The sequence below is a fragment of the Cedecea sp. AS113 genome (assembly GCF_037152415.1).
Classification (GTDB): domain Bacteria; phylum Pseudomonadota; class Gammaproteobacteria; order Enterobacterales; family Enterobacteriaceae; genus Cedecea.
In genome coordinates this window covers 172,586-287,928 of sequence record NZ_JBBCMI010000003.1, presented here as the reverse complement: position 1 = coordinate 287,928, position 115,343 = coordinate 172,586, and the positions used below count along the sequence as shown (strand labels likewise).

Annotated in this window: 106 protein-coding genes, 1 other RNA gene and 1 pseudogene (1 of these 108 cut by a window edge); 61 read left to right on the top strand and 47 right to left on the bottom strand. The window is 53.9% G+C overall.

Annotated features, from left to right (window positions below):
* The 5 genes from WFN87_RS05300 to ebgR all read right to left on the bottom strand — a co-directional run.
* Positions 1 to 596 carry the beginning of an amino acid permease gene (locus WFN87_RS05300; protein ID WP_336982213.1) on the bottom strand. Its footprint begins 838 nt before the window's first position, so only the first 596 of its 1,434 coding nucleotides appear in the window; its start codon is at positions 594 to 596; its stop codon lies beyond the left edge, outside the window.
* A 183-nt stretch (positions 597 to 779) separates the two neighbouring features.
* Positions 780 to 2,213, bottom strand: a complete 1,434-nt coding sequence (locus tag WFN87_RS05295; RefSeq protein ID WP_336982211.1) for an amino acid permease — start codon at positions 2,211 to 2,213, stop codon at positions 780 to 782.
* A 93-nt stretch (positions 2,214 to 2,306) separates the two neighbouring features.
* A complete protein-coding gene (locus WFN87_RS05290) occupies positions 2,307 to 2,756 on the bottom strand; it encodes a beta-galactosidase subunit beta (RefSeq protein ID WP_008455981.1) in 450 nt (149 codons plus the stop codon).
* Positions 2,753 to 5,845, bottom strand: coding sequence for a beta-galactosidase subunit alpha (ebgA, locus tag WFN87_RS05285; RefSeq protein WP_336982208.1), 3,093 nt, complete (start codon positions 5,843 to 5,845; stop codon positions 2,753 to 2,755). Before ebgA ends, WFN87_RS05290 begins: the two co-directional genes overlap by 4 nt.
* Positions 5,846 to 6,021: 176 nt before the next feature.
* Entirely contained in the window at positions 6,022 to 7,005 is a 984-nt protein-coding gene (gene ebgR, locus WFN87_RS05280; protein ID WP_336708381.1) for a transcriptional regulator EbgR, read from the bottom strand.
* A gap of 493 nt (positions 7,006 to 7,498) precedes the next feature.
* Between ebgR and WFN87_RS05275 the strand changes: the two genes are divergently transcribed.
* On the top strand, positions 7,499 to 8,200 hold the full coding sequence (locus WFN87_RS05275; RefSeq protein WP_336982206.1) for an EAL domain-containing protein: 702 nt from the start codon (positions 7,499 to 7,501) through the stop codon (positions 8,198 to 8,200).
* Between the two features lie 211 nt (positions 8,201 to 8,411).
* On the opposite strand, the gene WFN87_RS05270 is transcribed toward WFN87_RS05275, so the two are convergent.
* Positions 8,412 to 8,873, bottom strand: coding sequence for a hypothetical protein (locus tag WFN87_RS05270; protein ID WP_157141386.1), 462 nt, complete (start codon positions 8,871 to 8,873; stop codon positions 8,412 to 8,414).
* Between the two features lie 3 nt (positions 8,874 to 8,876).
* A complete protein-coding gene (locus WFN87_RS05265; protein WP_336982203.1) occupies positions 8,877 to 9,683 on the bottom strand; it encodes a winged helix-turn-helix domain-containing protein in 807 nt (268 codons plus the stop codon).
* Positions 9,684 to 10,232: 549 nt separating this feature from the next.
* Between WFN87_RS05265 and tssB the strand changes: the two genes are divergently transcribed.
* The 17 genes and pseudogenes from tssB to WFN87_RS05180 all read left to right on the top strand — a co-directional run bounded on the left by tssB (position 10,233) and on the right by WFN87_RS05180 (position 29,375).
* A complete protein-coding gene (gene tssB / locus WFN87_RS05260; protein ID WP_166994513.1) occupies positions 10,233 to 10,721 on the top strand; it encodes a type VI secretion system contractile sheath small subunit in 489 nt (162 codons plus the stop codon).
* 11 nt (positions 10,722 to 10,732) lie between these two features.
* Entirely contained in the window at positions 10,733 to 12,196 is a 1,464-nt protein-coding gene (gene tssC, locus WFN87_RS05255) for a type VI secretion system contractile sheath large subunit (RefSeq protein ID WP_442892752.1), read from the top strand.
* Positions 12,197 to 12,237: 41 nt separating this feature from the next.
* Positions 12,238 to 12,720 (top strand): hypothetical protein, encoded by a 483-nt coding sequence (locus WFN87_RS05250; protein ID WP_336818541.1) that lies wholly within the window; start codon positions 12,238 to 12,240, stop codon positions 12,718 to 12,720.
* 46 nt (positions 12,721 to 12,766) lie between these two features.
* Complete coding sequence (locus WFN87_RS05245) at positions 12,767 to 13,189, top strand: GPW/gp25 family protein (protein WP_336708373.1); 423 nt, start codon at positions 12,767 to 12,769, stop codon at positions 13,187 to 13,189.
* Positions 13,182 to 14,981 (top strand): type VI secretion system baseplate subunit TssF, encoded by a 1,800-nt coding sequence (tssF, locus tag WFN87_RS05240; protein ID WP_336982200.1) that lies wholly within the window; start codon positions 13,182 to 13,184, stop codon positions 14,979 to 14,981. The genes WFN87_RS05245 and tssF overlap by 8 nt, the downstream gene beginning before the upstream one ends.
* On the top strand, positions 14,972 to 15,934 hold the full coding sequence (gene tssG, locus WFN87_RS05235) for a type VI secretion system baseplate subunit TssG (RefSeq protein WP_336982198.1): 963 nt from the start codon (positions 14,972 to 14,974) through the stop codon (positions 15,932 to 15,934). Before tssF ends, tssG begins: the two co-directional genes overlap by 10 nt.
* Positions 15,928 to 16,830, top strand: coding sequence for a type VI secretion system Vgr family protein (locus WFN87_RS05230; protein ID WP_336982196.1), 903 nt, complete (start codon positions 15,928 to 15,930; stop codon positions 16,828 to 16,830). The genes tssG and WFN87_RS05230 overlap by 7 nt, the downstream gene beginning before the upstream one ends.
* Positions 16,831 to 16,842: 12 nt before the next feature.
* Positions 16,843 to 17,907, top strand: a pseudogene (locus WFN87_RS05225) (type VI secretion system Vgr family protein); the annotation flags it as partial.
* A gap of 9 nt (positions 17,908 to 17,916) precedes the next feature.
* Positions 17,917 to 18,366, top strand: a complete 450-nt coding sequence (locus WFN87_RS24130) for a DUF6931 family protein (protein ID WP_442892751.1) — start codon at positions 17,917 to 17,919, stop codon at positions 18,364 to 18,366.
* Complete coding sequence (locus WFN87_RS05215; protein WP_336982193.1) at positions 18,366 to 18,665, top strand: PAAR domain-containing protein; 300 nt, start codon at positions 18,366 to 18,368, stop codon at positions 18,663 to 18,665. Before WFN87_RS24130 ends, WFN87_RS05215 begins: the two co-directional genes overlap by 1 nt.
* 12 nt (positions 18,666 to 18,677) lie before the next feature.
* Entirely contained in the window at positions 18,678 to 19,736 is a 1,059-nt protein-coding gene (gene tssA, locus WFN87_RS05210; RefSeq protein ID WP_336982190.1) for a type VI secretion system protein TssA, read from the top strand.
* Entirely contained in the window at positions 19,736 to 20,347 is a 612-nt protein-coding gene (gene tssJ, locus WFN87_RS05205) for a type VI secretion system lipoprotein TssJ (RefSeq protein ID WP_336818536.1), read from the top strand. The genes tssA and tssJ overlap by 1 nt, the downstream gene beginning before the upstream one ends.
* 1 nt (position 20,348) lies before the next feature.
* The gene (gene tssK / locus WFN87_RS05200) at positions 20,349 to 21,701 is read left to right on the top strand and encodes a type VI secretion system baseplate subunit TssK (protein WP_336982187.1); all 1,353 of its coding nucleotides are present in this window, start codon (positions 20,349 to 20,351) and stop codon (positions 21,699 to 21,701) included.
* Positions 21,701 to 22,312, top strand: a complete 612-nt coding sequence (locus WFN87_RS05195; protein ID WP_166994490.1) for a DotU/TssL family secretion system protein — start codon at positions 21,701 to 21,703, stop codon at positions 22,310 to 22,312. Before tssK ends, WFN87_RS05195 begins: the two co-directional genes overlap by 1 nt.
* 5 nt (positions 22,313 to 22,317) lie before the next feature.
* On the top strand, positions 22,318 to 25,728 hold the full coding sequence (locus WFN87_RS05190; protein ID WP_336982185.1) for a type VI secretion system protein: 3,411 nt from the start codon (positions 22,318 to 22,320) through the stop codon (positions 25,726 to 25,728).
* Between the two features lie 18 nt (positions 25,729 to 25,746).
* Positions 25,747 to 28,272: a type VI secretion system ATPase TssH gene (tssH, locus tag WFN87_RS05185; protein ID WP_336982183.1), complete on the top strand. Its 2,526-nt coding sequence runs from the start codon at positions 25,747 to 25,749 to the stop codon at positions 28,270 to 28,272.
* A complete protein-coding gene (locus WFN87_RS05180) occupies positions 28,269 to 29,375 on the top strand; it encodes a VasL domain-containing protein (RefSeq protein WP_336982181.1) in 1,107 nt (368 codons plus the stop codon). The genes tssH and WFN87_RS05180 overlap by 4 nt, the downstream gene beginning before the upstream one ends.
* Before the next feature lie 404 nt (positions 29,376 to 29,779).
* Here WFN87_RS05180 and WFN87_RS05175 read toward each other — a convergent pair whose 3' ends face one another.
* The gene (locus WFN87_RS05175) at positions 29,780 to 30,121 is read right to left on the bottom strand and encodes a DUF1294 domain-containing protein (protein WP_336982179.1); all 342 of its coding nucleotides are present in this window, start codon (positions 30,119 to 30,121) and stop codon (positions 29,780 to 29,782) included.
* A 319-nt stretch (positions 30,122 to 30,440) separates the two neighbouring features.
* Between WFN87_RS05175 and WFN87_RS05170 the strand changes: the two genes are divergently transcribed.
* A complete protein-coding gene (locus WFN87_RS05170) occupies positions 30,441 to 30,725 on the top strand; it encodes a hypothetical protein (RefSeq protein WP_008455937.1) in 285 nt (94 codons plus the stop codon).
* Positions 30,726 to 30,756: 31 nt separating this feature from the next.
* Here WFN87_RS05170 and WFN87_RS05165 read toward each other — a convergent pair whose 3' ends face one another.
* A complete protein-coding gene (locus WFN87_RS05165; protein ID WP_336982177.1) occupies positions 30,757 to 32,043 on the bottom strand; it encodes a DUF445 domain-containing protein in 1,287 nt (428 codons plus the stop codon).
* Positions 32,043 to 32,951 (bottom strand): LysR substrate-binding domain-containing protein, encoded by a 909-nt coding sequence (locus WFN87_RS05160; protein WP_336982174.1) that lies wholly within the window; start codon positions 32,949 to 32,951, stop codon positions 32,043 to 32,045. Before WFN87_RS05160 ends, WFN87_RS05165 begins: the two co-directional genes overlap by 1 nt.
* 163 nt (positions 32,952 to 33,114) lie before the next feature.
* On the opposite strand from WFN87_RS05160, the gene WFN87_RS05155 reads away from it, so the two are divergent.
* Both WFN87_RS05155 and uspG read left to right on the top strand, forming a co-directional pair.
* On the top strand, positions 33,115 to 33,888 hold the full coding sequence (locus WFN87_RS05155; protein WP_166875989.1) for an SDR family NAD(P)-dependent oxidoreductase: 774 nt from the start codon (positions 33,115 to 33,117) through the stop codon (positions 33,886 to 33,888).
* Positions 33,889 to 34,075: 187 nt separating this feature from the next.
* On the top strand, positions 34,076 to 34,507 hold the full coding sequence (uspG, locus tag WFN87_RS05150; protein WP_008455928.1) for a universal stress protein UspG: 432 nt from the start codon (positions 34,076 to 34,078) through the stop codon (positions 34,505 to 34,507).
* Positions 34,508 to 34,551: 44 nt separating this feature from the next.
* Here uspG and WFN87_RS05145 read toward each other — a convergent pair whose 3' ends face one another.
* Positions 34,552 to 35,937, bottom strand: coding sequence for an amidohydrolase family protein (locus tag WFN87_RS05145; RefSeq protein ID WP_336982172.1), 1,386 nt, complete (start codon positions 35,935 to 35,937; stop codon positions 34,552 to 34,554).
* A gap of 49 nt (positions 35,938 to 35,986) precedes the next feature.
* A complete protein-coding gene (locus WFN87_RS05140; RefSeq protein WP_008455923.1) occupies positions 35,987 to 36,592 on the bottom strand; it encodes an ankyrin repeat domain-containing protein in 606 nt (201 codons plus the stop codon).
* Between the two features lie 178 nt (positions 36,593 to 36,770).
* On the opposite strand from WFN87_RS05140, the gene WFN87_RS05135 reads away from it, so the two are divergent.
* The 16 genes from WFN87_RS05135 to WFN87_RS05060 all read left to right on the top strand — a co-directional run bounded on the left by WFN87_RS05135 (position 36,771) and on the right by WFN87_RS05060 (position 49,870).
* Complete coding sequence (locus tag WFN87_RS05135) at positions 36,771 to 37,700, top strand: LysR substrate-binding domain-containing protein (RefSeq protein WP_166994474.1); 930 nt, start codon at positions 36,771 to 36,773, stop codon at positions 37,698 to 37,700.
* Between the two features lie 89 nt (positions 37,701 to 37,789).
* Complete coding sequence (locus WFN87_RS05130; protein ID WP_166994473.1) at positions 37,790 to 38,371, top strand: DUF2239 family protein; 582 nt, start codon at positions 37,790 to 37,792, stop codon at positions 38,369 to 38,371.
* On the top strand, positions 38,368 to 38,709 hold the full coding sequence (locus WFN87_RS05125; RefSeq protein WP_166994471.1) for a GIY-YIG nuclease family protein: 342 nt from the start codon (positions 38,368 to 38,370) through the stop codon (positions 38,707 to 38,709). The genes WFN87_RS05130 and WFN87_RS05125 overlap by 4 nt, the downstream gene beginning before the upstream one ends.
* On the top strand, positions 38,693 to 39,574 hold the full coding sequence (locus WFN87_RS05120) for an alpha/beta fold hydrolase (RefSeq protein ID WP_336982168.1): 882 nt from the start codon (positions 38,693 to 38,695) through the stop codon (positions 39,572 to 39,574). Before WFN87_RS05125 ends, WFN87_RS05120 begins: the two co-directional genes overlap by 17 nt.
* Positions 39,575 to 39,585: 11 nt before the next feature.
* Positions 39,586 to 40,029 (top strand): DUF1330 domain-containing protein, encoded by a 444-nt coding sequence (locus WFN87_RS05115; RefSeq protein ID WP_336982166.1) that lies wholly within the window; start codon positions 39,586 to 39,588, stop codon positions 40,027 to 40,029.
* A 217-nt stretch (positions 40,030 to 40,246) separates the two neighbouring features.
* The gene (locus tag WFN87_RS05110; RefSeq protein ID WP_336982164.1) at positions 40,247 to 40,969 is read left to right on the top strand and encodes a dienelactone hydrolase family protein; all 723 of its coding nucleotides are present in this window, start codon (positions 40,247 to 40,249) and stop codon (positions 40,967 to 40,969) included.
* 110 nt (positions 40,970 to 41,079) lie between these two features.
* Positions 41,080 to 41,331 carry a DUF1158 family protein gene (locus WFN87_RS05105; protein ID WP_008460543.1) on the top strand — a complete coding sequence of 84 codons (252 nt, stop codon included), beginning with the start codon at positions 41,080 to 41,082 and terminating at the stop codon, positions 41,329 to 41,331.
* Between the two features lie 234 nt (positions 41,332 to 41,565).
* Positions 41,566 to 44,613 (top strand): formate dehydrogenase-N subunit alpha, encoded by a 3,048-nt coding sequence (fdnG, locus tag WFN87_RS05100; protein ID WP_336982162.1) that lies wholly within the window; start codon positions 41,566 to 41,568, stop codon positions 44,611 to 44,613.
* An 11-nt stretch (positions 44,614 to 44,624) separates the two neighbouring features.
* Positions 44,625 to 45,509 (top strand): formate dehydrogenase subunit beta, encoded by an 885-nt coding sequence (fdxH, locus tag WFN87_RS05095; RefSeq protein ID WP_008460538.1) that lies wholly within the window; start codon positions 44,625 to 44,627, stop codon positions 45,507 to 45,509.
* Entirely contained in the window at positions 45,487 to 46,152 is a 666-nt protein-coding gene (gene fdnI / locus WFN87_RS05090; RefSeq protein ID WP_034809921.1) for a formate dehydrogenase-N subunit gamma, read from the top strand. The genes fdxH and fdnI overlap by 23 nt, the downstream gene beginning before the upstream one ends.
* 210 nt (positions 46,153 to 46,362) lie before the next feature.
* Positions 46,363 to 46,626 (top strand): DUF1471 domain-containing protein, encoded by a 264-nt coding sequence (locus WFN87_RS05085; protein WP_157141438.1) that lies wholly within the window; start codon positions 46,363 to 46,365, stop codon positions 46,624 to 46,626.
* A 32-nt stretch (positions 46,627 to 46,658) separates the two neighbouring features.
* The gene (locus WFN87_RS05080) at positions 46,659 to 47,426 is read left to right on the top strand and encodes an alpha/beta fold hydrolase (RefSeq protein WP_008460535.1); all 768 of its coding nucleotides are present in this window, start codon (positions 46,659 to 46,661) and stop codon (positions 47,424 to 47,426) included.
* A gap of 91 nt (positions 47,427 to 47,517) precedes the next feature.
* Positions 47,518 to 47,784: a BufA1 family periplasmic bufferin-type metallophore gene (locus WFN87_RS05075; RefSeq protein WP_008460533.1), complete on the top strand. Its 267-nt coding sequence runs from the start codon at positions 47,518 to 47,520 to the stop codon at positions 47,782 to 47,784.
* Between the two features lie 16 nt (positions 47,785 to 47,800).
* Entirely contained in the window at positions 47,801 to 48,637 is an 837-nt protein-coding gene (gene bufB / locus WFN87_RS05070; RefSeq protein ID WP_336982158.1) for an MNIO family bufferin maturase, read from the top strand.
* Entirely contained in the window at positions 48,634 to 49,380 is a 747-nt protein-coding gene (locus tag WFN87_RS05065; protein WP_336982155.1) for a DNA-binding domain-containing protein, read from the top strand. Before bufB ends, WFN87_RS05065 begins: the two co-directional genes overlap by 4 nt.
* Before the next feature lie 19 nt (positions 49,381 to 49,399).
* Positions 49,400 to 49,870: a DoxX family protein gene (locus tag WFN87_RS05060; protein ID WP_286180285.1), complete on the top strand. Its 471-nt coding sequence runs from the start codon at positions 49,400 to 49,402 to the stop codon at positions 49,868 to 49,870.
* A 251-nt stretch (positions 49,871 to 50,121) separates the two neighbouring features.
* Here WFN87_RS05060 and WFN87_RS05055 read toward each other — a convergent pair whose 3' ends face one another.
* On the bottom strand, positions 50,122 to 51,015 hold the full coding sequence (locus WFN87_RS05055) for a LysR family transcriptional regulator (RefSeq protein ID WP_336982153.1): 894 nt from the start codon (positions 51,013 to 51,015) through the stop codon (positions 50,122 to 50,124).
* Positions 51,016 to 51,172: 157 nt separating this feature from the next.
* Here WFN87_RS05055 and WFN87_RS05050 point away from each other — a divergent pair, with 157 nt between their 5' ends.
* The 4 genes from WFN87_RS05050 (at position 51,173) to lldD (ending at position 55,404) form a co-directional block, all read left to right on the top strand.
* Positions 51,173 to 51,568, top strand: a complete 396-nt coding sequence (locus WFN87_RS05050) for a (R)-mandelonitrile lyase (protein ID WP_336818520.1) — start codon at positions 51,173 to 51,175, stop codon at positions 51,566 to 51,568.
* A 256-nt stretch (positions 51,569 to 51,824) separates the two neighbouring features.
* A complete protein-coding gene (gene lldP / locus WFN87_RS05045; protein ID WP_166994457.1) occupies positions 51,825 to 53,480 on the top strand; it encodes an L-lactate permease in 1,656 nt (551 codons plus the stop codon).
* On the top strand, positions 53,477 to 54,265 hold the full coding sequence (lldR, locus tag WFN87_RS05040; RefSeq protein WP_166866296.1) for a transcriptional regulator LldR: 789 nt from the start codon (positions 53,477 to 53,479) through the stop codon (positions 54,263 to 54,265). Before lldP ends, lldR begins: the two co-directional genes overlap by 4 nt.
* The gene (gene lldD, locus WFN87_RS05035) at positions 54,262 to 55,404 is read left to right on the top strand and encodes an FMN-dependent L-lactate dehydrogenase LldD (RefSeq protein WP_336982150.1); all 1,143 of its coding nucleotides are present in this window, start codon (positions 54,262 to 54,264) and stop codon (positions 55,402 to 55,404) included. Before lldR ends, lldD begins: the two co-directional genes overlap by 4 nt.
* 7 nt (positions 55,405 to 55,411) lie before the next feature.
* Here lldD and WFN87_RS05030 read toward each other — a convergent pair whose 3' ends face one another.
* From WFN87_RS05030 to cstA, 7 genes are all read right to left on the bottom strand, one after another.
* A complete protein-coding gene (locus WFN87_RS05030) occupies positions 55,412 to 55,714 on the bottom strand; it encodes an addiction module antidote protein (RefSeq protein ID WP_008454699.1) in 303 nt (100 codons plus the stop codon).
* Positions 55,704 to 56,033: a type II toxin-antitoxin system RelE/ParE family toxin gene (locus WFN87_RS05025; protein ID WP_008454698.1), complete on the bottom strand. Its 330-nt coding sequence runs from the start codon at positions 56,031 to 56,033 to the stop codon at positions 55,704 to 55,706. The genes WFN87_RS05030 and WFN87_RS05025 overlap by 11 nt, the downstream gene beginning before the upstream one ends.
* 208 nt (positions 56,034 to 56,241) lie before the next feature.
* On the bottom strand, positions 56,242 to 56,538 hold the full coding sequence (gene ilvN, locus WFN87_RS05020; RefSeq protein WP_008454697.1) for an acetolactate synthase small subunit: 297 nt from the start codon (positions 56,536 to 56,538) through the stop codon (positions 56,242 to 56,244).
* Between the two features lie 3 nt (positions 56,539 to 56,541).
* A complete protein-coding gene (gene ilvB, locus WFN87_RS05015; RefSeq protein ID WP_008454696.1) occupies positions 56,542 to 58,230 on the bottom strand; it encodes an acetolactate synthase large subunit in 1,689 nt (562 codons plus the stop codon).
* A gap of 108 nt (positions 58,231 to 58,338) precedes the next feature.
* Positions 58,339 to 58,437: an ilvB operon leader peptide IvbL gene (ivbL, locus tag WFN87_RS05010; protein ID WP_071842708.1), complete on the bottom strand. Its 99-nt coding sequence runs from the start codon at positions 58,435 to 58,437 to the stop codon at positions 58,339 to 58,341.
* A gap of 125 nt (positions 58,438 to 58,562) precedes the next feature.
* Positions 58,563 to 58,760 (bottom strand): YbdD/YjiX family protein, encoded by a 198-nt coding sequence (locus WFN87_RS05005; RefSeq protein ID WP_166866308.1) that lies wholly within the window; start codon positions 58,758 to 58,760, stop codon positions 58,563 to 58,565.
* A 153-nt stretch (positions 58,761 to 58,913) separates the two neighbouring features.
* On the bottom strand, positions 58,914 to 61,019 hold the full coding sequence (gene cstA, locus WFN87_RS05000; protein ID WP_008454692.1) for a pyruvate/proton symporter CstA: 2,106 nt from the start codon (positions 61,017 to 61,019) through the stop codon (positions 58,914 to 58,916).
* Positions 61,020 to 61,410: 391 nt separating this feature from the next.
* Between cstA and WFN87_RS04995 the strand changes: the two genes are divergently transcribed.
* Positions 61,411 to 63,639, top strand: coding sequence for a TonB-dependent siderophore receptor (locus WFN87_RS04995; RefSeq protein WP_336982146.1), 2,229 nt, complete (start codon positions 61,411 to 61,413; stop codon positions 63,637 to 63,639).
* Between the two features lie 252 nt (positions 63,640 to 63,891).
* A complete protein-coding gene (gene gdhA / locus WFN87_RS04990) occupies positions 63,892 to 65,235 on the top strand; it encodes an NADP-specific glutamate dehydrogenase (RefSeq protein ID WP_336982144.1) in 1,344 nt (447 codons plus the stop codon).
* 37 nt (positions 65,236 to 65,272) lie between these two features.
* On the opposite strand, the gene WFN87_RS04985 is transcribed toward gdhA, so the two are convergent.
* Both WFN87_RS04985 and yczE read right to left on the bottom strand, forming a co-directional pair.
* Positions 65,273 to 66,091: a GNAT family N-acetyltransferase gene (locus tag WFN87_RS04985; protein WP_336982142.1), complete on the bottom strand. Its 819-nt coding sequence runs from the start codon at positions 66,089 to 66,091 to the stop codon at positions 65,273 to 65,275.
* Between the two features lie 62 nt (positions 66,092 to 66,153).
* Positions 66,154 to 66,768, bottom strand: a complete 615-nt coding sequence (gene yczE, locus WFN87_RS04980; protein ID WP_166876631.1) for a membrane protein YczE — start codon at positions 66,766 to 66,768, stop codon at positions 66,154 to 66,156.
* 91 nt (positions 66,769 to 66,859) lie between these two features.
* Between yczE and yczR the strand changes: the two genes are divergently transcribed.
* Positions 66,860 to 68,287, top strand: coding sequence for a MocR-like transcription factor YczR (gene yczR, locus WFN87_RS04975; protein ID WP_336982140.1), 1,428 nt, complete (start codon positions 66,860 to 66,862; stop codon positions 68,285 to 68,287).
* Positions 68,288 to 68,363: 76 nt separating this feature from the next.
* Here yczR and WFN87_RS04970 read toward each other — a convergent pair whose 3' ends face one another.
* The 3 genes from WFN87_RS04970 to WFN87_RS04960 all read right to left on the bottom strand — a co-directional run bounded on the left by WFN87_RS04970 (position 68,364) and on the right by WFN87_RS04960 (position 69,413).
* Positions 68,364 to 68,588, bottom strand: coding sequence for a hypothetical protein (locus tag WFN87_RS04970; protein ID WP_008454666.1), 225 nt, complete (start codon positions 68,586 to 68,588; stop codon positions 68,364 to 68,366).
* Entirely contained in the window at positions 68,585 to 68,839 is a 255-nt protein-coding gene (locus WFN87_RS04965; RefSeq protein WP_008454659.1) for a hypothetical protein, read from the bottom strand. The genes WFN87_RS04970 and WFN87_RS04965 overlap by 4 nt, the downstream gene beginning before the upstream one ends.
* Before the next feature lie 127 nt (positions 68,840 to 68,966).
* Positions 68,967 to 69,413 carry an Lrp/AsnC family transcriptional regulator gene (locus tag WFN87_RS04960; protein WP_008454658.1) on the bottom strand — a complete coding sequence of 149 codons (447 nt, stop codon included), beginning with the start codon at positions 69,411 to 69,413 and terminating at the stop codon, positions 68,967 to 68,969.
* 105 nt (positions 69,414 to 69,518) lie between these two features.
* Between WFN87_RS04960 and WFN87_RS04955 the strand changes: the two genes are divergently transcribed.
* Positions 69,519 to 70,412, top strand: a complete 894-nt coding sequence (locus WFN87_RS04955) for an EamA family transporter (protein WP_166994447.1) — start codon at positions 69,519 to 69,521, stop codon at positions 70,410 to 70,412.
* Between the two features lie 17 nt (positions 70,413 to 70,429).
* On the opposite strand, the gene ffs is transcribed toward WFN87_RS04955, so the two are convergent.
* An RNA gene (gene ffs, locus WFN87_RS04950) (signal recognition particle sRNA small type) lies at positions 70,430 to 70,526 on the bottom strand.
* A 171-nt stretch (positions 70,527 to 70,697) separates the two neighbouring features.
* On the opposite strand from ffs, the gene WFN87_RS04945 reads away from it, so the two are divergent.
* Complete coding sequence (locus tag WFN87_RS04945) at positions 70,698 to 71,009, top strand: MGMT family protein (RefSeq protein WP_008454656.1); 312 nt, start codon at positions 70,698 to 70,700, stop codon at positions 71,007 to 71,009.
* Between the two features lie 28 nt (positions 71,010 to 71,037).
* Here WFN87_RS04945 and WFN87_RS04940 read toward each other — a convergent pair whose 3' ends face one another.
* Positions 71,038 to 71,610: a YbaY family lipoprotein gene (locus WFN87_RS04940; protein ID WP_034807615.1), complete on the bottom strand. Its 573-nt coding sequence runs from the start codon at positions 71,608 to 71,610 to the stop codon at positions 71,038 to 71,040.
* A 200-nt stretch (positions 71,611 to 71,810) separates the two neighbouring features.
* Here WFN87_RS04940 and tesB point away from each other — a divergent pair, with 200 nt between their 5' ends.
* A complete protein-coding gene (tesB, locus tag WFN87_RS04935) occupies positions 71,811 to 72,671 on the top strand; it encodes an acyl-CoA thioesterase II (RefSeq protein ID WP_166994444.1) in 861 nt (286 codons plus the stop codon).
* Between the two features lie 91 nt (positions 72,672 to 72,762).
* Here tesB and amtB read toward each other — a convergent pair whose 3' ends face one another.
* The 5 genes from amtB to WFN87_RS04910 form a co-directional block, all read right to left on the bottom strand.
* Positions 72,763 to 74,055 carry an ammonium transporter AmtB gene (gene amtB, locus WFN87_RS04930; protein ID WP_336982985.1) on the bottom strand — a complete coding sequence of 431 codons (1,293 nt, stop codon included), beginning with the start codon at positions 74,053 to 74,055 and terminating at the stop codon, positions 72,763 to 72,765.
* Between the two features lie 31 nt (positions 74,056 to 74,086).
* On the bottom strand, positions 74,087 to 74,425 hold the full coding sequence (glnK, locus tag WFN87_RS04925; RefSeq protein ID WP_002891893.1) for a P-II family nitrogen regulator: 339 nt from the start codon (positions 74,423 to 74,425) through the stop codon (positions 74,087 to 74,089).
* A gap of 260 nt (positions 74,426 to 74,685) precedes the next feature.
* On the bottom strand, positions 74,686 to 76,461 hold the full coding sequence (locus WFN87_RS04920) for a SmdB family multidrug efflux ABC transporter permease/ATP-binding protein (RefSeq protein WP_336708303.1): 1,776 nt from the start codon (positions 76,459 to 76,461) through the stop codon (positions 74,686 to 74,688).
* Complete coding sequence (locus tag WFN87_RS04915; RefSeq protein ID WP_336982986.1) at positions 76,451 to 78,232, bottom strand: SmdA family multidrug ABC transporter permease/ATP-binding protein; 1,782 nt, start codon at positions 78,230 to 78,232, stop codon at positions 76,451 to 76,453. Before WFN87_RS04915 ends, WFN87_RS04920 begins: the two co-directional genes overlap by 11 nt.
* A gap of 74 nt (positions 78,233 to 78,306) precedes the next feature.
* A complete protein-coding gene (locus tag WFN87_RS04910) occupies positions 78,307 to 78,768 on the bottom strand; it encodes an Lrp/AsnC family transcriptional regulator (RefSeq protein WP_336982987.1) in 462 nt (153 codons plus the stop codon).
* A gap of 115 nt (positions 78,769 to 78,883) precedes the next feature.
* On the opposite strand from WFN87_RS04910, the gene WFN87_RS04905 reads away from it, so the two are divergent.
* Complete coding sequence (locus WFN87_RS04905) at positions 78,884 to 79,930, top strand: PLP-dependent cysteine synthase family protein (protein WP_336982988.1); 1,047 nt, start codon at positions 78,884 to 78,886, stop codon at positions 79,928 to 79,930.
* 33 nt (positions 79,931 to 79,963) lie between these two features.
* Here the strand turns inward: WFN87_RS04905 and cof are convergent, their stop codons facing one another.
* Complete coding sequence (gene cof / locus WFN87_RS04900; RefSeq protein WP_166994434.1) at positions 79,964 to 80,788, bottom strand: HMP-PP phosphatase; 825 nt, start codon at positions 80,786 to 80,788, stop codon at positions 79,964 to 79,966.
* 94 nt (positions 80,789 to 80,882) lie between these two features.
* Here cof and WFN87_RS04895 point away from each other — a divergent pair, with 94 nt between their 5' ends.
* Positions 80,883 to 82,586 (top strand): SgrR family transcriptional regulator, encoded by a 1,704-nt coding sequence (locus tag WFN87_RS04895; protein WP_336982989.1) that lies wholly within the window; start codon positions 80,883 to 80,885, stop codon positions 82,584 to 82,586.
* Between the two features lie 74 nt (positions 82,587 to 82,660).
* Positions 82,661 to 83,356: a 7-cyano-7-deazaguanine synthase QueC gene (gene queC, locus WFN87_RS04890; RefSeq protein ID WP_166876078.1), complete on the top strand. Its 696-nt coding sequence runs from the start codon at positions 82,661 to 82,663 to the stop codon at positions 83,354 to 83,356.
* Between the two features lie 141 nt (positions 83,357 to 83,497).
* Here the strand turns inward: queC and WFN87_RS04885 are convergent, their stop codons facing one another.
* The 9 genes from WFN87_RS04885 to bolA all read right to left on the bottom strand — a co-directional run bounded on the left by WFN87_RS04885 (position 83,498) and on the right by bolA (position 93,940).
* Complete coding sequence (locus WFN87_RS04885) at positions 83,498 to 83,899, bottom strand: YbgC/FadM family acyl-CoA thioesterase (protein WP_336982990.1); 402 nt, start codon at positions 83,897 to 83,899, stop codon at positions 83,498 to 83,500.
* A 131-nt stretch (positions 83,900 to 84,030) separates the two neighbouring features.
* Positions 84,031 to 84,387: a ComEA family DNA-binding protein gene (locus tag WFN87_RS04880; RefSeq protein ID WP_336982991.1), complete on the bottom strand. Its 357-nt coding sequence runs from the start codon at positions 84,385 to 84,387 to the stop codon at positions 84,031 to 84,033.
* 139 nt (positions 84,388 to 84,526) lie between these two features.
* Positions 84,527 to 86,401 (bottom strand): peptidylprolyl isomerase, encoded by a 1,875-nt coding sequence (ppiD, locus tag WFN87_RS04875; protein ID WP_336982992.1) that lies wholly within the window; start codon positions 86,399 to 86,401, stop codon positions 84,527 to 84,529.
* 236 nt (positions 86,402 to 86,637) lie between these two features.
* Positions 86,638 to 86,910, bottom strand: coding sequence for a nucleoid-associated protein HU-beta (gene hupB, locus WFN87_RS04870; RefSeq protein ID WP_008454620.1), 273 nt, complete (start codon positions 86,908 to 86,910; stop codon positions 86,638 to 86,640).
* Between the two features lie 209 nt (positions 86,911 to 87,119).
* A complete protein-coding gene (lon, locus tag WFN87_RS04865; protein ID WP_008454618.1) occupies positions 87,120 to 89,474 on the bottom strand; it encodes an endopeptidase La in 2,355 nt (784 codons plus the stop codon).
* A gap of 176 nt (positions 89,475 to 89,650) precedes the next feature.
* Positions 89,651 to 90,925: an ATP-dependent protease ATP-binding subunit ClpX gene (gene clpX, locus WFN87_RS04860; RefSeq protein WP_008454617.1), complete on the bottom strand. Its 1,275-nt coding sequence runs from the start codon at positions 90,923 to 90,925 to the stop codon at positions 89,651 to 89,653.
* Positions 90,926 to 91,057: 132 nt separating this feature from the next.
* Complete coding sequence (clpP, locus tag WFN87_RS04855; protein WP_008454616.1) at positions 91,058 to 91,681, bottom strand: ATP-dependent Clp endopeptidase proteolytic subunit ClpP; 624 nt, start codon at positions 91,679 to 91,681, stop codon at positions 91,058 to 91,060.
* Between the two features lie 294 nt (positions 91,682 to 91,975).
* Positions 91,976 to 93,274: a trigger factor gene (gene tig, locus WFN87_RS04850; RefSeq protein ID WP_008454615.1), complete on the bottom strand. Its 1,299-nt coding sequence runs from the start codon at positions 93,272 to 93,274 to the stop codon at positions 91,976 to 91,978.
* Between the two features lie 348 nt (positions 93,275 to 93,622).
* Positions 93,623 to 93,940 carry a transcriptional regulator BolA gene (bolA, locus tag WFN87_RS04845; protein WP_008454607.1) on the bottom strand — a complete coding sequence of 106 codons (318 nt, stop codon included), beginning with the start codon at positions 93,938 to 93,940 and terminating at the stop codon, positions 93,623 to 93,625.
* Positions 93,941 to 94,245: 305 nt separating this feature from the next.
* Here bolA and WFN87_RS04840 point away from each other — a divergent pair, with 305 nt between their 5' ends.
* Together WFN87_RS04840 and ampG are read left to right on the top strand one after the other, a co-directional pair.
* Positions 94,246 to 94,824 carry a lipoprotein gene (locus WFN87_RS04840; RefSeq protein ID WP_008454604.1) on the top strand — a complete coding sequence of 193 codons (579 nt, stop codon included), beginning with the start codon at positions 94,246 to 94,248 and terminating at the stop codon, positions 94,822 to 94,824.
* A gap of 57 nt (positions 94,825 to 94,881) precedes the next feature.
* Positions 94,882 to 96,357: a muropeptide MFS transporter AmpG gene (gene ampG, locus WFN87_RS04835; protein WP_336982993.1), complete on the top strand. Its 1,476-nt coding sequence runs from the start codon at positions 94,882 to 94,884 to the stop codon at positions 96,355 to 96,357.
* A gap of 78 nt (positions 96,358 to 96,435) precedes the next feature.
* On the opposite strand, the gene WFN87_RS04830 is transcribed toward ampG, so the two are convergent.
* Entirely contained in the window at positions 96,436 to 99,213 is a 2,778-nt protein-coding gene (locus WFN87_RS04830) for a flavocytochrome c (RefSeq protein ID WP_336708287.1), read from the bottom strand.
* Between the two features lie 645 nt (positions 99,214 to 99,858).
* Between WFN87_RS04830 and WFN87_RS04825 the strand changes: the two genes are divergently transcribed.
* Positions 99,859 to 101,370 (top strand): anion permease, encoded by a 1,512-nt coding sequence (locus WFN87_RS04825; protein WP_336982994.1) that lies wholly within the window; start codon positions 99,859 to 99,861, stop codon positions 101,368 to 101,370.
* Between the two features lie 47 nt (positions 101,371 to 101,417).
* Here the strand turns inward: WFN87_RS04825 and WFN87_RS04820 are convergent, their stop codons facing one another.
* Positions 101,418 to 102,737: a molecular chaperone DnaJ gene (locus WFN87_RS04820; protein WP_336982995.1), complete on the bottom strand. Its 1,320-nt coding sequence runs from the start codon at positions 102,735 to 102,737 to the stop codon at positions 101,418 to 101,420.
* A gap of 2 nt (positions 102,738 to 102,739) precedes the next feature.
* Entirely contained in the window at positions 102,740 to 104,440 is a 1,701-nt protein-coding gene (locus tag WFN87_RS04815; RefSeq protein WP_336982996.1) for a molecular chaperone HscC, read from the bottom strand.
* Between the two features lie 540 nt (positions 104,441 to 104,980).
* Between WFN87_RS04815 and cyoA the strand changes: the two genes are divergently transcribed.
* The 6 genes from cyoA to WFN87_RS04785 all read left to right on the top strand — a co-directional run bounded on the left by cyoA (position 104,981) and on the right by WFN87_RS04785 (position 111,289).
* Positions 104,981 to 105,943 carry a cytochrome o ubiquinol oxidase subunit II gene (cyoA, locus tag WFN87_RS04810; protein ID WP_008454597.1) on the top strand — a complete coding sequence of 321 codons (963 nt, stop codon included), beginning with the start codon at positions 104,981 to 104,983 and terminating at the stop codon, positions 105,941 to 105,943.
* Between the two features lie 19 nt (positions 105,944 to 105,962).
* Entirely contained in the window at positions 105,963 to 107,954 is a 1,992-nt protein-coding gene (cyoB, locus tag WFN87_RS04805) for a cytochrome o ubiquinol oxidase subunit I (protein ID WP_166994416.1), read from the top strand.
* Positions 107,944 to 108,552 (top strand): cytochrome o ubiquinol oxidase subunit III, encoded by a 609-nt coding sequence (locus WFN87_RS04800; RefSeq protein WP_008454595.1) that lies wholly within the window; start codon positions 107,944 to 107,946, stop codon positions 108,550 to 108,552. The genes cyoB and WFN87_RS04800 overlap by 11 nt, the downstream gene beginning before the upstream one ends.
* Complete coding sequence (locus WFN87_RS04795) at positions 108,552 to 108,881, top strand: cytochrome o ubiquinol oxidase subunit IV (RefSeq protein ID WP_008454594.1); 330 nt, start codon at positions 108,552 to 108,554, stop codon at positions 108,879 to 108,881. Before WFN87_RS04800 ends, WFN87_RS04795 begins: the two co-directional genes overlap by 1 nt.
* Before the next feature lie 11 nt (positions 108,882 to 108,892).
* Positions 108,893 to 109,780, top strand: a complete 888-nt coding sequence (gene cyoE / locus WFN87_RS04790; RefSeq protein ID WP_008454592.1) for a heme o synthase — start codon at positions 108,893 to 108,895, stop codon at positions 109,778 to 109,780.
* A gap of 147 nt (positions 109,781 to 109,927) precedes the next feature.
* Positions 109,928 to 111,289: an MFS transporter gene (locus WFN87_RS04785; protein ID WP_166876106.1), complete on the top strand. Its 1,362-nt coding sequence runs from the start codon at positions 109,928 to 109,930 to the stop codon at positions 111,287 to 111,289.
* A gap of 69 nt (positions 111,290 to 111,358) precedes the next feature.
* On the opposite strand, the gene WFN87_RS04780 is transcribed toward WFN87_RS04785, so the two are convergent.
* Positions 111,359 to 111,850 carry a YajQ family cyclic di-GMP-binding protein gene (locus WFN87_RS04780; RefSeq protein ID WP_008454581.1) on the bottom strand — a complete coding sequence of 164 codons (492 nt, stop codon included), beginning with the start codon at positions 111,848 to 111,850 and terminating at the stop codon, positions 111,359 to 111,361.
* A 141-nt stretch (positions 111,851 to 111,991) separates the two neighbouring features.
* Here WFN87_RS04780 and panE point away from each other — a divergent pair, with 141 nt between their 5' ends.
* Both panE and yajL read left to right on the top strand, forming a co-directional pair.
* Entirely contained in the window at positions 111,992 to 112,909 is a 918-nt protein-coding gene (panE, locus tag WFN87_RS04775) for a 2-dehydropantoate 2-reductase (RefSeq protein ID WP_336982997.1), read from the top strand.
* On the top strand, positions 112,869 to 113,465 hold the full coding sequence (gene yajL, locus WFN87_RS04770; RefSeq protein ID WP_008454578.1) for a protein deglycase YajL: 597 nt from the start codon (positions 112,869 to 112,871) through the stop codon (positions 113,463 to 113,465). Before panE ends, yajL begins: the two co-directional genes overlap by 41 nt.
* A gap of 211 nt (positions 113,466 to 113,676) precedes the next feature.
* On the opposite strand, the gene thiI is transcribed toward yajL, so the two are convergent.
* A complete protein-coding gene (gene thiI / locus WFN87_RS04765) occupies positions 113,677 to 115,125 on the bottom strand; it encodes a tRNA uracil 4-sulfurtransferase ThiI (protein WP_008454575.1) in 1,449 nt (482 codons plus the stop codon).
* Positions 115,126 to 115,343: the final 218 nt, after the last annotated feature.

Here is a 115,343-nt window from a genome sequence, read left to right as displayed (position 1 = left end):
AGAAATGCCCAGTTAAAGTTGGGAATCATCGCCTCTACGGAGATGGGGTCTGCCGGTTGAATACCGCCCACCAGCGCCGCCCCTGACAATAAGACATAGGAGAGCGTCAGCAGTAGCATCAGGGAGGATGTCACCGAGGTGATTGGCCCCAGCATTTTTGCCCCATTGGTTGAAACCCACGTTGATAAGGCGAACAGCGCCATGCTCAGCACCGTGGTGGCGACCGGCGTCAGCATGTATTCATACCCGAGGAACGCGTAGGATGCATAGGCGATAACGCGCGGCAGCAGAGAAGTGAAAAAGAACAGGTTAACAAACCAGTAAGTGTAGGCCGTAATAAAAGCCCAGCGGCCCCCCAGCGCGCTTTTAACCCAGGCATAAACCCCGGCCTCCGAGTTTTTATTCAGCGAAACAAACTCGGCGATGATTAAACAGAACGGAATGAAATAAAGCAGCGTGGCCAGGAAAAACATCGGCGCTGACGCTAACCCAAGCTCGATATTGTTATTAATGACGTTATTAAAACTGTACACGGCCGCGAACGTCAGGGAGAGCAGACCGAATTTACCGATAGTATTACGCTTCGTCTCAGACATAACACATCTCCACGCAGTCTTCAGGCTGCGTTCTTTTGTAGGGAAGAGGACGTTAATTTTTAGAATTTATTTTGGTAAAAAATTTAGTAAAAAAACACAAAGCCAGTTTGCTTTAACCCCATCGCGAAAATGGCGGGAGGGTGAAGGCTTAGCCAGCCGCAAAACGGCTGGCCAGGGGCGGAATTATTTCGATGGTCGGGAGGCGAAATCCGGGCTGCTCTGCCGCTTTGCCTTCTGTTTATTCTCAAAGCGACTGATCCACCACCAGGCCAGGCCCGAGAATACTGCCGTCATAAAGACGTTAATAAAGAACGCGTTGACCAGATCGACTCCCGGTGGGAATGCCGAGGCGGTCATGCTGACGACAAAGATCAGCATCAGCATGGAGACAACCCCCATCCCCACTTTTCTTGACCCCATACGGAAATCTCGCGGCGTGTCATCGTGTTTCCAACGGAAGACAAAGTAAGCCGCCATAATAAATATTGGCGGCAGCATGGCCGTGCCCGCCGTCAGGTTAATGGCCGTGTTCATCATTTGCTGGACGCTGGCGGAGCCAAAACCGTTGACGATAAGCATTAACAGTACGAAGACAAACTGCCACCAGGCCGCCCGTACCGGCACGCCGTGCTCATTCAGCTCAGTGGTTTTCTTGCCATAAATGCCTTCCGGAATTTCCGAGAAATGGATTTTGACCGGCGCGGCAGTCCACATCATCATGCTGCCGAAAATGGCAATAAACAGAATAATGCCGACAAATCGCCCCATTAATACTTCAGAAACATGGAAATATGCGCCCAGGCCGGTGAAGATTTCCACCATACCGGCCGCATAGGTGAGATCTTCCCGCGCGACAAAAACGTTCACCAACAGCGAGCCCAGCGCGTACATGCCGCCAATCAGCACTCCGGCGGTAATGATCACTTTGATGAAGGATTTTTGGCCCCCTTTGGTGTCGTTCAGATACGCCGCAACGGTTTCTGCCCCGCCTGCCGCCTGGAAAATCCAGCACATAATGCCCAAGGTGGCCCAGTTGATGGTTGGTGCCATCGCTTCCAGCGTGATCGGCTGCGCAGGAACGTGCCCGCTGCCCAACGCCGTTAATGCCCCGACCACGTAGATAGCAAACAGCGCAAAGACACCATAGGCCACGCACTCTGAGATTTTCCCCAGCCACGTCGCCCCTTTGGTCGAGATATGCGTCGCCATCGCAAACAGCACAATCGAAATCAACGACGTGATCATCGGTGAGAATGGAATGGCGTAGCCCATGATGGCGTAGGAGGCGTAGGCCACCACGTTTGGCAGCAGCGACAGGAAAAAGAACAGGTTCACAAACCAGTACAGAAACGACCCCAGATAGGCCGCCCGCGTGCCCAGCGGCTGTTTCAGCCAGGCGTACATGCCTGATTCAGAATTTTTATTCGCCGAAACAAATTCGGCGATGATAAAGACGAAGGGAATGAAGTACACCACCGTCGCAAATAAGAAAATCGGCGCCGAGCTTAGCCCTAACTCAATGTTGTTATTGACGATGTTTCGTACGTTAAAGACCGCCGTAAACGCCATCGACAGCAGGGCAAACTTGCCTATTTTTGCCCGAATGGATGTGGACATACGTCCTCCAAAAATTCACATCCCCGTCATGGGGAGGGTACAGGGAAGACCAGCGGAGTATACCGCTGGCCGTGGTACGCATCGAAACTGGCGTTATTTATTAAGGAAATAGCCGTCTTCAATTGTGACTCTGAGGACCACTTTTTTTACCCACTCATCGCTGATGAAACGGTAAGCTTCCTCGGGGTCGCAGATCACCATCTGCCCTTCGGTCACCGTCACGATGTCGCCGATGCCTTTCAGGTATTCCCGGTCGGTTTCGTCCCGGTAGCAGGCCACCGTTTTCAACTGCTCTTTCGGCGCAAACTCAATTTTTTGCCGACCCTGCAGGTAGTAGTGCACGTCAAAATAGCGACGACTCCCCACAAACAGCGCGTCGGTGCAGCTGTCGGTACTCACCCGGTATGAGAGGGAATCACCAATGGAATGGGCCACGCCGGGACGAATGTTGTCGACGTTATTGATAGCTTCCACACAGCGCTGCCACTTCCGGCCGCTGTGATAGATCTGCTTAAACTGTTCTAAATTCTCGAGAACTCTCATTGTTCAGCCTCGCTATGTGAAACAGGAGAAAAGAAATCTGCGCCGAAATCGTGATTAACCAGCGCCTGCGAGGTGTTACGCCCGCCTTCCAGCGGCAACAGCGTAAAACCGTAGCTGAAGGCGTGGAGCCACACGCGCCAGCTGTCCAGCACCTCGCTTCCCCACGAGTTGGAGCCGAGTCCGAGCAGTTGAACGTCAAGGTTTAGCGTGATGTCGTCGCTGCGCTGCAGCTCATTGCAGTGCTGCGCGGCGTGCAGATTTTCAGCGGTGTAATGCCAGGCACTGAGGTTGATAGGCTGGCGCGGCACAACCAGCAGGCCGCTGCCGTGGCGATCGGTCAATGAAGCCCAGCGCACGTGCTGGCGATTGCCGTTATTCTGTGGGAAGGGATAATTGACGAACATGTCGTCCACGGTGGTATGCCAGAGGTCAATGATGTTGCTTTGCTGGCTGTCGGCATAGTTCTCGCCCGGGCCACGGCCGTAATAATCCACCTGTTCAAAGGCGCCGTTAATCCCTAACGTAAAGCCAATGCACGGCACAATATGCGGGTAATCACCATAGCGCTCGCCCTGCACTTCGACGTTGATATGCCCTTGCGGGGTGACCTGCCAGCGGTAGGTACAGCGCATACCAAAATCAAACACCGGCGGGGCGATGATAGTCTGCGTAACGATCGTCACGACATCGCCGTGCATTTCAGCGCTGAATCCGCGTAAATGCTCCTGCATAATCGGCAAATGTGCCGGCTGCCACAGCCCCTCGAACTCCTGCTTGTGGTTATCTATCATGGGCTTGAAGAAGTTAATCTTCGGCTCACGCGTCACCTGTTCGACCCCATTGACCAGCCACGCCGTAAGCTTGCCGCTGATTTTTGAGAACACAGCCTGGAAATTGTGGCCGATGACACGATAGCTCAGGCGGTCATCAACGATTTGCAGCGGCGTCGCGCTGGTATTGCAGTGCGGTACTTTTGCCAACGTGCTCGCTTTTAACGGGAACTGATAAACCGCAATCGGGTGGTTGGCTTCGCTATAGAGCGTGCGGGAGTCTTTGGTCACGGTGATATTGACGAAGGTTTCGCGTTCGTCGAGCGCAGGCAATGTTATGGCTACATCGCGGCCGCTGTTGGCCGCCAGCCCCTCAACTTTTAGCCGCTGGCTGGAAAGTGTCTGGCCTTCGGCGCGCACTTCGACGTTCAGGGTGTAATCGTCCAGGCTTGAGAACCACAGTTTATTTTCAACGTGCAGCAAGCCGCGCGAAAGATCTTCGGCCCGGACTTTAACCGGCGCAATAACCTGTTTGTATTCCTGTAGCCCCGGCCCGGGCGTTTGATCGGAGAAAATCAGCCCGTCCAGGCAGAAGTTATAGTTGTTAGGGTAATCCCCATAGTCACCGCCGTAGTTGTACCGCACCGCGCCAGTTTCATCGGTGGCCTGGATACCATGATCGCACCATTCCCAGACGTAATGCCCCTGGATACTTTCGTGCTGATAAAAGACGTTCTGGTACTCCGTTAACCCACCAGGCCCATTGCCCATGGCGTGGGCGTATTCACAGATAATGCGTGGTTTGGCATGGGGATATTCGCCAAACTCATTCATCAGCGGAACGCGGGTATACATGGTCGAGATAATATCGACGACCTCCGCATCACGATCTTCTTCGTAATGCACAAGCCGGGTGTCATCCAGCGCCTTTGTGGCGCGATACATCGCGCGGATATTGCAGCCGTAGCCAGATTCATTTCCCAGTGACCAGATGATGATCGACGGGTGGTTCTTCTGGGCATGGACGTGACGCACAATGCGCTCTACGTAGATGTGCTCCCAGGCGGGGTCGTCCGTGATGCGGCTCAGGTCACCGACGTTGGCAAAACCGTGCGATTCCACATCCGTTTCCGCCATGACGAACAGGCCATAGATGTCACACAGCTCATAGAAACGTGGATCGTTTGGATAATGTGCCGTTCGCACTGAGTTGATGTTGTACTGCTTCATTAGCTGCAGGTCTTTTTCAACACGATCCATCCCCACGGCCCGGCCTTTGAGGTGGTCATTGTCGTGGCGGTTAACGCCGTGCAGCATCACATAGTGATTGTTGATGTAGAAAAGGCCATCGCGCACCTTGATATCGCGGAATCCCACGCGCTGGGGAATGATTTCCAGCACCTCACCCATCGCATTTTTGAGCGTTATCACCAGTTGGTAAAGATAAGGATTTTCCGCCGACCACTGCTGAGGTGCTTTGACGTCAATCGAAAAGTCGATATTGAGCTGCCGATCAACCGTTAAATGCTCTTTCACCCCGCGATAAAGCGCGGTGTCGCCATCAAACAAGGTGTATTCCAGCGTGGCTCCTGCAGCCTGGGTTGTGAGGTTTTCCAGCATCAACTGGCAGGCAAGCGTCGCGTTGCGGTAGTCGTCGCTGAAATCGGTACGCAGCGTGAAATCCTGAACATGCAGGGGATGCTTCCCAACCAGGTAAACATCGCGGAAAATCCCCGCCGTCCACCACATATCCTGGTCTTCAATATAGGTCGAGTCAGCCCACTGCATGACGCGGACAGCCAGCAGGTTATCGCCGGTTTTCACCGCCGCGCTGATATCAAACTCGGCCGTCAGGCGGCTCCCTTTGCTGAACCCAACGTACCGGCCATTCACGTAGACTTCAAAGTAAGTTTCTACGCCATCAAATTTGATAATCGTTTGTTTATCGTGCCAGTTTTCGCCCAGCGTAAACATCCTCTGGTACGCTCCCGTTGGGTTATCGCTCGGCACAAACGGCACATCAATAGGGAAAGGAAAACCTTCGTCGGTGTACTGCAGCTGGCCGTGGCCTTCCATCTGCCACATTCCCGGCACGGTAATCGTGCCCCACTCCGCCATCAACTCTGTGCTAAATGCCTCTGGAACTAAGAGCGGATTAGTAAAGAAACGGAAGTTCCACTGCCCGCTAAGGGACAAAAAGTGGTTACTGTTTTCACGTACAAACGAGCGGGCCTTCGCCAGTGAATCATAAGCGAAGAAATAGGCGCGCGGCGGCAGCCTGTTTTCATGAGTAAGTTGCAGATTTTCCCAGCGATTCATCTCGCCTCCCTGTACTGACTAAATAATTACGCTTAATTTTAGTAAAATTTTTACTAAATAAAACGAGCGAAGGCGATTTGCTTTAACTCGATCACAAAATGAGCGTTCAGGACAGGGGGATATCGACAGGCCAGGGAGACCACCGGAAAACGATTGTTCTCCGGCGTGAAAGTAAGCTAGTGCGTGGTACCGCGTAGTTTAAGCACGCTGGGAACAAAGACATTGAGCGGCAGGGCCCGGCCATCGCGGGCCTTTTCAACCAGCAGATTAACGCCCTGGCTGCCCATCATTTCGGAATGGATGCGCACCGTGGAAAGCGGCGGGAAGGTAAAACGTGCGGTGGGGATATCGTTCACGCTGATCAGCGAAATATCGTCCGGGATCTTTAGTCCGCGCTCGTGAATGGCACGTAATACGCCAATCGCAATGGAATCAGATGCCACAAAAAGCGCAGAGGGGTAATCTTCCTGGGCGAGCATCGTTTTTGCCAGTTCGTAACCTGATGAGCTCGAGAAACCACCGCGCCAGATGTCGTTCTCGGACACCACTCCCTTCAGGCGGCCATATTCAGCAAATGCTATCTCACGAATATCGGCTTTTCCCGGCCTATCCTGACCGCCAATAAAACCGATGCGCGACATGCCCTGGGCAATAAAGAAATCGATCACCTCTTTAGCAATGCGCACCAGGTCAATGTCTACGGCATCGTACTGGCTACCCGGTTCATGGAAGTCAATAAAGCAGAGATTATCTGTCATCGCGCGCAAGGTTTCGCGCGTCGCGTCGGAAGGCTGGCCCACCACCAGGACGCCAGTCACCTTTTTCATTTCAGGCAAAGAATGCCCGAGATAACAATTCGTTAGTTCGATCCCGAGTTTCTCACATTGCGTCTCAATACCGTGGCGAATAGCCAGATAGTAGGGATCGTTAATTTCCAGATCTTGCTGATAGCTGTAGAGAGCCAAAAAATGATGCTGTCCAACGGGATTAGCCAGCATTCTGCGCGAACTGCTGTTTTTGTATTCCAGCTTTTCCGCGATTTCAAGGATCCGCCGCTTGGTCTCTTCTTTCACATTCAGGCTGGGGTCGTCATTCAACACCCGTGAAACCGTCGCCAGCGAAACGCCCGCCTCAACCGCAATGTCTTTCAATGTCGCCATCTTTTTCCCTATCGGACGCAGCTCTTTGTTTGCCACATAGTGTAAAGCAAGCCAAGGGACATGCATCTGTTTTTAGTAAAAATAACCGTTTTTTCAGCCCTAACGGCTAGTAAACTCGATGAAAAAATACCGACGGTAAGCCTTTATGCATAGCAAACGGCGAAGTTCTCTTTTTCACGGACTACTGCGCATAAATCGCCCCATTAAGACTCTTTTTTCCGATGATAAAAAAATAAGAATTATTTTTAACACCCTCACGTTGTTCCACCAGGTGCTTAAGACTAAACAGGGAAAATTAAGTTTGTATTTATTTACTGGTAACAATTTTATCGTTAAAGTTTAGCCCTGCTTAGGGTCATTAAAAAGGAGCCAATCATTAAAAAAACATCAAAAAGACTGAAGACAATAAATAACAACTTCACCTGAAATTATCTGAAGGGAAATTATGCGGTATTACTTTCTATTAGATTCAATACACTTATAAAGGCTTACAGTGTTTAAATATATTATAGAACCGTATTCACAGCCAGTGACAAACTGTAACACAGGCCGCATTATTGGCTTTGAAATATTACTTAGGGTGATGAAGGAAACGCCCATTAAAAAATACCTATCACCAGACTCACTGGTACACACCTTCAAGTCAAACGTAGAATACAACCACTTGACGATATGCTTAATGAGCCATGTCAATGAGCGAATAGAGGAGATCACTGACAAGCTACCGCCTGATGGCTTCATCAGCTTCAATATTATTCCCAATCAACTATTATCCACCTCTTTCATGAAGTATTTGCTCTCGTTCAGGAAAAAGATAAGAGAAGACATAAAACTCGTTCTGGCGCTGGTGGAAGGCAATGGAGCAATACTGACAGATAGCATGATTGATGCAATAAAATCACTGTCAGAAAACAATATAGATATTGCAATTAATTTTTGCAACAACTCCATATCCATAAAATACATTGAAGCAATGGGGTTTTATATGCTCAAACTCGACAGGGAATTGTCTCTAACGCATGGTAACAGTCTGATTTATGAAAGTACGATAAAATCGTTAGTTTATTTATCCTCTCTGGTCAATACCATACTTGTTGCTGAGGGTGTTGAAACAAAAACCCAAAGAGATTTACTTCATAAATGCGGAGTAAATTATATGCAAGGATACTATTTTGGCGCACCGGTATCAATTTAGAAGACACTACCATCCAGGTCAATTAAATAAATAGATCAATGCAAAAAAATGGCATTCACTGAATAACAATGACATTCTAATTTAACATTAAGCAACACCATTTCATCACTATTAAATAAAAATTAAATATATAGGAAAAGACCACCCCACGCTTGAGGTGGCATAACGTATTTTTTTAAGAAAGCCTGAACTATAAATGAATGGGGCTATATTATCGCTTGCAGAAAAATACCGGAATCCCTCCTCTTAAAAAAAGGTAATCGTCTCCCTGAGGAAGAATATCATAAATCACACTCGACCCTTTATTATAATAAAACTCCGGCAAAATCCTTTCAATCTTTTCTTTTTCATCACTTAGTTCAACTGTATTTTTTGTTGCAGTCAGTACAAATGATTCTTTAACCCTCTTAACATCAAACATTGTAGAAATAACAATATTACTGACTTTAGTTGAATCACTTTCGAGTACTCCACTTAGAACAGCCGTTCCTTCACTGCCGGAAAATGTCATTCGCGCATTAGCATGAAGCACAACGTCATTGTAAGATACAGAATATACCCCATTACAGCTAAAGTGATTGGCATGATAACGCCGTAGCCCGCCCACCGATATGACAACAATAAGTAAAAAAACAAGAAATGATATCATCATTAAATATCGTCTATTATTCACACATCAACTCCCCACAAAAAAATAAGCTGACTTGCAACTATTTTTTTTATTGCTTCCCAGCGGCTGCGCACATGAAATAACAGAAATATCAGAAAATAGATTACTGTAGGAAACATAATTCCATGGCGTTCTTTCACATTTGCTGATTAACTTATCGGTAACAAACTTGATATCTCTTTGTGTCGTTACTGAGGTATATATATTGCATCCATCATTATTAAGGTACGCATGATAGCTAAGAAAGTACGAAGACTGACGTGATGTACTGGAAACAAATAACGCCGAGGCAATGGTAGTCAAGACAGCCAATGAAATGATGGCCATAGGATGGAGCATTTTATTTTTTACAACGTCGTTTGCAGCAACATTAACACCAGGAGCTGGCTCTTTTTTTACCTCTATCGGATTTTCATGGCGCTCATGGCTTTCATCATACTCAACTTTCTCCGAAGGAATTTTTTCAACTTTTATCTCGGTATCTATCGAAAAACCTATTCTGGGGATTGTTTTTATTAAATTGAGACCTGGACTTAACTTTGATAGCGCGCGGCGAATGAGCGAAATATTTTGATATAGATTGTTGGGTGTGATCATGCTCTCATTTTCACCCCAGACATATGAGTATATAGTTGCCTGGTCAACGATTCCGTTGCGTGATATTAGCAAAAGAAAGCATTTTGTTGTGGGGGTATTAAGAGTTTCAACATTGGCTTCGTCATCCACACGATACAAAACTCGCTTATCAGGATTGAAGATTATCTCATCATTTATCATATAGTTATATGAACCACTTGAGCTACACTGCTCCATTTCCACTTATCCTTAGTCTCCAATAGGCATGTATTCAACTCCGTGTACTATTCAATTATGAGAAACCACAATAGGCAACAGTACCGGAGAAAGGACCATACCCAAATAATGATCTTAACACAAAGACAAAAAGCTAAACAAGTTAAGGCCCATCTTAATTAAGAGCGGAAATTTAATTTCCTACCCATTCATTTTTACTGTTTTGATTAATAATGATTAATTAATAACATTTTCATTGCTAAGAAATACACCTTCCTGTCTAATTTCCCAACTAACGGATAATGGCGATTACACTTGCCGGTCACAGACATGATAAATAAGGATCATAGCAATATCATTTCATGATTCTGATTATGATTCTGATTCTGATTCTGAGGATTTAGCTATAAAAATCTCAGTAGAGTTGTTAAATATTTGTTTGTCATCGGTGTTTTCTTTCATAACACCGCATTTAAGAAATGGCTTCCAACGGCCTTGACGCTAACTGCATGGCTTTTTTTTTGCTAAATAATGTTTTAACACTCAATCTTTTATTTAATGGATAAACTTATGAGCAATACACAACATAAACTGGATAAAGCTCGCCCACCGCGAGTACAAATTACCTATGATGTTGAAATAGGTGATGCACAAACGGCAAAGGAACTCCCTTTGGTTGTGGGTGTGATGGGTGATTTCACCCAAAGTTCCGATACATTGAAAGATCGTAAATTCATTAATGTTGATAAAGACAACTTTAATGAGGTTATGCGTTCAATGAAACCTGAAGCTGAGTTTTTGGTGGATAACACGCTTACAGGTACGGATGGAAAACTGGCCGTTTCGCTGACCTTCAATAGCATTGATGATTTTTCTCCAGACAATGTTGTACGCCAGGTAGAACCGCTTAAAAAGCTCATGGATTTACGTGAGCAGCTTAGCGATCTTAAAAATCGGGCTGCAAGTAATGAACGTCTAAAAGAACAACTCCTGGAAATGGCTACAGAGCAAAATACCTTAGCAGGTAAAACTGAGATAGGTGGGGACGATCAAGAATGAGCACCGAACAAATGCAGGAAGCAGTGGTAGAATCCTCGTTTAACGATGATTATCTTAATCAGGTTATCGATAATACCCAGGCTATTCGTCGTGAGTCCGACCGCGACCGTATGAAGTCTCAGCTGAATAATTTCCTGTCCGAAGTCCTTTCCGGCGAAGTTGTTATCTCCAGCGATCTGATTGGCAGTATTGAACAGCGAATTGCCGCTATTGACGCCCTGCTGTCTGAACAAGTGAGCCAAATTATTCATGCTCCAGAGTTTCAGAAAAAAGAATCTTCCTGGCGCGGTTTGCATAAACTCATCCAATCCAGCGTAACTGAAAATACGCAGGTTCGCTTGCTGCAATGTACCAAGCAGGATCTGATTAAAGATTTTAAATCCGCCAGTGATTTTGACCAGTCGATGCTCTTTAAGTGTGTTTACGAAAGTGAGTATGGCACATTTGGTGGCACACCTTTTTCTGCCTTTGTCGGTGATTTCCAGTTCGACAATACCCCTCAGGACATCTCTTTACTGGAGCAAATTTCGCACGTTGCCGCTGCGGCACATGCACCGTTCCTTAGCGCCGTAGCCCCTGGCATGCTGTCAATGAATGATTTCTCGGAGATCCCACGCCCGCGCGATCTTGCAAAAATGTTCGACACCACCGACTACGCCCGCTGGCGTTCCTTCCGTCAAAATGACGACAGTCGCTATATTGGCCTTACGCTGCCTCGCGTCCTTGGCCGACTCCCTTACGGTACAAAAACAATTCCGGCGGAAACTTTCACTTTTGAAGAGTCCATCAAGGAAGACGCCGCAGGACAGGATTACCTCTGGATTAACTCCGCGTGGGAACTCGCGGGTCGTATTGTTGAATCATTTGAAGAATATGGCTGGTGTGCATCCATTCGTGGTGTAGAAGGTGGCGGACTGGTTAAGTCACTGCCGGCTTATACCTATGTTTCTGAAAGCGGAGAGCGCACTTTGCAGTGCCCAACGCAGGTAGCCATTTCCGATCGTCGCGAAAAAGAACTGTCCGATCTTGGTTTTATTCCCTTAGTACATTGTAAAGGCACCGACTATGCGGCCTTTTTTGCCGTACAGTCTATTAATAAACCACGTCTTTACAACTCCGATGAAGCAAATGCCAACGCTCGCTTATCAAGCCAGCTACCTTATTTGCTTGCGACATCCCGTTTTGCGCATTACCTCAAATCTATCGTCAGGGACAAAGTCGGTAGCTTTATGTCCCGCAGTGAATGTGAGGAATATTTGCAGAAGTGGATCATGCAATATGTCGTCGCCTCAGATAATGCAGGCCCTGAAACCAAAGCACGTTTTCCACTCCGTGAAGCCCAAATTAATGTTGTAGAAGTACCAGGATTACCGGGTACCTACAAAGCAATTGCATGGTTAAAACCTCATTTCCAACTTGAGGGATTAAGTATGTCTCTACGCCTGGTAGCTGAATTGCCATCTGCTGCGGGCTAATTATTTCATGTTGTTAATATCACCACTAGAGGAAGTTTTTTATGGCTAAATTGCAAGACTGCCAATTTATTGAAGTTAAGATTGATGGAAAAACCATTGCAGGCTCTTCAGAAGAGAAGAAATACAGCAAATGGATGGAGGGCTACGCCCCTGCTGGCCTGAATACTTTTTCTGGCCCTGATGGAACCTATTTTGATTCCGTTCAGATGTCTATTCTGGTAACGAAAGAAACCAGCAAAATATTTGAAAACTATCTAAAAAGAGGTCACAAAGACGTTACGATTACCATCGTACACCGTGGTTCTGATAAATTTGACGCAGACTATGAAATACAGCGCGCCGTATATTCCACCTGTACAATTCAAAGCCTTAGCTTTGAAATGCGTGACCAACTTTTCATTAACCTGACCTTCTCATTTGAAGGAATGGTTGAAGTTGTCTTTAACGTTGCCAATGCTACAGAATCGGGCCTCGATAAGATTGGACCGATTAAATATAGCATTCCAGAAAAAGTGCTGAAATAAAAATCTCCCGCCCATAGTCCCTATGGGTGGGAACAGGAACGCCATAATGATACCTTCGCTTCTTTCCAGACTCAGTGATAATCATCCTTTTGAACTTGAGGATGATTACTACTGTGAAGAAAGGCCAGAGGATACATTATTAAAAGAGTTGATGATGCTGCTGACTTCCCGCTCACGCACTCCGGACATTGAAACGGTCCAGTATGTTAACGCATCGATATTAAATTATGGCATAGACGAATCATTCAGCAGAGTACATGAAGTAAATACGCGTAAATCAACAATAGAAAAACGCTTAATGAATACTATTGACAGATTTGAACCCCGTCTGACAAGCATTTCGGTAGCAAGCCATACGGGCAATAACCAAAACATTATTTTCACGCTGCAAGGATATTACGATCAATCCCCTGTGCTCTTCGAGCTGGAATGGGACGACTGTAACGGAAGATTTTATCTCCATGAATAAATTACTTTCTTATTATCAGAAAGAACTTCGGTTTTTAAAGGAACACGGAAAGGTTTTTGCATACCGTTTTCCGAAAATCGCGCGTCGTCTCGGATTTGTTGAAGGTGAGTCAGAAGACCCTCATATCAGTCGCCTCATTGAGTCTTTTGCACTATTAACATCCCGCATCCATCAACGGCTGGATGATGACATCCCCGAAGTTGTTGATGCATTACTCAACACCCTTGCACCTCAATTTCTACGGACATTACCGTCAACGTGTATTGTAACGATCACGCCGGATACTTTGCGTTCCGGAATTACTGACAAAAATAGGTTTGATGCAGGTACGTCTCTTTTTACACGACAAAGCCCAGAGCTACCTTATCAATTTCAAACAATCTATCCGGTAACGTTGTTACCTTTGTCTGTTAACGAGGCAAAACTTAGTTTTGACAGCGATGCGTTAAGCTGGAAGCTACAATTACTTTTCCAGGTTTGGCCTGGAGCAAAACTGGCTAACGAGCGAGTGCGTATTTATCTGCATGGTCCCGTTAATGCCGTAAATACGCTTTACACTTTACTCTGCTCTGAGGTTGAAAGGTTATTTCTCCGCCAAAATGATATCAGCATATCTTTAGAGCCCCATGTATTGTCCTCAGTGGGATTTGATGCTGGTGAAGCCCTGCTCACGCCAGACCCCCGCATCGCCCCCATTCATATCTTATTAATGGATTATTTCTGGTTTCCACAGAAGTTCTCTTTTATCGACATTCAGCTTCCTGATGGCTTCAGCGTACAGGGCAATGGGGTATTTGAATTACAGGCAGTAATAAAACGGAATGCATTAACTGAACGTCTGGAAAAACTGGCCGAATTAGTCGACAAAAACTTTTTCCGCCTCAACTGTACGCCAGCCATTAATCTATTTCCGCAGCGAGCAGAACCGATCACGCTGACCAATAGCCAGCCAGACTATCCCATTGTGCCCGATGCTCGTCATCAAAATCAGATTCATGTGTGGGCAGTGCATCAAGTTTCCCTGCAGCGGAAAGTGAATAACAGTATTGAACATCTGCCCGTGCAGCCTCTCTTAGAGAGCCACGTTGCCTCCGCCAACGAGCAGGACGCTGGACTTAGCTGGCAGGTATTACGCCGTGAACTCCCCACCGGAAACAGTCTGGAATTAAAACACTTTATCGCATTTTGCGAACACAAAACGCGTCAACCTTCTGAAAGCCCAGAAATTATTACCATCAACACAACCTGTACTAACTACGCGCTGCCACATCAACTGCAGTATGGTCATCATGAGGGCGATTTTGACTCCTCAGCCCCCATTGCAGGATTGAAGATTACCTGCCTCACGCACCCTACCAGCCCGATAAGCCCACTGGAAAAAAGCGCTCTGCGCTGGCGTTTCCTTTCACAGCTTTCACTCAATCATCAGTTGCTGGATGGCGCGCATGGGGCTCAACGCCTGAAAGATATGCTGGCACTTTACAATATTGCAGGAGACACCGAAAAAGCCCGCCTAGTCAATATGATAAAGCACTTATCCTGTGAACCCGTGACGGCCAGGCTGATTAGCAACGATCCTCACTCGCTTGCACGGGGAATATCAATATCCCTCACGTTTTGCCACGATGCGTTGGGAGAACCCGATTATTACCTACTTTGCTGCTTACTCGATCGCCTGTTGGCGCTTTACGCACCGGTCAACAGCTTCACCCGCCTGACAACCGTCATTGAACAAGAAGCACAAACCACGCGCATCTGGCCCGTGAGAGCGGGGAGACTGTCATGGCTATGATCCCCGTTATCAGCAAATTCAACTGGTACCAGCAGATCCGCTTGCTGCTACGTAAGCTGAGAAAGGGCAATATTCCTGATGAAAAGCTGCTTGATGAAAAACTGCGAATAACATCCACACTTTCGATGGATGCACCCGATGGGCAAGTCGAAGCCCTGAGTCAGGCCTCTCATGATGCCCCCATCGCAGTTAGTACCTGGATCAACGGATTAACGGGTGCAATGGGTGCACTTCCAACGGCGTATACGGAATGGATGATTGAACGCCAGTACCGTTACAGCGATCTCAGCGCTAAAGCCTTTATCGACCTCTTCGGGCACCGCCTTTACTGCCTTGATTACCTGGCATGGCAAAAGCATCACCTTTGCGCCCAGGCAGAATCTCAAGAGGAAAAACCGCTGCAGCTTGCGCTGCTATCGCTAACAGGCCTGCTGGCTGAAGCTAACGCGCAGGCGCTAACAATGCATGCCCCTCTTTTTTCATCCCCCGTGAGATCAATGGTGAATCTTGAGCGCTGGCTTAGCCAAAGATTTGGCGTTGAGGCCAGCATCGTGCCCTTCACTGGCGGATGGCGCGAAGTGAAAAAAGAAGAGCGCTGCCAACTGAATAACCCAACCCAAACATTATCCACGGCGCCAATGATTGGAAGCGCGCGCCTCGAAGTCCATTCCCATTTCGACGTGATACTTGGCCCCATGTCACCAGAAGTATCACGCCAGTTTGCCTCTTCAGGCCAGGCCAGAGAGGCCGTCTGGTCTTGCATCCGGGACTATGTCGGTCCCGTGGTGGATTTCTCTGTCTCTCTGGTAATCAGTAGCGCCAACCTGGCGCCGCGTGGGCTTGGTATGAGTGCCTTAGGGTTAGATCTCTGCGTTGGACAAAATAACGAGTCGCACTTGCATCTGGTACGGCTCCCTGCCCCTGTCCTCTCATCAGGATGTACTTCATGTTAAATAGCAATCAACTTAAAACGGATCAGGAAAACCACTTCATTCGGTGGAATGGGGATATTGCCAACGACCTGCGCCTCGTTTCTCTGGCTGGAAAGGAGTCGTTGTTCGTTCCTTATGAATACGAACTCCATTCGTTGACGCATAAAAAGGAAGCGGAATTACTGCGCTGGCACGGGCAGGAAGTTTCCTGCCAGATAGGGGGCGGCGGTAATGAACTCCCCCAGCGCGTTTTGCATGGCGTTGTGACCCGGATTCGCTATGCCCAACGTACATCTGAAGAAGGCGAATGCATCCTGACGCTCGAGCCTGCATTTTCTCAGCTGAAACACGGCCGGGGAATGCGTGTCTGGCAAAATATCAGCGTACCGGATCTGGTTCATGACTTGCTCAATGAACACAAGATTAGCCAGCTAGACCTTCAGCTCAACGGCACGTATGACAAACGCGAATATTGCGTGCAATACCGCGAATCGGCCTTTGACTTTATTCAGCGGCTTTTGCAAGACGAAGGGATCTACTACTACTTCAAACACAGTGAAAGCGGGCACACCTTAGTCCTGACCGATCACGCAGCCGGCCATAAGCCGACGCCTGGAAAAGCGTTACTCTGGCACCATCATGGCGATGTAATTTCTGAGGGCACCATCACCAAACTTGAGTCCTCGGCAACGCTGCTTCCTGGAGGCGTGGCGCTGCATGGCGTCAATATGCAGCAGTCTGCTGCAATTGAAGATCTACAAAAAACCAGCGGCAAAGCGGCTAACAACGAGTCCGTCATGTTTGTCGACATCACCCCGCAGGGTGAACGCGCGCTGATTACTCAGGAAGCCAAAAACACCCTTGCGGCCTATGAAGCCAATAATCAGTTCTTTTCTGCAACAGTGCAGGCTCACTGATTAAATGCAGGGGAAACGTTTGATCTTAAAGAACATCCCGCCGGAGACCAGGCATACCTTATCCACGCGATAAGCATTGTGGTAAGCAATGATTTTGATGGCAGCAGCAGTAGCCAATGCCAGATTGAAGCCACCCACGCCGACAAGCCCTGGCATCCCCCTTTTCTCCACCAGCAGCCTCAAATCCCAGGCATTCTGACGGCCACCGTCGTCGGCCCCGACTCGGAAGAGATCCACACCGATGAGTATGGCCGTATCAAAATCCAGTTCCCCTGGGATAAAGAAAACAAAAACGACGATGCCAGCTCCTGCTGGGTGCGCGTGGCGCAAACCTGGGCCGGTGGGAAGTTTGGGGCGCAGTTTATTCCCAGAGTCGGTAGCGAAGTTCTGGTGAGCTTTATCCAGGGAAATCCCGATTATCCCCTGGTCACCGGTACGGTCTACAACGGTCAAAACAAACCACCTTTCGACCTGCCGGCGCAAAAAACACAGAGCGGATTCGTGACCCGCAGTACAACAAAAGGCAGCGTCGAAGACGGGCACCGCCTGAGCTTCGACGACAAAAAGGGCGAAGAGTTAATGACCATTGTCGCTCAGAAGGATCTCGAGCTGACCGTTAAAAATGATGTTACCAGCACCATCGCAGCCAACCGCAGCACCGAACTCACCAAAGGTAATGACCTGCTGCTGCTGAAAGAGGGAAATTTGAACCTCACCCTGGAAAAAGGGAACTGGCAACAGGAAATCAGCGGGAACATCACCACCAAAATTAAAAATGGCCACTACATCCTGGACGTCGCAGGCGGCAGTGGCAGCGTCAAAGTGGAGAAAGCGCTAAGCATTGAATCCACACAGTCTATCGAACTAAAAGTCGGCAACAACAAGATAGCCATTTCAACCAGTGGCATCACCATCAACGGTACAGCATTCAAGGTTGAAAGCAGCGCTGGCGCTGAATTGAAAGGCGCCATGGTGAAAGTTGAAGGCAGTGGAACCGTCGAACTTAAAGGCTCGATGGCCACCGTTTCTGGCAGCGGCATGACCACTATCTCTGGCGGCATTATCAACATTGGATAAAAACAAACTATGACACAGAACGAAATCAGTCCAGACAAGCTGCTGGAGGAAGGTCGGTGGGAGGAGGCTCTAACATGCTGGGCACATTCCCTGCCCGCCAATCGACTCGGTTCGCAGCTCGTCGCATTGCTTCGCGAAGCCGTTCCGCCGAGCTTACATCCACTCCTTAGCGAGATGAATCAGCAGTTTAGCCAGTACGATAACGCGCGCAGGTGGCGTATTTTTGAACAGGCTCAAAGCCAGGATCTTAACTCCCCCACAGGTGCCCTGGCACTTTCGCTGTTTTGGGCCAACGGTAGTATGAGCCCAGACGATCTGCCCCCGGTGTATCCCGAGCCGCAGCTTTCCTCCCGGATGCTTGAGTGCGCGCTCGTTATGCTGGCCGTCGAGCTGGGAGAAACTCCCGTTGAAGGCGCTCGTCACCTTATACAGCGATGCCTGACTAAGGAGGCTTCCTGATGGCTCAACCTGCAGCCCGCGTCTCTGACATGCATGTCTGCCCGATGGTCGCTCCGGGTCTCCCGCCTTTGCCTCATGTAGGCGGCCCCATTTTACCCCCCGGCGCTCCCACCGTGTTGATCAGTGGGTTACCCGCGGCGACGGTAGGTTCAATGGCAACCTGCGTAGGCCCGGTCGACTCCATTGTGATGGGCAGCACAAAGGTGCTGATCGGCAAAAAACCAGCAGCGCGTATGGGCGATAGCTGCGCCCACGGCGGCACCATCGTGGCCGGATGTCCCAAAGTATTAATTGGATAATTGAGGTTCTCTATGCAGTCAGATTTTTCAACTCTGCTGGCACCAATATCGCTCGACAACCCTATGGGAATACACCTCGAGTATGAACCCGTCTTCGACCAAATCCGCGAGGCGCGGGAAAGCGATGAGGACGATCTTCCCCAAGGTGATTGGGCCGTAAGCGAGCCTCGCCAGGCGAACTGGCATCTTGTTCAATCCTTGAGTGAACAAGCGCTGGCGGAACAAAGTAAAGACCTGCAGCTTGCGTGCTGGTTTGTCGAAGCAACATGCCACCTGAAAGGGCTGGAAGGCCTGCTGGGCAGTATTGATTTTCTGAGTGAGTTCATGACTCGCTTTTGGTATCAATGCTGGCCGTCGCTGGAAGAAGAAGGTCTCACCATCCGCCGTAGCAAGCTGATACGGTTGGATCGCGAGCTCAATCAAATTTTATTAACCCAGCCGATGCTGCGCCAGACCAACACCACCCTGGCAAAATGGCGGCAAATCCTCGCCTTTGAACACAAAATCAATAGCAACCCGGAGTCCCTTGATGCGCTGATAGAGCAAGAGGGGGATCTGACGATGGCGACCTTTGACAAACAGGCCGCGGCATTTTCCTCCATTGAAATCAGTCAGCAGGCCGCTCGGGTAGAACAAATCACCACCCTATTGAAATCGCTGGAAAGTCGCTATACCTCGCTGAGCCAGGATCAGGAGGGGGAATTATTTACCCTAACCCGCCAAACGCTGAGCGATCTTAGAGACTACCTTCAGCGCCTGACACAGCGTGCGATCCCACTTCCTGATGAAGCCCTCACGCTTACCCAAGTTCTTGAAGACTCTCCGCCGCAGTCAACAGAAGCGCCAGTGCGCCATTCACCACAGGCAATGAGCCGTGAGCTTGCCATCAGCCAAATGTTGGCGATCGCGGCCTATTTTCGCCAGTCAGAACCCTCCAGCCCGGTTCCTTTCCTGATGGAAAGAGCCGCACGCTGGGCAAACATGACGCTAACTGACTGGCTGCAGGAAATGATCGAAGACAGCGGCAGTATCAGGGAAATCAATAATGTACTGACAGGAAAAGTGGACTGATGCGCAGAGCAACCATGTTAATCGCGCTCCTCTCCGTCGTGTTACTAAGCGGCTGCGCTGCCGATGCCGACTCACAGGCATCTGAAAAACTGGCTATAGAGCAGGTTAAAGCACCTTTTTCATCCGGGGCCATCACGGTACAACTTCAGGCGGATCCGGATCTCAATTCTCTGAATGGGATTGCAAACAGCTGCACCGTTTTGATTATTCAGGCAAACAAGGCTGAGACGCTAACACAGCTATTTTCAACGCCCCTGACGCTGAAAAACCTGTTCCGTGCCGCCGGCAGCCATAACGACATTCTCAAGATAGATCGCTACGCCGCCATGCCGGGGCAAAACGCCACTCTGCATATAGACCGCAGCGAGAATACGCGCTTTTTTGCCGTCGTGGCGGGGTATTACCCCTTTCCACAGAGTCAGCATATGGCCCTCGTACCCGTGCCCGTCACCAGCACAAAATCAGGCTGGTTGCGGCCTGGCTGGCAAGCACATCTGACCCCCGTCACGCTGAATATTCGGCTTGGCAGCGACAGTATTAGCCAGTTCTCCGGGGCAGAAAAAGCCCCCTTCACGCTCAATAACACCGCGCCAACGGACACAGGAGAATAACGTGTATCCAGAACTTCAACAGATCTACTGGTACTCCGGCGTGTACCTTCAGCCACAGCATCTACAGTCGGTCGATTTACACCACAACTATATGTTGGCGCGGCATCGCCAACTGTCGCAACCCTGGAACACCGGCCTTATTCACTGTGATTTCAATCCTGAAACACTGGTGGACTTCACCCTCAAGATAGACCGATTGCAGGCTATATTGCCGTCCGGTGATTATCTCGAATATCCCGGAAATTGCTTTTTACAGCCTCGCATGTTCCGTGAAGCCTGGAAGCAAATTGAAAAGCCCTTCACGCTTTGGCTAGCTTTACGCCGGTTCGATCCAGGCCATGCCAATGTTGGGGACTCCCCCAACAGTCGATGGCTAAAACCTCGCCAGGAAGATGTCATGAAAGACGTTTACTTCAACGGCCCGGAATGTAGCGTATCCCGAATTTTATATAATGTTCAGATCCTTAGTGACGATGAAAAAGCCTCCGTCGTCGACTGTGAATTTTTACCTTTATTAAGGCTTCGCTATGAAAATGACAGGGTAGTCATCGATCCAAACTTTGCGCCTCCCGTAATCACGCTGAATGGGTCGCCGGCGCTAAGAACGCTCCTGGACGGTTTGTATGCTGAACTGGCTAATCGCGCGCACCAGCTAGCGGAGTACAAACGTTCGGATCAGCTCAAAAATGCCAGCTCGGGGGACATGACCCAACTGCTGGTCATGCGTTCATTAAACCGCGCTCTTCCTCTGTTACAGCATTGCTGCCGCGTATCCTCCATGCATCCATGGCACATTTATGGGCAGCTGTTGCAGCTTATCGGTGAGCTCTCCAGCTTTAGCGAGCAGTGTTCTTTCAACGGTGAGTGGGAAGGTGAAACCCCTTTACTGCCGTACGACCATTTCAACCTCTGCGCCTGCTTCACCAGCGCCAGAAAATTCATTCTTGCCCTTCTGAATAACCTGACGTTAGAAGACAACACCTGGGTGTCGTTAGTCGCAGACGAGCAGCGCGTTTTTTACGGCGATTTGCAGGCATTACCGTGGGAAAAAACCGGCAATGTTCTCTTAATGCTGAGTTCAGAAACCGCGTCCAACCCGGACAGTTCAAACTTTAAAGTTGCCGCAAAATCGGCCATTCACACCTTGATTCAGCATGCCCTACCGGGCATTCCAGTTTCCCGGCTAACGCCAACCCCACGAGGCGTACCCAACCGTAAAGATGCTTTCTACTTCATGATACAAAAGCAAGATGACCTATGGAAAAGCATTGAAAATCAAAAAAATATTGTTTTTTACTGGGATGACGCACCCGACGATCTTGTGGTTCAGGTGATTTTTATGGGGGCGGAATAATGCAGCTCCTTGACAGCTATCTTCCGGTATTCAAGCAGGTATTACATATCACGGGGGGAAACGAGCTGACCGACTATGAGCAAAGCCGTCAGCTCTGCATCAAGCTGTTCGAAAAAGCAGAACAGGACGCTGCGTTACAGGATACCTGCGGGGATGAAAAAGAAGCGGCACGTATCGCCGTTATCGCCTGGCTGGATGAAGCCATTCTCAGTTCTGACATTCCCTGGCGGCATCACTGGAGAAGTGAGCTGCTGCAGCGGAAGTATTTAAATATCACAACGGCAGGAGAACTTTTTTTTACTCAGCTTGAGAAGCTTAACCCCGCGTATAGCCAGGCACGCAAAGTGTTTCTCTTTTGCCTGCAGCAAGGTTTTCAGGGCCAGTACAGCACGTCTGAAGACAAACAGCCTCTTCATATCGTGATCGAAGAACAGCGAAAACTTTGCTTGCCCGAAAAATGGCAAAAATGGCCGAATGAGGCGGAAATCATGCCGGAACGAATGCCAAAATCCACCTCCATCTCCCAGCGGCTGCGCCCGCTTCTTTTGGCCGCGCTGGGCGTATTCCTGCTTTATTCGATTCTCTTTTTCGCCCTTTACGATATGTCCTGAATACTATGCTTAAAAAATTAGCGTGTTTTACCGGCTGGCTGCTGGTTCTTTGTTTCTCGGTTTTATTTAGCTTTACCCTCGGCTTATGGCAAAACTGGAGTACAACCTCAATACTGGTCTTTTGCCTGTCAATGCTGCTCATTACCGTCTTGTTATGGTGCGCTGGGCATGGCCTTGTTCTGATAATAAAGGGCAAAAAAGGGCGACGCCTCTTTGAAAAATATCGTCTTTCCCGCCGTGAATTTGTGCTGAAAGCGCACTGGAAAACCGGGGCCGGCATTATCAAAGGGGCACGCCGTCAGCGAGAGACAGTCCCGCTATATTTGATATTGGGCGATCGCTGCGGAAAGAGCACGCTGTTGGCCAGCGCTGGTTTGCCAACATTTTATAATAGCGCCGATGATACCGAAATAAGACCAACCAGAACGCTGCGCTGGTGGTTCTTCCGCCAACTTTGCGTCCTGGACGTCTCCAGTAATTTTCTCTCCGGTTCACCAGCTATCGCCCAGGCATGGAAAAGGCTGGTGCAATGGTGCACAAGCATGCCAGCCCCCGCAGGCGTGATTATTGCGATTCCGGTAACTTCGCTGCTAAACCAGGATCTTAGCGCATTGCATTCACTTATCCGCCAGCAAAGAGCGCTTCTCGAGCCGCTGGTTCGTCGTTTTGGTGAACAGCTGCCGCTGCATATTTTAATCACCCAATGCGATCGTTTTCCCGGCTTCAGCCTTTGGGCTCAGCAGCTCTCCTCTGAGCAACGCCTACAGCCGTTGGGCTACACATGGAGCCAACCCCCGCATATAGATGGGCAAGATGAGCAGATCCTGCAACCGCTGTTTTCAGCGTTAAGACAGGGTATGTCACACATCAGGCTCAGCATGGGGCGCTCTGACGGTCTCACGGCATCTGAATACGCCACGCTACTCGACTTCCCGGAAGCGTTCTCCCGGCTGGAGCCTTCACTTTGCTATACCGTGGCGTCTTTGTGCGAACCCAACGCGTATTTTCGACACACCACGCTCAGCAGCATATGGTTCTGTGCGACGGAACCTTTAGAGGAAAATCGCAGCCGCCGGACGGGGCTTTTTATTCATCATCTACTGGCCCACCATTTAAAAGATCTTGGCCTGCGTCGGGGCAATCAACACTGGTTCCAGCGCTCCCATGCCAGAAAAATATGCTCCGTTGCAATCGCATTTATCGCAGTTTGGATCACGGCCAGCGCGTGGCTAAGCTTTGACTATCTAAACGCCAAAGCCCCCCAACAGTCCCCCGATAGCCTGGCGGCTTTTTTAGCCAAAGATGAAGCGCGACATTCTCTTTCCCCTCGCTATCTGCCGTTTTTGCCTTTACTTGAGCAGCGGCGAGAGAAAGCAGAAACACGTTTAGTGCAGTCGCCATCCAGTAAACGTCAACCAGAGGCTGCTCTGGATGCCTATCAATGGCAGGTATTACGTGCGGCCCCTGAAGAGCAGCGAGATCTTATCCTCTCCCTGGCCAATGCGGTAATTACCTGGCAGCAAATGCGGGCTGGCGCCACGCTTGATGAACTGCAAAAAAACGCATCGGTAAAAGAAGCCTTGCTGCAGCGTGATTACCCACAAACGCTCTCTCCGCTGACTGTTATGGCGATAGAACGCCACTTCATGCGCAGCCCGGACGGCGAAAAGTGGCTGCATACGGCCCAACGGCTGCTGGAGAGTTTAGTGAATCACGATCCTGCTCTGCAGTGGCTCGTTGCACCTGGCGCTATGCCATCCCCACTTCAGGCAGCGGCCTGGTGGCCGTCGCTCTCCGATTCGATAGCGCTCTCAAGTCTCTGGACACTCGAGGGCGAAAAAACCTATTTCGGGTGGATAAATACCCTGGAAAAAGCGGTCGCTCATCCCCTGCCTATTCTTACGCAGGAAAAAATGCGATGGCCGGCACGGCGACAGGATGCCTGGCAGCGATATCTGATTGAGGTGAGCGCCCATTTGTCTCCTACAACGCCCTCAAAGGTGTCGCATCCGCATCTCATCGCAATGGGGCAAAATAAAAGTGCGGCGATGCAATTTATGCACCGCACACTGAACGAACTTCATGGCATAACGGCTGCCCAGGCGCAGCCATGGCTGCAAACGCTTCGCCAGCTTCACCAACTGTCAGCCGATGCAAACACCAGTGCCATGGTACGCCGTACCAGGCAAATAGACAGGCAGGTTCGCCAGTCTTTTATCGCCTGGCTACAAGGCAGAAAAGATAACAACATCCCCGGCAGTTCCGCGCCCGCCGATCGGGCATGGCTTCACTGGCAGGACGTTCGAAACAAAGCCGTCAAAGAGGCCGTATCACAGGGGATCCCTGACGCACACCTGACCCGAGCCCTTTTTGCAAAAAATGATAACGGTGACGGTAATCCGCTAACCGATTTATTACCGGCTCTCACCGCGCTTCAGGAACACCTGACACCTCAGAATACCGACGCAGGAATCAACGCCGTATGGCTGTTTTATCAAAATGATGCCCGCCGCTTAGCGGCGAATGCCATCCATCAGAGCGCCTGCTGGCTTAATGAACAATGGAAACGATCTGTCATCTGGCCCCTGGGGAAAAATAACGAAACCCGTGACTACGAACAGCAGCAGGCGCTAAGCCAACAGCTGGTAGGCGATTTTTTGCGTGGCCCCGCCAGCCCTTTCCTCGCAAAAGCTAAAAACGGCCTGGGGGCAGTCAGTTTTACCGGCATACAGGCTCCTCTGACAGAGGAGTTTATTCATCTCGTCAGGCACAATTTTTCGGCAGAAAAGCTTCTGGAAGTTCAGGACCGGCAATCAACGCGAGACGGAGACCAAATGGCGGCGTTGGTGGCAAAAGTGGCCACCCTGGAAGGCGAACAAACCACGCTGTCGAAAAAAATCTGGAAGCTCAATGTCGCCAGTATGCCAGCCTCCGTGCCAGGTGGCGCACAGCTAGTGCCTACCGGTACGCAGCTAACGCTGAGCTGCCAGAAGGGTGAACAGAAATTTCTCAGCATGAACTTTGCCGACAAACATGACTTTAGCTGGCAGCCCGGCCAGTGTACCGACGTCACTGTCAGCGTCATTTTCCCTGGGTTCACCGTCCACCATCGCCTTTATGGCGAAAACGCCTGGCCGGCCTTCATTCGCCGCTTTAATTCCGGCGAAGCATTATTCCAAAGCGATGAATTTGGCGACGATGAAGACTTGCTCAAACAGACCGGAATCAAACATCTGCTGGTGCGTTTTGCCCTCTCCGACACGAACCAACTGGAAACGGCCTGGCAAAGCTGGGATGCCCTGGCGCAAAACATTGACAGTCTTAACACGCAAATTGCCGACCTTGCCTTTCGTTCAGAAACACAACTTAGCAACCCTATTTCAGCGCTGCCCGGCGATATCGCTCAGTGCAATTAATACCTGATGGGAGAAATGATGAACCATTATTTAAAATCTATTATCAGCAGACTTAATACCGATACCCGAGCCGCGCTCGATACTGCCGTCAGTCATGCAGCCTCCCAGCAGCATACGGAGGTGACGCCAGAGCACCTGCTGCTGGCTATCATTCAGCAGCAAAGCACCTTATTTGAAACGCTAAGTTTGCAAACAGGTTTGCCCGTCAGCCAGTTATTCAGTGCGCTGCAACATGCGCTGACCCAGGCGAATAAAGCGCAGGTGCTCACGCCGGTATTTTCCACCGAGCTGGTAGAGTGGTTAACGAATGGGTGGATGCTGGCCAGCGCACGGTGGGGAAGCGGCTCACTAACGCCTGAAGCGCTAATTGCCAGCGCTTTCAGCGATATAGTTAAACCGCTTTTCACTAAACAGGTTCAGGATGCCCTGCACTGCGAATCGGACAAAGTTAATGAACTTCTTCGTGCTTCTTCGCCAGCCAGTTCCCAGCCAAATAATGACCACCTTGCCACGCAGTCTTCACTGAAAAAATATACCCGCAATCTGAGCGAATTGGCCCAAAAAGGTGCCCTGGATCCCGTGCTCGGACGTGAATCTGAAATAAGGCAAATGGTCGATATCCTGCTGCGACGCCGGCAAAACAACCCGATTTTGACGGGCGAACCGGGCGTGGGTAAAACGGCTATCGCCGAAGGGCTGGCGCTACGGATTGCCGAGGGCACGGTGCCGCCTGAACTGAGAGCGATGGAAGTTCTGACCCTGGATCTTGGGTTGCTGCAGGCCGGAGCCAGCGTAAAAGGAGAATTTGAAAACCGTCTTCAGGCATTGCTAAAAGAAATCACGCGTGCCCCCAAACCCATTATTTTGTTTATTGATGAAGCCCATATGCTGATTGGCGCCGGTGGCCAGGCGGGTCAGAACGACGCGGCCAATCTCCTGAAACCCGCCCTGGCTCGCGGCGAACTGCGCGTGATTGCCGCCACTACCTGGGCTGAATATAAAAAGTACTTCGAAAAAGATGCCGCATTAACCCGCCGCTTCCAGGTTGTCAAAGTCGCAGAACCTGATATCGAAAATGCGACAACCATGCTCAGAGCAATGTCTCCGGCAATGGAGCAACACCACGGTGTGCCCGTATTAGAAAGCGCGATCCATGCGGCGGTTACTCTTTCCAATCGCTATATCGCCGGGCGGCAAATGCCGGACAAGTGCGTCAGTCTGCTGGATACGGCCTGTGCCCGAGTCGCCGTGTCTCAAACCCACGAACCCAAAGAAATTGAAGCGATCAACGTCCAGCTACGGGCGATTAGCAGTGAATGTGAAGCCCTGAGACGAGAAGACACAGCGCCAAAGCGCCTTGAAATATTGACGCGGCAAACCACAGAGTTAACGCAAAAGCTTGAAGCCCTTACCAAGGAATGGAGGGAACAAAATGACCTGGTTCAGCAATTGCTGAACAGCAAAGATGCCGCATTTATTTCCCACGGCCGGGAGAGACTGTCGGCCCGACATCAGCAACATGCCATGGTATTTGAATGTGTCGATGCGACCTGCATTGCAGATGTAGTGGCCGACTGGACGGGCATTCCACTAGGGCGAATGCTGGAGAAAGAGCATCAGCAAATCGATGCTTTATTTGAGCGACTGGCCGGAAGAGTGATTGGTCAGGATCACGCTCTCAAACAGATCGCGCAGCAGGTACGAATCAGCCGGGCAGGTATGGGGGACCCGCTCAAGCCAATGGGGGTCTACATGCTGGCAGGTCCATCCGGCACGGGAAAAACGGAAACCTCGCTTGCGCTGGCCGAATTGCTGTTTGGCGGTGAGGAAAGCATGGTGATCATCAATATGTCCGAATACCAGGAAGCGCATTCAGTTTCCGGCCTGAAAGGCTCCCCTCCTGGCTATGTCTGCTACGGCCAGGGTGGCGTACTTACTGAAGCTGTTCGTCGCAATCCCTACTCTGTCGTCTTGCTTGATGAAGTAGAAAAAGCCCACCCGGACGTTATGGAGCTATTTTATCAAATCTTTGATAAGGGCCAGATCGAGGACGCAGAAGGCCAGCAGATCAACTTCCGCAATACGCTGATTGTTATGACGTCCAATCTCGCCAGCGAAACGTTGATGGCAACCTATGATTCAGGGGAAATCAGCCCGGAGGCGCTGTGTAATGCCATTCGCCCGGAATTTGAACGCGTATTTAGCCCGGCACTCATGGGGCGCATGACGCTGACGCCCTATCTGCCACTCTCTTCTGACGCGATGAATGAAATCATTGGTCTTAAATTGCAGCGTTTGTGCCAGCGATACCAGAAAGCAGCAGATGCCTCCGCGCAGCCGGGTTACAGCAAACGAGCCGTCAGTTGGATTGCCGAGCGCTGCCGGGTGGCTCAAAGTGGTGCCCGCGATATTGATCAGGTTTTGAATCAGCATCTGCTCCCGCTGATGGCCGACAGCGCATTGCATGGCGCGCCGGGAATCCCCTTAAGAATCGACGTCAGTAAAAAAGTCCTCACCCTGCGCGCAGAGAAGGTCACAACATGAGCGAGCCCATCCATTCTGAGCATACCCGCACGTTGAAAATTAACAGCCACGATCCGCGTGGCCATCATACTTTTCTCCAGTTCAGCAACGACATGCACCGCTGGAAGATTTATTCAGACGACGGTAACTGGTGGAGAGAACGGGAAAAGGACTGCAATCAGCTATTCCAAAAATTTGGCTACGACCTTCAAATTGGGATGTGGTACTGCCTGATTGCCTGTCAGCGAAATGGCTGGAAAGGTGTTGCCAGTGCAACCCAGGTCTTTACCAGTGGATTTGCCAAACAGCATCCTCCCTGTTGGCCTCCCCTGTCAGCGCTCGATCTGCGTCGCCAAATGATCGATAGCTACTGCCGGTACCTAACGCCGTTAATTTATTGTCTTCCGCTACAGACGGACAACATCCCGGCGATGGAACAGTTGCTAATGTCATCGGGGATGTTAGAAGCCCAGGCCGTTGAGCTGCAATCTTCCCAGGGAGATGTTTTTCGGCAGCTCTCACTGTGGCTGGAGATGAACATCAAAATGCTCCAGCAGCAAACCCAGCAGAGCAAACCCGCCGTACCGGCAGCGCCAAAGCTGGAACCCACGATAACACACCTGCAGCTCCGCGAATCCCGGCCATTAACCTGGCCCAATAAGCTTTGCTGGAGTGCAGCTGGCGCAGCCTTTGCACTTTCCATTTTGTCCCTCTACCAAAGTGCCGATAATCCAGACGTACTGCGAGTGACCAACAGCATCTGGCAAGATAATCCGTTGGTCACTCAATGGAAAAACAAGCAGGAAATTGCCAGCAAATCTGCGCCGGCTAATACAACCTATGAAGAGTTGATTTCACAGCTTACAGCCATTGAAAAACGACTTTTAGAGGCGGAACAAAAACGAACCTCCTATATGACTATTTCCGAGTTAAAAACGGCAATATATCAATTACGTGAAACAGTTCACCGGCAGAGCACCATGGTAGAGAATCAGCTCAATCAGATCCAACGTTTAAAAGATAACGACAGGCAGATACCACCGGCGCAACTGTATGCGCTATCAGCCAAAATAGAAGGATTGAAAAGTAAATTCTTGCTATTGAAAATGGAAGATGGAATTTAATTAATAAATAACACTCAAAAAAAAACCCTTAATTTAAATAGCATTAAGGGTTTCTCAGTGTTCAGATTATGAATATTTATCAAAGCGCATTTATTCAATACGCTCCCTGCAGCAAGAAAGATAAAAATGCCATGTATTATCCACATGGCATTTAGCTTTCTTAATTTATCCTGCTTTATGCTTCAACCGAAAAACATTCACCGGCAACATTAAAAATATACACATCCGGGCGTAACGTAGATAATATTGTTTTGATTCTGCTTTCCGCGAACAAGACAGGTATTTGCCACGTCATCCGCTTTTTCGGCATTCGGCCAGATGTAATGCTTCCCCCGACTGCTAAACTGCCCTGACATCACCTCATCCCCGGCGTTTATCGCTTTCATGAACATACAAAATTAATATTACCTGGGTAAATAAAACTCATATGCCACGACAATAACGGCAATTAAATTTATTATCACAGTAATAAAAAACCAGCGTCTGAACGGCTGTTTCTGAGTTTTATGGCGAAAACTTTGCTGAGCCAGAATCGCCCCGGGCCAACCGCCCGTCAGCCCAAAGAGAAGCAATGTTGCCTCCGGCACGCGCCGCCAGCCTTTTACCGCAGCCAGTTTGTCAGCGCCGTAAACCAGCAGCGTGAGCACATTCACCAGTACAAACCACATGCCCAAAGAGTGAGGCATAAAAGCGCTACCCAGCGCGGCGAGCATCAGAAGACAATAGCAGAAAGGGTTAAGGGTCATCAGTTACCGCAGTAATATCCCATTGAAAATAAGACGAAATGATACCTAAAAATTGTTCATGGGTCCTGCCGGGTTGTTGGGCGGTTCAGTCACTTAATAAATCACGGCCATTATCATTAGCGAATTAATTATTTCACAAGAAACATATTCACTGTCTATCTTATTGAATAGTTTGAGATCGTCGGTAAGCAATTGTGGCAAATGACACGCTCTTTTACTTTTCCTCGCCAGCGCATATTTCTCGCCGCAGTAGACTTATCGGTACCGCCATCTCCTCCGGAGCTGGCACCCAAAACGCTAATGTCAGCAGGTGAATAACATGCATAAAGCCATCAAAATGCTGCTTGCCAGCTCGATTTGCTTGCCTTTATTCGCCGCAGCGGCCGACCCCGTCATTCCCTGGGCCGACAACAGCGGTGGAACAGAAAGCCAGCACATCGCCGCCATGGGGCAAAACCTTAACGGCCAGCATCAGGCCATCAGCAAAACGCAGGAAGGTGTCTGGGCGGATAACAGCGGTTCGATAGGCGCTGACGAACAGGCTCTAAGCAGCAGTAAACCCGCTTTTGCCGGTGACCCAAAACTGATGCCTCATCAGGGCTAACCACGCTGCACAGGGCTTTGCGCCCTGTGCCTTAAAACCGCAGCCCCCAGCCCTCAATCACGCCCGGCAATTGTGAAAGTAAATAGAGCACCAGTCCGACCGAGCCCCCCACCAGCGTGCCGTTAATGCGAATAAACTGCAGATCTTTGCCGATGTTGAGTTCAATCTGCCGCGACATGTCTTTTGCGTCCCAGCTTTTCACCGTGTCGGTAATGTGCCGGGTGAGAAAAGCTGAGAAGTCCGGCGCGATATGCCGGGCAGCCTGCTCAAGGTGCTCATTCAGCGAGGCCCGCAGCGAAGCATCGGCCGTTAGCGTTTCCCCGAGCCATTGCCCCGCTTCGGCAATGCGCTTTTGCACCCGCGAATCATCGCGGGCGATATCTGTTTTCAGCCAGCCCCGCAGGTCATTCCAAAGCTCGCCGAGGTAGAGATTAAACTTCTCATCCTCCTTCAGGTAACTTTTGATCGTTTCCGCTTTAGCCGCCATTTCCGGGTCATTTTTCAGGCTGTCGATAAGCCGCTGCACGGCGCGATCGAATGCCCGGCGAAGCTGATGCGTTTTGTCCTGGCTCACGTCATCCAGCAGAGAGTTAACGGCGTCGGACACCAGCTCTGCGCTTTGCTCGCCCAGCCATTCGGTGGGCAGCACTCTGGCCTTAACCGGGTGCTCAGTTTCCAGCCAGTGGACGATCTGGCGGGCAATAAATTCCCGGCTGGCCGGTTTCTCGAGCAGCGCCAGCAGTTGAGCTATGACCGAATCGAGCAAGGCCTGATGACGGTTGTTTTTGGTCAGGCTTTCCAGCAGCAGCGCGCTGGAATAACTGAGGTCGACTTTATCAATAGCTTTGTGCACCGCCCGGCGAATCAGCCCCTGAATCCGCGTGTCATCGGTCAGAGACAGCCAAGCCTCCATCACCTTGAGCATATGCCGCCCTACCTGCTGAGCATTTTCGGGCTGCCGGAACCAGCTCCCCATCATCTGCGCCGGCTCATGGCGACGAATCAGGTCAATCAGCGACTGGGTATCCAGAAACTTTTCCTGCACGAACTTGCCGAGATTCTCGCCGATACGGTCTTTATTACGCGGAATAATGGCGGTATGCCGGGCGATAAACGGGATCGGTACGCGGCGAAACAGCGCCACCACCGCAAACCAGTCGGCCAGGGCGCCGACCATCGCCGCTTCAGAAATTGCTTTCAGGGCGCTCACCCAGAAATTAGGCGGCAAGAACAAAGTGGCGACAAACGTCGCGGCGGCAATCAGCAAAAGTGCGAGCGCCAGGCGTTTGGCGCGCTTTAATTCGATGAGTTTTTCCATTACTTAAGCGTAGCGCCCGTCTCTGCCACCAGCCAGTCATGGAACAGCGTCACCTCCGGGCGTCGACTGGAGCGCTCTGAACGCACGATGAAATAGGACCAGGTCAGGGGCCATTTGTGCTGCGGGAAAAGCTGGCGCAGCTGCCCAAGATCGATCAGCTGCTGGACCAGCGCTTTGCGCACCACCGCCACACCACGCCCGCTTAGGGCAGCCAGGATAACGGCCGACGTAGAGTTAATGTGCAGGCCGTTTTGCTCACACAACGCCACGCCAATGTCCTGAGAAATCGTTTCCCACTCCGGGAAATTCGCCCCGGGATGCGGTGTATCATCATAAATAAGCTTCTGTTTTGACAGCCAGTCAGCTTCGGTGACGCCAGTCAGCAAATGCGGACTGCAGACAATCACCGCCTCTTCGTCCATTAACCACGTTGACTGTAAACCGGGCCAGTTGCCGGGACCGCAGCGTATGCCGACATCGGCCTCGCCGTGCAGCACATCGGTCAGTTTTTCCGTGACGTTAAGGCGCAGGTCGATGCTGTCATGCTCCTCGGAAAAGCGGTTGAGGCGCTCCATCAGCCAGTTCATCATCAGTACCTGAGAAGCGGTAATCACCACCACCGCGCGGGCTCTGGCACCTCGCAGCTTATTCAATCCCTGCTCCAGGCTGTCCAGCCCAACGGTAATGTCCTGCAGCGCCTCCCTTGCTTCCTCCACCAGCGTAAGTCTTTCTTTGCCGCTGCGCGTGCGGTGCAGCAGCGGATGGCCGACCCACTCCTCCAGGGAACGAACAAGCTGGCCCACAGCGGCGGGCGTTACGCCCAGCTCTTCCGCCGCGCCGGTAAAACTGCCGTGGCGCGCCGTGGCTTCAAAGGCGTGCAGCCATTTCAGGCGATTCAGCGATCTCATATTTTCTCTTCGACAAGGACGACATACCGACAAGATAGTTTTTCTTTCTCGATATGCAAGTTCTTATGCTTCGCCAGGCCGAAATAGGTTTGGCATTCTGTCGCCATTCCGAAGCGCTAGGCAGGCTGCTTCACCTTATTAAGCAAAGAGAAACGAGGTCATCATGTCTACATCATTCGCAGGTAAGAAACTTTTAGTTGTTGGCGGCACCAGCGGTATGGGTCTGGAAAGCGCCCGTCAGGTGCTGGAAAACGGCGGGAAAGTTGTGCTGGTCGGGAATCGCGCGGAGAAAGCCGAACAGGCACGCCAGGCGCTGTCTGCCCTCGGGGAAGTGTCCGTCATCGTCGCAGACCTGATGAGCAGCGAAGGGATGCATAAAGTGATGGACGTGATTAACGCCGAGCACCGCGACATTAGCCTGCTGGTGAACGCCGCCGGGGTCTTCTTCCCGAAAGCCTTTACCGAACACGAAGAGGCGGATTACGACATGTATATGAACATCAACCGCGCGACCTTCTTCATTACCCGCGAAGTGGTGAAAAACATGGTTGCCGCCGGGATCAAAGGTTCTATCGTCAACATCGGTTCCATGTGGGCTCAGCAGGCCATCGGCGCAACACCATCTTCCGCCTACTCCATGGCGAAAGCCGGTCTGCATGCGCTGACGAAGAATCTTGCCATTGAGCTGGGTTCGCACGGTATTCGCGTCAACGCGGTTTCTCCGGCCGTGGTGCATACGCCAATATATGAAGGCTTCATTCCTAAAGAGGATGTGGCGGGCGTGATGGGCAGCTTTGATAGCTTCCACCCGATTGGCCGCGTAGGTACGCCACGCGACGTTGCCGAAGTAGTGAGCTTCCTGCTGTCCGACAATACCACCTGGGTGACAGGCGCCCTGTGGGACGTTGACGGCGGCGTGATGGCGGGTCGTAACTAGGCGCGATCGCCCCTCACCTCAGCCCTCTCTCCAAAGGGGGAGGGAGAAAATAAAAGCCTGGGAAACATTGGTTATCCCCTCTCCCTTCCAGGGCGAGGGGATAAATGCCTTATTTCCCCGCCAGATCACGGCGAAACCGCATCGTTAGTGCCAGAATGGTTGAAACGTTACCAAAAGGAGCTGAACGATGTATAAAACCATCTTAATGCCGGTGGATGTTTTTGAAATGGAGCTCACGGATAAAGCTATTCGCCATGCCGAATATCTGGCGAAAGAGTCTGAGGGCACAATCCACCTTCTGTACGTTCTGCCTAAATCCCCGCTGTTTAATACCCACGGTTTTTCCTCTGACATCCGTAAATTCGACGAATACCTGAAGAAAAACGCCGAAGAAAAGATGGAAGAATTGCGCGGGCACTTCTCACTGCCTAAAGAACGCGTCGTGCTGGAGATTCGCTACGGCTCGGTGAGGGACGAAGTGAACGAAGTCGCACAGGACATTCATGCGGATGTGATCATTGTAGGTTCGAAGAACCCGTCTATTTCCACCCACCTGCTCGGCTCCAACGCTTCCAGCATTATTCGCCATGCCCGCTTCCCGGTCTTTGTGGTTCGGTAAAGTGTCAATAAATAGCCTGCTTTTGCAGGCTATTCTACCTCGCATTAAATCACGCTTCCCCAGACTAAATTGCCCTGATGGAAGGTCGCGGTACGCGGCGAAATACGCGCCACCGCTTCCGCTGAGCATGATGCATCCACTAGCACAAAACTCGCCTCATCCTGCGCCTTCGGCCACACATGTTTACCTTTATCATCCAGCGGCAAAACATTGCCGGTGGCAATGGCCAGCGAACGCGACAGGCTAAACTCGCTCGGGCGAACGTAGAGCTGCGCATACAGGTTGGCTTTTTCCAGCATGTCGCCCAGCCCGTACGGCGACCAGTGATCGATCACGCTGTCGGTGCCGGTCATCACGAGCACGCCTTTTCGCTGGAGCTGCTTCAGCGGCATATGCAAAGTCCCGATGGGCACCGTAGAAGCGAGACTGATCTGCTGGGCAGCCATGCGCGTGGCAATATCATCCACCTGCTGCGGCGTAAGGGTCGCCAGTGCAAAACCGTGGCTGATGGTCAGTTTTCCCTTAAGCTGCGGGGTTTTCTCAACCGTTTCCACCATGTAATTCACCGCCGCCACGCCCGCCGGGCTGGTTTCATGCAGGTGAATATCCACGCCTTTGTCGTAATCAAGCGCTATCTGGAACATGGTATCAAGGGATTTCTCCATCGCGCCATCCACGTTGGTTGGATCCAGCCCCCCTACGTAGTGGGCCCCGGCCTGCATCGCTTCGCGCATCAGCGGTTCAGATTTTGAAAGCAGCAAGCCATGCTGCGGAAACGCCACGATTTCACAGTTCAGACCTGACTTTCTCTCCGCCAGCACCGCCTGCAGGTTTTCAAGGTTTTTCAGCCCGGAAACCGGCTCAATGTTGCAGTGGCTACGGGCAATCGTCGACCCTTTGGACTGGATAAGATCGATAAGCTTGCCGGCGCGCTCGCGGGTGTAGGGCTGCAGCTCCGGCAGAATTTTACGCTCCCAGGCAATCATATCCATGATGGTGGTACCTTCCGGGCGGTTATGTACCTGCCACGGGCCGCCATAAAACGTCTTGTCCAGATGGATGTGCATATCGCGCATCGCCGGCAGCAACAGCTTACTCCCGGCGTCATAGCTGCGCAGCGTGCCGTCAGGGTGCGATTTATTGGCACGAACTGCCGCAATTTTGCCGTCTTTGATTTCTAACGTGTGCAGTTCGGTGCGGGTACTGACGGCGGTTTCGCCTTCATAATTAAACCCGGTTTCCAGCAGCACATTGTCGAGGTAATAGTGTTTTTCGCTGATAGCATTCATTTGGTGGCTGCTCTCACAGGCGGTTGCAGGTGTTTTCGCGGCCCAGGCTGCGGTGCCGCTAGCCCCAAACAGCGCGCAGGCTGCGGCGACCTTGCCGCCTCCGCTAATAAAGTCGCGACGGCTTTTCTCAATCTCAGTCATTATTATTTTTCTACCCAGAGTGTGATGGTGGTTGTCAGGCATACAGCGGCTAAGCGCCCGCTTCTCTCAGCAATTGAGCGATTTCGCGGTAGCCTTTTTCTTCGGCCAGTTCCCGCGGCGTTTTACCGTATTTATCCGTCATGTGCGGGTTGGCGCCGTGTTCCAGCAGCAGCGAGATAATCTCCTGCTGCTTTTTGCCGCCGTCGTTCAGCACGATGGCCTCAAGCAGCGGCGTCCAGCCGAGGAAGTTGGTGTGGTTGACGTTAATCTCGGTATGCACCAGCAGCTCGCGCACAATCTCGACGTGGCCTTTCTCGCTGGCAGGCGTAATACCCACCCCGCCAAAACGCGTTAAGCGAGTCAGGTCAGGCTTCGCGGGTAGCAACAGGCGCAACAGCTTGAGATCGTTATTCAGGCAGCTAATCAGGAAGGGATTAAAACAGGTTTCATCCTGCTGATTAATGTCCACACCCGCCTCAATAAGCAGCGCCACGCAGTCATATTTTTGGTTCAGGCTGGCGATGGTGATGGCCGTTCTGCCCTGCCGGTTGGTGACGTTAATATCCACGCCCTGCGCCACGCATGCTTTCAGCGTTGACACGTCCCCGTTCAAAGCCGCCGTCAAAAACCCGGTTATCAGCTCGTTGTCAGACATCATGTTCTCCTGTCGTTCGCGGTTATGGCCGAAATTCGAGAATAACAACGCCCTGGCGGGAAAAACATCCGCTTAAAAAAGATTCATCGCTGATGCCGCTATTGTTGAATGTGTTTTAATAATCTTTTTCAGAATGTGTCAAACTCCCCGCATCACGCGTCATCGAAGGGAGCCCGGAATGCACTCCATCTTTACCGAAGAGAACCTGCAGGCTTTCACCTGCGCCGCCCGCTACGGCAGCTTCAGCCGGGCTGCCGAAGAGCTGGGCGTGACCACCTCCGCCATCAGCTACACCATAAAACGCATGGAAACGTGGCTCGATGCGCCGCTGTTTATCCGCAACACCCGCAGCATTGAGCTGACCGAATCCGGGATCTATCTCTACCGCAAGGCCAGCGACTTGTTGAATGATTTTCAAGGGATCCGGCGGGGCATTGAGACCATTTCGCAGGGTATCGAAGCGAAAGTCAGGATCTGCATTAACCATCTGCTGTACACGCCTCAGCACACGGCCAGGCTGCTGAATATGTTAAAAAAGCAGTTTCCCGGCTGCCAGATTGCCGTCACCACAGAGGTGTACAACGGCGTCTGGGATGCGGTGCTCAACAATCAGGTGAATATTGCCATCGGCGCGCCGGATGCGCTGCTGGGCGGGGGCGGCATTGACTACACGGAGATTGGCGTTATCCGCTGGGCGTTCGCTATCGCGCCAGATCACCCTCTCGCCGCGGCACAGGAACCGATCCCCGAAAGCCAGCTCAGGCTGTATCCGAATATCATGGTGGAAGACACCGCCTCTACCATTAATAAAAAAGTGGGCTGGCTGCTGCATGGCCAGGAAACCGTGGTGGTACCGGACTTCCCGACCAAATGCCAGTGCCAGATTTTAGGCGACGGCATCGGTTTTTTGCCGGATTACATGGCGCGTCGCGAGGTAGAAAACGGCCTGCTGGTGACCCGCCAGGTCCATAACCCACGCCAGCATTCCCGCATGTTGCTTGCCACACAGCACGCGGCGACGGGTCAGGTTACTCGCTGGATCAAACAGCAATTTCGCCCCGGCGGCGTGCTCGCAGAGCTGTATCAGGACTTGATGCACCAGGCCTGACCTCCCCCACCTATTTTACCCGGGTATAATTGACAAGGTCGGGCTCCCCCGATAGGCTACTATTTTTACCCGGATAAAATAGGTCACCCATGTCTTCTGTCACCCTTACCGCCTTTATGCAGCGGCAGTTGATTGCCCACGGCAGCCTGAACGAACTGTTGCGGCAGCTAAAGGCCACGCCAATCGGTAACGAGCCGGTGTTTATCTTCCATGACCAGACCGGCAAACGGCTGGATATCCACGTCAACGGGGACGAAGCCAGCGCCATTGCGGCTTACCCGGAGTTGGCCGAACAGCTAACCGAAGAGACCGCTGCGGTTAAAACTCGCGGCAGGCCTAAGCTTGGCGTATCGGCGAAGGAGGTCACCCTGCTGCCCCGCCACTGGGAGTGGCTGGCCACGCAGCCGGGCGGCGCTTCTGCAACCTTACGTCGACTGATCGAACAGGCCAGAAAAGCCAGCGAACCGGCGGACAACAAGCGCCGCAGGCACGAAAGCGCCTACCAGTTTATGCACGAGGTGGCGGGCGATCTGCCGGAGTATGAAACTTGCCTGCGCGCGCTGTTTGCCGATGACGAAGCGGCCTTCAACGCCGCGATGGAAGGCTGGCCGCAGGATATTCGCCGCTATGCGGCAACGTTAGCTTTTGGCAAGCAGGAGTCCAAAAAATGACTGAGACACCAAACAAAAAAGATCTGAAGCAGAGCTATAAAGACAGCCCGACCACGGCGGGCATCTATTTGATAGCCAATACGCAAACCGGCCATAAGCTGCTCGCCGGCGCCGCAAACGCTCAGGGCGTGTTAAACCGCCATCTGTTTGAACTGAAGTTCGGGCAGCACCGCAATAAGGCGCTGCAGCTGGCCTGGAACCAGTATGGTGAGTCCGCTTTCGAGTTCACCGTGCTTGAAAAGGTCAAGCCGGATGAGCAAAACGTTAAAGCCGCGCTGGAAAATCTGCTGGAAGCCTGGCAGAAAAAACTGAGGATCGCCCATGAACACAGCGACTAACCTGCCGGTCTCCCTCTACTTCGACGGCTTCGGTGATAAAAAACACCCGGCAATAGTCCTGCTGCCGGGGCTGGGAAGCCAGAGCATCAGCTGGTCGCAGCGCTTTTGCCAGCGGCTGGCCGACGCAGGTTTCTATGTTTTACGGGCCGATAATCGCGACTGCGGGATGTCCCCCTCCTTGAACCACGCGGGCGTGCCCGACCTGCAGGCGCTCTCCCAGGGCCAAAGGATCCCCATCGCCTATACGCTCCGGGACATGGCGGCGGACGTTGCCCTCACGCTGAACAACGCCGGTATTCAGGCGGCGCACATTGTTGGGCGCTCTATGGGCGGCATGATTGCCCAGCTGTTTGCCGCGCAATATCCGCAAAAAACGCTGTCTCTGTGCGCTATCATGTCCAGCACAGGCAATCCTCAGCTCCCGCCTCCGGCCCCGGATGTGATGGCAATGCTAATGGGGCCGAAGCCCGATCCGCATTCGCACCAAAGCGCCTGGCTTGAGCAGCAGCTCGCGTTCTTCAGGCGCATTGCCTCAACGCACCTCCCGTTTGACGAGGAGTACTACACGGCGCTGCTAAAAACCTCGCTGGCGCGCGCCAGTTCTGTGCCCGGCATGCTGCGTCAGATTGCAGCGATGGCGGCCACAGGCGATCTTCGTCAGGAGATAAAACAGATCGTAGCCCCCACGCTGGTGCTTCACGGCACTCACGATCCCCTCTTCCCCGTAGAAGCCGGGCAGGACATTGCCGAGACGATCCCCGCCGCAAAATTGCAGCTCATTGCAGGCATGGGGCATGAAATTCCTCCTGCGCTGGAAGAAGACGTGGCCTCTCTGCTTCTCGCTCATTTTGCCGCTGGAAAATAACAGGAATAATTATGGTCACGTCCTCAAACACGACGCCTTACCTGCAGCCCACCCCGCAGGCCGCGCGACATTTTGTGATGAAACAAATTTACGGGGAGGTTTATATGCTCAACCTCCTGCGTTTTAGGGCAATGGCGGATTACTCAGCCACCCCGGAATTAATGCCGCTTAGCGCGATTAGCGGCGCGGAAGCTTTTCAGCGCTATATACAGCACACGCTGCCGTTTTTACGCCAAAGCGGCGGGGACATTATTTTCTTTGGCGCCGCAGACAGCTGGCTGATTGGCCCGCAGGATGAACGCTGGGACTGCGCCATGCTCGTGCGGCAGAGCAGTGCCGAAGCTTTTCTGGCCTTCGCGAATAATGAAGCCTGTATGCAGGGAATTGGCCATCGCACGGCGGCGCTGGAAGACTCTCGCCTGTTACCGATGACGCAGCGTGATGCCCTAATGTGAATAAGGCCTGGAGATAGAATGGATATTCCCTGCCCGAACATCGTTAATTACAATTATTCACATAAATTATTTATCGCTAACAAATAAACGTTTTTTAAATTAAATTAAATAGCATTTCATGCGCTTGTAAATTTAATAAATTGCTAATTTGTTAGCATTATGAAATTAATTATACTTCACCTGCCGACCAATAAATTTTATTTAGGGGTTAATTCTGATGTCAGAAATTATTTCAACACCCGTTACTTATCAAGTCGAGAATCAAACCTTTGAAAGCGTACTGGTCTACCAGGAAAACCAAAGCGCTGCGCGGCCCGGCGTCCTGACCGCTCCCAACTGGATGGGCGTGAGCGCTGGAGCGGTTGAACAGGCCAAAGGGATCGCCGCCCAGGGCTATGTCGTGCTAGTCGCCGATCTCTATGGCCAGGGCAAGCGCCCTACCAACGCCGATGAAGCCGGTGCCCTGATGATGGGCGTGAAGGACACCCCGGCGGAAGTAGGCCGTATGCAGGCCGCGTTAGACACGCTTGCCACGCAGAAAATTGCCGCCGTCGACGGCAGCAAACTGGCGGTAGCGGGCTTTTGCTTCGGCGGGCACTGCGCGCTGGAGCTCGCAAGAAGCGGCGCGGATATCAAAGCGGCTGTTTCCTTCCACGGCACGCTGAATACCCTAAAAACCCACGCCGCCGGAGAGATCAAAGCCTCTATTCTGGTGCTGGACGGTGCGGAAGATCCGCTGGTGCCGCGCGAGCAGCTGAGCGAGTTTGTCAGCGAAATGAACGCCGCATCGGTAGACTGGCAGTTGGTGAGCTACGCCGGTGCCGTGCACTCGTTTACCGACCCGGGCGCGAACGTTGAAGGCGTCGCGAAATACCACCCGGAAGTGGCAAAACGCGCTTTCACCCAGATGTACACGCTGCTGCAAAACGTTTTTAACTGATGATGATGGCCTCTGTTCGCAGGGGCCGCTTTTTTTACCCTTTCTCAAATGGTTTACACCCGGGTGCACTTTCCCGGACAATAGCCTTTTAACTTCAGGCTAACAACGTCATGAACCATCCACATCAAGCGCTGTTGAGCGCGGGCGGCATTTTGCTGCTGGCCTTTCTGTCATGCCTGCTGCTCCCGGCCCCGGCGTTAACGCTGACGCTGGCACAAAAGCTGATCGACACTTTCCACCTGGTCGACCTTAGCCAGCTTTACGTGATCCTGTTCTGCATCTGGTTCCTCGCTTTGGGCACCATTGAATATTATCTGCTGCGCTTTATCTGGCGCCGGTGGTTCACAATCACCCGCATCTGACTCAACGCTTGCCTCGTGCCGTTTCCCTGATAAACGGCACCGCCTCTAACCACGCCGCTTTACTCCCCTTTTCTCTGCCCCAGGCACACGCCAGTGTTATCTCCGTCAAATAACCACTAATACCAAAGGGGTAATCACCTACCCAATGTTTATCGAATTGATTTCACGCAATATCTGAATGGCTATAGCTGCTATTTTCGCCCGTACTAAAAACGTCATAACAATGAGGTGACGATGAACGTCAGTCGCAGGAAATTTTTCAAAATCTGCGCCGGCGGAATGGCAGGTACAACGGCGGCGGTGCTGGGCTTTGTCCCAAAAGCCGCGCTGGCGGAAACGCGCAACTACAAGCTGCTGCGTGCAAAAGAGACTCGCAATAGCTGTACTTACTGTTCTGTTGGCTGTGGTTTATTGATGTATAGCCTCGGGGATGGCTCGAAAAATGCCAAATCCAGCATTTTCCATGTTGAAGGGGACCCGGATCATCCGGTCAACCGCGGCGCGCTGTGCCCGAAAGGCGCGGGGCTGCTGGACTACATTCACAGCGATAATCGCCTGCGTTACCCGGAATACCGTGCGCCTGGGTCAGACAAATGGCAGCGCATCAGCTGGGACGAGGCGTTCTCCCGTATTGCCCGCCTGATGAAAGACGACCGCGATGCCAACTTCATCGAGAAAAATGAACAGAACGTGACGGTTAACCGCTGGCTTTCTACCGGGATGCTGTGCGCCTCGGCGGCCAGCAACGAAACCGGCATGTTAACCCAGAAGTTTGCCCGCTCGCTGGGCATGCTGGCGGTAGATAACCAGGCGCGCGTCTGACACGGACCAACGGTAGCAAGTCTTGCTCCAACATTTGGTCGCGGTGCGATGACCAACCACTGGGTTGATATCAAAAACGCCAACGTGGTGATGGTGATGGGCGGTAACGCCGCTGAAGCCCACCCGGTCGGTTTCCGCTGGGCGATGGAAGCCAAAAACAACAACGACGCCACGCTGATCGTGGTCGATCCGCGCTTCACCCGCACGGCATCGGTGGCGGACATTTACGCGCCGATCCGCTCCGGCACCGACATTACCTTCCTGTCGGGCGTGATTCTGTACCTGATCTCCAATAACAAAATCAACGCCGAATACGTCAAACACTACACCAACGCGGCCCTGCTGGTGCGTGAGGACTTTAGCTTCGAAGATGGCCTGTTCAGCGGCTACGACGAAGAAAAGCGCCAATACGATAAAACCACCTGGAATTATCAGTTCGACGAAAACGGTTTTGCGAAGCGAGATGACACGCTAACCGACCCGCGCTGCGTCTGGAACCTGCTCAAAGAGCACGTTTCCCGCTACACGCCGGACGTCGTCGAGCATATCTGCGGCACGCCGCAGGCAGATTTCCTCAAAGTCTGTGAAGTGCTGGCCTCCACCAGCGCAGTCGATCGCACAACTACGTTCCTGTACGCGCTGGGCTGGACTCAGCACACCGTGGGCGCGCAAAACATCCGCACCATGGCGATGATCCAGCTGCTGCTCGGCAATATGGGAATGGCGGGCGGCGGCGTCAACGCGCTGCGTGGCCACTCCAACATTCAGGGCCTGACCGACCTCGGCCTGCTGTCCACCAGCCTGCCGGGCTACCTCTCTTTACCGTCCGACAAGCAAACCACGCTCGACGGTTACCTGGCCGCCAACACGCCAAAAGCAACGCTGCCGGGCCAGGTGAACTACTGGGGGAATTATCCGAAGTTCTTCGTCAGCCTGATGAAAACCTTCTACGGCGACGACGCGCAGAAAGAGAACGGCTGGGGCTTTGACTGGCTGCCGAAGTGGGATCAGGCGTACGACGTGCTGAAGTACTTCGACATGATGGATCGCAACCTCGTCACCGGCTACCTGTGCCAGGGCTTTAACCCTGTCGCCTCATTCCCGGATAAAAACAAGGTTGTCGCCAGCCTGAGCAAGCTGAAGTACATGGTGGTTATCGACCCGCTGGTGACGGAAACCTCCAACTTCTGGCAAAACCACGGCGAGATGAACGACGTTGACCCGGCGAAAATCCAGACCGAAGTGTTCCGCCTGCCGTCCACCTGCTTTGCGGAAGAAGATGGCTCCATCGCCAACTCGGGCCGCTGGCTGCAGTGGCACTGGAAAGGCGCGGATGCGCCGGGTGAAGCGCTGAATGACGGGGAGATCCTTGCCGGACTTTACCACCGGCTGCGCCAGATGTACCAGGCCGAAGGCGGCAAAGGTATTGCGCCGCTGATGAAAATGCGCTGGCACTACGAGCAGCCCGATCATCCCGAGTCCGAAGAAGTCGCTCAGGAGAGCAACGGCTACGCGCTGGAAGATCTGTTTGACGCCAACGGCAACCTGCTGGCGAAAAAAGGCCAACTGCTTGATTCCTTCGCGCTGCTGCGTGATGACGGCTCCACGGCTTCCGGCTGCTGGATTTACGCCGGAAGCTGGACCAGCAAAGGCAACCAGATGGCAAACCGCGACAACGCGGATCCGTCCGGGCTGGGTAATACGCTGGGCTGGGCATGGGCGTGGCCGATGAACCGCCGCGTGTTATACAACCGCGCCTCGGCAGATCTGCAGGGCAAGCCGTGGGACGCCAAACGCATGCTGATTGAGTGGAACGGCACGAAATGGGTCGGGAACGATATCCCGGACTTCAGCACCGCCGCCCCGGACAGCGGCGTCGGGCCGTTCATCATGCAGCAGGAAGGTTTGGGCCGTCTGTTTGCCCTCGACAAACTTGCCGAAGGGCCGTTCCCGGAGCACTACGAGCCGTTTGAAACGCCGCTGGGCACCAACCCGCTGCACCCGAAAGTGGTTTCCAACCCGGCGGCGCGCCTGTACGAAGCGGATGCTAAACGCATGGGTAACAGGCAGCAGTTCCCGTATGTCGGCACCACTTATCGCCTGACTGAGCACTTCCACACCTGGACCAAGCACGCGCGGTTGAACGCCATCGTGCAGCCGGAACAGTTCGTAGAAATAAGCGAAGGGCTGGCGAAAGCGAAAGGCATTGCGCACGGCGATCGGGTGAAAGTCAGCAGCAAACGCGGCTTTATTAAAGCCGTGGCCGTGGTGACGCCACGCCTGCAAACCCTGCAGGCGGGCGGCCAGGAAATCGAAACCATCGGGATCCCGTTGCACTGGGGCTTTGAAGGCGTGGCCCGCAAGGGCTATCTCGCCAACACCCTGACGCCGTCGGTGGGTGACGCCAACTCGCAAACGCCGGAGTACAAGGCGTTTCTGGTCAACATTGAGAAGGCGTAAGGGAGGAAACAATGTCCATGCAATCTCAGGATATTATCAAACGCTCGGCGACCAACAGCTTCACCCCGCCGCCGCAAGCACGTGACTTCAAGGAAGAAGTCACCAAGCTCATCGATGTCACAAGCTGTATCGGCTGCAAGGCCTGCCAGGTGGCCTGCTCGGAGTGGAACGATATCCGCGACGAAGTCGGCCACTGCGTGGGGGTATACGACAACCCCGCTGACCTGAGCGCCAAGTCCTGGACGCTGATGCGTTTTTCAGAAACCCGTGAAAACGGCAAGCTGGAATGGCTGATCCGCAAAGACGGCTGTATGCACTGCGAAGATCCGGGCTGCCTCAAGGCCTGCCCGTCCGCTGGGGCAATTATTCAGTACGCCAACGGCATCGTAGACTTCCAGTCGGAGCACTGCATCGGCTGCGGCTACTGCATCGCGGGCTGCCCGTTCAACATCCCTCGCCTGAACAAAGACGATAACCGCGTGTATAAATGCACCCTGTGCGTTGACCGCGTTAGCGTAGGCCAGGAACCTGCCTGCGTGAAAACCTGCCCGACAGGTGCGATTCGCTTTGGTATTCGCAAAGAGATGCTGGACATGGCAGAGCAGCGCGTTGAGAAGCTGAAAAAACGCGGCTTTGAACAGGCGGGCGTTTACAACCCGCAGGGCGTGGGCGGCACACACGTCGTTTACGTGCTGCACCACGCGGACCAGCCAGAGCTGTACCACAACCTGCCGAAAGAGCCGAAGATTGATACCCCAATCAACCTGTGGAAAGGCATTCTGAAGCCGCTCTCGGCTGCCGGGTTTGTTGCTACCTTCGCGGCCCTGATTTTCCACTATGTCGGGATCGGGCCGAACGAAGAGGTGGACGAAGATGAGGAGGACAAGCATGAGTAAGATGATCGTCAGAACCAAATTCATCGACCGTGCCTGCCACTGGACGGTAGTGATTTGCTTCTTCCTCGTGTCGCTGTCCGGCATTGCCCTGTTCTTCCCGACGCTGCAATGGCTGACGGAAACCTTCGGCACGCCACAGATGGGGCGCATTCTGCACCCGTTCTTCGGCGTGGCTATCTTTGTGGCGCTGATGTTTATGTTCGTGCGCTTCGTGCATCACAACATTCCCGACAAGCAGGATCTCCCCTGGCTGAAGGGCATTGTTGAGGTGCTGAAAGGCAACGAGCATAAAGTGGCGGACGTGGGCAAGTACAACGCCGGGCAGAAGATGATGTTCTGGAGCATTATGAGCATGATCTTCGTGCTGCTGGTGACCGGGATTATTATCTGGCGGCCCTGGTTTGCGCACTACTTCCCAATGTGGATGATTCGCTACAGCCTGCTTATCCACGCCGCTTCAGCCATTATTTTGATCCACGCCATCCTGATCCATATGTACATGGCGTTTTGGGTGAAAGGATCGATTAAAGGCATGGTCATTGGCAAAGTCAGCCGCCGATGGGCGAAGAAGCACCACCCGCGCTGGTATCGCGCCATCGAGGCCGAAGAAGCCAAAAAAGAGAGCCGGGAAGGCATAAACTAACCGCTCGTTTCCCCTCTTCCCGCTCGGGGAGAGGGGTTATCCCGGCTCAGCACAAAAGAATTGTGTTGTTTTGTATCCACGCCGCCCACGGCTAAATAACAAAACAAATCCCCTTCCCTCTGACACAGCCCACATACAAACCAGGCGTTAAATAAGCGCATCCGCCACCTTCAGGCGGCAACGTATTCAACGACCCGATATGTGAGGCTTATGATGAAACTGTTCCGCACCGTTATTCTCCCGCTCGTCCTGGCCGCTGCTGTAGCGCCTGCCTTTGCTGCCAAAGAAGTCCACAGCGCTCAGGGCCTGGTCAAAATTGGCACCGTCACAGAAAGCGATAGCACCACGCTGTCTCTCGACCAGCTCAATGAAAAACTGGCTGCAAAAGCTGAAAAAGCCGGGGCCAGCGCCTGGCGAGTGGTCTCCGCCGGCGGCAACAACAGCTACTTCGGCAGCGCCGATATTTACCGCTGATTTATTCCCACCCCCTAAAACAGGAAAAGAAGATGAAACCCACGCGTAAAACGCTGCTGGCGCTGGCTGCGGCTGGCCTGATGACCGGATTTGCCGCCCAGGCGGAAACTCAGCACACCATCGTGTTAGTGCACGGCGCCTTCGCCGACGCGACCGGCAGTTGGGAGCAGGTGATCCCGGTTCTGCAAACGCGCCATTACGAAATCATCACCGCGCAGATCCCATTAACCTCACTCGCAGACGACGTGGCGGCGACCAAACGCGCCATCGCCCGTGCCAAAGGCGACGTTATTCTGGTAGGTCATTCCTGGGGCGGGACGGTGATTACCGAGGCGGGTAACGATCCGAAAGTGAAAGGCCTGGTGTACATCAATGCCTTTGCACCATCGCCGGGTCAGTCCACGGCCGATCTGGCCAACAGCTTCCCGGCCCCGCCCGGCAGCGCAAAAATCATCAAGGGTGCGGACGGCTTTCTGAGCCTCGATCCGAAGGCCGTCGCCACCGATTTTGCCCAGGATGCGACGCCTGAAGCGCAGAACATTATTGGCATCACCCAGATGCCGATCGCCGCCGCAAGCTTTACCGAAAAAGTGACCACCGCTGCCTGGCAGCAGAAACCGAGCTGGTTCCTGGTCGGCAGCAATGACCGGATGATCAACCCGGATCTGGAGCGAGCGATGGCGAAGAAAATTCACGCCCACGTCACCGAGTTACCGGTCAGCCATGTGCCGATGCTGTACGACCCGAAAAATGTCGCCCGCACGATATTTAAAGCCGTGAATATTACGTCGGGAAATTAATGCATCTTATTCAATGAGGAGGAAATAACGCTCTCAATAAATAGCCGATGATTGCCGTCCCTAAATTCATTTTAATTATCTGGAGAACACGATGAACCGTATTGCTATGTCCGCGATTGCCCTGTCTTTGGTTTCTTTCAGCGCGGCATCCTTTGCCGCTGAATTAACCGGGCCAAACCTTGAGCGCTGTTTTGGCATTGCCAAAGCCGCAGACAACGACTGTAAGGCCGGCGCCGGTACCACCTGCGCGGGCACCTCCAAAGTCGATTACCAGAAAAATGCCTACAAAATGGTGCCAGCGGGGACCTGCACCGCGATCCAGACGCCGAATGGCCACGGCTCGCTGACCGAAGGCTAATCAAAGGGCCACTCCCATGACGATGACACACTCTTTAGGCGCCGGATTAAGCCTTAAGCCCGAGCATTACGCCGACGCCTGGGCCAGTCCATCCTCTCTCTGGTTCGAGGTTCACAGTGAAAATTATCTCATGGCGGGTGGCCCGCGCAGAGAGTGGCTGGCGGCCATCCGCCAGCAACACCCGATCTCGCTGCACGGCGTTTCGCTTTCACTGGCCGGTGACGAGCCACCGGACGCCCAACTGCTCGCGCAGCTAAAAGCGCTAGTGACTGACATCAAGCCAGCGCTTGTTTCCGAGCACCTCGCCTGGTCGCGCTGGAACGGGATTTATTATCCTGACCTGCTGCCGGTGCCGAGGACAACGCGGGTGATGCACCGCGTTATTGACAACATTAACCGCACGCAGGACACGCTGGGCTGCCAGATTTCACTGGAAAATCCTACGCACTATTTGCAGATGCCGGAACACGAATGGGATGAAATCGAATTTCTCGACGAAGTCAGCCGCCGGAGCGGATGCGGCCTACTGCTTGATCTGAACAACGTCTGGCTCAGCGCCCACAACCTCGGCTTTGAGGCCGCAGCCTGGCTGAGCTGTTTCCCGGTCGAACGTGTGACTGAGATCCACCTGGCGGGCTTTAGCCCCGACGAAGGGGGCAGCGATTTGCTGATCGACAGCCACGATCAGTCAATATCCGAGGAGGTCTGGCGGCTGTATACGCAACTGATTCAGCGGGCGGGAGCAAAACCCACGCTTATTGAACGGGATGACAACCTGCCTGCGTTTAATGTGTTGCTGGCCGAACAGCAGCGTGCCCAGCGTATCCTCGACACAATGGGAGCCGCCGTATGAGCACTCAGTTAAGCCGCTACCACGAGGCATTTATTGGCCTGTTATACGGTGAGGCTAGATCCGAGCTAAGCCATCTTCAGCATCAGCCCGGTATTGCCGTTTATCGCAACAGCGTGATCAAAGCCTGCGTTGACGCCCTGGACGCTAACTTCCCCAGCGTATCCAGGCTTACCGGAACCGATTTTTTCCGTGAAATGGCGCGCGGCTATGCGCTTGAACGCCCCCCATACGAAGGTGAACTGGTTCGCTATGGCGACGCCTTCCCCGCCTTTATTAGCGCTTATCCTCCGGCCAGAGAACTGACTTATTTAAGCGCCGTGGCCGAGCTGGACAAGCTGTGGCTGGAGGTGTTTTGTGCCCCGGCCTCGGCCCCGCTGGACGTGCATGCACTGGCAAACACCACGGCGGATACCCTGGGCACCACATCATTACGGCTGCGGGACAGCGTTCGCTGGTACTGGCACCCCACGCTGCCTGTGTTCACGCTCTGGGCGTTCAACCGCGAACAAACCGCCGCGCCGGAGACGATTCACTGGCAGGGCGAAGGCGCTCTGCTGGTTCGCCGCCAGCAGCGCATTTTTGCCGAACCCTTAAGCCAGGGCGGATCGGTCTTCCTGACTGCCTGCCGCTTGGGGGCAACCCTCGATCAGGCTAGCGAACAGTCCCTGGCTGCCGAGCCAGCCCTCGCCCTCGGCCCTTTTTTCAGCAACCTGCTTAGCCGCGGCGTGTTCGCCGCATTTTAATCACACCTTTTGAGGCTAAATGATGAAAGTATCTGAACAACACATGACAGAACAAGGCGTGAGAGCGCTATGGAATAGACTCTGGGATCGCATCGAGAGAGGCGTCGGCGACAACTTGCTGTTGCTGATAGCCCGCGTGGGCGTTGCCGCCGTTTTCTTCCTTTCTGGCCGCACAAAAGTCACGGGGTTTATGACGCTAAAACCGTCCACCTACGAGCTGTTCCGCACCGAATATGCGCTGCCGCTTATCCCCTATGATATCGCCGCGCACCTGGCCACGCTGGCCGAACATACTTTCCCTGTTTTGCTGGTGCTGGGATTATTTTCACGCTTCGCTGCAACGGGATTGCTGTTTATGACCCTGGTGATTGAAATTTTTGTCTACCCGGACGCATGGCCCACGCACCTGATCTGGGGCGGATTACTGCTGCTGGTTATCGCCCGTGGCGCTGGCCGCTGGTCGCTGGACAGGGTTCTGAGGCTGGTATGAGAAAAACAGGCGAGGCACTTCATCTATCGCGCCTCGCCTGCTGCCTGTACGGCAGTGAACAAGAGCTTTTCACAGCTAACGCCTTGTTGAAACTGATAAAGCTGTCTCTTTTCTCCTTCCTGTCCTTTTTGCGACACGACTCTGCTGAATGGATAAATCAATGAGTTACGAAGTGGGCCAGGAAAAGGGTCTGCGCGTCTTCAGGCTTTGATGTCGCTGAATCAGAATAAAATTCGCTTATCACCAACGGCTCAGGAAGAGTATCTCAGCGCATCCACCAGCAGGGAGAACGCGGTCGTGTGCTGCTTACGGCTGGGGTAGTAAAGGTAATAACCTGGGAACGGTTTGCACCAGGACTCCAGAACCCGGACCAGCCGCCCTTCGGCAAGCTCATCGGAAACCGTGTCGCTCGGCACAAATGCCAGGCCGAGACCTTGCATCGCGGCATCAATGCGCTGGCTCAGGCTGTTGAACGTTAGTTGCCCATCCACGCGAATTTTCAGCTCACGCCCGTCCTTTTCGAATTCCCACGCATACAGTCCTCCCAGGGTAGGCAGCCGCATATTGATGCAATTATGCTGCTGGAGATCCTGCGGCGTCGCCGGGTAGCCATGTTTCGCAAAATAGGTCGGAGAACCAATGACCGACATAGTAAGCTCCGGGCCAACGCGCACGGCCACCATATCTTTTGCCACCTGCTCGCCGAGACGAATCCCGGCGTCGAACTGCCCGCTGACAATATCGGTCAGGGCGTTATCCACGCTGATTTCTACATTGATGTCCGGGTAGTCGACCAGGAAAGTTTTCAACACCGGCCATAAAACCGACTGCAAGCTGTGTTCGGCCGCATTGAGCCGAATGTTGCCCGCCGGCCGCGCACGCATTTCACTCAACGCAGCCAGCTCGTTTTCAAGATCGGCAAAGCGAGGCGACAGGCTGGCAAGCAGCTTTTCACCGGCTTCAGTGGGCGCGACGCTGCGCGTGGTGCGGGTCAGTAAGCGCAGTTGAAGACGCTCCTCAAGACCACGAATCGCGTGGCTGAGCGCGGACTGGGACACGCCAAGCTTTGCCGCTGCTCGGGTAAAGCTGCGCTCGCGTGCCACTTCGATAAATGACATTAGATCGTTGAAGTTTTCTTTCAGCATGGCCGAAACAAGCCTCACTAAGGAACAGAATATTCCCAGTATAGCGAGATTAATGAACTGGATTCATAAGCTCTTGTACTTTTCCCTGGCTAGTTCTCTACAGCGTTCGGGACTACCGTATGACAACGAACGATGACCTTCTCGACTGGAGCATTTGATGAAAATTATCCGCAGCGGTTCACAACCTTCACAGCAGGGCCCGGAAAGTTATTTCACCGGCACAGTACGCATTGATTCACCTTTTAGTGGCACTGAAAACGCCCGCGTTGGCGGAGCAATTGTCACCTTTGAGCCGGGGGCACGCACGGCCTGGCATACTCATCCCCTCGGCCAGACGCTGATAGTCACCCAGGGGCGAGGCTGGCTTCAGGCATGGGGAGAAGAAATTCAGGAGCTGAATCAGGGCGATATCGCATGGATACCTGAAGGCGTTAAACACTGGCATGGCGCATCGCCGGAGACGGCAATGACGCATATCGCCATAGCGGAGTCCTTAAACGGCAGCCCCGTTGAGTGGCTGGAAAAAGTCAGTGACGAGCAATACAAAAAATAAGCCGCGAAACCTGCGTTGTCATCCCCGGCAATCGCTTTCTCCCTTCACTGCTCTCCCGCCAGGAGAGCCGTTTTTTCGGTCCTACCAATCTGACTAAAAACGTGCCCTTTTCTACAAAACGCTGATAAACACTCGTCGGGCCGTTGCCTTTCATTAACACAAGATTAACCATTAGCCATCATTTGCTCTACAAAGCAAAATTGGTCCTACCAATCTAATAAAAAACGATAAACGCCTCACCCTGGAGAACACCTGCATGCAAGTCTGGCCCCAACTCTACGACCCGCTCGGGAATATCTGGCTGTCGAGCCTGATTGCCGCGCTCCCTATTCTGTTTTTCTTCTTCGCGCTGATTAAGCTGCGGATGAAGGGCTACAAAGCGGCAACGATCACGGTATTTCTCGCCCTGCTGGTTGCCCTGTTTTTATACCGCATGCCGGTGGATCGCGCGCTTGCCTCGGTGGTGTACGGCTTCTTCTACGGCCTGTGGCCCATCGCCTGGATTATTGTGGCCGCGGTGTTTGTCTACAAAATTTCGGTCAAAACCGGGCAGTTCGACATTATTCGCTCCTCTATCCTGTCGATCACGCCGGACCAGCGCCTGCAAATGCTGATCGTCGGTTTCTCTTTCGGCGCCTTTCTGGAAGGGGCTGCCGGGTTTGGGGCGCCGGTTGCCATTACCGCAGCCTTGCTGGTCGGCCTCGGGTTTAAGCCGCTGTACGCCGCAGGTTTGTGCCTGATAGTGAACACCGCGCCGGTGGCCTTCGGCGCGATGGGAATCCCCATTATCGTTGCCGGGCAGGTTACCGGCCTGGACAGCTTCGAAATCGGCCAGATGGTAGGCCGCCAGCTGCCGTTCCTGACGATCATTGTGCTGTTCTGGATCATGGCGATTATGGACGGCTGGCGCGGAATCAAAGAGACCTGGCCGGCGGTAATCGTAGCAGGCGGCTCGTTTGCTATCGCCCAGTATCTCAGCTCTAACTTTATCGGCCCCGAGCTGCCGGACATCATCTCTTCGCTGGTGTCGCTGGTGTGCCTGACGGCGTTCCTGCGGGTCTGGAAGCCGGTGCGCATTTTCCGCTTTGATAACGAGAACGCGGCTGCAACCGTGCAGGCGCAGACTGCGCAGAAATACACGACCGGGCAGATTGTCAAAGCCTGGATGCCGTTCCTGTTTTTAACGGCCACGGTTACGCTGTGGAGCATTCCGCCGTTTAAAGCGCTGTTCGCCAAAGGCGGCGCGATGGCGGACTGGGTCTATAATTTCTCCGTGCCGTTCCTGGATAACCTTGTCGCCAAAATGCCGCCGGTCGTTACCGCCAGTGCGCCTTACGCCGCGGTGTTTAAGTTCGACTGGCTGTCAGCCACCGGCACGGCAATCCTGGTCGCGGCGCTGATCTCAATTGTTTACCTGCGCATGAAACCGAAAGCGGCGCTGGTTACTTTCGGCGAAACGCTCAAGGAGCTGGCGCTGCCGATTTACTCCATTGGCATGGTGCTGGCGTTTGCTTTTATCTCCAACTATTCCGGGCTGTCGGCGACGCTGGCCCTGGCGCTGGCGCATACCGGCCACGCGTTTACTTTCTTCTCGCCGTTCCTTGGCTGGCTGGGCGTGTTCCTCACCGGGTCGGACACCTCGTCTAACGCGCTGTTTGCCGCGCTGCAGGCCACGACCGCGCAGCAGATTGGCGTGTCGGACCTTCTGCTGGTGGCGGCCAATACTACCGGCGGCGTGACCGGGAAGATGATTTCACCGCAGTCGATAGCCATTGCCTGTGCGGCGGTGGGGCTGGTCGGGAAAGAGTCAGACCTGTTCCGCTTCACCGTGAAGCACAGCCTGATTTTCACCTGCATGGTGGGAGTGATTACCACGCTGCAGGCCTATGTTTTAACCTGGATGATCCCATGACCCAAGCTGTGCCGCGCCTTGCCGACCAGATGGTTGAGCGTGTTAAGGCGCTGATTGAAGAACGTAATCTGGAGGCGGGCATGCGGTTGCCCGCCGAACGCCAGCTGGCCGCCGAACTGGGCTGTTCGCGCTCGATTTTACGCGAGGCGATTCAAAAGCTGATTGGCGAAGGCGTGCTGGCCAGCCGGCGCGGCGGCGGCACTTATCTGCGCTACCAGACCGAACAATGGTCGGAACAGCGCATCGTACAGCCGCTGAAAACGCTGGTTGAGGGCGACCCCAATTACCAGTTGGATATCCTCGAAGCGAGGCACTCCATTGAAGGCAGTACGGCCTGGTACGCCGCCATGCGGGCGACGCAGGCCGACAAAGAAAAGCTGATCGCCTGCTTCGATGCCACGCTCAAATTTAAAGAGAGCGATGACCCGGATTTAGCCGCCCAGGCCGACGTCAGGTTTCACCTGGCGATTGCCGAAGCCTCCCACAATATCGTGCTGCTGCAGACCATGCGCGGGTTCTTCGACCTGCTGCAATCTTCGGTGCTGCACAGCCGCCAGCGCATGTACACCGTCCCGGCCATTTTTGCCGGGCTAACCGAGCAGCATGACGAATTATTGCAGGCGATTCTGGCCGGAGACGCCGAGCGCGCAAGGCGAGCTGCCCAGTCGCACCTCGGCTACGTCCACACCACTATCAAAACTCTGCAGGAAGACGAAGCCCGTCAGGCACGCATTACCCGCCTCCCGGACGAAGCAAGTGATGAAATAAGGGAAAAGAAACGATGATTATTTCCGCAGCAACCGACTACCGTGCCGCCGCCGAGCGCATTCTGCCGCCTTTTTTATTCCACTACATTGACGGAGGAGCCTATGCCGAGCATACGCTGAAGCGCAACGTGGAAGATCTGGCGCAGGTGGCGCTGAAGCAGCGCGTGCTGAAAAACATGTCGGCGCTGAGCCTGGAAACCCGGTTGTTTGACGAAACACTCTCTATGCCCGTCGCCCTCGGCCCTGTGGGGCTTTGCGGGATGTACGCCCGCCGGGGAGAAGTTCAGGCCGCAAAAGCTGCCGCAGCAAAAGGCATTCCTTTTACCCTGTCGACGGTGTCCGTTTGCCCGATTGAAGAAGTCGCACCGGCGATTAACCGCCCGATGTGGTTCCAGCTTTATGTTTTGAAAGATCGCGGTTTTATGCGCAACGCGCTGGAGAGAGCGAAAGCCGCCGGGTGCTCCACGCTGGTATTTACCGTCGATATGCCGACGCCAGGGGCGCGCTATCGTGATGCTCACTCAGGCATGAGCGGCCCTAATGCCGCGATGCGCCGCTATTTCCAGGCGATGACGCACCCGCAGTGGGCATGGGACGTTGGCCTAAATGGCCGCCCTCATGATTTGGGCAATATTTCCACCTATCTCGGTAAACCAACCGAGCTGGAGGATTATATTGGCTGGCTGGCCAATAACTTCGATCCGTCCATTTCATGGAAAGATCTGGAGTGGATCCGCGAATTCTGGGACGGCCCAATGGTGATTAAAGGGATCCTCGACCCGGAAGATGCTCGCGATGCGGTGCGCTTCGGCGCCGACGGGATCGTGGTGTCTAACCACGGTGGCCGCCAGTTGGACGGCGTGCTCTCTTCCGCCCGCGCCCTGCCCGCCATTGCCGACGCGGTAAAAGGCGATCTTACCATTCTGGCGGACAGCGGCATCCGCAATGGCCTGGACGTGGTACGTATGATTGCGCTTGGCGCTGACACTGTGCTGCTGGGGCGCGCTTTCCTGTATGCACTCGCCACTCATGGTGAGGCTGGCGTTAGCAATCTGCTGAACTTAATGGAGAAAGAGATGCGCGTGGCGATGACGCTCACCGGCGCGAAGTCCATTGCCGAAATCACCCCTGACCTGCTGGTTCGCCAGGGTTTATAGCGTACGGTCAGCCCGCAATCTCTGAAAAATGAATCCCCACCGCGTGCAAAACCTTTTTGGTGGTTTTGATGGTGGGGTTTCCACGCTCCGACAGCGTGCGGTACAGCGTTTCACGGTTTAGGTTTGCCGCTCTGGCAATCTCCGTAAAGCCACCTCTGGCTTCTACCAGCCGACGCATGGCAATGAGAAACACCGCTTCGCCGTCGTCACCGTCCAGCCCAATAAAAGCTTCTTTCAGGTACTCCACGGCGAAGGCACGATCGTCGCGGAGCATATCAATAACCGTTTGATCAAATTCGCTAAATTTCATTTTTTCTCCCTTGATGTTCAAGCCACCATTCTTTTGCACGTTCGATATCCGCCTGTTGATTGCGTTTATCTCCACCCGCCAGTAGCAGCCAGACGGCTTTGCCGTCCTGGGCGTAGTACACCCTATAGCCAGGCCCTTCATCGATGCGCATTTCCCATACGCCCTGTCCACAGGGTTTATGATCGCCAGGGTTACCAAAGGAAAGTCGGTCGATCCTCATGACTATTTTGGTTTTTGCCCTCGCATCTTTTAACGCCTTTAGCCAGGCTTTGAACGGCGTTTTTCCTTCTGTCGTTTTGAAGAACGTAATCATGTACATCCTTGACTCCCTGAGTGTAGCTTTAAAGCAACGGGCAAGCACGAACAAAATTTAATCGCGCTTATTTTTCTCAGGGCAGGCTAACGAATTCTTGCTTGAGGTTGGTTGAAATCGTTCTTTGGTATGCAGGGTTTGCGGCACGGCTTCCGGGGAGTTATTCATCCTGGCGCGGGGCTTTCAAAAATATGCCTGAAAGCCCCTGGTTTATTTACTGCACAAATGCGGTCAGGCGGTTAAAGATGCCTGGGTCATCGGCGTGGCGAATGATCTGCACCACATCCTCCAGCTTATCGACCTGACTGACCATCTGCTCCAGCCGCTGATCGTCTGCTACCTGCAGCCAGATGCGGCTCTGATCGCCTTCCGGCAGCGGTAAACAGAGAATGCCTTCCACGTTAAATGCGCGGCGGGCAAACAGGCCGCAGATATGTGACATCACGCCCGGGTGGTTGCGCACTGTGAGTTCCAGAATGACGGTGGATTGTTTAGTGATAGATTGCTGCATGACTTACTCTCCAATCATCTGAGTGTTGGCGGCACCCGGCGGCACCATTGGGTAGACTTTTTCATCGGCGTCGATACGCACGTGGATCAGGCAAGGCCCAGGGCGAGAAATCGCTTCCTGCAGCGCGGCCTGGGGATCTTCCGCCTGGTTCAGGTCGCAGGTTGCCAGGCCAAAGCCGCGGGCGATGGTCAGGAAATCCGTCATGCCGGGGTAAGTCGCGGCGAAGATATTCTGCTGGTAGAACAGCGTCTGTTGCTGGTGTACCAGCCCCAGCGCCTGGTTGTTCATCAGAATGATTTTCACATCCAGATTATTTTCCGCCGCCGTCGCCATCTCCTGGATATTCATCATCAGGCTGCCGTCGCCGGAGAAGCACAGCACTTTACGGCCTGGTTCGGCCAGCGCCGCGCCAACCGCAGCCGGTAAGCCAAAGCCCATGGTGCCCAGGCCGCCGGACGTCAGCCACTGACGCGGACGGTTGAGCGGATAAGCCTGAGCCACCCACATCTGGTGCTGGCCTACGTCGGTGGTAACAATAGCCTCATCGTCTACGCAGGCCGCTGCGGCTTTGATCAGTCCATAAGGCATCAGCGGATTATCTGCTCCCGGCGTGGCAAATGGGAACTCACGCTGCAACTCGCTCACCGTCTGCAGCCACTCGCTGCGCCGGGCGTTTTTGGTCTGCGGAATAAGCTGACTCAGCACTTCACGTACGTCACCGCGAATCGCCACGTTTGCCTGCTTAATTTTGCCCAGCTCGGCACGATCGATGTCAACGTGGATAATTTTGGCATTCGGGCAAAACTCCTCGGTTTTACCAATGGCACGGTCGTCAAAGCGTGCGCCCAACACGATCAACAGATCGGCTTCGTGCAGGATAAAGTTGGTGCTCCGCGCGCCATGCATTCCCAGCATTCCCAGAGAGAGAGGATGTCGGGCGGGGATCGTCCCCAGTGCCATCAACGTCATGGTTGTCGGCAAACCGGCACGCTCCGCCAGCTCTCGCGCCTGCTCCGCTGCACCCGCGCTGATAATGCCGCCGCCCAGATAAAGCACCGGGCGTTTGGCTTCGTTGATCATTGCGGCCGCACGGGCGATGTCCTGATGGTCAAAGGCCGGGGCAGCGGAAGGCGCGGCTACCGCGGGCAGTTCGGCAATGTCGATTTCAGCGGTCTGAATGTCTTTAGGAATATCGATCCAGACGGGCCCTGGGCGGCCGGACTGTGCGATACGAAAAGCGTCGGTAATCACCTGCGGCAGCTCGTCAATGCTGCGCACCAGGTAGTTATGCTTGGTGATAGGAATCGAAATACCGTAGGTGTCCACTTCCTGGAAAGCATCGGCGCCAATCATTGAAGTGGGGACCTGGCCGGTGATACAAACCAGCGGAATAGAGTCGAGACGCGCGTCGGCAATGGCGGTGACAAGGTTTGTGGCCCCCGGCCCGCTGCAGGCGATGCAGACCGCCGGTTTGCCGCTGGTACGCGCCATGCCCTGCGCCATAAATCCCGCGCCCTGCTCGTGGCGAGCCAGAACGTGGCGAATGCGGGGGCTTTGGCTCAAGGCATTGTAGAGCGGCAGTACGGTGCCACCGGGAATGCCACTAACCGTTGTAATGCCATGATGCTCCAACATTTTTACAATCAGCTGGGCGCCGGTGATGCGTTGTGCGGGTGTGTCCGAAATTGCCATGCTCCAGTCCTTCTAATTAGCCGGTTCGCTTCTGGGCAGGCACTTAAAACAAGAAACCCCGCCCGGTTTGCGCCGGCGGGGTTTGGAATCGATGCGTTGATTCAGTCCCTACGGCGCATTGCCGACGACCACCACCACACGCACGACGACCACCGCGGCTGGTAGCGCGGTAACTAGTAGGGTCGAAGTCTGCAGGGAATGAGTCATGGGTTTCCTGAATCAAGATTAAAAGTCGATATTGATAAAATCATACTCGCTGGTTTCGCACAACAGGATTTTTACCGTCAGCTAAAAAACGAGCTAAATGTCACATTTTTGTTAAATGCTAAGTCTTAGCAGCAGCGTCCGCCGCCTTTACCGCTGTAGCGGGCATCCTGACGCTCGCGGAAAAATTCTTCATAGGTCATTGGCGTCTGCTCAGGGTGCGTCAGGCGCATGTGCTGCACGTAGTTGTCGTAGTCGGGTACGCCAATCATCAGCTTCGCGGCCTGACCGAGGTATTTCCCGGCTTTGGCTAGACTATCGAACATGGTACCTCCAGTGGGTTGCCCCTCGCCCCAGCCCTCTCCCCAAAGGGCAGAGGGGAAAAGATAAAAAAATGCGCCCTTCTCCGCTCAGAGCTAAGGTAAAACCCAATTTATCCCCTCTCCCTTTCAGGGAGAGGGTTCGGGTGAGGGTAAAAATCAATGTACGCTCTTCGCCTGCGCCACGATCTGTTCGTAATTCTCAGGCATCGGCTCATACGGCGTTTCGCTCGACGTCGGTTGCTCAGACTTCAGCGCCTTAAGCGCAGTTTTCAGCGAGAACCAGCCGAGCACCACAACCACTACCATAAAGAAGATGGTCAGCCCCGCATCCAGGCGGTTGTTAAACACCAACTGGCTCAACTGCGACTGCGTGTACTGCGCCGGAATATTACCGCTGTCGATCATCGCCTGGAACTTATTGGCGATGGCGAGGAAGCCCACTTTTGCATCCGAGCTGAACGCTTTCTGCCAGCCAGCGGTTAACGTGCACACCAGCAGCCAGGCGGTCGGCATCAGCGCCACCCAGGCATAGCGCTGCTTCTTCATTTTGAACAGCACAACGGCGCACAGCATCAGCGCCATGCCCGCCAGCATCTGGTTGGCGATACCGAACAGCGGCCACAGCGTGTTAATGCCGCCCAGCGGATCGACCACGCCCTGATGCAGGAAGTAACCCCAGGCGAGCACACAAAGCCCGGTGGCAAGCAGGTTGGCCGGCAGCGAATCCGTCCGTTTCAGTCCCGGAGAGATTACGCCCAGCAGATCCTGCAGCATAAAACGTGCCGCACGAGTCCCGGCATCCACCGCCGTCAGGATAAACAGCGCTTCAAACAGGATGGCAAAGTGGTACCAGAACGAGACGTCCATCAGCCCGCCGAGCGCGCCGTGCAGAATATACGCCATGCCAACGGCCAGCGTTGGTGCCCCACCGGCGCGGGAGATGATGCTCTGTTCGCCCACTTCGTTGGCAATGTTGGTCAGCGTTTCCGGAGTGATATGGAAGCCCCACCCGCTCACCACCTGCGCGGCAGAAGCGACAACATCCGCCGTGCCGGCAGGCGCCAATACAGCCATCGGGCTGTTCATCGCGAAGTACACGCCCGGATCGATGATACAGGCTGCCACCAGCGCCATGATCGCTACGAAGGACTCCATCAACATGCCGCCGTAGCCAATGAAGCAGGCCTGATTTTCGTTCGCCAGCATTTTTGGCGTGGTGCCGGAAGCAATCAGCGCGTGGAAGCCGGAAACGGCCCCACAGGCGATGGTGATAAACAGGAACGGGAACAGATCCCCACTCCAGACCGGGCCGGTGCCATCAATGAATTTTGTTAATGATGGCATTTGCAGCGTCGGACGCATGATCAAAATGCCGATAGCCAGCCCGATGATGGTGCCGATTTTCAGGAAGGTGGAGAGGTAATCACGCGGGGCCAGCAGCAGCCACACCGGCAGCACCGAGGCCACAAAACCGTACCCTACCAGCATCCAGGTGAGCTGCACGCCCGTAAAATCAAAGTACGGCGCCCAGGTCGGGCTCTCCGCTACCCAGCCGCCGGAAATAATGGCAAACACAAGCATCACCAGGCCAATCACCGACACTTCGCCGATACGCCCCGGGCGTAAATAGCGAATGTAGACGCCCATAAACAGCGCCAGAGGGATGGTAAAGGCCACGGTGTAAGTCCCCCACGGGCTGTGGGTTAACGCCTTCACCACGATCATTGCCAGCACGGCCAGGATAATCACCATGATCATAAAGCAGGCGACCAGTGCGATAACCCCCGCAGTGTTGCCCATTTCTTCTTTAACTAACTCCCCCAGCGAACGCCCGTTGCGACGCGTGGAGACAAACAACACCATAAAGTCCTGCACGGCGCCCGCCAGCACCACGCCTGCCAGCAGCCAAAGCATGCCCGGCAGGTAGCCCATTTGTGCGGCAAGCACCGGTCCCACCAGCGGCCCCGCCCCGGCGATGGCGGCAAAGTGGTGGCCAAACAGCACTTTTTTATCCGTTGGGACGTAATCAAGGCCGTCATTGTTTCGCACGGCCGGCGTCATGCGCGTGGCATCCACCGTTAGCACGCGTTTAGCGATAAACAAACCGTAGTAACGATAGGCAATCAGGTAGATACAAACTGAGGCAATAACAATCCACAGCGCATTTATCTGTTCACCGCGATTCAGTGCGATGTAGCCGAGGGCGAATGCGCCGATCAAAGCGAGCACGACCCAGACGAGGTGTTTCCCAAATCTATCCATCAATTTTGTCCGTTTTCTAAGTGGATACCGAGAGTTGTTACATTTTGTTTCTAGCCTGGAATAGCGATTCTCACAATCGGAAGGGGGCAAAACACGAGGCATTTACCTCAGTTTGTTAATGAGATCACCTAAATATGTATCGGAACCGTAACAGCGGAAGGTCAATTGTGGAACATCAGGTTAATGAATGATTGATACGGGGAGTAATAACCCGGGCTGATTAATTAGCGGCTTTAATAGATTGCAAAAATGCAATTGATAAAGACATTGATAATTGTTTTCATTTGCAATAGCGTATTTCCGCACTTTCAACTCCAGGCACTTTTGCCGCGTCCTTCCTCGTTTGGGAAAGGAACTTAAGGGACGCAGGCGGTGACACTCAGGATAAATAATGAACAATACATTATCGTACTCCCTCGCCACACTGGTGAGTCTGGGCCTCTACGGCACCGCTTTTTCAGCGGCAGCAGCAGAGGTAACCCCCGCTGAAAACGAAGACACGCTCGTCGTCACCGCAGCCCAGCAAACGCTGCAGGCACCCGGCGTGTCGGTGATTACTTCCGACGAATTAAAGAAGCACCCGGTCGCGCGCGATGTCTCTGAAATCATTCGCACCATGCCGGGAGTTAACCTGACCGGCAACTCCACCAGCGGGCAGCGCGGCAACGGCCGCCAGATCGACATTCGCGGTATGGGGCCAGAAAACACGCTGATCCTGGTTGACGGTAAACCCGTCACCAGCCGCAATTCAGTGCGCCTGGGCTGGCGCGGCGAGCGTGATACCCGCGGCGATGCCTCCTGGGTTCCACCGGAAATGATCGAACGCATTGAGGTCCTGCGCGGCCCGGCAGCAGCCCGCTACGGCAATGGGGCGGCTGGCGGCGTGGTGAACATCATCACCAAACGCAGCAGCAACGAATTCCACGGCAGCTGGAACACCTATTTCAATGCCCCGGAGCACAAAGATGAAGGCGCAACGAAACGCACCAACTTCAGCCTGACCGGGCCGCTCGGTGACGACGTGAGTTTCCGCCTCTACGGCAACCTCGATAAAACGCAGGCGGACGCCTGGGACATCAACCAGGGGCACCAGTCACTGCGCACCGGGTCTTACGCCAACACGCTGCCAGCGGGCCGAGAAGGCGTTATCCATAAAGACCTGAACGGAATGATCCGCTGGGAATTTGCCCCGATGCAGGCGCTGGAGTTTGAAACCGGCTACAGTCGCCAGGGGAATCTCTATTCAGGTGATACACAGAATACGAATACCAGCCAGTTGGTGAAGGACAACTACGGCAAAGAGACCAATCGCCTCTACCGCCAGACCTACGCCGTGACCTGGACCGGCGGCTGGGATAACGGCGTCACCACCAACACTTATGCGCAATACGAACACACCCGTAACTCGCGCATGAATGAGGGCCTGGCTGGCGGCACGGAGGGGATTTTCTCCAACAACCAGTTCTCAGATATCGATCTCAGCGATGTCATGCTGCACAGCGAAGCAAGCATTCCGTTTACCCTGCTGGTGAATCAAAACCTCACCGTCGGTAGCGAATGGAATCAGCAGCGCATGAAAGACGGCACCTCCAACACCCAGTCGTTAAGCGAAGGCGGGCCGATTCCGGGGCTCTCATCCACCGGCCGAAGCCCTTATTCCAAAGCGGAGATCTTCTCTCTGTTTGCCGAAAACAATATGGAGCTAACCAGCAGCACCATGCTGACACCGGGTCTTCGGTTCGATCATCACTCCATCGTGGGGGATAACTGGAGCCCGTCGCTGAATCTGAGCCAGGAATTGGTGGAAGACTTGACGCTGAAGCTCGGTATTGCCCGGGCTTATAAAGCGCCAAGTCTGTATCAGACCAACCCGAACTACATCCTTTACAGCCGCGGTCAGGGCTGTGCGGCCAGCGGCGGGGCGTGTTATCTGATGGGGAATGAGGATCTGAAAGCCGAAACCAGCGTCAACAAAGAAATTGGCCTGGAGTTCAAGCGTGACGGCTATCAGGCCGGGATCACCTGGTTCCGGAACGACTATCGCAACAAAATTGAATCCGGCTATTCACCTATTGCCTCTAACAGCAAGAAAACCGACATCTACCAGTGGGGCAACGTGCCTAAAGCGGTGGTGGAAGGTCTTGAAGGTACGATTAATCTGCCGCTGACGGAGACCGTAAGCTGGAATAACAACCTGACTTACATGCTGCAAAGTAAAAATAAGGAAACCGGCGATCGCCTGTCGATCATCCCTGAATACACGCTTAACTCCACGCTTAGCTGGCAGGTTCGCCCGGACATTTCGCTGCAAAGCACCCTGACGTGGTACGGCAAACAGGCACCGAAGAAGTACAACTATAAGGGAGTTCCTGTCGCCGGCAGCGACACCAACGAGGTCAGCCCTTATAGCATCCTTGGCATGAGCGCGACCTGGGACGCGACCAAAAACGTCAGCTTCACAGCCGGGATCGACAACCTGCTGGATAAGCGCCACTGGCGCGCAGGTAACGCCCAGACCACCGGGAATGACACGACCAAATCCTACATGTACGGCGCTGGCGCGGAGACCTACAACGAGCCTGGCCGCACGTACTACATGAGCGTCAATACGCACTTCTAAGCTCGGTTCGGGAGGCTAATAAGCCTCCCAAATTGATCGCCAACGGCCGAAAAACAGAGAAGACAATTTATTGTCTGTTATTAGACCGAAATTTAGATTTTTTTAGGGTTAATAGCCCGACTAAACGCTTCCCTTCTTTATTGCCTTTCCGGTGAAAAAATCGCTTGATGCCCGTTCATAAGAAAATGTTATAGTCGAAAAATCACCCAAAAAAAGACAGACAACATAATTTTCAACAAGGAGTTACCTCTGATGGCTCAAGCATTATCCCTCGAAGGCTTTTTAACCTCAGTACAGTCCCGCGATCCGCACCAGGTAGAATTCGCTCAGGCGGTTCGCGAAGTGATGAGCACGCTGTGGCCGTTTCTGGAAAACAATCCGCAATACCGCCAGCAGGCGCTGCTCGAACGTCTGGTTGAGCCAGAACGCGTGATTCAGTTCCGCGTCGCCTGGGTGGACGACAACAATCAGGTGCAGGTGAACCGGGCCTGGCGCGTGCAGTTCAACTCGGCCATTGGCCCGTTCAAAGGCGGCATGCGCTTCCACCCTTCCGTTAATCTGTCGATCCTCAAATTCCTCGGCTTTGAACAGACCTTTAAAAACGCCCTCACCACGCTACCGATGGGCGGCGGCAAAGGCGGCAGCGACTTTAATCCGAAGGGCAAAAGCGAAGGCGAAATCATGCGCTTTTGCCAGGCGCTGATGCTGGAGCTTTATCGCCACCTTGGCCCGGACACCGACGTCCCGGCGGGGGATATCGGCGTTGGTGGCCGCGAAGTCGGCTACATGGCGGGGATGATGAAAAAGCTCTCCAACAACACCGCCTGCGTGTTTACCGGCAAAGGGCTGTCGTTCGGCGGCAGTCTGATCCGCCCGGAAGCAACCGGCTACGGCCTGATCTACTTCACCGATGCCATGCTGCAGCGCCACGGCCTGGGCTTTGAAGGCCTGCGCGTGGCGGTTTCCGGCTCCGGCAACGTCGCTCAGTATGCGATTGAAAAAGCCATGTCGCTCGGCGCTCGCGTGGTCACGGCGTCTGACTCCAACGGCACCGTGGTAGATGAAGCAGGCTTTAACGCAGAGAAACTGACCCGCCTGTGCGAAATCAAAGCCAGCCGCGATGGCCGCGTCGCCGACTATGCCCGAGAGTTTGGCCTGACTTATCTGGAAGGCCAGCAGCCGTGGAGCGTGCCGGTCGATATCGCTCTGCCTTGTGCTACACAGAACGAGCTGGACGTCGATGCTGCCAAAACGCTTATCGCCAACGGCGTGAAGGCGGTAGCCGAAGGGGCAAATATGCCAACCACGATTGTTGCGACGGATCTGTTTGTGGAAGCTGGCGTGCTGTTCGCGCCGGGTAAAGCGGCAAACGCAGGCGGTGTAGCAACGTCCGGGCTGGAAATGGCGCAGAATGCGGCCCGTCTGAGCTGGAAGGCCGAAAAAGTAGATATTCGCCTGCACCACATCATGCTTGATATTCATCAGGCCTGCGTGGATTACGGTGGCGAAGGAAAACAAACCCAGTACGTTCGCGGCGCGAACATCGCCGGGTTCGTAAAAGTCGCGGACGCTATGCTGGCTCAGGGCGTGCTGTAACTTGCAGGGTGAGGGCCTTCGCCCTCACCTTCTCTGCCTACAAGGTAAGCTTCATCTCGTATTGCCGAATCTTATCCTGGGTAAAGCCGCTGCCTAAAAACACCGGCGAAACGGTTTCGGGCAGGCTGGGAATAGTCACTAATCCAGGGAACTGGCGCTGAAGTAAAGCCAGCAGCTTTTTTGCCTTCCCGGATCGTCGCGCATACGGCTCAACAAACAGCCCTCTGAGCTTCGGTATTTCGCCGGGAACGACCATCGCATAAGCCACTTCATCCAGTACAAAAGCCTTACCGGGCAGCTTATACAGCGTTTCAGCCGCGCAAAGCCACGGCAGCGGCGCATCGTTAGCGGCCATCATTCTATGGGTCATTTGCAGCGGATCGATTTCCAGCAGTTCGCCGTCGGCCTCGCCTTCAGGAACACCTGCAGACTGGAAGCCCACCAGCGTTTGCTGGGGCACAAAGCCCATTCGCTCATAGAGCGCCAGCCCGCCTTCGTTGCCTAAAATCACTTCCAGATAAAATTGCTTATCCCCGCGCTCGCGCGCGGCATCAATAAGCTGCTGAATGAAGATCTTGCCTAAACCCTGCCCGCGCAGTTCCGGGCGAATCGCAAACGCGGCCAGGCGGCAGGTTTGCCCGCGTCGTGTCACCAGCGCCATGGCTTTGGGCTCTCCACGGTAAAGCCAGATAGGGCTGTCGCCTGGGAAAAGATCTTCTGAGGCAAAACGCCAGCCGAACGTTTCCCCTTCCAGACGAAAAGGCACCACGTACTGTTCAAAACAGTGGGTTAATATCTCTGCCAGCTGAAAGCTGTTCCAGTTCAGCGCGGGTTTACTCACAATCTCGTGCCGCATACTCTCTCCCGTTTTAAGCAATTATTATTCTCCGGAAGATAATGTTTAGCACAGCTACGGCATCAGAATGTAGCTTCCTGTGCAGGAGTCGCTGTGTTATTCAACGGCTTAACGCGAAACCACGGCAGGCAAAGCTGAATGAGAGGCCCGATAGCTAACGCATAAAGCACGGTGCCCACGCCAAAACTGCCGCCCATCAGCCAGCCGGAGATCAGTACGGTCACCTCAATGGCGGTACGCACGCTGCGCACCGACCAGCCCGTTCTGGCATGGATCCCGGTCATCAGCCCATCTCGCGGCCCGGCACCAAAACCAGCGCCGATATACATGCCCGTCGCCAGGGCGTTAACCACCAAAGCACCGACCAGCAAAACGGAGCGCGCAAGAAGCGATTCCAGCGGCGGCATTAGCGCCAGCGTGGCATCCGCCGCCAGCCCCAACACAATCACGTTGCTAATGGTGCCAAGGCCTGGACGCTGACGCAGCGGGATCCACAGCAGCAACACCAGCGCCCCCACAATAATCATCACCAGCCCGAGGTTGAGCGAAAAAAGCCTGGCCACGCCGAGGTGGAAAACGTTCCACGGGTCCGCGCCCAGATCGGCACGCACGAACATGGCGGTTGAAATGCCGTAAAAGACCAGGCCGGTATAAAGCTGCAGCAGGCGACGAGCCATCATGACAAAGATCCTCAGTGTGTTTTTATGGCTATACCCTCTCGCAAAATGGACCTAGTATTAAGGTCCAGTTATCAGAAAGTGGACTGCTATGACGCTGCGCAGAATCGGAATTTCATCTTTAACACGCCTGCTGGGCCACTGGCATCAGGCCTCATCCCGCTCGCCTGTCTATCGGCAACTGGCGGACGGGCTACGGCTGCTGATCCTGGATGGCCGCCTACCGCTCGACAGCAGGCTGCCGGGGGAAAGAGAGCTTTCTGGCGCACTGGGCGTGAGCCGCACCACGGTGGCCTCTGCGCTGGCGCAGCTCAGGGAGGAAGGGTATCTGCTGAGCCGCCAGGGCTCAGGCTCCGTCACCATGCTGCCCGAGAGCAGCCCGGCCATTTCCCCCTTACCCGGTAATGCTCCGGTACTGGATCTCTCCACCGCCGCCCTCAGCGCCGGGCCGGAAATTCATCGGGCCTACTCCACCGCCCTCACTTTCCTGCCGGAACATTTGTCCTCAACCGGCTATGACAGCCAGGGATTGCCGGAGCTAAGAGAAGCAATTGCGCGGCATTATGCGTCACGGGGATTACCCACGACGCCTGACCAAATCATGGTGGTCAACGGTGCCGTCAGCGGACTGGGGCTAATACTTAGACTGTTCACCGGCCCGGGCGATCGTGTCGTCGTAGACCATCCCACTTACCCGATGGCGTTGGCGGCGATTCGCGGCGCCTCCTGCCGCCCCGTGCCGGTCAGCCTGCCCGCAATCGGTTGGGATGTTGACGGTTTAGCGGCGACTATCGCCCAGACTTCTCCCCGGCTGGCTTACTTGATTCCAGATTTCCATAACCCAACTGGCCGCTGTATGGATGCGGCCACGCGCCAAAGGGTGAACGAGATAGCCGCCCGCAGCCACACCACGCTGGTTGTGGACGAAACGATGGCCGATCTCTGGTTTGATGCCCCTCCTCCTCCTCCCCTGGCGGCTTTTGGCCCGGAAGAACACACCATCTCGCTCGGCTCCGCCGGGAAAAGTTTCTGGGGCGGGCTGCGCCTCGGCTGGATAAGGGCTTCAGGCAAAACCATCAGTTCGCTGATACAAATCCGCAATACCTTTGATTTAGGGACGCCTCTGCTGGAGCAACTGGCTGCCACGCAGTTGTTTACCGACGCGGCGCAGTTCTTGCCTCAGCGCAGAGAGATGCTGCGCCAACGCTGCGAAACCAGCTTCGCCGCGATGCAAGCGCTGTTCCCGGACTGGCAAACATCGCCCCCGGAAGGCGGCCTGTCGTGGTGGGTGGAACTACCGAAACCGCTGGCCACGATTTTTGCCGCCGCCGCCGAGAGTCAGGGCATTCGGATCGGTGCCGGGCCAAGGTTTGGGGTCGATGGGGCTTTTGAGCGCTTTTTACGCCTTCCCTTCAGCCTTGAACCCGCAGAGATGCAGCTTGCCCTGCAGCGGCTGCAGCCGCTTTGGCATCACCTGGCGGCAACAAGAAATGAAAGTCTGCGGGGAATGGTATTTTAGAAAGCGAAATATTTCCCTCTAAAATAAAAGAGGGAAATATTATTCTGCAAGCACAGCAATAAGGCGATGCAACAAATTAGTTTTGTGAAATTCTGGGAATAGCGAACCCTTTTAGGGTGATGGTGAAATGTTCACCCTCTTTTTTAATACTGGCCCCGGTATCGCACCAGTCTGAAGCAATGCGGAAAAACTCATCGCTGCCAATATTCCAGCCCAGCTTCACTTTTTTCAGGTAACCTGAACGCAATAACTCACAGGCTTGCTGATAGCTGTAGGCGGTACTGTCCGTACCGGCGTTCATTTTTTCTTCTTCAACAGTTTACGCAATGCCTTGATCTCACGATCGTTTAATGGCGTCACGCGGGCCTCAGAAGTATGCTGACTGTCCACATCATCTTCATCGACGCCCACGTCGCTGTCGAGCTCGTCAAAGGCTTTGGACAGAAGTCGTTCCGTTACGCTTGCCAGGGTTTCACTATTCTCTTCCGCATAGTGACGAATCTTCTCTTTTAACTCGATGCTTATTTTTACGTTCAGCGTAGCCGTCGTCATTGCAAATCCTTAGTGCTTAAACAGAGGTTGGTGTTTAATACTATAGAGAATAAATAAGATCCAGCCAGTGAGATAAATTTAATATTTCTGTCATAATTCAAATACCCGGAAAATATATCAGGTTTATTTACAAAGGCGGCAGCCTGCGTTTCACCGGCGTGCTTTTGACGATAGACGTATTGCACTGGGCAAACTCAGCCAGCTCATCAAGAATTTCATCAAGTTGCTCAATAGAGCGGATCACCAGCCGGATGATGAAGCAATCTTCACCGGTGATTTTGTCGCATTCTATACACTCGGGAATCGCCTGAATCATCTTCTCCACTTTATGCAGCATACCCGGTAACGGTTTCATGCGAACCAGTCCCTGCAGGGTGTAACCCAGAGCCGTGAGATTGGCGTTCATGGTGTAGCCGTTAATCACGCCGCGTTCCTCCAGCCGCTTTACTCGTTCTGCCGTGCTCGGTGAAGAGAGACCAATTTTTCCACTAAGCACTTTCAGGGAGATACGCGCATCCGCCGCAAGAATAGTCAGAATATGCCTGTCGATATCATCAGGAAGGTAATCACTCATTTTTATCTCATTTATAAAGGCAAAAGTATCTTATAACCTAATTTTTACACTTCAACGAGTTCGCCGCAGTGCGCAGAATAAAGTTCTTTATTCTGGAGAGACAAAATGATTCGCGAGATAAGAACCGGCAGCCTGCAAATGATTGTGGCGATGCTCATCTCCGGCACCATCGGCGCCCTCGTAGTAATATCTCAGCAGCCTATCGCCAACGTCGTTTTCTGGCGCTGCGTGTTTGCGACTATTACGCTGTTCATATTGGGCCTGATGAGCGGTAACTGGCGCAGCCATCTGACCCGCAGGGTCGTTGCGATATCCGCCCTCGGCGGCGTGGCGCTGGTCGTCAACTGGCTGCTGCTGTTCGCTGCCTATTCACGAACGTCCATTGGGCTTGCCACGGTCCTGTACAATACGCAGCCGCTGATGCTGGTCGGGATGGGCGTTTTTATCCTGAAAGAGAAAGTCAGCCGCAGCAAGTGGCTTTGGCTGGGAGCATCCTTTATCGGCATGCTGCTTGTGCTCTCAAGCGGGCTAAATCATGACGGGAATGGTGGCTGGCTTTTGGGCATCGTGCTGGCGCTGGGCGCCGCGTTCTTTTATGCCCTGACGGCGCTTATCACACGCCAGTTGAGGGGCATTCCTCCACAGCAAATCGCACTCGTTCAGGTGGCCGTCGGCACGCTGCTACTGCTGCCACTGGTAGATTTCCAGTCGCATATGACATTCACGCATTGGGGAATTGTCGCCACGCTGGGCATAGTGCATACCGGCATTATGTACCAGTTGCTGTATGGCGCGATCCAAAAGCTGCCGACGTCAATTACCGCCTCACTCTCGTTTATCTACCCCATTGTGGCGGTGATCGTGGATCGCTTCGTCTTCCATCACAGTCTGAGCCCGATTCAGTTTATCGGTGGCGCGATGATTTTGCTGGCAGCGGCTGGGATCAACTTAGGATGGGGAGAAAAGCGTATGACTAAAACATTGCTGGCTAAGGGGTAGCCAGAATTGGGTGGGGGCCCTGCCAGCTACATCCCGGCACACACGTCGCCTGCTGCGGCTGCTTCCTTCCGGACCTGACCGAGTTCACAAGTTAGTGTTGCGGGAGAACCAACAGGGCCCCCATTGAGAGCGTTGTTATCCAACGCGCTGGCGCATTATCCACATCCCCCCCGCGAATTGCAAGCCAGCGGCGGTCAGGTGTTGGTTTATTGCGCATCAACGGTTTAACTTGGTGCTTTCTCCGTCGCCGATTATCCTTAAAAGCGATTTTGCCAGGAGTTCTCTATGGATAAGCACGATTCCTTTCCACAGCGCGTTTACCAAATTGTTGCCGCCATTCCCGAAGGTTGCGTGACCACCTACGGCGAAATTGCCGCGCTTGCCGGGTCGCCCCGGGCTGCCCGCCAGGTGGGTGGCGTACTCAAGCGTCTGCCCGAAGGCAGCCGTTTACCGTGGCATCGGGTGGTGAACCGGCAGGGTGTGATTTCACTGACAGGACCCGATCTCCAGCGTCAGCGCCAGGCGCTGCTTTCTGAAGGAGTGATGGTGTCAGGCGACGGTCATATTGATATGCTGCGTTACCGCTGGAAATATTAAAACGCCCCCAATTTGGGGGCGTTTCGCTTTAGTAAGTTGTTGGCGCAGGCACCGCTGAAGATGGCGTGACCTGAGTCGGCGAGGTGGATGGCACGGTTGTTGCCGCCCCACCGCCTTGCTGAACTGGAATCGCCGTATTTTGTACCGGCACCAGCGTCAGGTCGGCCTTCGTCCCGCCCTGGTTGATCACCGGCTGGAAGGTATCGGTGATAAACATCAGCTTACCGTCCACGGTGATGGCGGCACTCAGCAGGATACGCGCGTTCGGCTGAATGTCAGCCGGGTTGAACGGGATCACAAAGCTGAAAGGCGCCTGTTTACCTTCGGTACGCGTGACTTTCTGAGCAATGACTTTCGAAGGGGCATCGGCCAGTGAAGCGTCAGAGACAGTCACCGTCAGCACGGCATCTGGCGGCAGAGCAACCCGCTGACGGATCCATGCCGTACCGGAGACGTTAGGCATTGCGATGTTAGATTGCTGGGCAGATGCGGCCCCAGCGGATGCACTCGGCGCAGGAGTAGGCACATCAGCACTCTTGTGTGCGCAACCTGCAACAGCAACCGCGATAGCCAAAGCACTTAACATAGGCACAAGTTTCATTGATTTTTTCTCCTTATTATCAATGTCGCGCCGGGGACTAACCCCGTTGAAAAACGCGCTTAACGGCTTAAGTGTGGCACAGATCACTGAATTCTGCTGAAAACCAGGAATGTTCCCAGCGGCAGTGCATCAAATACGCTGTTTACGGGCATGTTATAATCGAGAAAATTTGCCGCATTCCCTTTTATTGAGGACATTTTATGAGTCAGGCGCTCAGCAATTTATTGGCGTTACTTAACCTGGAAAAAATTGAAGAGGGATTGTTCCGTGGCCAAAGCGAGGATTTAGGCCTGCGTCAGGTGTTTGGTGGGCAAGTGGTCGGCCAGGCGCTTTACGCAGCTAAAGAAACCGTACCGGAAGAGCGCCTTGTTCACTCTTTCCACAGCTATTTTTTACGCCCGGGCGACAGCCAAAAGCCCATTGTTTATGACGTAGAAACCCTGCGCGACGGCAACAGTTTTAGCGCCCGCCGCGTTGCTGCGGTGCAGAACGGCAAGCCGATTTTCTATATGACCGCGTCATTCCAGGCCCCTGAATCTGGCTATGAGCACCAGAAAGAGATGCCCCCAGCGCCAAAACCGGATAGCCTGCCGTCCGAAACGGACATCGCCCGCTCTCTGGAAAAATTCCTCCCGCCGCATGCGAAAGAGAAGTTTCTTAGCGAAAAGCCGCTGGAAATTCGCCCGGCCGTATTCCACAACCCGCTGAAAGGCCATGTCGATCAACCTTCCCGCCAGGTCTGGATCCGCGCGAACGGCAACATGCCGCAGGATCTGCGCGTGCATCAGTATCTGCTCGGCTACGCCTCCGACTTCAATTTCTTGCCGGTCGCCCTACAGCCGCATGGCGTAGGTTTCCTGGAACCGGGGATGCAGGTCGCGACTATCGATCACTCAATGTGGTTCCATCGTCCGTTCGACATGAACGAATGGCTGCTGTATAGCGTGGAAAGCACCTCCGCGTCGAGCGCTCGCGGCTTTGTCCGTGGAGAGTTTTATACGCAGGATGGCGTGCTGGTCGCGTCGACGGTTCAGGAAGGCGTCATGCGCCATCGCGGGTAGTTAACGCTGAAATAAAAAAACCACCTGCATAACAGGTGGCATTTAGAGAGAAGTAAAACCTCGTCCAACCGGGCGAGGTTTTGATAACGAATCAGTTGTTGTACGCGTTTTCGCCGTGGCTGTTAACATCCAGGCCTTCGCGTTCCTGCTCTTCTGGAACACGCAGACCTACGGTCAGGTCAGCAATCTTGAACGCGATGAACGCCACCACGCCGGACCAGACAATGGTAATTGCCACGCTTTCAAGCTGAACCAGAAGCTGATGCCCCATAGTCACGCCTTCTGCATAACCCACGCCGCCCAGAGAAGTTGCCGCAAAGATACCGGTCATGATGCACCCGATGATGCCGCAGACGCCGTGCACGCCGAACACATCACATGGGTCATCCACGTTCAGCCATTTTTTCAGCGTCGTCACGCCCCACAGACCGGCCAGACCAACAACCAGACCAATCAGCAGTGCACCGCCCACGCCAACGTAGCCACACGCCGGGGTAATACCCACCAGACCCGCGATAGCACCGGAACAGGCACCCAGCAGAGAAGGTTTACCGCGCAGCGCCCACTCGCCAAAGACCCAGGAGAGAATCGCCGCCGCAGTGGCGACAACGGTGTTCACGAACGCCAGCGCAGCGATTTCGTTGGCCGCACTTGCAGAACCGGCGTTGAAACCGAACCAGCCGAAGTAGAGGATTGCGGTGCCGATAAACACCATTGGCAGGTTGTGCGGCTTGAACGCTTCTTTGCCGAAGCCAACACGTTTACCCACCAGGTAAGCACCTACTAAGCCAGCAACAGCGGCGTTAATGTGCACGACTGTACCGCCCGCGAAGTCCAGCGCGCCGTGCGTAGCCAGAATACCGCCGCCCCAGACCATGTGCGCAATTGGCACATAAGAGAGCGTCAGCCAGACGGCAGCAAAAATTACCACTGCAGAGAAGCGCACGCGTTCGGAGAGAGACCCTACCACCAGTCCAACGGTAATACAGGCGAAAGAGCCCTGGAACGCCACATGAATATACTGATAGAAAGTGCCCATCAGCGCTTTCAACTGGATATTTTTCAGCATCACCCAGTCAAAGCTGCCGAAGAAGTTATTGCCGGTGCCAAACGCCAGGCTATAGCCATACACGACCCACAGCACGCAAACCAGGGCGAAGGTGACGGAGATTTGCGTCAGCATCGACAGCACGTTTTTAGAGCGAATCAGACCGCCGTAAAACAGCGCAAGGCCAGGGATGGTCATAAACAGCACCAGCGCGGTGCATATCATCATAAAGGCGTTGTCGGCTTTGTCCGCGACCGCAGGCGCGTCCGCAGCGAAGGCGAGCGTTGGCAGTAATGCCAGGGTGCCTAAACCAAGGAGTGCAGCTAATTTTTTCATTTTTCCCATCCCAATCAAGGCTTGCCAGCAGTTACAGAGCGGCTTCGTCGGCTTCGCCGGTACGAATACGAATAACGCGTTGCAGTTCTGCAACGAAGATTTTCCCATCACCGATTTTGCCGGTGTAGGCGGCTTTGCTGATCACGTCGATGACTTCATCGAGCTGGTCGTCAGCAATAGCAACATCGATTTTTACTTTAGGCAGAAAGTTGACGCTGTACTCGGCGCCACGGTAAAGCTCCGCATGGCCTTTCTGGCGGCCGAAACCTTTCACTTCGGTCACGGTAAGCCCCTGAATACCGATTGAAGAGAGCGCTTCACGCACGTCTTCAAGCTTGAACGGTTTGATTACCACGGTTACCAGCTTCATAAATTCTCTCCACTCAGAATTAGGTCGTTACCTGCACCTAGAGAGCAAAGCAAAGCCCATGCCAGGAATAAAAAAACAGGATTATTCAGCGCGTTTTCAGGCTTCAGGCGGGTTACCGGAAAGCCAGATGAAGGCGTCGGATCGGGCGGGATTAGTCTGAAAAGAAAAAACGCACCACTGCGGTGCAGGATGCGTTTTTGTTTTGCACCAACGCGGAGAAGCGAAGGTTTTTATGCGTCGCGTTGCATAGTTGTGGTGCATCAGGCCGTGAGCGATTCTTCCTGCGCGGCGGCGGCCAGTTCCTCACCGGCTAACTGAAGCTGATACATCTGCCAGTAGCGGCCCTGCTGTGCCAGAAGTTCACTGTGCGTACCGCGCTCCACGGCCTGCCCGCGATGCAGCACCAGAATCGTGTCGGCATCGGTGATGGTAGACAAACGGTGGGCAATCACCACCAGGGTTGTGTGCTGACGAACTACCGCCAGCGCCCGCTGAATAGCCTGCTCGGTGCCGGAGTCGATATTCGCCGTGGCTTCGTCGAGGATCAGGATCTGCGGGGCTTCAACCAGCACGCGCGCCAGAGCAAGCAGCTGCTTCTGGCCAACGGAGAGATTGTTCCCCTGCTCGCCCAGGCGGGTATGGATACCTTCCGGCAGCGCTCGCGCCAGTTCGGCCAACTGAACCGTCTCCAGCGCCTGCCAGACCCTCTCTTCGCTGATGTCCCGCCCCAGGGTTACGTTGGCAAAGAACGAATCGGCCATCACCACCGGATCCTGCTGCACCATCGCCACGCCGCGGCGCAGCGTTTCATGGCTGAGGGAGTCCAGCGGCCGGCCATCGAGGCGTATTTCGCCTTTCGTTAACGGGTAATAGCCCATCAGCAGGTTGGCCAGGGTGCTTTTTCCGCTGCCGGTATGCCCGACCAGGGCAATAAAGCTCCGCGAAGGCACTTCCAGATTAATGTCCTGCAGCACCAGGCGATCGCCACGGTAGGCAAATGAGACGTTGTCGACGCTGATCGCGCCGCTGGCGAGGGGCCGGTTGTCATTGCCGTAATCCTGACGTTTGCCGTCCATCAGCTCAAACACGCGTTCCCCGGCCACCACCGCCTGTTGCAGAATGGATTGCTGGGTGGTCAGCTCAATAAGCGGTTCGTTCAGGCGGCCAAGGTAGTTAATAAAGGCATATAGCACGCCAACTTCGATGGTACCGCGCGAGGTGAAGCCGAACAGCATCAGCAGGCCACACAGAATCATCGCCGAAAACAGGCTAAGCAGCGGCCGCAGAAGCCAGCCATCAAGCCGCAGGGTTTGCATCCGCGCCAGGTAGTGAGAGCGGCTTGCCTGCCCCATGCGTTCGCCGAAGCGGGCCTGCTGGCGGAACTGCTGAATCACGCTCATGCCGTTGATGACTTCATTAAACCCGTCGTTGATGTCCGCCAGATAGCTGCGTACCCGGCGCACAATCGGCGTGCTGTAGCGCTGGTAGATAAACATCACGGCGATAACCGCTGGGAAGATGGTGATCGCCACCAGCGCCATGCGCCAGTCGAGCGTGAACATCGCCACCAGCATAGCGCCGATCAGTGCCGCGCTGCGCAGCACCGTTGCCACAACGGTAACATACAGGTCCCGGATCACTTCGGTGTCGTTTGTTACGCGCGAGATCAATTGCCCTACCGGCTGCGTGTCAAACGCACTTAGCGGCTGGCGCAGCGCAGCGTCCATGACATCGGTACGCAGTTTTTGCACCACACCTACCGCCGCGCGGTTAAACAGCAGCGCCTGAAGGTAGTGCAGCCCGGCAGCGCTAATCGACAACAGGATATAAGCCACCGCCAGTCCGGCCGCCAGGCCAAGCGGCATCTGGTTTTTCGCCACCAGGTTATCAATAAAATAGCTCACCAGCACCGGGCCACAAACCTCAGCGGCAGCCGCAACCCAGAGCATCAGCATCGCCCCACCCAGCGGTTTGCGCCACGGCGATCCGTAAGCCAGCAGGCGTTTAATGGTAGGCCACTGTTGTTTACGACTCATTGGCGCTCTCCCTGACATCTTCCTGCTCCGGGGCTTCGTCCAGCGCGGCCTCCAGCTGTTGATAGCGGTACATATCCCGATACCAGCCCGGCTGAGACGCGAGCGCATCATGGCTGCCACGCTGGGCGATATGCCCGTGCTGCATCACCAGGATCTCGCTAGCTTCCGTTAATGCAGACAGGCGGTGGGCGCTGATAATGACCGTGCGGTGTTCACCCCACTCGCGCAGGTTGTGCAGAATTTGGTGCTCGGTGCGGCCATCTACTGCGGAAAGCGCGTCATCCAGAATCAGGATTTCGGCATCAAGCAGCAGCGCCCTGGCAATAGAGATACGCTGTTTTTGCCCACCCGAAAGCATGACCCCACGCTCACCCACTTCGGTATCGTACCCTTGCGGCAAGCGCAGGATATCTTCATGAACGCTGGCCAGGCGAGCGACACGCTCAATGTCCTCCTGGGTGGCACCCGGTTTACCCAGCGCAATGTTGCTGGCCACGGTGTCAGAGAACAGGAACGGCGTCTGGTTCACGATAGCCAGACGGCTTCTCCAGCCGTCAATTTTCAGCGCCGTGAGCGGAATATCGTGGTAGCGAATATCGCCCTCTTCCACGTCGAAATGACGCTGGATCAGCGCGAGAATCGTGCTTTTACCGGACCCCGTTGGCCCGCACAGGCCAAGCATTTCACCCGGTTTAAGGGTGAAGTTGACGTTTTGCAGCGTCGGCTGAGCAGTCTGCGGGTAGTGGAACTGGCGAATCGAAGCCACCAGTTCAGCCCGCCCTTCCGGCAGCGTTTTATCGCCGTCGACCACGCCCGGCTCTTCTTCCAGCATCGCGCGGATGCGGCTGTAGGCCGCACTTCCTCGTTCGACAATATTGAACATCCAGGCCAGCGCCAGCATCGGCCATATCATCAGGCCGAGGTACATCACAAAGCTGGTGAGCTGCCCCAGGGTAAGCGAGCCCTCGATAACCATCCAGCTTCCGCCGCCGATGGCTAAAAGGTTTGCGGCCCCAATCGCCATATAAATGGTGGGGTCAAAGCGGGCATCAATGCGCGCGACGCGCATGTTTTTCGCCCCGGCATCCTGAGCTTCTGCGGCAAACAGCGCCGACTGCCTGTCTTCAAGGCCGAACGCCTTGATCATGCGGATGCTGGTCATGCTTTCCTGAGTACGATCGTTTAAGGCTGAGAATGCCGCCTGCGCCACTTTGAAGCGATCGTGCAAACGCGCGCCGTCACGTTTAATCACCACGGCCATAATCGGCATCGGCAGAAGCGCCAGCAATGTGAGCTCCCAGCTGATTTGGGTGGACATGACTATCAGCACCGCCAACCCCATGACCAGCGAGTCCACCAGCGTTAGCACCCCTTCCCCCGCGGCGAATACCACGCGATCGACATCGTTAGTCGCGCGCGCCATGAGGTCACCGGTACGGTGACGGAGATAAAATTCAGGGTGGTGGCGGCTTAGCTGGCGGTAATAGTTTTCCCGCAACTCAACCGCAAGCTGGTAAGACGCCCCGAACAGCAGGACGCGCCAGACGTAGCGCACCAGATAAACTACCACAGCAATAAGCAGCATCAGGCCAATCCACATCAGCACCTGCTGAGAGGAGAGACTCTGCTGCACCACGCCATCCACAATCACGCCCACCACTTTTGGCGGCACGAGCTGCAAAATAGCGATGATAATAAGCAATGCCACCGCGCCGAGGTAGCGTCGCCACTCGCGGGTGAAGTACCAGCTTAATTGAGCAAATAATCGCACGAAGTTTAGATCCTGAAATGCTGCCTGCCGGCCAGGGCAAAAGAGTGGAGGCTACTGTTCCGCACATTGCGGAATCAGGAAGTTAGAGGTAATGCTGTGGTGTATTTTATCTGTTCCATGGCAAAACTCGAAGTGACATCGCTTAATCCCGGGATGCCGTTCACCAGCCGCTTATAAAAGTCGTCGTACCGCTTCATGTCGGCGACCTGAACCCGAATCAGATAGTCATATTCGCCGGCCATGCGCCAGAACCCCAATACTTCGGGCATGGCTTCCACCACCGAGACAAATCTGCAGTACCACTCGCTGCTGTGCTGCTGGGTTTTAATCAGCACAAAGGCCGTCAGGCCCAGGCCGAGTTTTTCCGGGTCCAGCAGCGCCACTTTGCCGCGAATATAGCCTTCGTCTTCCAGACGTTTTAAGCGTTTCCAGCACGGGGTGGTGGTCAGATTAACGGCATCCGCCAGCGCCTGCAAAGACAGGGTACAGTCCTGCTGCAGCATCGCAAGCAGCTTTTGGTCAATTTTATCTATCATGAGACCACCGGAGAGAAATATTTTCTCTAATGGAAGCGCTAAACAGGCAAAATGGCAACTTTTTTATCCTGACTTTGGATTACGCTAAGCACAAATTGATAAATGAGAATTTTCCATGACCAGTACCTGGGTGACCAACGCCATCAGCGAGATCAACGCCGACTATCAACGCTCTGCGGATACGCATCTGATCCGCCTGGCTTTGCCCGCTTTTCCGGGTATTCAGCTGTATCTGAAGGATGAGAGCACTCACCCGACCGGCAGCCTGAAGCACCGCCTCGCGCGCTCCCTGTTCCTGTACGGGCTGTGTAACGGCTGGATTAAAGAAGGCACCACGATTATCGAAGCCTCCTCTGGCTCAACGGCGGTGTCAGAAGCCTATTTTGCTCGTCTGCTTGGCCTGCCGTTTATTGCCGTAATGCCCGCCAGCACCGCAAAACGCAAAATTGAACAGATCGAATTCTACGGCGGCCGCTGCCACTTTGTAGACAGCGCCTGCGAAATTTACGCCGCTTCGGAAATGCTTGCCCGCGAGCTGAACGGCCATTATATGGACCAGTTCACCTACGCTGAGCGGGCAACCGACTGGCGCGGGAACAACAATATCGCCGACAGTATTTTCCGCCAGATGACCCTTGAGCCGAATCCGGTACCGGATTACATCGTGATGAGCGCGGGGACCGGCGGCACCTCAGCCACCATTGGTCGTTATCTTCGCTTCCAGGGCCACGACACAAAGCTGGTCGTCGTCGATCCGCAGAACTCAGTATTTCTTGATTACTGGCAGCAGCGCGACTGTGGCCTGAAAAGCGCAGTGGGCAGCAAAATCGAAGGGATTGGTCGCCCGCGCTGCGAGCCTTCGTTTATTCCCGATGTGATTGACGAGATGATGCGCGTGCCGGACGCCGCCAGCGTCGCCACCATGCAATGGCTTGAATCCCAGCTTGGCCGCAAAGTGGGGGCCTCAACCGGCACCAATATGTGGGGCGTATTGCAGCTTGCCGCGAGAATGCGTGAGGAAGGCCGGAGTGGTTCTATCGTGACGCTGCTTTGCGACAGCGGCGAACGCTACCTTGAGTCCTACTACAATTCAGCCTGGGTCAACGATCATATCGGCGATCTCTCACCGTTTAAGGCTGAGATTGGCTGTCTGATTAAATAAAAAACCGGGCGAAATGCCCGGCGCTGTAAGGTCTCAATATTCGGGGGAATAGGTGAGATGTGGAGTGTCCAGCCAGTGCGTCAAATAGTGCGAGACCGCCTGGTTACGGCAGTGGCCGATAACCGGCAGATGGGGTAAATCCGCTTTTAGCTGCGGCATGGCGTTGCCCATAATCAGGCCGTGCCCAACCGCCGAGAGCATTTCGCGGTCGTTCATCGCATCGCCAAATGCCATGCAATCTTGCAGAGTCAAACCTAAGTGGGCGCTCAGTACATCAAGCGCTGCGCCCTTGTTGCTGCCCACCGGCAGCACTTCCAGGCAGTCCATTGCCGAGAAGCAAAGAAAGGCGCGATCGCCCAGCGCTTCATTGAGCTGAATGCGCAGGCGGCACAGATCGTCATGATCGCCGCAGAAGCAGATCTTGGTGACCTCGTGAGCCGGTAAACGACGAAGATCGACGATATGTGGCCGGAAACCGCTGTATACGTGTGCATGAAGCATCTCCGGGATTTCATGGCTGGTTAGCCAACCTGAATCGTTAAAGGCATGCATGCTCGCTTCGGTATCCCAGTGGCCGTGCAGCACCGTCTCTACCGCCCACGGCGAGAGATCGTTGCGATGCATTAGCTCACCTTCCATGCTGTGAATGCGCGTGCCGTTGCCGGTGATCAGGAAAGCGTCGAGATCGATCTTGCCGAGAATATGGCGCATCTCCAGCTCGTGGCGGCCGGTTGCAAAAGCCAGGGTTATCTGGCGCTCTTCACGCAGGCGCTTCAGCGTATTCAGGGTTGCTTCCCCAAGGTGATGGTCGGGCAGCAGCAGCGTGCCGTCCATATCAAATGCAGCCAGACGAGCCATGGTTACTCCAGAAGTGATCGTGACAGGCAAAAGTATCCTCTGGAATATACGGAACTAATAGTGAATACTTGGGAAAAAATGTTCCGGGTTTATTATGCGACTTCTGAATCGGCTCAATCAATTCCAGCGTTTATGGCAGCCTTCCGGCGGGGAACCGCAGCAGGTGACCGTTGCCGAGCTGGCCGAGCGCTGTTTTTGTAGCGATCGCCACGTCAGGACGCTGCTTAATCAGCTTGAAGAGGCGGGCTGGCTGCGCTGGCGTGCACAGTCTGGCCGCGGTAAACGCGGTGACCTGACCTTTCTGGTTTCGCCGGAAAACGTGCGTTCCGGCATGATGGAGCAGGTTCTGGATAAGGGCCAGCATCAGAATGCGCTGGAGCTGGCTCAGCTTGCGCCGGAACAGCTTCGCCAGTTATTACAGCCGTTCCTCGGCGGCCAGTGGCAAAATGACGTCCCCACGCTGCGTATTCCTTATTATCGCCCTCTCGATCCCGTTGCCCCTGGTTTTCTGCCGGGTAGAGCCGAGCAGCACCTCGCCGGGCAGGTGTTTTCCGGCCTCACGCGCTTTACCCGTGAAAGCCCGGAGCCCCAGCCTGACCTCGCCCACCACTGGCAAATATCAAACAATGGCCTGTGCTGGGACTTTTTTATTCGCTCAACCCTGCACTGGCACAATGGCGAACCCGTAGAAACCCATCAGCTTCAACAGCGGCTGATGATGTTGCTCGAGCTGCCCGCCCTGCGGCGGCTGTTTATCAGCGTCAAGCGTATTGAGATCCCTCACGCGCAGTGCCTGCGCTTTATTTTGCATCGGCCGGACTATTGGCTCGCGCATCGCCTGGCGAGCTACTGCAGCCGCCTGGCCCATCCGCAGGATACACAACTGGGCTGCGGCCCATTCCGCATTGTCAGCTTCAAGCCGAACCTGGTGCGGCTGGAAAGCTTTGAAAGTTATCATCTGAAACACCCGCTGCTGAAAGCCATCGAATACTGGATCACCCCGCAGCTCTTCGAAACCACGCTCGGCACAAGCTGCCTGCATCCGGTGCAAATCGCCATCGGCCAGCAGGATGAGCTGGAGAACCTGCGCCCGGTCAGTAATAGCATCAGCCTGGGCTTTTGCTATTTAGGCATCAGGCCACAGGGAAGGCTCAGCGCAGAGCAGGCCAGAACAATCATGCAGATTGTCCGGGAGCCAGAGATGATAGGCTCGCTGCCGCTTAACAGTGAGCTGATCACGCCCAATAGGGAGATGATCCCTGGCTGGCAGATTCCCGGCTGGGATGCGCACACAGCCGTCACGTTACCGAAAAAACTGACCCTGGTTTACCATTTGCCGGTCGAGCTTCATGCGATGGCTCTTCAGCTCAGGCACTATCTGGCAGAGCGCGGCTGCGAACTGACGGTCATTTTTCACGACGCTAAAACCTGGGCTGGCTGCGAAGATTTAGCCCAGGCCGATATCGTGATGGGCGACAGGCTGATTGGCGAAGCGCCGGAATACACCCTGGAGCAATGGCTGCGCAGCGATGTATTGTGGCCCAATTTATTGAGCGCCGGCCATTATGCCCATCTGCAGGCCACGCTGGATGCCGTGCAGGCTTCCCCTCCTTCTTATGAACGCAATGAAGGGCTGAAAGACGTTTTTCATGGCCTGATGCGGGATGCCGTGGTCACACCGCTGTTTAATTATCGCTACCAGATAAGCGCCCCACCCGGCGTGAACGGCATTGAACTGAATGCCTGGGGCTGGTTTGATTTTTGCGAAGCCTGGCTCCCGCCGCCGGGAATGACGTGAAGAAGCTGGCTCACGCCCTGGCGGGACGTTACCATAGCCTTTTCCAGACACCCTAATGAACGACAGGATAGAGAATGAAACGTACAGTCGTGGTTTTCAGCGGCGGACAGGACTCCACCACTTGCCTGATTCAGGCCTTACAGCAATACGATGAAGTCCACTGTGTGACCTTTGATTATGGTCAGCGCCATCGGGCAGAAATTGACGTGGCCCAAAAGCTCTCGCTGAAACTTGGCGCCCGTGCGCATAAAGTCCTGGACGTTACCCTGCTGAACGAACTGGCGGTGAGCAGCCTGACGCGAGACAGCATTCCGGTGCCGGGTTATAACCCGGAGGACAAAGGCATCCCAAGCACTTTCGTCCCAGGCCGCAATATCCTGTTCCTGACCCTGGCGGCGATTTACGCTTATCAGGTTGAAGCGGAATCCGTGATAACCGGCGTCTGCGAAACGGACTTCTCTGGCTACCCGGACTGCCGCGACGAGTTTGTCAAAGCACTTAACCATGCGGTAAGCCTCGGGATGGCAAGAGATATCCGGTTTGAAACGCCGCTGATGTGGCTGGACAAAGCGGAAACCTGGGCGCTGGCCGATTACTGGCAGAGCCTGGAAACGGTCCGCCAGGAGACGCTGACCTGCTACAACGGCATCCAGGGCGACGGCTGTGGCGAATGCGCCGCCTGTAATCTGCGAGCTAAGGGCCTGAACCACTATCTGGCCAATAAACCCGCAGTCATGGCCGCAATGAAGCAAAAAACAGGCCTCAAATAAAACATAACGGCGTGGTCACAAACCTCTGTCGATAGAAGAAATACCGGACAGTTTGTAAAAAGACCGGAAAATCAATTCATTGATTTTCGGCTGATAATAACAAAGAGGGAAAACCAGGCTTTTCCCTCTTTGTCGGCCATTTTAGGCACTCATCATCTGTTCTAGTTTCTCACGCAGTTCACCTTCCAGCGGAACGGCCTTTTGCGTCTTTAAATCAATGCAGACGAAGGTCAGCAGCGCGTCGGCCACGGCTTCGCCTTCAGGATCCAGCGTCACCACCTGGCTCAACACACCGCTTTTACCGTTAATCTGCTGGAGTTTGCTGTCAATGCGCAGCAGATCCCCAAGTACCGCCGGACGGCGGTAGCTAATATTGATGTTCACCACGATAAAAGCGATGTTGTGTTCCGTCATCCACTGGAAGCCAGTCGTTTTTTCCAGCCCTTCCCAGCGGGCCTCCTCGAGGAACTCAAGATAACGGGCGTTGTTAACGTGTTGATAGACGTCCATGTGGTATCCACGAACTTTGATATGTGTCTGCATAGCGCGAAGCCCTTGTTCTGTTCTTGTTGTCATCAGGTGAAGGTAAGCGAGGCCATACCCCGACAACTGGTATGACCTCTAACTCAGCGTAGCAAACTTTTCTCTTCAGGTGGAAGCCTGAGCACGTAAACTCAAAGTTTTATGCGAGCCAGATTACGTTCTACCAGCGATGCGCCAATGCCCGGGACCTCCTGCAGCTGATCTAGCGTTTTAAACGGGCCGAACTCGTCACGGTAGCTGACGATGGCCTGCGCCTTTTTCAATCCCACGCCATTCATTTTCTGGGCAAGTTCTTCCGCCGGGGCGCTATTGATACTCACCAGCCCCTCCCCTTGCTCTGCCGTTTTGGCGGAGGCGGTCTTAGGCTGCGTCGCTGCCGAGCTGACCGAGGCCGAACCGGCTTTTTCTGCGGCAGCATGTGCCGGGGCGCAGCCAAGTAAACCGGCCAGAACGAGGGAAAGTGAAAATGCTTTAATGCCTGATGTCATGCTGTGTCCTCCATGTATGTTGACAGCCCGGTCACCATAGCGAGGATAAAAATCAGGAACAAACGCCGGATTTAAAATGTGGAAAAGGCCGCGAAAGCGGCCTTCAGGTATTACACTGCGTTGCAAAAATTTGCGAGGATTACTGCTGTTGGTCGATGCTATCGCCCAGTTTGATCTTCGCTTCTTTGCGCAGGTTGGACATCAGCGCTTCGAAAGCAATCTGGGCATTGTTCTGGGTGATCCCCTGCACCATCGCTTTTTTCTGCTCGTCCGGCATAGAGCCTGCTTTCACTTCATCCAGAGACAGCAGCACAACGTTGCCCTGCATATCATTGGCGACGCCATAGCTCGGCTTGTCTTTCGCCGGCAGAGGCAGCCCAAAGGCGGCCTGGCTGATCGGATCCTGCCCGGTACGGCTCAGGGTTTTCGCTTCGCCGAAGCTCAGGCCCGCTGCTTTCAGTTCGTCACTGCCTTTGCCCAGTTTCAGCGCGTTCAGCAGTTTGTCAGCATCCAGCTTCGCCTGCTGCTCCGCTTTCTGCTGCTTCACGGCGGCAATCACCTGGTCACGCACTTCGGTGAGTGGTTTAACCGCTTCAGCTTTGTGCTCGGAAACACGCAGGACGAAAGCGCGATCGCCATCGACGGTGATAATGTCTGAGTTGCTGCCCGGCGAACCGTTTTCACCCACCAGACCACCGCTGAAGATAGCGTCGGCAACCGGTTTGAAGTTCAGCTCTTCCGGCAGGTTGTCGTGGCCGAACCAGCCAGTTTCAACCGCTTTAACCCCGGCGACTTTCTCAGCGCTTGCCAGAGATTCGTTGTCGTTGCTCGCGGCATCGCTCACTTTCTGCTGCAGCGCATAGTAAGCATCAACGGCTTTTTCCTGCTTCACTTTAGCCACGATGCCATCGCGAACTTCCGCCAGCGGCTTCACAACGGCAGGCTGGATGTCATCCAGGCGAACGATCAGGAAACCAACGGAAGATTTAACGACGCTGGACAGCTGACCTTTTTCTTTCAGGCCGGCATTTTTCAGTTCGTCAGGCGTGGTAGAGGCTTCCAGCCAGCCCATATCACCGCCGTTGCGGGCAGAGATGATGTCAGCAGACTTAGCCTTCGCCAGTGCAGCAAAATCGCCGCCCTTGTTCAGCTCGTCGAGAATCGCTTTCGCTTCATCTTCGGTTTTAGTCTGAATCACGCTGTAGCGGTTACGCTGCGGCTGGGTGAATTCGTCTTTGTGCTGGTCGTAGTAAGCCTGAACGTCCGCATCACTGGCCTCTTCCTGCATGGAAGCCGCGTCCAGCTTGATGTAGCTAACCTTAAACTGTTCAGGGGTGATGTAGCGGTTTTTGTTCTGCTCGTAGTTGGCGTTGATTTCCTGCTCGGAAGCGCCTTGCTTCGCGGCCAGCACTTTCACGTCGATTGTGGCTTCACGCACGACGCGCTGCTGGGAGACCAATGCCGCCAGCTCGTCGGTTTCGCCGGTGAGCATAAAGTCGGTGCCGACCACGGCTTTGATCAGCTGGTCGGTGGTGAGCTGATTGCGCAGCGCCTGTGCATATTGGTCGGCAGTTAATCCCATATTGCCGATGATGGCGTTATAGCGAGCGTTATCGAACTTACCGTTAGTCTGGAAGGCAGGCTGGCTGAAGATAGCCATTTTTACCTGCTCGTCGCTGATACCGAGGCCCAGATGTTTGGCGTACTGGTCAAGCAGCGATTCATCAATCAGCTGGTTGAGAACCTGCTGGCGCATTTGCTTCATGTAGCCTTCGTTACCGGCAAGAACGGAGAACTGGTCGCCCAGCTGCTGCTGCTGACGATTACGTTCGTTCGCTACGGCATTTTCGAACTGGCCACGGCCAATCTCCTGGCCATTTACTTTTGCGGCATAATTATTGTTACCGCCAGTCAGGTAGCTACCCACGCCAGTCAGAACGAATGACAAGATAATCAAACCCAGAATGATCTTGAGCACGACATGGTTAGCCGCCGCTCGTAAATTGTCCATCATGGTGTAACAACACTCCGCTGTAGTATGACTTGGTAAACCTGCGCAGGCGCTAAGCTGGCATCCTTAATGACTCAAGCTGCCCTGTGCTGCGCGCAAGGGCGTATTGTGACAAGAAACCCGCTGCAAATCATCAACACCTGCGTAAAATTCGGCTTCAGGCAATAAAAAAGGCACATCAAATGATGCGCCCCTGCGATACCTGACACCATCTACCCCAGTCAGTCGGGGCCAATAAATCAGTTAACAGCGTCTTTCAGCGCTTTACCAGCACGGAAGCCTGGTACTTTTGCTGCGGCGATGGTGATTTCTTTACCGGTTTGAGGGTTGCGGCCAGTACGGGCAGCACGCTCTTTAACAGCAAAGGTACCAAAACCTACCAGTGCTACGTCTTCCCCGGACTGCAGAGATTCAGTAACAGAAGCAATAACAGCATCTAATGCACGTCCAGCCGCGGCTTTAGAAATATCAGCACCTGCGGCAATTTTGTCTATCAGTTGAGATTTATTCACTCTTCTCTTCCTCTCTTTATAATTTATATCGCACCTGATATCCCTCAGGCGCGACCGCGCAGCAGTTATAACAGGCTCGTCATGCCCTTACAACAGGAGTTGTGGACGATAAGCTCAGCCAGCAACTAAATTAGCGACACAAAAAAAAGCTGGCAAGTGACAATTCACTTACCAGCCCTAATTTTATTGACTGTATTTGCGTCAGGTCACTATTTTGCGGTGACCACCTGCATGCCGGAAGGCTCATTCTGCAGCGCGAGGGCCAGAACTTCCTCAATACGCTTCACAGGATGAATCGTCAGGTCTGCAATCACGTTGTCCGGAATTTCTTCCAGATCGCGCTTGTTGTCGTCCGGGATCAGCACGGTTTTGATGCCGCCACGATGCGCTGCCAGCAGTTTCTCTTTCAGGCCACCAATCGGCAATACCTGGCCACGCAGGGTAATTTCACCGGTCATTGCCACATCGGCACGAACCGGGTTCCCTGTCAGGCAGGACACCAGCGCGGTACACATTGCGATACCGGCGCTTGGGCCGTCTTTTGGCGTTGCCCCTTCCGGCACGTGAACGTGAATATCACGTTTTTCGTAGAAGTCACCGTTGATACCCAGTTTTTCAGCACGAGCACGGACAACGGTCAGCGCCGCCTGGATAGACTCCTGCATAACTTCACCGAGGGAGCCGGTATAAGTCAGCTTGCCTTTACCCGGTACGCAGGCGGTTTCGATGGTCAGCAAATCGCCGCCCACTTCCGTCCACGCCAGCCCGGTCACCTGGCCTACGCGGTTTTCGCTGTCGGCACGGCCGTAATCAAAGCGTTGCACCCCAAGGTAATCCTTCAGGTTGTCGCCGTTGATTTCGATGTGCTTGAGCGATTTATCCAGCAGCAGCTGTTTCACCGCTTTACGGCACAGTTTGGAGATTTCACGCTCCAGACTACGGACGCCCGCTTCACGAGTGTAGTAGCGAATGATGCCCACAATGGCGCTGTCATCCACTTTCAGCTCGCCTTTTTTCAGGGCGTTGCGCTCAATTTGCTTCGGCAGCAGGTGCTGTTTGGCAATGTTCAGCTTTTCGTCTTCGGTATAGCCAGACAGGCGAATCACTTCCATACGATCCAGCAGCGGCGCCGGAATGTTCATGGAGTTAGAGGTCGCCACAAACATCACGTCGCTGAGATCGTAGTCCACTTCCAGGTAATGATCGTTAAACGTCACGTTCTGTTCTGGATCAAGGACTTCCAGCAGCGCAGAAGCAGGATCGCCGCGCATGTCGGAAGACATCTTGTCGATTTCATCCAGCAGGAACAGCGGGTTTTTGACGCCGACTTTGGCCATCTTCTGAATCAGTTTACCCGGCATAGAGCCGATGTAGGTCCGGCGGTGACCACGGATTTCCGCTTCGTCACGCACCCCGCCCAGCGCCATACGCACGTATTTACGACCCGTGGCTTTAGCGATGGACTGGCCCAGAGAGGTTTTACCTACCCCCGGCGGCCCAACCAGGCAAAGAATTGGCCCTTTCAGCTTGTTGACACGGCTTTGGACTGCGAGGTATTCCAGAATGCGATCTTTCACACGTTCCAGACCGTAATGGTCGGTATCGAGGATTTCCTGCGCCTGACGCAGATCTTTTTTGACCTTGCTGCGGGCGTTCCACGGAACCTGAACCATCCAGTCGATGTAGCCGCGCACCACGGTAGCTTCCGCAGACATTGGCGACATCATTTTCAGCTTCTGCAGCTCGGCTTCGGTTTTCTCGCGCGCTTCTTTCGGCATTTTTGCCGCGTCAATTTTGCGCTTCAGCGCTTCATTTTCATCAGGCGCATCGTCCATTTCGCCCAGTTCTTTCTGAATCGCCTTCATTTGCTCATTCAGATAGTACTCGCGCTGGCTTTTTTCCATCTGCTTTTTAACGCGGTTGCGAATGCGTTTCTCCACCTGCAGCAGATCGATTTCCGACTCCATCATCGCCATCAGGTATTCCAGACGCTCGTTGATATCGGACATCTCAAGCACAGATTGCTTGTCCGACAGCTTAAGCGGCATATGGGCGGCAATGGTATCGGCCAGACGTGCAGGATCGTCGATGCTGTTCAGCGACGTCAGCACTTCTGGTGGAATTTTTTTGTTCAGCTTGATGTAGCCTTCAAACTGATTAATTGCGGTGCGAACCAGCACTTCCTGCTCGCGCTCTTCAATCGCCGGCGAGTTCAGGTACTCCGCCTGCGCAGAGAAGTGGTCGCCGTTGTCAGACAGCGTGGTGATACGCGCGCGCTGAAGCCCTTCTACCAGTACTTTTACTGTACCGTCGGGCAGTTTCAGCATCTGCAGAATTGAAGCAACGGTACCTACAGTGAACAGGTCGTTAACACCTGGCTCATCCGTCGAAGCCTCTTTCTGCGCCACCAGCATGATTTTCTTATCATGGTCCATTGCAGCTTCCAGGCAGCGAATGGATTTTTCACGCCCGACAAACAGTGGAATAACCATGTGCGGATAAACCACCACATCGCGCAGCGGCAATACGGGGATTTCAATGCGTTCAGAACGCTCAGGATTCATAGAGCTCTCTCTTAGTTTAGTGTCCGCCAGGTGATTTGGTGAACGCTTCCGCTCCACCAACAAGTAAATCAGTATATGGGGCTGTTTCCCGGACATTCAACTGTGGGAATGCAGGAAAAATAAATGGGGGATAAAATCCCCCATTTTCTTATTAACTGACTGGTTATTCTGGCGAATTATTCACCGGATGCCTGCTGTGCTTCCGGCTTACCATAAATTAATAGCGGCTTGGACTGGCCAGCGATGACGGACTCGTCAATCACCACTTTTTCCACGTCGTCCAGAGATGGCAGATCGTACATGGTGTCCAGCAGCGCGCCTTCCACGATGGAACGCAAGCCACGAGCACCGGTTTTACGGATCATCGCTTTCTTCGCAATCGCGTCGAGCGCTTCATCACGGAATTCCAGCTCTACGCCTTCCAGGTTGAACAATGCCTGATACTGTTTGGTAAGCGCATTTTTCGGCTCTTTCAGGATCTGGATCAGCGCGTCTTCGCTCAGTTCGCTTAAGGTTGCGACCACCGGCAGACGACCGATAAACTCAGGGATCAAACCAAATTTGATCAGATCTTCCGGTTCTACCTGGCCAAGCAGCTGGCCTTCGCTGGCTTTCTCAGACTTCGCTTTTACCGTTGCGCCAAAGCCGATACCAGAACCCGTTTCCACGCGGTTGGCGATCACTTTATCCAGGCCTGCAAATGCGCCGCCGCAGATAAACAGAATCTTGGAGGTATCAACCTGCAGGAATTCCTGCTGCGGATGCTTACGGCCACCCTGAGGTGGAACGGCAGCCACGGTGCCTTCAATCAGCTTCAGCAGCGCCTGCTGTACACCTTCACCGGACACGTCACGGGTGATGGACGGGTTATCAGATTTGCGGGAGATTTTATCGATCTCATCGATATACACGATGCCGCGCTGGGCTTTCTGTACGTCGTAGTCGCATTTCTGCAGCAGCTTCTGAATGATGTTTTCAACGTCTTCGCCCACGTAACCTGCTTCGGTCAGCGTGGTTGCATCGGCCATAGTAAATGGCACATCCAGCAGGCGAGCCAGCGTTTCTGCCAGCAGCGTTTTACCGCTACCTGTCGGGCCGATCAGCAGGATGTTGCTTTTACCCAGCTCAACGCCGTTGGACGTGTCGCTGTTGCGCAGACGTTTGTAGTGGTTGTAAACCGCAACCGCCAGCACTTTCTTCGCCTGCTCCTGGCCGATAACATAATCGTCAAGATGGTGGCGAATTTCGTGCGGCGTTGGCAACGCACTGCGTTCACGGTGCGGCGCAACTTCTTTAATCTCTTCGCGAATGATGTCGTTACATAAATCGACACACTCATCGCAGATATACACTGACGGCCCGGCAATCAGCTTGCGCACTTCATGCTGGCTTTTGCCGCAAAAAGAGCAGTACAGCAGTTTGCCTGAACCGTCTTTGCGCTTATCTGTCATCAGTAAAACCTCTTCTCTGTTTCTGTGTGCTACCACCGGTAGCACAAGTGCCACTCTACGGCGCAGCCGATAGTGAAGCGTTAAGTCAGGCCGCGACGTTGACTATAGTATAGCGGCCTAAAGCTTCGGGCATTAGTTACGGTGAGTCAGGATCGAATCAACTAAACCGTACTCTACCGCTTCGCTTGCGGAGAGGAAACGATCGCGCTCGGTGTCTTTCTCGATTTGTTCAAGCGATTTGCCCGTATGTTCCGCCATCAGCTCGTTCATACGTGCTTTCACTTTCAGGATCTCTTTAGCGTGGATTTCGATATCCGTCGCCTGGCCCTGATAGCCGCCCAGCGGCTGGTGAATCATGACGCGGGAGTTCGGCAGGCAGAAACGCTTACCTTTTGCCCCAGCGGTCAGCAGGAATGCGCCCATCGAGCAAGCCTGGCCCATACAAATGGTGCTGACGTCAGGCTTAATAAACTTCATGGTGTCGTAAATCGACATCCCGGCCGTAATTACGCCACCCGGAGAGTTGATGTAAAGATAGATATCTTTTTCCGGGTTTTCTGCTTCCAGAAACAGCATCTGCGCCACAATCAGGTTAGCCATATGATCTTCTACCTGACCGGTCAGGAAGATGACGCGCTCCTTAAGCAGACGAGAATAGATATCGTATGAACGTTCGCCGCGGGATGTTTGTTCAACAACCATCGGCACCAGGGCCATATGGGGTGCTAATTGATCTCGTTCGCCACTGTATGACATGTCCGTCTCCTGGAGTAATTAAGCCTACTGTACTGATTCTACTTGAGACGCAGGATATTGACTATGTTCCTTGCGCCGATTCTGGACGGAGTCAGTCAGGGATTGTTAATGGAACCTCACCCGAATAATGGGGATGATTTGCCCTGTTTCAAGCATAACAACCTTTTGTTGTTACGCTAACCCTGAAATGGGGTTTTATTGATGGCTTATCGTGTGATTTAGCAATAAAAAAGCCCGCCACCAAAAGGTGACGGGCCCGATGCTGCGTTTTTTGGCTAATCAGCCAAAAAGCACTTACGCCTGCTGGTTCATCAGCTCGCTGAAAGTGGTCGCTTTTTCGGACACTTTCGCTTTAGCCAGAACGGCTTCAACAGCCTGCTCTTCCAGCGCAACGTTGCGCATGTTGTCCATCAGCTCTTTGTTTTTACCGTAGAACTCGATGACTTCAGTCGGATCTTCGTAGGCAGAAGCCATTTCTTCGATCAGACCTTTAACACGCTCTTCGTCAGCTTTCAGCTCGTGGGTACGAATCACTTCGCCCAGCAGCAGACCAACAACAACGCGACGTTTAGCCTGCTCTTCGAACAGTTCACGTGGCAGTTCCAGAGCCTGTTTCTCGTTGCCACCGAAACGCTGTGCAGCCTGGCGACGCAGAACGTCGATTTCGCCGTCGATCAGCGCAGCTGGCACGTCGATGTTGTTAGCGTTAACCAGACCGTCGATTGCCTGAGACTTGATGCGGTTACGCACGGCGCCTTTCAGTTCGCGATCCATGTTTTTACGCACTTCGGTACGCAGGCCAGCCACGGAACCATCTTCAACGCCGAAACGCTTGATGAACTCTTCGGTGAATTCTGGCAGCTCGCGCGCTTCAACTTTCTTCAGCACGATGTCGAACTTCGCCGCTTTCCCTTTCAGGTTTTCAGCGTGATATTCTTCCGGGAAGGTTACTTCGATAGTGAACTCTTCGCCCGCTTTGTGGCCAACGATGCCGTCTTCGAAGCCAGGGATCATACGACCCTGACCCATTGCCAGCACGAAGTCAGAGGCTTTGCCGCCTTCGAACACTTCGCCGTCAACGGAACCGGTGAAATCGATGGTAACGCGATCTTCTGCAGTCGCTGCAGCGTCGCTGTCTTTCCAGGTCGCCTGCTGCTTGCGCAGGGTGTCCAGCATCGCATCAACGTCTTCGTCGGTCACATCAACAACCGGTTTTTCAACTTCGATGGCTTCCAGACCCTGCAGCTCAACTTCTGGGTACACTTCAAACTCTACCGCGTAGGTGAAGTCTTCGCCCAGTTTGTATTCGCCCGGCACATAGTTAGGTGCGCCAGCCGGATTGATCTTCTCTTTGATGATCGCATCAATAAAGTTGCGGCTCATAAGCTCGCCCAGCACGTCCTGACGAACGGAAGCACCGTAGCGCTGCTCAACGACGGTCATCGGCACTTTGCCTTTACGGAAGCCATCGATACGTACTTTTTTAGCTACGTTGACCAGCTCGCTTTTTACAGCGGTTTCGATGCTGTCTGCAGCGATAGTAATCGTGAGACGGCGGCCAAGGCCCTGAGTGGTTTCAACTGAAACTTGCATCTTGTTACCTCAAAAAATCACAGTGCTCGGTCAACTCTGGAAGCCCTGGTGGCTTCACAGAACCAGGATGTTCTCTGAATCAGAAACACATTCCCTGTCGTCAGAATCATCCCGAAGACATTCAAAAAATAAGACGCAGCATTATAGCGGCATCACAGGGGTGAGTCGAGAACGGCAATAGCGCTCGGCTGCGGCCTTTTTCACACTTCTTTGTCATTTATTCTTCTTTGCCCGCTCCCTTAAAGAGGCAGGCAAAACAAAACGGCCCGCAGGCCGTTTTGGGAAACGCAGTATACATACCGCAACATAACGGAAAAGTTCCCTTAGTTGCAAACGCTTAGCGGTTAATCAGGCAATGCTGCCCGCGCCACGGCAGTTCGGGGAGGCAAACACCGTGTCCTGCAGCCCTTCCCACTCTTTGACGGTGTAAGTATGCAGCGCCAGCGCGTGTACCGGGCCTGCCAGTTCCTCACTTAATGTGCCATAAATCATGCGATGGCGGTTTAAAAAGCGTTCGCCGGTAAAACGATCGCTAACCAGCACCACCTTAAAATGGCTTTCGGAGCCCGCCGGGACATTGTGACGATAGCTTTCATCCACGACTTCCAGGTACGCGGGGGTAAAGGCGGCTTTTAACTTCTCTTCTATCTGCTCGCGTATCAGCATGAACTTTCTCCTCGACAACGTAGAGATGCCACTCATCCCTTTAAATGTTAGCCGCTTTTAGCCAGATTTTGCTTTGAACACAACAAAAATTTAACTTTCGCGGGCCTTTCTTCACCCGGTTATCAGAACGTTCATAGGGTTAAGGCACTAAACCGAATGAAAAGTGTCAGAAGGTTTTGCTGAAGCCCGGAAAAATGGCAACGCGATGAAATTCCGTGCGTTAAGCACTTCCCCTGCACGACCGCAGTGTTATGATGGCGTGATTTTTTATCAGCCTGCCCTTTGAGTACATTGAGAAAGCGAACATGTTAAAAAAATTACTTTTCCCGCTGGTTGCCATGTTTATGCTGGCCAGCTGCGCAACACCGCCAACCACCATTGAAGTGTCACCAAAGATCACCCTGCCACAGCAGGATCCAAGCCTGATGGGCGTGACGCTAAGCATCAACGGTGCCGATCAGCGTACCAGCCAGGCGCTGGCGAAGGTGACCCGCGACAATCAGCTAGTCACGCTAACGCCATCCCGCGATCTGCGCTTCCTGCTGCAGGAAGTGCTGGAGAAACAGATGACCGCCCGCGGTTATATGATTGGGCCAAACAGCCCGGTTGATCTGCAGATCATCGTTAACCAGCTGTATGCAGACGTTTCCCAGGGTAACGTGCGCTACAACATCGCCACTAAAGCGGATATCTCCATCATTGCTACCGCGAAGAACGGTAACAAGATGACCAAGAACTACCGCTCCAGCTATAACGTTGAAGGCGCGTTCCAGGCTACCAATAAAAATATCGCTGACGCGGTTAACTCCGTGCTGACCGATACCATTGCGGATATGGCTCAGGACACCAGCGTTCACGACTTCGTTAAGCAGAACGCTCGTTAATTTTTACCCCGTTGGCCTGCTCACGCGGGCCAACAACAGAGTTTGTACAATTCCCCTATGTCCAATCATTATCTGCGCATCTTTCAGCAGCCAAAATCAGCCATTTTACTGATTCTGGGCTTTGCGTCCGGCCTGCCTCTAGCCCTGACTTCAGGTACGCTTCAGGCCTGGATGACCGTCGAAAACATCGACCTGAAAACCATCGGTTTCTTCTCGCTTGTGGGCCAGGCCTACGTCTTTAAGTTTCTTTGGTCGCCGGTAATGGACCGCTATACCCCGCCGCTGCTCGGGCGTCGTCGTGGCTGGCTGTTAATCACGCAAATTCTGTTGTTGGTGGCAATCGCCGCCATGGGGTTCCTTGAACCCTCCTCGCAGCTGCGCTGGATGGCTGCCCTGGCGGTGATCATCGCCTTCTGTTCTGCCTCCCAGGATATCGTCTTTGATGCCTGGAAAACTGACGTTCTGTCTGCCGAGGAACGCGGGACCGGTGCCGCCATCAGCGTGCTGGGCTACCGCCTGGCAATGCTGGTTTCCGGCGGTCTCGCGCTCTGGCTGGCGGACCGCTATTTAGGCTGGCAGGCCACCTACTGGCTGATGGCAGCCCTGCTTGTGCCCTGTATTATCGCCACGCTTTTGGCGCCAGAGCCTACAGATGCCGTCCCCGTCCCTAAAAGCCTGGAGCGCGCCGTCGTTGAACCGCTGCGTGACTTCTTTGGCCGCAACAATGCCTGGCTGATTTTGCTGCTGATTGTGCTTTATAAGCTGGGCGATGCCTTCGCCATGAGCCTGACCACCACGTTCCTGATCCGTGGCGTTGGCTTTGATGCCGGTGAAGTCGGCGTGGTGAATAAAACGCTGGGGCTGTGCGCCACCATTTTCGGCGCGCTGCTTGGCGGAATGCTGATGCAAAAGCTGACGCTGTTCCGCGCCTTGCTGATCTTCGGCATTTTGCAGGGCGTGTCCAACGCCGGTTACTGGCTGCTGTCGGTAACGGATAAAGACATGATTACCATGGCAAGCGCGGTGTTCTTCGAGAACCTCTGCGGCGGCATGGGCACTGCAGCCTTCGTGGCGCTGCTGATGACGCTGTGCAACAAGTCATTCTCAGCCACCCAGTTTGCGCTGCTTTCCGCGCTTTCCGCCGTGGGCCGCGTGTATGTCGGCCCGATTGCCGGCTGGTTCGTGGAAGCCCACGGCTGGCCGACGTTCTACCTGTTCTCTGTCGTCGCCGCAGTACCGGGGATCCTATTATTACTGGTCTGTAAGCGCACGATGGAGTTCACCCAGCAAAACGAAACCTTCATGACGCGCAGTGAATTTGCTCCGGCTTACCGCCTGGCGCTGCGTATTCTGGGCTTTGGCTGCCTGCTGCTGGCGGCGTGGCTGCTGGTTATTATCAGCAATGCGCTGGGGCTAACCGAATGGGCATTTGGTTTACAGCTGCTGGAATGGGGCGCTTTGTTCGCCATCGGCGGGATTCTGTTTGGCGGCCTGCTGGACTTCCTCGCCCTGCGCAAAACGTCACTTATCTGATAAGAATAAAAAAACCGGGCGGATAAACGCCCGGTCTGAGAAAGCCGGCAAGGTCACCCTGCCGGCTTTTTTATCGCCTTAAGCCAGCGCGTGTGCTGCCGCGTTTTGCCCGGCAAGTGTACCAAAGATGATGATATCGGCGACGGCGTTGCCGCCGATGCGGTTTGCACCGTGAATGCCGCCCACCACTTCACCCGCGGCCCAGACGCCCTGAATCACCTGATGCTGTTCGGTTACCACTTCTGCGCTGGTGTTAATGGTGACACCGCCCATCGTGTGGTGAACCCCCGGCGCAATGCGGATCGCGTAGTATGGCCCAGTGTCCAGTGGGAAACGCATCCCGGTGGTACGCCCAAAGTCTTCGTCCTTTTTCTGCTTCACAAAGCCGTTGTAGCGATCCAGCGTTTGCTGCAGCGCGTGCGCATCCATATTCAGCTTCACCGCCAGCTCTTCCGCCGTTGGCGCGCTGATCACAAACCCACGGGCAATATATTCATCCGCCGCTTTGTTGTTCTGGCGTACCTGCTCATCAAACAGGATCCAGGCACTTTTCTCCGGCAGAGCGATAATCTCTGCGGAAACCTTGTCACGGGTTTCCAGCTCATTGAAGAAGCGCTGCCCTTCCTGACTGACCAGAATAGCCCCGCCGCCGCGAATGGACTCGGAGATCAGATAAGAAGTCGTTTGCTCCACGGTCGGGTGGATCTGGATCTGATCCATGTCCACCGTACCGGCGCCGATCTTCTCCAGCAGGGCAATACCGCTCCCGGTCGCACCTTTATGGTTGGTGGTCACAAAACCTTTCAGCTCAGGGCGGTAGTGAACAACCATTTTACGGTTGGCGCTGAAGCCACCGGTAGCCACAACCACGCTTTTCGCCAGCAGAATATGGTGTTCGTTATATTCGTTCGCGACCTTAACCCCGGTTACCACGCCGTTTTCATGCAGAATCTCTTCCACGGTGGTATCCAGCAGTACGTCAATGCTGCGCTGGTTGACGTTGTTGACCAGGCCGCTTATCAGGAAGCCACCAACGGCCGAGCGGTCTGCCGGGCGGTGTGTACGGTCAATACTCATCCCGCCGGTGATGGTAATGTCGTTCAGGACGATATCCAGGCTTGCCAGCCAGTCAATGGCGCCTGGCGCGCGCTCGACGAACTCTTTCAACAGCTCGGTATTGTTTCTGAATTTACCGCCTTTCAGCGTCTCATCGTAGAACAGCTCTTTGCTGTCTTTGATGCCCTTCATCGCCTGGAAGCGCGTTTCCGCGGCGTTCATGCCCACGGAGGCTTTGATGGTGTTGCCGCCGATGGTTGGCATCTTCTCGATGATCACCACGCGGGCACCGGCGTCGGAAGCACGAATAGCCGCCGCCAGGCCTGCACCGCCGCTGCCGATCACCGCCACATCGTAGCTTTGAGGTGCATCCGGGTTGCCGCCTTCTTCAATCACATGTTCTTTGCTGGAGGTGGTCATCGCGCGGGAGACCGCTTTCTTCAGGGCCTCACTTTGTGCCGTTGCTCCGGTCACCGCATCCACATACGGGCTGTTGGCCACCAGCATACGCGAGCGCAAAATTTCGAAACTTGGGGTGAAATCGACATCCACCGAATCGTCCTGCACCAGAGTAATGTCGGTGATACGGTCAGTGTCGAGCGTGACGCTGATTTTGAGCTTGAGCGCTTCGGCCTCCACTTTTTCCTGGAAGACCCCGGCTTTGTATTTGCGGCCAGTGGTGCTGGTGTCGCGGATCATGGCATCGACCAGCGAGAAGCGCCACAGCGGCTCAGGGATCAGCAGCTCTTCACGCTTGGTGCTGTCAATGAACAGATCCAGCGTTTCATTTTTTAGAATGCGATCGGCCCAGTCCGGGTAGGCAATACAGGCTTTCCCGACGGCAATCAGGTCGTACCCGAGGCCCAGCGCTTCTTCGGCATCAGTGCGGTTAACGACCCCACCCACCCCGATAACCGGCACTTTCGCCAGCGTTTCAGACCGCATCGCCAGATACTTGTTGATCAACATGGTCGGATCTTTGGTATCGACGATCGACGCACGCTTGAAGTAGCCCACGGAGAAGTGCACGTAATCAACGCCCCTTTCCGCCAGCTTTTCCAGCAGGTACATGGTGTCATCGAAGCGGATGCCTGGCACCTCAATCTCTTCCGGCGAGAAACGGTAGCCGATAATAAAGGAAGCATCGGCGAAGCGGCTGGCCATTTTGTGGGTGATTTCGAGCACTTCCAGCGGGAACCTGGCGCGATTGTCGCGGCTGCCGCCCCACTTATCGTCACGCTGGTTAGAGTTTGGCGAATAGAACTGCTGAATCAGGTAAGTGTTTGCGCCGTGGATCTCCACGCCGTCGAATCCGGCTTTGATTGCACGGTTCACGGCATCGCCAAACTTGGTGATCATCACATCCACTTCTTCGGCAGTCAGGGCTTCTGGCGTGGTGGCCCCTTCACGCGGCGCGGCAATGGCGCTCGGCGCGACGGGCTTCTTGCCGCCAATCAGCTCCGGCTCAACCATTCGGCCGCCGTGATAAATCTGCAGAATGGCTTTAGAGCCGCGGGATTTAATCGCGCTGGCAATTCGCGCCAGGCCAGGAATTTTGTTGTCACTGTCGATAGCCAGAGCACCGGGGAAAGCGGGGCCTTTAGGATCGATAAAGCAGCATTCGACGATAACGGTGCCGATGGTGCCCGCGCGTTCGCGGTAATACTCAACCAAATCGCTGGGCACGCTGCCGTCGTAAAAACCGGTACAGGTGGTCATCGGCGCCATGATCAGGCGGTTTTTCAGCACCGCGCCGTTGGGCAAGGTGAGTGGCTTCAGGATCGGAGTTTTGGAGTTCATTCTTTATCATTCCAGCAGGTGAGGTCGACATTGTCCGGCACTCAATGAATAGCCCCGGCAGGCAACACAATTATCAGGGAGTAACGTAATTTGAATTAGAGAACAGAAACGGCAATTTTGCGGAATATATTTTTCGAATGTTAGTCAACGCCTTAAAAAAAGCAAATACAAATAATAACCATAAATAACAAAAGGTTTTATATCACTTTGCTTCTACTGAATAGTCGATGGCAATCAGCGAAGCGGCTTATTTACATCAGGTTACGATTTGATCTTTAACCACTTAAAGACTATGGATATAAATGAAGCGGATTTTTTAGTTAAATAAAATCGTTGGCTTTTTGCTATACAGAAACCAAAATCAAATACCTGACACGGCCAGCAGGAGCGTAAAAGAAGGGATAATCTCCCATTGTTTCAGTATGATGAAGGATTCGAGAAACAATCGCTTATCACTCAATAAATATGAGGTTAAATGGAGGCAGGGAGCAGGTGCGATGGGCGGTCAGATTTGCACCGGTTAAAAAAACTATCATGAATGTATAAAATTCTGCCTATAAAAGATGAGGTGGAAATAAAAGTCGGGAAACAGGTTTTGCAGGGAATATTAATCGAATTCATCATGATAACTTTAAGGCACAGGCTATGACTAACACCTCACCAATAAGCGCGACAGCGAAAGCATCGCCCCCGAACGCGGGGAATAAAAAGCGCTTGATATTGCTATTTTTACCTATCCTTATCAGCATCATTATATTACTGCTTCCGGTTCCGGCCGGATTAGAGCCCTACGCATGGCACTTCTTCGCCATCTTCGTCGGGGTGATTGTCGGGCTTATCTTCGAACCCTTACCAGGCGCAGTTATCGGGCTGACAGGCATCGTGGTTATCGCGCTGTTCAGCCAGTGGCTATTGTTTAGCCCGGCCGAGCTGGCAGACCCTAAATTTAAGCTGGCGAGCCAGTCCTTCCAGTGGGCGGTCAGCGGCTTTAGCAACTCCACCGTTTGGCTGATCTTCGGCGCCTTTATGTTTGCCGCCGGCTACGACAAAACGCAGTTTGGCCGCCGTCTGGCGCTGATCCTGGTGAAATACCTGGGCCGACGCAGCCTGACGCTGGGTTACGCGATCACCTTCGCCGACCTGCTTCTCGCCCCGTTCACTCCGTCTAACACCGCGCGCAGTGGGGGCACGATTTACCCGATTATTGCTAACCTGCCGCCGCTGTATGGCTCTCTGCCCAATGACCCAAGCTCGCGCAGAATTGGCTCTTACCTGATGTGGGTGGCGATCAGCGCCGCCTGTATCACCAGCTCGATGTTCCTCTCCGCGCTGGCACCGAACCTGCTGGCACTGGCGCTGGTGAAAAGCATCATCGGCTTTGAGATCTCCTGGGGCATGTGGTTCCTGGCCTTCCTGCCGCTGGGCGTGCTGCTGATCCTCACCATGCCGCTGCTGGCTTACTGGTTCTATCCGCCGGAAGTGAAGGTGAATGACGAAGTGCCGAAATGGGCTGCCGCAGAGCTGGAAAAACTGGGCAAACTGTCGCGCAACGAAATCCTGCTGCTGCTGTTTGTCTGCAGCGCCCTGCTGATGTGGATTTTTGCCGCCGCATGGATTGAGCCTGCCATGGCCGCTCTGCTGGTTATTATCCTGATGCTGTGGACCGGCGTGCTGAACTGGAACGACATTATCAGCAATAAACCGGCCTGGAATACCTTTGCCTGGTTTGCCACCCTGGTGGCGCTGGCCGATGGCCTCGCTCGCGTGGGCTTTATTGCCTGGCTGGGTAAAGAAGGTGCCGCGCTGCTGCACGGCTTCGACCCGCAGGTGTCGGCGGTGATGCTGCTGGTGGCGTTCTACCTGCTGCACTATCTATTTGCCAGCACCACGGCGCACACCACCGCCCTGCTGCCGGCCACGCTGACCATCGCCGCATCCATTCCGGGTATCAATATGCCTGTCTTCTGCCTGATGATGGTGACCTCGCTCGGCGTGATGGGGATCATCACCCCTTACGGCACCGGTCCAAGCCCGATTTACTACGGCAGCGGCTACCTGCCAACCAAAGATTACTGGCGAATGGGTACCATCTTTGGCGCTATCTTCCTCTGTTCGCTGATGCTTATCAGCTACCCGTGGATGGTGCTGATGTTCTGATGCACAACGTTTGATGCAAAAGCCCCCGGCATAAACCGGGGGCTTTTTTATTTTATGAAGTAAACCATTTCGATGGTGATGCCATAAAGCATAGGCAGCAATATCATGCCCAATAGATTCACCAGGGGAGGAAGTTGACGGATAAATAAAACCGGGAACATCAGGACAACAACCACAATCCTGACAGGTAAGTTACGCCAATCTCCACGTCTTTGCCAAAGCGCCCATCCCACCGGGATAACAAGGAAGAGCAGGATAACCAGCGCCCGCATCGTTATGACATCTTTTCCCTGCCATGCGCTCGCTCCACGCCATGCGCTATAAAATGCCATCTCAAGAAGCAGCCACGATGCCAGCCAGAAAACAGTATGGACGCATTTGCTTGCCGCTCCTCCGGATTTAAATCGGCGTTCAAGAAACGGATATCCCCAGAGAAAAGTCGCCACTACGGCCAGCATGACGCCTGACTGAAACGCGGCTTTCGGTGACTCATGGCCCGTTAGCCAGGCCGTATACCCCCAGAAAACTACGGCAATGATGGCTCCCCAGCTTAGCGCCAGGGTTGGTTTTTGCAGCACCTCAAGGAGTGAAGGATTAAGGCGCTCCAACAATGCGGGCGACTGCTGGCGTAATTCCCCCACCTGCTTCGCCAGCTGCGACAGCAGATCGGGAACCAGCCTTACCCACCCTGGAATCGCCATCCCTTTTTCCGTCAGCAGCCGCCATTTCAACTGAGCATAACGATTGCCTCCATATTGCCTGGCCAGATACTGCCAGTAGTTCTCCCGGTTAGTTATCGCAATCTGCTGTTCGAGGGCATGTACCAGCCAGTCAGGAAGTTGAGATGAGCGGTAGCTGTCAATCTGCCAGTCCATCACCGCAGAGACTTCATTTAAAAGGCTGCGGTTAAGCCACTTCTGCTCGCTTAGTGCTTCGGCGAGCATCAGGCTAAACACGTGTCGGGCTTCAAGTGCATCGGGGATTTCATTATCAAGGTAACGATGCAGCGTCCCCAATCCTTCAAGTTCATCCCTGATTAACAGAGTCGAAACTGACTGCGCCTGTTCCCAGAGTTCATTTTTGCTCCAGAGTGTTTGTGGCTGAGAGGTCTGCTCCTGCATCAGTTCCCGAACATAATCCATCATCGGCGTAGGTTCAGGTTTACCCGGGAAATGCTCATCTTCGTCGTTCAGAACAACCGTCGAACTGGCATAGCGTTTGGCGCTATCAAACGCCTCGCGCAACGCCTGAAACCCCTTCGGGTCTTTGTCCGGTCGCCGTAGCTTTAGCTCCCGGGCATAAGCCCGACGAATTTCGCTTTCATCTCTTGTAGGCTCAATGCCCAGCACATCCCATATCGTCGCCATCTTTACAGTCCGTCGTTAAGCTGGTCTAACACCCGACGCAGGTCGTCCCGCGCGGCAGCAATAACACGCAGATCCTGGCGGTCCAGCGCCTGTTCAAACTGCGTCGCATAATGATCGATAATCTGGCGTCTGTCTCCCAGGGTCTGCTCATAGCGTTTTGCCGCTTCGGCAGCCAATTGGCGATTTTCAGGCACGTCCCGGGGATGTTGTTTGAGCGCGTCCAGCTGTTTTAAGCGGTTTGCAATATCCTCAGCGCTGAGCATGCCCGGCGATTTCTCGATAACCATTGTGGACGCGGTTTGCTCGCCGCTGACTCTGCATTCCACTTCCAGGATGCCGTCAAGGGTATAGGTGAAACGCACGTCCACGCTAACTTCCCCCGCTTTGCGCGGCGGGATCTGAATCGACATGCTGTCCAGGCGCAGGTTGTTGCTGACTTTGCGGGATTCTCCCTGATAAACCTCAATCTCGATCTTGCGCTGGTTATCATTCATGGTGCTGAAGGTCTGCATCACGCTAACCGGCACGAAGGCGTTGCGCTCAATCAGCGGCGAGAAAAAGCCTTCTTCTATTTTGTCCCCGTGCCGGCGGGCCACTTCGATCCCCAATGAATAAGGCATCACATCGGTGAGCACCACGTCGTCCAGCGCTTTGTCTTCCGCTATAAGTCCGGCCTGAACGCCGGCGCCCAGCGCCACCACTTCGTCAGGATTCAGTTCATTACGAGGGAAGCGACCAAACATGCGGGTCACTAGTTGGCGAACCAGCGGCATACGGGTTGCGCCGCCCACCAAAATAACGTGGTCGAGTTGCGCAACGTCAAATTGCGCATCCTGTAACGCCTGAACCACCGGTTTTTTCAGGCGGGACAGCAGCCCACTGCAACATTCCTGGAAAGCCTCTTCGGTCATATCCCAGCCGTATTCCTCACCACCGCAAGTCAGTTTCGCAGTGGCTTTTTCCTGATTGCTGAGCTGGCGTTTTAACGATTCCGCCTGGCGGGTCAGTTCTGCGGCAAACGCCGGGTCATCAAGCGTTAGCTGGGGATAGTGGCTTAGCATCCACTGGCGGATTGCTTCGGTAAAATCATCGCCCCCCAGCCAGGCATCGCCGCTGCTGGCGCGCACCTCTATGACGCCTTCAAACATATCGACGATGGAGACATCAAACGTTCCGCCGCCTAAGTCGAAGACCAGGAATTTTTGCTCACGGCTGTCGGCCAGTCCGTAGGCCAGCGCGGCTGCGGTGGGCTCATTAAGAAGGCGCTCAACGTCCAGACCGGCCATCTGCCCGGCAGCTTTCACCGCCTTACGCTGGGTATCGTTGAAGTAAGCCGGTACGGTAATGGCCGCACGCGTGACGCTGCGGCCAAGCGTAACTTCGGCATCCGCTTTTAATTTTCTCAGCACTAACGCGGCAAGCTCTTCAGCACGAAATGACTGCTGGCCAAGAGTGAAGGTTTTATCGGTGCCCATATAACGCTTGAAACTGGCGACAGTGAGATGAGGATGACTAACCAGTCGGGCCTTTGCCGCCTCGCCAACCAGCAGATGCCCATCGTCATCCAGCCCGACAACGGAAGGGGTTAAACGCTCACCGCGGCGGCCCAAAATTAACGTTGTCCCCGCAGCACCAAACCAGGCCACGGCGCTATTGGATGTGCCGAGATCGATACCAATAATGGGTGAAATATGTCCTGCCATGATCTTATCCCTGATTATAAAGTGGCTACTTAACGCCCTTAACCCTGTCGTTTTCACCTGCTTTGTGATTAAGAAAATGTAATTAATACCGGATAGTTACTTTTTTTGTCTATTAATTACCCAGGCCATAAAGTGTTACCGTCGAGGACTATTTATCGTAATTAAATACAGTTTTCTTTAATTACTTTGTTCAATAAGCATTAAAAGATTATCCTTAACGATTCAGCCCGGTGAGAAATTAATATTTGTTGGAAACATGTGACAAATGCTGCCGCATTGTTAATTAAATGTATTTTAATTTGACTGGTTATACTCATTTCCCCGGACTATTTCCGCCAACATAGGTTTTCGTTATAACCTGCGGAGCCCGCGCACCAACGCTAGATTTTACAGTTTGTTGCATTCTGTGTGACATCGTAGGCAGAACCCGGTAACACCCTACTGACACTGCGCCATTCATGTTTACAGTAATGTAACCTTCCCGTAAAATGCCGGCACACTTTAAACGACAATAGAGCTCCCTGGAATTGAGGTCGTTAAATGAGACTCAGGAAATACAATAAAAGTTTGGGATGGTTGTCATTAATCGCAGGCGCTTTTTTACTCAGTGGCTGTGATTCTGCACTCCTGGATCCCAAAGGACAGATCGGACTGGAACAACGTTCACTGATACTGACGGCCATCGGCCTGATGTTGATTGTCGTTATCCCTGCAATTGCAATGGCTATCGGTTTTGCCTGGAAGTATCGGGCATCCAACAAAGACGCCAAATACAGCCCTAACTGGTCGCACTCGAACAAAGTGGAAGCTGTAGTCTGGACGATTCCTATCCTTATCGTTATCTTCCTCGCGGTACTGACCTGGAAAACCACTCACTCTCTTGAACCTAGCCGCCCGCTGGAACATGAAGCGAAGCCGGTGACCATCGAAGTTATCGCCATGGACTGGAAATGGTTCTTCATCTATCCGGAGCAGGGTATCGCTACGGTGAATGAAATCGCCTTCCCGGCCAATACCCCAGTGGAATTCAAAATCACCTCTAACTCGGTGATGAACTCCTTCTTTATTCCGCGCCTGGGTAGCCAAATCTACGCAATGGCAGGTATGCAGACCAAACTGCACCTGATTGCCGATGAAGCCGGCACCTACGACGGTATTTCGTCAAACTACAGCGGTAAAGGTTTCTCCGGCATGAAGTTCAAGGCTATCGCCACGCCGGACATGGACACCTTTAACCAATGGGTTGCTAAAGCGAAACAGTCTCCTGAAGTCATGAACGATATGGCGACCTACGAGAAACTGGCCGCGCCAAGCGAATACAACAAAGTCGAATACTTCTCCAGTGTTAAACCTGATTTGTTTAAAGACGTGATTAACAAATTTATGGGACACGGGAGCATGCACATGACCAAGCCGGAAGGTGAACAGGCTTCCCATGACGATATGAAAGGCATGGAAGGTATGGAAGGCATGGACATGAGTCACGCGGAAACCTCTCACTAAGGGGCCGAGGAATAATACGATGTTCGGAAAACTTACACTGGATGCAATCCCGTACCATGAGCCAATTGTCATGGTTACGGTTGCGGCAATCATCGTCGGAGGACTGGCGCTGCTTGCGGCTATCACTTACTTCGGTAAGTGGGAATATTTATGGAAAGAGTGGCTAACCTCCGTTGACCACAAACGCCTCGGCGTGATGTACATTATCGTCGCTATCGTCATGCTGCTGCGCGGCTTTGCCGATGCGGTAATGATGCGTAGCCAGCAGGTACTGGCCTCCGCCGGCGAAGCAGGCTTCCTGCCGCCTCACCACTACGATCAGATCTTTACCGCCCACGGCGTTATCATGATCTTCTTCGTAGCGATGCCATTTGTTATCGGCCTGATGAACATCGTTGTGCCTTTACAGATTGGCGCGCGTGACGTTGCCTTCCCATTCCTGAACAACCTGAGCTTCTGGTTCACCGTTGTCGGCGTGGTGCTGGTTAACCTGTCACTGGGCGTGGGCGAATTCGCTCAGACCGGCTGGGTGGCTTATCCACCGCTATCGGGGATTGAGTACAGTCCGGGCGTCGGGGTCGATTACTGGATCTGGAGTCTCCAGCTGTCCGGTATCGGTACGACACTGACAGGTATTAACTTCTTTGTGACCATTCTGAACATGCGTACCCCGGGTATGACCATGTTCAAAATGCCGGTGTTCACCTGGGCTTCGCTGTGTACTAACGTACTGATTATCGCCGCGTTCCCAATCTTCACCGTGACCGTCGCGCTGCTGACCCTTGACCGCTACCTTGGCACCCATTTCTTTACCAACGATATGGGTGGCAACATGATGATGTACATCAACCTCATCTGGGCATGGGGCCACCCGGAAGTTTATATCCTGGTGCTGCCGGTGTTTGGTGTGTTCTCTGAGGTGGTTGCAACCTTCTCTAAAAAGCGTCTGTTCGGTTACACCTCCCTGGTGTGGGCGACCATCGCGATTACCGTTCTGTCGTTCATCGTTTGGCTGCACCACTTCTTCACCATGGGCAGCGGGGCGAACGTAAACGCCTTCTTCGGTATTGCCACCATGATTATCGCCATCCCGACCGGGGTGAAGATCTTCAACTGGCTGTTCACCATGTATCAGGGCCGCATCGTCTTTAACTCCGCGATGCTGTGGACCACTGGCTTCATCGTCACCTTCTCTATCGGTGGGATGACCGGTGTTCTGCTGGCGGTGCCGGGCGCGGACTTCGTGCTGCACAACAGCCTGTTCCTGATTGCACACTTCCACAACGTTATCATCGGCGGCGTGGTCTTCGGTTGCTTCGCAGGTCTGACCTACTGGTGGCCAAAAGCGTTCGGCTTCACGCTGAACGAAACCTGGGGCAAACGCGCCTTCTGGTTCTGGATTATCGGTTTCTTCGTGGCATTTATGCCGCTGTACGTGCTGGGCTTCATGGGCATGACCCGTCGTCTGAGCCAGCAGATCGATCCACAGTTCCACACCCTGCTGGTTGTTGCAGCCTGTGGTGCGGCGCTGATCGCTCTGGGCATTCTGTGCCAGCTGATTCAGTTCTACGTTTCTATCCGTGACCGCGAGCAGAACCGCGATCTGACCGGTGACCCATGGGGTGGCCGTACGCTGGAGTGGGCAACGTCTTCCCCACCTCCGTTCTATAACTTCGCCCACCTGCCGCACGTTCACGAGCGTGATGCATTCTGGGAGATGAAAGAGAAAGGTGAAGCGTACAAGCAGCCTGCGCACTATGAAGAGATTCATATGCCGCGTAACAGCGCAGCCGGTATCATCATCGCTGCATTCAGCACCGTGTTTGGCTTTGCCATGATCTGGCACATCTGGTGGCTGGCGATTGTTGGCTTTGCCGGCATCGTTATCACCTGGATTGCGAAAAGCTTCGACGAAGATGTGGATTACTATGTTCCGGTGGCTGAAGTCGAAAAACTGGAAAATCAGCATTTCGAAGAACTCACCAAAGCAGGGCTGAAAAATGGCAACTGAGACTGTAAATAACGCCCACGCCGCGGAGCACGGGCACCACGATGCGGGAACCAATAAGGTCTTTGGTTTCTGGATCTACCTGATGAGCGACTGCATTCTGTTCTGTTGCTTGTTCGCGACCTATGCCGTTCTGGTGAACGGCACCGCAGGTGGCCCGGCAGGGAAAGACATCTTCGAGCTGCCGTTCGTGGCCGTTGAAACTGCCCTGCTGCTGGTGAGCTCCATCACCTACGGCATGGCGATTATCGCCATGAATAAAGGCAACAAAAGCCAGGTTATCTCCTGGCTGGCGCTGACCTTCCTGTGCGGTGCAGGCTTCGTTGGGATGGAAATCTATGAATTCCATCACCTGATCAAAGAAGGCTTCGGCCCGGATCGCAGCGGCTTCCTGTCAGCGTTCTTCGCGCTGGTCGGTACCCACGGTCTGCACGTCACTTCCGGTCTGGTGTGGATGGCATTCATGATGATTCATGTTTCCCGCCGCGGCCTGACCAGCACCAACCGTGCGCGTCTGATGTGCCTGAGCCTGTTCTGGCACTTCCTTGACGTGGTTTGGATCTGCGTATTCTCTGTAGTCTATCTGATGGGGGCAATGTAATGAGTCATTCAACTGAACATAGCGGCGCCCACCACGGTAGCGTGAAGACCTACATGACAGGTTTTATCCTGTCTATCATCCTGACGGCTATTCCGTTCTGGATTGTAATGGAAGGCACGGCCTCTCACGGCACCATGCTTGCCGTGATCCTGGTGACTGCAGTCGTCCAGATTCTGGTGCACCTCGTGTGCTTCCTGCATCTGAACACCTCGTCGAGTGAGCGCTGGAACCTGGTGGCCTTCGCCTTTACGGTGCTGATTATTGCCATTCTGGTGATTGGCTCGATCTGGATTATGTGGAACCTCAACCTGAACATGATGGTTCACTAAGAGCGGCATGTATGATTAAGCAATACCTGCAAGTAACGAAACCAGGAATTATTTTCGGTAATTTAATTTCTGTCATTGGGGGATTTTTACTGGCCTCGAAGGGCAGCATTAATTACCCGCTGTTCCTCTATACGCTGGTTGGCGTATCACTGGTGGTCGCATCAGGTTGTGTTTACAACAACTTTATCGACCGCGATATCGACCAGAAGATGGAGAGAACGAAAAATCGGGTGCTGGTTAAAGGCCTGATTTCACCGAAAATTTCGCTGGTGTACGCCACCGTGTTGGGTATTGCTGGCTTCATGCTGCTGTGGTTTGGTGCTAATCCGCTGGCGATGTGGCTGGCCGTGATGGGCTTCGTGGTGTATGTCGGGGTGTATAGCCTCTACATGAAACGCCACTCGGTCTACGGCACGCTCATCGGCAGCTTGTCCGGTGCGGCTCCTCCGGTTATCGGCTACTGCGCCGTGACCAACGAGTTCGACACCGGCGCCGCTATCCTGCTGGCTATCTTTAGCCTGTGGCAGATGCCGCACTCCTATGCGATTGCCATCTTCCGCTTTAAAGATTACCAGGCCGCCAATATTCCGGTTCTGCCTGTGGTAAAAGGCATTTCCGTCGCCAAGAACCACATCACGCTGTACATCATCGCTTTTGCGGTGGCGACGCTGATGCTTTCTCTGGGCGGCTATGCCGGATACAAATACCTGATCGTCGCCGCGGCGGTCAGCGTCTGGTGGCTGGGTATGGCGCTGCGGGGCTATAAAGTGGAAGACGATAAGGTCTGGGCGCGCAAGCTGTTCATCTTCTCTATCGTGGCCATTACCTCGCTGAGCGTCATGATGTCGGTCGATTTTATGGTGCCAGACTCACATAATCTGCTGACTTACGTCTGGTAAGTCGCGAAAAGCATAAAAGGGCACCTCAGTGCCCTTTTTTATCAGTATCATCAAAGTACCTGCCCTGTAATATCTGCTAAATAACTAACGATTTACCCTCCCCTGCCCTCGCACTACACTAAGGCCGACTTTTTATCTGAGGTGGTAATGAACGATTACAAAATGACGCCCGTCGAGCTGCGTGCGACGTGGGGTTTAGGCACTGTCTTTTCCCTGCGTATGCTGGGTATGTTTATGGTATTGCCAGTTCTTACCACCTGGGGCATGGCGCTGCAGGGCGCAAGCGAAGCGCTCATCGGCCTGGCAATCGGCATTTATGGCCTGGCGCAGGCCGTCTTCCAGATCCCTTTCGGCCTGCTTTCTGACCGTATTGGCCGCAAGCCGCTTATCGTTGGCGGGCTGGCTATCTTTGTGCTTGGCAGCGTTATTGCCGCCCTGAGCGACTCCATTTGGGGCGTCATTTTAGGCCGCGCGCTGCAGGGCTCCGGCGCAATCGCCGCCGCTGTTATGGCGTTACTCTCCGATTTAACCCGTGAACAGAACCGAACCAAAGCGATGGCCTTTATCGGCGTCAGCTTCGGGGTAACCTTCGCCATCGCGATGGTGCTCGGCCCGATCATTACTCAGGCGCTTGGCCTGCAGGCGCTGTTCTGGATGATTGCCGTCTTAGCCAGCTGCGGCATTCTGATTACGATTTGGCTGGTCCCGAATAGCAAAACGCACGTGCTTAACCGCGAGTCGGGGATGGTCAAAGGCTGCTTCCGCAAAGTGATGATGGAGCCGAAGCTGCTAAAGCTGAATTTCGGCATCATGTGCCTGCATATCATGCTGATGTCCACCTTTGTCGCCCTACCGGGCCAGCTTGAACAGGCGGGCTTTCCGGCGGCTCAGCACTGGAAAGTCTATCTTTGCACCATGCTGATTTCGTTTGTTTCGGTCGTACCCTTCATTATTTATGCCGAAGTTAAGCGCCGCATGAAGCACGTCTTTGTGGGCTGCGTGGCGGTACTTCTGATTGCCGAGATCGTGCTTTGGGGCGCGGGCCCGCACTTCTGGGATCTGGTGATTGGCGTGCAGCTGTTCTTCCTCGCCTTTAACCTGATGGAAGCGATTCTGCCTTCGCTTATCAGCAAAGAATCTCCGGCGGGCTACAAAGGCACCGCCATGGGCATCTACTCCACCAGCCAGTTTATCGGCGTAGCCATCGGCGGCTCGCTAGGCGGCTGGCTTAACGGGCTGTTTGATTCGCAAACCGTCTTCCTGGCAGGCGCGGTGCTGGCGATGGTCTGGCTATTCGTCAGCTGGACAATGCAGGAGCCGCCTTACGTTAGCAGCCTGCGCATTGAGCTGCCGGAAAGCAGTGCGAACGACGAACATTTGCGTGAAAGGCTGCTGGCTCAGCCAGGCGTGAGTGAAGCGAACATCATTCCAGAAGAACGCAGCGCGTATGTGAAAATCGACAGCAAGCTGACGAACAGATATGAGATTGAGCAGGTGGTGAAAGGATAGAACATCCCTCACCTGATGCGGTGAGGGATTAAGCAGCATGCCCTCTCATGTTTCAGGAGAGGGCGTGAATCAGTCGCGGAAGTTCTTAAACTGGAACGGCTGCCCCAGATTGCCGCCACGAATCAGCGCCATTACGGCCTGTAAATCATCGCGAGCTTTACCCGTCACGCGGATCTCTTCGCCCTGAATCTGGGTCTGAACCTTCAGTTTGCTGTCTTTAATCAGCTTAATGATTTTCTTCGCAACGCTTGCTTCAATACCCTGTTTCAGCTTAGCTTCCACGCTCCAGGTTTTGCCGCTGTGAACAAACTCTTCAGGCACATCAATAGAGCTGCCTTCGATGCCGCGCTTAAGCAGCTTGGCGCGCAGGATATCCAGCAGTTGGTTTACCTGGAAGTCAGATTCGCTGGCAACTTTGATGGTCTGATTTTTTTCATTCAGTTCAAAGCTTGCCGGCACGTTACGGAAGTCAAAACGGGTCGCCAGCTCGCGCTCGGCGTTCTCTACCGCGTTGTTTACTTCCTGCAGGTCGATTTCAGAAACGATATCAAAAGATGGCATGTGTTTTCTCCCTCTCTGGTTTGCGTTGCATAATACCCGCTGGGCTGCGCAAAACAACCTGTTAAAGAGCCGGGAAGCCGATAACGCTATAATAGAAAGTAAGTTTAGCATTCGCGCAGTGTGCGAATGGGGGAGGCAATAATGAAAATCACCGTGCTGGGTTGCGGTGCGCTGGGTCAGCTCTGGTTGACCGCACTTCACAAGCAAGGGCATGAGCTTCAGGGCTGGCTGCGTGTGCCGCAGCCGTATTGCCACGTCAACCTGCTCGATACCACCGATGGCAGCGTCTTTAACGAGTCCTTCACGGCTAACGATCCCGAATTTCTCGCCACCAGCGACGTCCTGCTGGTGACGCTCAAAGCGTGGCAGGTTTCTGATGCCGTGCGCACTTTGGCTGCCCAACTGCCTTCGAGCTGCCCGATATTGTTGCTGCATAACGGGATGGGGACGCTGGATGAGCTAAACGGATTGCCCCAACCTTTGTTGCTCGGATTAACCACTCAGGCCGCGAAAAGAGACGGAAACGTGATTGTGCACGTCGCTTCCGGCATCACTCACGTTGGCCCGGGGAATGCTAAAGCCAGCGACTTTAGCTACCTTGCAGATACACTCCATGCCGCGCTGCCCGATGTGGCCTGGCATAACAATATCCAGCCGGCGAGCTGGAACAAACTCGCGGTAAACTGCGTGATAAACCCGCTGACCGCGCTGTACAACTGCACTAACGGCGAATTGAAGAATCATCTCGATGAGGTGACCAGCATTTGTGAAGAAGTCGCCCAGGTGATGACGCGCGAGGGCCACCACACCTCACCCGAAAACCTGCTGGATTATGTCGGGCAGGTGATAGAAAGCACGGCAGAAAATACCTCATCGATGCTGCAGGACATCCGCCTGGAGCGCCACACGGAAATTGACTATATCACCGGCTACCTGCTGCGCAGAGCGAGAGCTCACGGCGTCCCTGTGCCTGTGAATGCCCGGCTCTATGAGCAGGTTAAACGTAAGGAGAATGAATATGAGCGCACAAGCGCTGGTCTGCCTGGCACCTGGCACTGAAGAGACCGAAGCGGTTACCACTATCGATCTGCTGGTCCGCGCCGGGATCAAGGTGACGACGGCGAGCGTTGCTCCCGATGGCGACCTGAAAATTGTTTGCTCACGCGGCGTGAAATTACTGGCGGATGCACCGCTGGTTGAAGTGGCCGACGGCGATTTTGACATCGTGGTGCTCCCCGGCGGCCTGAAAGGTGCCGAATGCTTCCGCGACAGCCCGCTGCTGGTCGAGACCGTGCGCCAGTTTCATCTGTCAGGCCGCATCGTTGCCGCCATTTGTGCGGCGGCAGGCACTGTTCTGGTCCCGCATGAGCTGTTCCCGATAGGCAACATGACCGGTTTTCCAGGCCTGAAGGACACTATTCCCGAAGGGCAATGGCAGGATAAACGCGTCGTCTGGGACCCACGGGTTAACCTGCTCACCAGCCAGGGGCCAGGAACCGCGATTGATTTTGCACTGAAGATTATCGATTTGCTGGTGAGCCGCGAAAAAGCTCATGAAGTGTCGCAGCAGCTGGTGCTGGCGGCGGGGATTTATAGCTTCAGGGATTATCAGTAAGAACCCCTCACCCTAACCCTCTCCCCAAAGGGGCGAGGGAACCAGAACGGTGTGCTCCCTCTTCTTTCGAGAAATCGAGGTAACCAGAACTCTCTCCCTTTTAGGAAGAGAGTTTTAACAAGAATTCTTCCTCTCCCTTTTAGGGAAAGAACACTCCCCCTGAATTCTCCCTCTCCCTTTTAGGGAGAGGGCCGGGGTGAGGGTCAGTCCTTTATGGGCGGTAAACCTTAATATTCTTAAAGCCCTGCTCGCTCAGATACAGAGCCTGCAGGCGGCTCATCACGCCACGCTCGCACCACAGCAGGTAAGTTTTGCTCTGGTCGAGATCGCCGAACTTAGTGCTCAGCTTGTAGAACGGCAGCGCCACAACCTCAACGCCTTCCAGCGCGAAAGGTTTCTCGTCCACTTCGTCGTTGGAGCGAATGTCCAGCAATACCTCGTTGGCGCCAAACGCATTAACCGTTTCGACTTCCACGACGTCCTGCTTCGTCTGGGTCGCAATATCGCGAATATCGATATTGGTCGCCTCGGCAACCACGCGGTCCAGAATCGAGAAGTCAAACTTCTGCTCTTCTTCCTCAATCTTCGCCTTCACAGCTTTCACGGTCGGGCTTTTCGAGATCACACCGCAGTATTCTGGCATGGTGCGAGCGAAATCAGCGGTACCGATTTCACGGGCCAGATCGATAATGTGCTCTTTGTCGTGAGAGATCAGCGGACGCAGGATCAGCGTATCGGAAACGTTGTCGATCAGGCGCAGGTTGGTCAGCGTCTGGCTGGACACCTGGCCTAGCGCTTCGCCGGTCACCAGTGCCTGAACGCCATAGCGTTCGGCAACCTGAGAGGCGGCGCGCACAAACATACGTTTCAGCACGACACCCATCTGCCCGTCTTCCACTTTCTCCAGGATCTCGCCGACTACTGGCTCAAAGTTAATGGCAACAAAACGCACACGGTGAGAGCTGCCGAAGCGGTTCCACAGATAATGTGCCACCTGCTTCACGCCGATTTCATGAGCAGCGCCGCCCAGGTTGAAGAAGCAATAATGCACGCGGCAGCCGCGACGCATCAGCATGTAGCTGGACACGCCGGAGTCGAAACCACCGGAAATCAGCGACAGTACGTCTTCCTGAGTCCCGATTGGGAAACCGCCGATGCCTTCGTAACGGCCTTTAACCAGCAGCAGGCGATCGTTTTCGATCTCAAGGTTAACCGTCACGTCCGGATCGTTGAGCTTAACGCGCGCGGATTCGATGTGCTGATTCAGGCCGCCGCCAACGTAGCGCTCAACTTCAATGGAGCTAAATTCGTGTTTGCCACGGCGTTTTACGCGCACGCAGAAGCTCTTACCTTCCAGCTTGTCGCGGTACAGCTCCAGCGCCTGCTCAAAGATATTGTGCATGTCGGTGTACGGCACATCTTCAACTTCAAGAATGTGGTGGATACCCGGAATGCGGGTCAGCGCTTCACGAATGGCAATACGCTGGTTTTCATCTTTGGCGCGAACTTCAATGTTGTCCCAGTGGCGAACAACCGCCAGGCTCTCATCGTAGTGTTTTAAAACGTTACGAATATTCCCGGTGAGCATCTTAATAAAGCGTATGCGCACAGATTGGCTCTTGATGGTGATTTCCGGGAACAATTTAATGATAAACTTCATGGCGGTAAGGGTTCGTTTAGTCAGCCGGGCTGGCTGCGCAGCACGCGGGCATAGAAAGAAGTACTTGCAGCGGCGTCATGCCACCTGCATCCGAGGCGCGCAAGTATATCACCATCCCACAAAGACTGCGCACCTTAACCGACTTGCACGAGCTAGCTTGATAATCACATTGACTCCGCTACCATGTCGGCGTCGAATTAAAACAGAGTCAGACATTC

Excerpts from the sequence above, each read along its gene's own strand:
- WFN87_RS04955 (WP_166994447.1), top strand. The coding sequence starts at position 69,519 with ATGATTCGCGAGATAAGAACCGGCAGCCTGCAAATGATTGTGGCGATG.
- WFN87_RS05195 (WP_166994490.1), top strand. The coding sequence starts at position 21,701 with ATGCAGCTCCTTGACAGCTATCTTCCGGTATTCAAGCAGGTATTACAT.
- lldR (WP_166866296.1), top strand. The coding sequence starts at position 53,477 with ATGACCCAAGCTGTGCCGCGCCTTGCCGACCAGATGGTTGAGCGTGTT.
- ilvB (WP_008454696.1), bottom strand. The coding sequence starts at position 58,230 with ATGGCAATTTCGGACACACCCGCACAACGCATCACCGGCGCCCAGCTG.
- WFN87_RS05135 (WP_166994474.1), top strand. The coding sequence starts at position 36,771 with ATGCACTCCATCTTTACCGAAGAGAACCTGCAGGCTTTCACCTGCGCC.
- WFN87_RS05130 (WP_166994473.1), top strand. The coding sequence starts at position 37,790 with ATGTCTTCTGTCACCCTTACCGCCTTTATGCAGCGGCAGTTGATTGCC.
- fdxH (WP_008460538.1), top strand. The coding sequence starts at position 44,625 with ATGTCCATGCAATCTCAGGATATTATCAAACGCTCGGCGACCAACAGC.
- lon (WP_008454618.1), bottom strand. The coding sequence starts at position 89,474 with ATGAATCCTGAGCGTTCTGAACGCATTGAAATCCCCGTATTGCCGCTG.
- tesB (WP_166994444.1), top strand. The coding sequence starts at position 71,811 with ATGAGTCAGGCGCTCAGCAATTTATTGGCGTTACTTAACCTGGAAAAA.
- fdnI (WP_034809921.1), top strand. The coding sequence starts at position 45,487 with ATGAGGAGGACAAGCATGAGTAAGATGATCGTCAGAACCAAATTCATC.
- ampG (WP_336982993.1), top strand. The coding sequence starts at position 94,882 with ATGTCCAATCATTATCTGCGCATCTTTCAGCAGCCAAAATCAGCCATT.
- WFN87_RS05080 (WP_008460535.1), top strand. The coding sequence starts at position 46,659 with ATGAAACCCACGCGTAAAACGCTGCTGGCGCTGGCTGCGGCTGGCCTG.
- WFN87_RS05215 (WP_336982193.1), top strand. The coding sequence starts at position 18,366 with ATGGCTCAACCTGCAGCCCGCGTCTCTGACATGCATGTCTGCCCGATG.
- WFN87_RS05160 (WP_336982174.1), bottom strand. The coding sequence starts at position 32,951 with ATGAGATCGCTGAATCGCCTGAAATGGCTGCACGCCTTTGAAGCCACG.
- yajL (WP_008454578.1), top strand. The coding sequence starts at position 112,869 with ATGAGCGCACAAGCGCTGGTCTGCCTGGCACCTGGCACTGAAGAGACC.
- WFN87_RS05250 (WP_336818541.1), top strand. The coding sequence starts at position 12,238 with ATGGCTAAATTGCAAGACTGCCAATTTATTGAAGTTAAGATTGATGGA.
- WFN87_RS04795 (WP_008454594.1), top strand. The coding sequence starts at position 108,552 with ATGAGTCATTCAACTGAACATAGCGGCGCCCACCACGGTAGCGTGAAG.
- WFN87_RS05050 (WP_336818520.1), top strand. The coding sequence starts at position 51,173 with ATGAAAATTATCCGCAGCGGTTCACAACCTTCACAGCAGGGCCCGGAA.
- cof (WP_166994434.1), bottom strand. The coding sequence starts at position 80,788 with ATGGCTCGTCTGGCTGCATTTGATATGGACGGCACGCTGCTGCTGCCC.
- panE (WP_336982997.1), top strand. The coding sequence starts at position 111,992 with ATGAAAATCACCGTGCTGGGTTGCGGTGCGCTGGGTCAGCTCTGGTTG.
- tssF (WP_336982200.1), top strand. The coding sequence starts at position 13,182 with ATGAATAAATTACTTTCTTATTATCAGAAAGAACTTCGGTTTTTAAAG.
- WFN87_RS04830 (WP_336708287.1), bottom strand. The coding sequence starts at position 99,213 with ATGAACTCCAAAACTCCGATCCTGAAGCCACTCACCTTGCCCAACGGC.
- lldD (WP_336982150.1), top strand. The coding sequence starts at position 54,262 with ATGATTATTTCCGCAGCAACCGACTACCGTGCCGCCGCCGAGCGCATT.
- tssG (WP_336982198.1), top strand. The coding sequence starts at position 14,972 with ATGGCTATGATCCCCGTTATCAGCAAATTCAACTGGTACCAGCAGATC.
- gdhA (WP_336982144.1), top strand. The coding sequence starts at position 63,892 with ATGGCTCAAGCATTATCCCTCGAAGGCTTTTTAACCTCAGTACAGTCC.
- WFN87_RS05265 (WP_336982203.1), bottom strand. The coding sequence starts at position 9,683 with ATGGAGCAGTGTAGCTCAAGTGGTTCATATAACTATATGATAAATGAT.
- WFN87_RS04940 (WP_034807615.1), bottom strand. The coding sequence starts at position 71,610 with ATGAAACTTGTGCCTATGTTAAGTGCTTTGGCTATCGCGGTTGCTGTT.
- WFN87_RS04905 (WP_336982988.1), top strand. The coding sequence starts at position 78,884 with ATGACCAGTACCTGGGTGACCAACGCCATCAGCGAGATCAACGCCGAC.
- WFN87_RS05105 (WP_008460543.1), top strand. The coding sequence starts at position 41,080 with ATGAACCATCCACATCAAGCGCTGTTGAGCGCGGGCGGCATTTTGCTG.
- WFN87_RS05110 (WP_336982164.1), top strand. The coding sequence starts at position 40,247 with ATGTCAGAAATTATTTCAACACCCGTTACTTATCAAGTCGAGAATCAA.
- WFN87_RS05075 (WP_008460533.1), top strand. The coding sequence starts at position 47,518 with ATGAACCGTATTGCTATGTCCGCGATTGCCCTGTCTTTGGTTTCTTTC.
- WFN87_RS04965 (WP_008454659.1), bottom strand. The coding sequence starts at position 68,839 with ATGACGACGGCTACGCTGAACGTAAAAATAAGCATCGAGTTAAAAGAG.
- ilvN (WP_008454697.1), bottom strand. The coding sequence starts at position 56,538 with ATGCAGCAATCTATCACTAAACAATCCACCGTCATTCTGGAACTCACA.
- WFN87_RS05145 (WP_336982172.1), bottom strand. The coding sequence starts at position 35,937 with ATGACTGAGATTGAGAAAAGCCGTCGCGACTTTATTAGCGGAGGCGGC.
- ivbL (WP_071842708.1), bottom strand. The coding sequence starts at position 58,437 with ATGACTCATTCCCTGCAGACTTCGACCCTACTAGTTACCGCGCTACCA.
- bufB (WP_336982158.1), top strand. The coding sequence starts at position 47,801 with ATGACGATGACACACTCTTTAGGCGCCGGATTAAGCCTTAAGCCCGAG.
- WFN87_RS05175 (WP_336982179.1), bottom strand. The coding sequence starts at position 30,121 with ATGACCCTTAACCCTTTCTGCTATTGTCTTCTGATGCTCGCCGCGCTG.
- WFN87_RS05170 (WP_008455937.1), top strand. The coding sequence starts at position 30,441 with ATGCATAAAGCCATCAAAATGCTGCTTGCCAGCTCGATTTGCTTGCCT.
- WFN87_RS04885 (WP_336982990.1), bottom strand. The coding sequence starts at position 83,899 with ATGCAGACACATATCAAAGTTCGTGGATACCACATGGACGTCTATCAA.
- WFN87_RS04960 (WP_008454658.1), bottom strand. The coding sequence starts at position 69,413 with ATGAGTGATTACCTTCCTGATGATATCGACAGGCATATTCTGACTATT.
- WFN87_RS04800 (WP_008454595.1), top strand. The coding sequence starts at position 107,944 with ATGGCAACTGAGACTGTAAATAACGCCCACGCCGCGGAGCACGGGCAC.
- cyoB (WP_166994416.1), top strand. The coding sequence starts at position 105,963 with ATGTTCGGAAAACTTACACTGGATGCAATCCCGTACCATGAGCCAATT.
- cstA (WP_008454692.1), bottom strand. The coding sequence starts at position 61,019 with ATGGATAGATTTGGGAAACACCTCGTCTGGGTCGTGCTCGCTTTGATC.
- WFN87_RS05005 (WP_166866308.1), bottom strand. The coding sequence starts at position 58,760 with ATGTTCGATAGTCTAGCCAAAGCCGGGAAATACCTCGGTCAGGCCGCG.
- WFN87_RS05065 (WP_336982155.1), top strand. The coding sequence starts at position 48,634 with ATGAGCACTCAGTTAAGCCGCTACCACGAGGCATTTATTGGCCTGTTA.
- amtB (WP_336982985.1), bottom strand. The coding sequence starts at position 74,055 with ATGAAAAAATTAGCTGCACTCCTTGGTTTAGGCACCCTGGCATTACTG.
- yczE (WP_166876631.1), bottom strand. The coding sequence starts at position 66,768 with ATGGCTCGTCGCCTGCTGCAGCTTTATACCGGCCTGGTCTTTTACGGC.
- tssH (WP_336982183.1), top strand. The coding sequence starts at position 25,747 with ATGAACCATTATTTAAAATCTATTATCAGCAGACTTAATACCGATACC.
- WFN87_RS05055 (WP_336982153.1), bottom strand. The coding sequence starts at position 51,015 with ATGCTGAAAGAAAACTTCAACGATCTAATGTCATTTATCGAAGTGGCA.
- WFN87_RS05180 (WP_336982181.1), top strand. The coding sequence starts at position 28,269 with ATGAGCGAGCCCATCCATTCTGAGCATACCCGCACGTTGAAAATTAAC.
- tig (WP_008454615.1), bottom strand. The coding sequence starts at position 93,274 with ATGCAAGTTTCAGTTGAAACCACTCAGGGCCTTGGCCGCCGTCTCACG.
- cyoA (WP_008454597.1), top strand. The coding sequence starts at position 104,981 with ATGAGACTCAGGAAATACAATAAAAGTTTGGGATGGTTGTCATTAATC.
- WFN87_RS04985 (WP_336982142.1), bottom strand. The coding sequence starts at position 66,091 with ATGCGGCACGAGATTGTGAGTAAACCCGCGCTGAACTGGAACAGCTTT.
- queC (WP_166876078.1), top strand. The coding sequence starts at position 82,661 with ATGAAACGTACAGTCGTGGTTTTCAGCGGCGGACAGGACTCCACCACT.
- tssC (WP_442892752.1), top strand. The coding sequence starts at position 10,733 with ATGCAGGAAGCAGTGGTAGAATCCTCGTTTAACGATGATTATCTTAAT.
- ebgA (WP_336982208.1), bottom strand. The coding sequence starts at position 5,845 with ATGAATCGCTGGGAAAATCTGCAACTTACTCATGAAAACAGGCTGCCG.
- clpX (WP_008454617.1), bottom strand. The coding sequence starts at position 90,925 with ATGACAGATAAGCGCAAAGACGGTTCAGGCAAACTGCTGTACTGCTCT.
- bolA (WP_008454607.1), bottom strand. The coding sequence starts at position 93,940 with ATGCTGATACGCGAGCAGATAGAAGAGAAGTTAAAAGCCGCCTTTACC.
- tssA (WP_336982190.1), top strand. The coding sequence starts at position 18,678 with ATGCAGTCAGATTTTTCAACTCTGCTGGCACCAATATCGCTCGACAAC.
- thiI (WP_008454575.1), bottom strand. The coding sequence starts at position 115,125 with ATGAAGTTTATCATTAAATTGTTCCCGGAAATCACCATCAAGAGCCAA.
- WFN87_RS04815 (WP_336982996.1), bottom strand. The coding sequence starts at position 104,440 with ATGGCAGGACATATTTCACCCATTATTGGTATCGATCTCGGCACATCC.
- WFN87_RS04780 (WP_008454581.1), bottom strand. The coding sequence starts at position 111,850 with ATGCCATCTTTTGATATCGTTTCTGAAATCGACCTGCAGGAAGTAAAC.
- WFN87_RS04970 (WP_008454666.1), bottom strand. The coding sequence starts at position 68,588 with ATGAACGCCGGTACGGACAGTACCGCCTACAGCTATCAGCAAGCCTGT.
- WFN87_RS05025 (WP_008454698.1), bottom strand. The coding sequence starts at position 56,033 with ATGTACATGATTACGTTCTTCAAAACGACAGAAGGAAAAACGCCGTTC.
- WFN87_RS05115 (WP_336982166.1), top strand. The coding sequence starts at position 39,586 with ATGGTCACGTCCTCAAACACGACGCCTTACCTGCAGCCCACCCCGCAG.
- ppiD (WP_336982992.1), bottom strand. The coding sequence starts at position 86,401 with ATGATGGACAATTTACGAGCGGCGGCTAACCATGTCGTGCTCAAGATC.
- WFN87_RS04840 (WP_008454604.1), top strand. The coding sequence starts at position 94,246 with ATGTTAAAAAAATTACTTTTCCCGCTGGTTGCCATGTTTATGCTGGCC.
- WFN87_RS04785 (WP_166876106.1), top strand. The coding sequence starts at position 109,928 with ATGAACGATTACAAAATGACGCCCGTCGAGCTGCGTGCGACGTGGGGT.
- tssJ (WP_336818536.1), top strand. The coding sequence starts at position 19,736 with ATGCGCAGAGCAACCATGTTAATCGCGCTCCTCTCCGTCGTGTTACTA.
- tssB (WP_166994513.1), top strand. The coding sequence starts at position 10,233 with ATGAGCAATACACAACATAAACTGGATAAAGCTCGCCCACCGCGAGTA.
- WFN87_RS04995 (WP_336982146.1), top strand. The coding sequence starts at position 61,411 with ATGAACAATACATTATCGTACTCCCTCGCCACACTGGTGAGTCTGGGC.
- WFN87_RS05120 (WP_336982168.1), top strand. The coding sequence starts at position 38,693 with ATGAACACAGCGACTAACCTGCCGGTCTCCCTCTACTTCGACGGCTTC.
- WFN87_RS04820 (WP_336982995.1), bottom strand. The coding sequence starts at position 102,737 with ATGGCGACGATATGGGATGTGCTGGGCATTGAGCCTACAAGAGATGAA.
- ebgR (WP_336708381.1), bottom strand. The coding sequence starts at position 7,005 with ATGGCGACATTGAAAGACATTGCGGTTGAGGCGGGCGTTTCGCTGGCG.
- WFN87_RS05295 (WP_336982211.1), bottom strand. The coding sequence starts at position 2,213 with ATGTCCACATCCATTCGGGCAAAAATAGGCAAGTTTGCCCTGCTGTCG.
- clpP (WP_008454616.1), bottom strand. The coding sequence starts at position 91,681 with ATGTCATACAGTGGCGAACGAGATCAATTAGCACCCCATATGGCCCTG.
- WFN87_RS05155 (WP_166875989.1), top strand. The coding sequence starts at position 33,115 with ATGTCTACATCATTCGCAGGTAAGAAACTTTTAGTTGTTGGCGGCACC.
- WFN87_RS05030 (WP_008454699.1), bottom strand. The coding sequence starts at position 55,714 with ATGAAATTTAGCGAATTTGATCAAACGGTTATTGATATGCTCCGCGAC.
- WFN87_RS05140 (WP_008455923.1), bottom strand. The coding sequence starts at position 36,592 with ATGTCTGACAACGAGCTGATAACCGGGTTTTTGACGGCGGCTTTGAAC.
- cyoE (WP_008454592.1), top strand. The coding sequence starts at position 108,893 with ATGATTAAGCAATACCTGCAAGTAACGAAACCAGGAATTATTTTCGGT.
- uspG (WP_008455928.1), top strand. The coding sequence starts at position 34,076 with ATGTATAAAACCATCTTAATGCCGGTGGATGTTTTTGAAATGGAGCTC.
- WFN87_RS05245 (WP_336708373.1), top strand. The coding sequence starts at position 12,767 with ATGATACCTTCGCTTCTTTCCAGACTCAGTGATAATCATCCTTTTGAA.
- WFN87_RS05165 (WP_336982177.1), bottom strand. The coding sequence starts at position 32,043 with ATGGAAAAACTCATCGAATTAAAGCGCGCCAAACGCCTGGCGCTCGCA.
- WFN87_RS05060 (WP_286180285.1), top strand. The coding sequence starts at position 49,400 with ATGATGAAAGTATCTGAACAACACATGACAGAACAAGGCGTGAGAGCG.
- yczR (WP_336982140.1), top strand. The coding sequence starts at position 66,860 with ATGACGCTGCGCAGAATCGGAATTTCATCTTTAACACGCCTGCTGGGC.
- WFN87_RS05290 (WP_008455981.1), bottom strand. The coding sequence starts at position 2,756 with ATGAGAGTTCTCGAGAATTTAGAACAGTTTAAGCAGATCTATCACAGC.
- WFN87_RS04920 (WP_336708303.1), bottom strand. The coding sequence starts at position 76,461 with ATGAGTCGTAAACAACAGTGGCCTACCATTAAACGCCTGCTGGCTTAC.
- WFN87_RS05190 (WP_336982185.1), top strand. The coding sequence starts at position 22,318 with ATGCTTAAAAAATTAGCGTGTTTTACCGGCTGGCTGCTGGTTCTTTGT.
- WFN87_RS05085 (WP_157141438.1), top strand. The coding sequence starts at position 46,363 with ATGATGAAACTGTTCCGCACCGTTATTCTCCCGCTCGTCCTGGCCGCT.
- WFN87_RS04945 (WP_008454656.1), top strand. The coding sequence starts at position 70,698 with ATGGATAAGCACGATTCCTTTCCACAGCGCGTTTACCAAATTGTTGCC.
- WFN87_RS04895 (WP_336982989.1), top strand. The coding sequence starts at position 80,883 with ATGCGACTTCTGAATCGGCTCAATCAATTCCAGCGTTTATGGCAGCCT.
- WFN87_RS05230 (WP_336982196.1), top strand. The coding sequence starts at position 15,928 with ATGTTAAATAGCAATCAACTTAAAACGGATCAGGAAAACCACTTCATT.
- WFN87_RS04880 (WP_336982991.1), bottom strand. The coding sequence starts at position 84,387 with ATGACATCAGGCATTAAAGCATTTTCACTTTCCCTCGTTCTGGCCGGT.
- lldP (WP_166994457.1), top strand. The coding sequence starts at position 51,825 with ATGCAAGTCTGGCCCCAACTCTACGACCCGCTCGGGAATATCTGGCTG.
- WFN87_RS04825 (WP_336982994.1), top strand. The coding sequence starts at position 99,859 with ATGACTAACACCTCACCAATAAGCGCGACAGCGAAAGCATCGCCCCCG.
- glnK (WP_002891893.1), bottom strand. The coding sequence starts at position 74,425 with ATGAAGCTGGTAACCGTGGTAATCAAACCGTTCAAGCTTGAAGACGTG.
- WFN87_RS05125 (WP_166994471.1), top strand. The coding sequence starts at position 38,368 with ATGACTGAGACACCAAACAAAAAAGATCTGAAGCAGAGCTATAAAGAC.
- WFN87_RS04910 (WP_336982987.1), bottom strand. The coding sequence starts at position 78,768 with ATGATAGATAAAATTGACCAAAAGCTGCTTGCGATGCTGCAGCAGGAC.
- WFN87_RS24130 (WP_442892751.1), top strand. The coding sequence starts at position 17,917 with ATGACACAGAACGAAATCAGTCCAGACAAGCTGCTGGAGGAAGGTCGG.